Raw genomic sequence first — 113,903 nt, 5'->3', positions numbered from 1 at the left:
TGACTTCCTCGGCCACCCGCTCCAGGTCGGCCTCGGCGAGGCCGGTGTCCGCGAGCGTCCGGGGCACACCCGCGCGCTGCTGCACGGCCGCGGCCAGCACCGCCGCGCTCCCCGTCTCCCCGAGCCCTTCGCCGAGAGCGCGGGCCAGGATCGCCTGTTTGGCCTCGGTGTGGTCGTGGTTGTACTCCAGGACGTACGGCAGCATCACGGAGTTCGCGACCCCGTGCGGCACGCCGTACGCGGCGCCGAGCACGTGGCAGACGGCGTGGTGCAGGCCGACCCGCGCGTTGCTGATCACCAGGCCGCCGATGGCCGCGGCGGTCAGCGCGTCCTCCAGCAGGTCGACGGGCAGCGGTCCGGTCGCGCCGCCGATGCGCGGCAGCGTCTCGGCGAACCGCCGGGCGCCTTCGGCCGCCAGCGCGTCCGTGAACGGCGACGCGGACTTGGAGTACAGGGCCTCGGCGCAGTGGGCGAGCCCGTTCATGCCGGTGGTCAGGAGCAGCTCGGCCGGCACGTCGGTGAACAGCTCGGGGTCGTACACCACCACGCGCGAGGCGACCTTCTGGTCCCAGAACACCCGTTTGATGCCACGCGCGTCCGTCGCGCCGCCGCCGGGCGTGACCTCGGCGCCCGACAACGTCGTCGGGATCGTGAGCACGGGGATCTTCGGCTGGTTGAGCTGCACGTGCTTCAACACGTCGGGCGGGGTGAACGTGCTGCACCTGGCCTCGAGCGGAAACCCTTCGGCCAGCAGGATGGAAAGCGCTTTCGCGGTGTCGCTCACGCTGCCGCCGCCGACGGCCACCAGCGCGTCGGGCGGGTCGTCGCGCAGCTGCCGCGCCATCGCCTCGGTGTCGGTGATCGGCGCGTGCGGCGCGATCTTGCCGAACTCGTGCCGGACGTCGAAGCCGCGCAACGCTTCGCGCGTCGCCTGCCCGGCGGCCGACGCGAGTGAACGCGGGCTGCCCACGAGGCACACCGAACGGGCGGACAGAGCGGTGAGCTCGTCCGGCACCGTCGCGATCGTGCCGGCCCCCACGGTGAGCACCTGCCTTGCCTGGTCGTAACGGAACACGCGGTTCAGCTCCTTTCCCCGGGCCGGTCGGTCCGGAAACGCGCCAGTGCGGCTTCGTCGATCTCGAACCCGAAGCCGGGTTCGGTTGGCACCCGCAGCACGCCGTCCCGGATTTCGGGCGGGTTGACCACGAGGTCGCCGTCGAGGTTGAGCAGATACGCCAGCTCGGCCGGGTGCTGCGCGGTCACGGGGCTGGCGGCGGCGAACGCGGCGCTGGTGTACGTGCCGATCGCCGAGTCGCCCTGGCTGCCCACGATCGCCTGCGCGCCGACGGCCGCGCAGAACTCACGGATCCGCGTCGACGCGCGAATCCCCGTACGGGCCAGCTTGATGCTGATCATCGTGCAGCGCCGGGCCAGGATCTCGGTGGCGACCTCCCGCGGCGTCGTGCAGCTCTCGTCGCCGAGCACGGGCACGGTCGACTTGGCGACCACGTCGGCGCGCCCGAGCACGTCCTCGGCCGGGCACGGCTCCTCGATCCACGCGAGCCGGTGGTCCTTGGTGGACTCCAGGAAGGTCATCGCGTCGGCCGCCGAGTAGCCGTGGTTGGCGTCCACGTAGATCAACGCGTCGGGGTGCTCTTGCCGCAGCTGCGCGACCAGCCGCACGTCGCGGTCGAGGTCCAGGCCGACCTTGACCTTGTAGCTGGTGATGCCGTGCTCCGCACGCAGGGCCGCGGTCTCGGCCACGACCTCGTCGATCGTGCCCGCGCCGAGGATCGCCGTGCAGCGGACCTCCGGTGCGTAGCCGCCGAGCAGGTCGTGGCAGGACACACCGAGTGTTTTGCCGAGTGCGTCGAACATCGCCAGCTCGACAGCGCCGCGGGCGGTCGGGTTGCCGGCGAGGTGGCGCAGCCGGTGGCCGAGCTCTTCGGTGCCGAGCAGGTCGAGCGACTGCGCGGCGGGGGCGATCATCGTGTCGATCACGTGCGCGATCGACACGGTGGTCTCGCCGTAGATCATCGGCCGGGGGATCGCCTCGGCCAGGCCCACCACGCCGTCGGCCGTGCGGACGCGCACGAGCAGGTGCTCGGCGTGGGTCAGCCGGCCTGTCGCGAACTTCACCTCGTGTTTCAGCGGGATCCGGAACGGGATGACGTCGATCGAGGAGATCTTGCTGGTTGTCACCTGTCGCACACCTCCGGGGGAGTTATCACAGGAACGCGTTCTCGATGACCGAGCGGGTGAGCACCGCGGCGGCCGGGCCTCGTTCGACCTCACGGCCGAGGTTGAGCACCAGCACGTCGTCGCACAGCTCCCGCACGACCGTGAGGCTTTGCTCGGCGATGACCACGGCCATGTCCGTGATGCGCGCGAGCCGGGTCAGCGACTCGACGAGCCCGCTGACCGCGATGGGGGACAGGCCAAGGGAGGGTTCGTCGAGCAGCAGCACCTTCGGCTGGGACACCACCGCCCGCGCGACGGCCAGTGATTGCTGCTGGCCACCGGAAAGCCGGCCGGCCGCGCGGCGGCGCAGGTCGCGCAGCACGGGGAAGAGCTCGTACGCGAACTCGGTCCGCTCCGCGCGCTTCGCCCGGCCGCGCACACGCAGGCACCCCGCGTGCAGATGTTCTTCGACGGTCAGCTCGCCGAAGAGCTCCCGCGACTCGGGCACGAACGCCAGCCCACGGCGGGCCCGGTCCCACGCCGGCACGCCGGTGAGGTCCTCGTCGCCGAGCCGGATGGTTCCGGCGTGCGGGGTGACCACGCCGGACAGGGCCTTGAGCAGCGTGCTCTTGCCCGCGCCGTTGGCACCGACGATGCCGAGGTACCCACCCGCCGCGACCTCGAAGCCGAGGTCGTGCACGACCGGGATCCGCCCGTATCCGGCGTGGATTCCCTGCGCGGAGAACGTCATCGCAGTGCTCCTTCGGCTCCGGGGCCGATGTACGCGGCCAGCACGTCCGGTCGCCGCAGCACCTCTTCGGGGCCGCCGTCGGCAAGGATCTCGCCCTCGGCGAGCACCACCGTGCGGTCGGCGACGCGCCGGACGAAGCCCATGTCGTGCTCGACGAAGATCACCGTGGCGCCCGCGGACCGGACGTAGTCGAGCACGCGGTCGGCGACCATTTCCTTGTCCTCCACGGGCATTCCGGCGCTGATCTCGTCGAGCAGCAGGAGCTCCGGCCGGCTCATCAACGCGCGGCCGAGGTCCACGAGCCGCCGTTCGGGCGCCGAGAGCAGGTCGACGTTCACCGCGGCCTGGTGCTCGATCTTCAGCTGCGCGAGCACTTCGTGGGCCCGGTCGACAAGTCGCTTCTCGTCGGCGAGGAAACCGCGACCGCGCAGCACGGCGCCCAGGAATCGGCCGCGACCGGAGAACGCACCGGTGGCCAGCTGGTCCAGCACCGGCAGTCCGGCCACGAGCCGCGAGTCCTGGAACGTGCGCCCGATGCCGAGCCCCGCGCGGCGCCACGCACCCACGCGAGTCAGGTCGGCCGAGCCGCGCGTGGTCCGCAGGGTGATCGCGCCGCCGGTCACCGGGACCAGGCCGCTGATCGCGTTGAACAGCGTGGTCTTGCCCGCGCCGTTGGGGCCGACGAGGCCGGTGACCGAGCCGCGCGCCACGGAGAAGCTCACGCCACCCACCGCGACCAGGCCGCCGAAGCGGACGAGCACGGAGTCGAGGTCGAGGATCGGGTCAGCCACGGCTACCGCCCGACGAACGCAGGTTCACCAGTGACCGGAGCCCACCGGGCCGCAGCACAAGGATCACGAACAACAGCGCCGCGTTGAGGTAGCTGCCGAAGCTGCCGCTGCTGGGCAGGAACTGCTGCACCACCACCATGATCAGCACACCCGCGGCGGTGCCCCACACACTGCCGACGCCACCGATCACGATCATCGTGAGCAGCAGCAACGTCAGTTCGAGCGTGAAGTTCGTCGGCGTGATGAACGTGAGGACCGCGCCCAGCAGCACGCCGCCGAGCCCGCCGAGCAGGCTGCTGAACGCGAACGCCAGCATCCGCGTGAGCGGCACGTTCACGCCCATCGTCGCGGCCGCCTTCTCATCGGTGCGCACGAGGGCGAACGCGCGGCCGATCTTCGAGCGCGTCATGCGCTGCACCACGATCAGCGCGACGGCCGCGAACACCACGGCGACGAGGTAGGCCCGATCGCCGCCGAGGTCGACGAGGATCCCGTTGTCGCCTTGCGTTGGCGGCCACAGCTGGATCGCGAGCAGGGCGGCCTGCGAAAACGCGAGCGTGAGCAGAGCCAGGTACAGATCGCGGGTGCGGATGATGGCGACGCCGATGATCGTGCCCGCCACGGTGGCCGCGACCGCACCGACGATCAGCCCGCCGACCGGACCGAAGCGAGGCTCCGAAACCGCGTAACCGTAGGCCCCGAGTGCCATGAAAGCGTTCTGGCAGAAGGCGAACTGGCCGGCCTGCCCGAGCACGACCGTGTAGCCGAGCGCGGACACCAGGTACGCGGCGAAGAGGCCGACCACGGTCTGGATGTAGGCGCCGCCGACGTCGGCCCACACCGCGACGACCACCGCGACGAGCACGACCCCGGCCGTGGTCCACAGTGAACCGACGTAGCGCTTCTCGCCGGCCGGCGACGTGACCGTGCTGGGTGTCGGCACCCGCAGCCGGCCGAGCCACTTCTCCACCGGCAGCGCGGAATCGCGGACGGCGGCCCGCACGCGGCGGGGGACGTTGACAGTGGTCATGCGCGTGCTCCGAACAGTCCGGTGGGCCGCGTCAGCAGGATCACGAGCATCACGCCGAGCGAGACGAAGGCGCTGTAGCTCGCCCCGATCGACCCCGACACGACCGCCTGCACGACCCCGATCAGCACGCCGCCGACGGCGGCACCCGGCAGGCTGCCGAACCCACCGAGGACCACGGCGGCGAAGCTGTCGAACGTGTACTGCTGCCCGAGGTCCGGGGACAGCAGGTAGGTCGGGAAGATCAGCGCGCCGCTCAGCGCCGCGAGGCCGCCGCCGACGCACCACGCCAGCGTGGAGACCCGCGCCGGGTTCACGCCGACGACCGTGGCGCCGAGGCGGTTGCTCGCGACCAGCCGCATCCGCAGCCCGGCCGACGTGCCGCGCAGCACCAGCGTGAGCCCGGCGACGAGCACGAGGCTCACCACCATGAGCACCACGTCGCTCGCCGACCAGCCGAGCCCCGGCACGATCGGCGAGCGGCCCGCGTACGGTGTCATCGTCTTGGCCTCGGCCCCGAACGACGACAGGAACAACCCGCCGGCGACCTCGGTGACCGCGATCAGCACGATGATCTGGGCGAGCAGGCTCGCGCCACGCAGCGGGCGCAACGCGATCTGGTCCACGACCACACCCGACGCGACGCCCGCGGCGACGGCGCCGAACATGACCACCCACGCGGGGAACCCGTGCGAGCCGAGTTCCCACGCGACGTAGCCGCCGAGCACCATCTGGCTGCCGTTGGCGAAGTTGACCACACCGGTGGCGCGGTAGACGAGCGTGAAACCGAGTGAGACGAGGGCTAGGGCGAATCCGTTGACGATTCCGGTGCCGAAAGTGGCGGTGGTGACCATCGATCAGTCCTCACTGGGGCAAGGTCAGTTCGCGGTGAGCTGGTTCTGGGTCGTGTCGCTGCCGAAGAACGAGACCTTGCCGCCGGAGATCCCGTAGAAGTTGGTGCAGGAGTTGCCCTTGTGCGAGGTCGTGGAGAACGCGATGGGGCACGGCAGCTCGGGCGTGGAGAACGGCTTCATCGTCTCCAGGCCGGTGACCAGCCCTTCGGGCGTGGTGTCCTTGGCGTTGCGCAGCCCGGCGATGAACGCCTTGGCCGCCGCGTAGGCCTGCACGGTCCACACGATCGGCTCGGTGGTGGGGTGCTCGGCCTTCCACGCCTTCATGAAGTCGGCCGTGCACGGGTTCCCGACGGGGCACGCCAGCGGGGTCAGCGCGTAGTACCGCACCTTCGGATCCGACTTCGCGAGCTGGTCCAGCGAGGTGTTGGAGCCGGCGAACGTGACCAGCGGCAGGTAGGTGGCCTGGTGGATCTCGGCGTTGATCACCGCGGCCATCGGCGGCGCGGTGATGCCGAGCAGCACGGCGTCGACGCCGGCGTCCTTCAGGCCCTGCACCTGGCTGGTGGCGTCGGTGGCGTTGGCGGCGATCTTCTCGGTGGCGTCCACGGTGAGGCCGTACTTCGCGAGCGCGGCCTTGGCGCCGGACAACGCGGCGTCGCCGTACGCGTCGGATTCCACCATCATGCCGACCTTCTTGGCGCCCATGGAGTGCACGAGCTTCGCGATGCCGACGGCGACGTCGTCGGAGGAGAACGCCGGCGCGAACGTGTACTTGTTGAGCGGTTTCGTCAGCTGCGGGTTGATGCTGCCCGGGGTGTAGAACGGGGTTTTCGTGCTGCTCGCGACCTGCATGGTCGACAACGCGGTGGGCGTGAAGGCGGGTCCGTAGAGCACGGAGACCTTGTCCTGCGTGATGTACTTGCGCGCCACCGTGACCGCGGTCGCGGGGTCGCTCGCGTCGTCGGCGTAGAGCAGTTCGACGGAGTGGCCGTTGACGCCGTTCTTGGTCAGGTCGGCGAAGGCGAGCTTGGCGGAGTCCTGGTAGACCGCGTCGAACGCGGCGTCGGCCCCGGTGAGGCCGAACTGCACGCCGATCTTGATGCTGTCGCTGCTCGACCCGCTCGAGCCGCAGGCGGTGAGCACCGCGGCGGCGGTGGCGACGGCGGCCACCAGCGCGAGTTTTCGCGGCCGCCTGGGAAAAGTCATCATCATTCCTCCGCGTCATTGGTTCGGATGATTCGAGACGACGACGCCGACGGCGGGGACCAGATCCGCAGGAGGCGCACTGTGAGTGCAGATTTTTACTGTCAACTCAGTCCAGTGTCAAGGCTCACGCTGTTGATCTTTCTGCTGGTCAGCGGCATACCTCCTGCTCATGTGGGATGCAACGGTCGTTGCGAAATCGACATCCGGTGCGATTTTGATCTTGGTTTTGGCGGTCAAGGTTTTACTGGTTGAACTGAGGGTAAAACTTGTAGAGTGGCGTTTCACCGTCCGATCGAGTTCCGCCAACCCCGACCCCCGCCGGCGCAGGAGCGACACATGGCCTCACCCCCCGAGCAGTCCGACGAGCCGCGCAGCACTTCGGAGGGCGTGCACATCGGCGCGAAGCTGCGCGAATGGCGCCACGAGAGCCGGACGACGCTCACGGAGGTGTCCGAGGCGGTCGGGCTTTCCGTCGGCTACATCAGCCAGGTCGAGCGCGGGCGTGCGAACCCGTCGCTGGAAGCGTTGAAGCGGCTGGCCGACGTGCTCGGCCACACCGTCGGCGAGCTGTTCAGCAACGACGCGCCGCCCGCGAACCCGTTGCGGTACTCGGTTTCCAAGAGCGGGCAGCGCAAACGCATCCAGTACCCGGGCTCGGGGATCATGAACGAGCTGCTCAGCCCCGACCTGCAGCACCAGATGGAAGTGGTGTGGGTCGAGGCGCCCGTGGGCGCGACCAGCGGCGGGCACCCGCATTCGCACGTCGGCGAGGAGTGCGGCATCGTGCTGGCCGGGGTGATGATCTTCTGGATCGGCGACGACGAGGTGAAACTCGAAGCGGGCGACGCGATCTACCTCGACTCGACGGTGCCACACCGGTGGCACGTCGGGGAAGGCGAACCGCTCAAGGCGGTCTGGCTGATCACGCCGCCCACGTTCTGAGTTTAGTCTACTGTGGACTCACCGCTGGATTGACTTGACCTCCGTGAACTCCTCGACGCCGAGACGGCCGAACTCGCGGCCGTTGCCGGACTGCTTGTAGCCGCCGAAGGGGGCCAGGATGGTGAACTCGCCCTCGTTGAGATCGACCTGGCCGGTGCGCAGGCGGCGGGCGACGGCGAGCGCGCGGGCCGGTTCGCCGAAGACGGCGCCGGTGAGGCCGTAGACGCTGTTGTTGGCGATCGCGACCGCTTCGTCTTCGTCGGTGTAGGTCAGGACGCTGAGCACGGGGCCGAAGATTTCTTCCTGCGCCAGGGCGGAATCCGGGTGGACGTCGGCGAGGACGGTCGGGCGGAAGTAGGCGCCGTGTTCGAGCCCGGGGACGCGGCCGGGGCCGCCGAGGACGAGGGTCGCGCCTTGGCCGAGGCCGCGTTCGACGTGGTGGTTGACGCGGGTCCAGTGGGCTTCCGACGCGAGCGGGCCGAGGCGGGTGGTCTCCTCGCGGGGGTCGCCGAGGCGGTAGTCCTCGGCCGCTTTCGTGAGCAGGTCGAGGATTTCGTCGCGGCGGGTCGCGGGGACGATCATGCGGGACCAGGCGCCGCAGACCTGGCCGGAGTTGGTCCACGCGGTGGTGAGGGTGCGGTCGACGGCGAGCCGGAGGTCGGCGTCGTCGAGGACCACACTGGCGGACTTGCCGCCGAGTTCGAGGGCCACGCGTTTGACGGTTTCGGCCGCCAGCACGGAAATCCGCTTCCCGACCGCGGTGGAGCCGGTGAAGCTGACCATGTCGATGCCGGGGTGTTTCGCGATGGCTTCGCCGACGACCGGGCCGGTGCCGTAGACGAGGTTGACGACGCCGTCGGGGATCCCGGCCGCTTTCAGGGCCGCGGCGAGGATCGGCATCGACGTCGGGGCGAGCTCGGCGGGCTTGGCGACGACAGTGTTGCCGGCCAGCAGCGCTGGGGCGAGTTTCGTCATGACCTGCTGGAGCGGGAAGTTCCAGGGGGTGATCACGCCGACGACGCCGACGGGTTCGCGCACGACGAGGGAGTTGCCCACGGTTTCGGTCCAGGCGAAGCCGGCCGCCAGGTCCGCGGTCGAGTCGGCGACGAGCGGCGGCAGGCCCGCCTGGGCGGCGCGGGCGAGGCTGATCGGGGCGCCGATCTCGGCGGAGATGGCCTGGGCGAGGTCTTCGTTGCGTTCGCGGAGCTCGTGGGCGAGCGCCTTGAGCCTTTCGACGCGTTCTCGCGGGGAGGTGGCGGCCCAGGCGGGGAGGGCTTTCGTCGCCGCGGCCACCGCGCGGTCCACGTCCTCCGGGGTGCCGACCGGCATGCGGGCGACGACGGTGCCGTTCGCGGGGTTGACGACGTCGAGAGTGGTTTCGGCGGGGACGTCCTCGCCGTCGATCCAGTGCTTCATGGTTTCGACGGTGCCCGTGGTCGCGGGGCGTAGCCATGTTCGGAATGTCCGTGGCTGAGCGTGGCGTCCGGGCGGAGGATGGGGGCATGGACCGGCCCGAACTGGCGAAATTCCTGCGCGCGCGGCGAGAGGCGCTGCAGCCCGAGGACGTCGGCCTGCGCCGCGGCCCGCGCCGCCGCACCAGCGGCCTGCGGCGGGAGGAAGTGGCCGCGTTGAGCGGCGTCTCCAGCGACTACTACAGCCGCATCGAACAGCAGCGCGGCCCAGTGCCGTCGGAGCAGATCCTGGCCGCGATCGCGCACGGCCTGCACCTCACGCTGGCGGAACGTGACCACCTGTTCCGCCTCGCGGGCCACGGCACGCCCCAGCGCGCCGTCCGCGGCGACCACATCAACGCCGGCCTGATGCGTGTGTTCGACCGTCTGCAGGACACGCCGGCGCAGATCGAGAACGTGCTGGGGGAGACCCTGCGCCAGACGCCGCTCGCGGTGGCGTTGCTGGGTGACGAGACTTCATACACCGGGCTTTCGCGCGCTCGGGTGTTCCGCTGGTTCACGTCGGCTTCGGTCCGTGAGCGGTTGCCGGTCGAGGATCATCCCCACCACAGCCGCACCCTGGTCGCGCGCTTGGCCGAGGTGTTCGCCAAGACGGGCCGCTCCTCCCCGGCGGGTGTTTTGGTCGCCGAGTTGACTGCGCGCAGCCCGGAGTTCGCGGCTTTGTGGGCCGAGCACCCCGTGCTCGGCCCGTACTGCGAGCCGAAGCGGCTGCTGCACCCGGAGGTCGGCGCCATCGAGGTCCACGGCCAGACCCTGCTGGATCCCGACCAGTACCAGGCTTTGCTGATCTTCACGGCCGTGCCGGGCACGGAAAGCCACGAGAAGCTGCAACTGCTGTCGGTGATCGGGGCGCAGCAGCTTTGACGGGTCGCCGGCCGCTGGGGGTTGGCCCGCGCAATTCCCAAGCTCGACGGGGGACGGCGACCGGAGCCTGAGCTCGCTCGCCGGCGGTGGGAGCGCACTGCGCACCCGGGCGCGGTCGCGGGCTGGGGTCGTTCGCCGCCGCTGGGTGGGCGAAGCGCCGTGCCGGTGGCGGCTCGAACGTGAACGCGCCCCGGCCGCTTACGGGCGGGGCGCGTTCACGGTGCCGGAGGTGTCGGCCGGGTCAGTCCGTGCCCGACTCCATGGCGGCGCTGTCCAGGAGCTCGACGTCGTCGATCTTGCCGCGGGAGGCGATGGCCTCGGCGCCGCCCTCGGGCATGGCGCCGATGAGGCCCGTGGAGGCGGCCTGGGCAGCGCCGATCAGCGCCGGGTGGGAGCCGCTGCCGACCATGCCGAGGTTGGCGTACTGCTCGAGCTTCGCGCGGGAGTCGGCGATGTCGAGGTTGCGCATGGTCAGCTGGCCGATGCGGTCGACCGGGCCGAACGCGCTGTCCTCGGTGCGTTCCATCGACAGCTTGTCCGGGTGGTAGCTGAACGACGGCCCGGACGTGTCGAGGATCGAGTAGTCCTCGCCGCGCCGCAGGCGCAAGGTGACCTCGCCCGTGATGGCCGTGCCGACCCAGCGCTGCAGCGACTCGCGCAGCATCATGGCCTGCGGGTCGAGCCAGCGGCCCTCGTACATGAGCCGGCCGAGGCGGCGGCCTTCGTTGTGGTAGCTGGCGACCGTGTCCTCGTTGTGGACCGCGTTGACGAGCCGCTCGTACGCCGCGTGCAGCAGCGCCATACCCGGCGCCTCGTAGATGCCGCGGCTCTTGGCCTCGATGATGCGGTTCTCGATCTGGTCGGACATCCCGAGCCCGTGGCGGCCGCCGATCGCGTTGGCCTCCAGCACGAGGTCGACGGACGTCGCGAACTGCTTGCCGTTGATCGACACCGGCCGGCCCAGCTCGAAGCCGATGGTGACGTCTTCCGGCTCGATCTCGACGCTCGCGTCCCAGAACCGCACGCCCATGATCGGCTCGACGATCTCGATGCCGGTGTCGAGGTGCTCCAGCGACTTGGCCTCGTGGGTGGCGCCCCAGATGTTGGCGTCGGTGGAGTAGGCCTTCTCGGTGCTGTCGCGGTAGGGCAGCCCGTGGGCCACCAGCCACTCGGACATCTCCTTGCGGCCGCCGAGCTCCGTCACGAAGTCGGCATCGAGCCACGGCTTGTAGATGCGCAGGGCGGGGTTGGCGAGGAGGCCGTAGCGGTAGAACCGCTCGATGTCGTTGCCCTTGTAGGTGGAGCCGTCGCCCCAGATCTGGACGTCGTCTTCGAGCATCGCCCGCACCAGCAGCGTGCCGGTGACCGCCCGGCCGAGCGGCGTGGTGTTGAAGTAGCTGCGGCCGCCGGAGCGGATGTGGAACGCACCGCACGTCAGCGCCGCGAGCCCCTCCTCGACCAGCGCCTCCTTGCAGTCGACCAGCCGCCCGAGCTCCGCGCCGTACGTCGTCGCCCGCCCCGGCACCGACTCGATGTCGGGCTCGTCGTACTGCCCGATGTCGGCCGTGTAGGTGCACGGCACGGCGCCTTTGTCACGCATCCACGCCACCGCAACGGACGTGTCGAGGCCACCGGAAAACGCGATGCCGACCCGCTCGCCGACGGGAAGGGAAGTGAGCACCTTGGACATGGGTATGATTATGCATCAGGATGTATGACTGTGCATAGCCGGGGCGTCAAGTCGTGACGCAGATCGCTCCGGCCGCCCCCGCGGACCTGGCCCGACACGGAAGACGGGTGCCAGCCCCACGAAGAGGATGACACCCGTGGTTCGGGCGAATTCGCGGACATCCCACCGGCGGTTCGCGGAGGTCCGGGGGAAGGCGGGAGCGCGGCCCGGTCGGCAAGTCGACTCCCGCGCTCCTGATGTGCCCGGCCGCATTGCCGGACGGCGTCGAGGTCGGCGTCTCCCCTGCGCCACGGCCCTTCGAGCCGGGCTGGTCGGCAAATCGACTCCCGCGGCGCAACCGCGGCCCATCCGCGACCGAGGGCACCGACCGCCGAAAAGCGAAGACGGGTGCCACCCCACGAAGAGGATGACACCCGTCCTTCAGGACCGGCCCTCAGACCTCAGCCACGCGGATCGAACGGAATCCCGGCCGGCAGTGAAGCCGCCAGGAGGTCGTTGTACCGCGCGTCGTTGATCTTGATCGTCGCCGCGCCGAAGTCGGCGGACATCAGCTTGTCGCGCAGAGCGGTGGAGGGGTAGCCGTCGTAGCCGACGAGCGGGGGGTAGCGCCAGTTGTGGTAGTGGTTCTCCGGCGGTTCGTCGTTGTCGTTGGCCAGGCGGAAGAAGTGCGTGCCCAGGCCGTCCTTGTGGTAGACGACCTTCGGGTGCGTGCCGTCGAAGCGGACCTGCGAGCGCGGGTACGTGACCTGGCTGCTGTGCTGCGTGGTGGTCACGAACTCGACCTGGTTGCTCGCCTGGTTGATCCAGGAGATCACGTGCTCCCAGTCGTGGCGGTGGCCGCCGAGGCCGCTGCCGTCGACGGCCTGGTCCTTCTCGAAGTAGCTGGCGTAGACCACCGCGCACCAGCCGTTGTTGCACTTCGAGCGGGAGTAGGTCTGGGAGTTGTCGAGGTCGGACTGGTCGTGGCAGCTGCCGTTGACCGCGCCGGTGGTGTTGAGGCCGGGGGCGAGGGTGCCGTCCGGGCCGATGGCGGGGGTGGCGTAGCAGCCGTCGCCGTCGTAGTCGTACGCGGGCGAGAACGACTGGTCGTAGCCGCCGGCGTTCTGGGGGAGGTTGTGCGGGGGATCGGCGTACGCCGCGGCCGCCGGGATCACCAGCGCCAGCACGGTGGCGCCGAGCACCGCACCTAGCCGTTTGAAGGTTCGCATAAAGGTCGACCTTCCGAAGGGGGACAGGGCGTTGATCATGCTGGCGCACCAGGCCCCCGCGGAGAAGGAGTTGGACCCGAAAAGCCCGCGACGAAGGTGGGTCGCGGGCCTTTCGCGCCGGTGAACACTTACTCCGCGCGCAGCGATTCCACCCTCGTGACCTGGCGCAGCAGCGGAATCGTGCACGCCGTCACGACGAACACCGCCGCGACGGCCGCGCCCGCCATGCTCGCGATCAGGCCGCCGTCGAGCTTCAACGGGATGTCCGCCGCGCGCAGGATCGGCAACGTCAGCCCGGTCCCCGTGAGCGCCGCCAGCGCCACCCCGATCACCACGGGCAGTGCGGTCTGCGCGAACGAGCTGCGGGCCAGCACGCCCAGGGGAACACCCGAAGCGGCCAACGCGGCCAACGCCCGGCGCCGCTCGGTGATCTGCTCGACGGCCAGCATCAGCAGGCTCAGCGCCGCCACCGCGAGCACGAACAGCGACGCCGTGAGCAGCACCGCCCGGATCGTGCCCAGCACACCGGTCGGCGCGCTCGGGCGCTCGTCCGTGTCCACCTCGACGTGCCAGGTCAGGCTCGCGACGGCAGCCGCCACGCGGTCGGCCACGGCCGCGGGAGTCCCCGGGCCCTTGGCGTACACCGTGGTCAGCTCGGCCGGCAGCGGAAGACCGGAGACCGCTCCCTCGGTCACCAGCAGCGTGCCCTCCAGGCGCCGCCCGGCCGAGCTCACCGGCAGGCGCACCACATCGGCCGGGGCCGTCCACATCGGACCGCCGGTGTCCGAAGCGGACGCCGTGAGCCGCACGGGCCCCGTCGGCACCGGTGTGTCACCGACCGCGAAGACGTTTCCGTCCACACAGGACGGCAGCTGCGCCCGCAACGCCAGCGCGGCACACGATCCGACTTCCAGCTCGGTCCACTGGTCACCGGAGACCGCCGACGTGCGCCGGATCGTGCCCACCTGGGTCAGCCCGCCCACGCCCGACACCCGCCGCTGAACCTCGGCGGCCGCCGCCTGGTCCGCGAGCACGCTCACGTGCGCCGCGCCCGCCCACGACGGGTCCGTCTTGGCCTCGACCTCGTCCGCCGCGAGCAGGGAGTTGAGCACGACCTGCAGCAGGATGCTGCCGGCCACCACCACGACCAGCCCCGACACGACCCGGCTCGGTGTGCCGCTGTCGAGCTGCAGCCGGCGCACGGCGAGCTGCCACGCGGGCGACCCGCCGCGCAGCCGGCTCGCGATCCCCTCGACGATCCACGGCAGCAGCACGGTCACGCCCACCAGCAGGAACGCGGAACCGCCGGTGAGCGCGATCAGCACGTTGTCGCTGCTTTTTCCCGGCTCGGTCGCGTACGCCGTGCCGACGAGCAGCACACCCACGCCGGTGATCAGCCAGCGCCACCACATCCGCCGCCGCACCGGTTTCCCCTGGCGCACCACGCCGAGCGGCTCCACGATCGTCCGCCGCAGCCCGAACAGCGCCGCCCCGACGGCCAGCGCGGGCACGAGCACCACCACCAGCACCGCGAGCGGCCACGACGGCACGAAGTCCTCGCCGAACACGCGGTAGCCGAACAGGTCCAGCGACCCGAGCGACGGGCGCACCGCCAGAAACAGCGCGACGCCGAGCACCAGGCCGATCGTCGCGCCCAGCAGTGACTCCCCGGCCGCGACCCAGCGGATCTGCCGCGCGTCGACGCCGAGCAGCCGCAGCGCCGCCAGCCGCTGATCGCGTTGCGCCGCACCCATGCGCGACGCCGTGGTCACGAAGATCAGCAACGGCAGCAGCAGCGCGATCACCACCGGCAGCACCGCGACGAGCACCGACGTCGCCACCGCGATGCGCGGCGGCTCCCCGCCGCCGAAGCCGTAGACGGTCTCCACGTCCGGGTTCGCCTTCGCGTCGGTGACCGTGGTGCCGTACCAGGCGGTGATCTCGCCGGCGTCGACGAGCCCGGGCTTGCTGATCGTGCCCGCCGGCACCGCGGGCAGGCGGGCCCGCAGCCCGGCGCCGTCCGGTTCGGCGAGCAGGCGCGCGAGCTCGGGCGACACGACGAGCTCACCCGGTTTAGGCACCGCCCTCAGCCCGGGCGGCACCGGCGCGTGCGGCCCCGCGGCCGCGACCGAGTGCAGGTCCACGAACAGATTGCCCCGGATCGCCGACCACTTGACCACGTACAGCGGGTCGACGCCGGGCCGCGGCTGCGTGATCTCGGCGGTCGCGGCCGCACGGTCCTCCCGCGCGTCGACGACCGAGCTCACCGACGCCGCCGGCAGCAGCACGGCCACCACGAGCCCGATGCCCACCGCCGTCATCGTGAGGCGCAGCAGCGCCTGTCCCGACATCCGGCCGCCCCCGACGGCCAGCCGGAGGCCGAGAAGGAGGTTCGCGATCACTGCGCGAACTCCCGGTCCGCCACGCGCCCGTCGCGCACCACGATCTCGTGGTCCGAGTACGCGGCGACACGCGCTTCGTGCGTCACGAGGACGACGGCCGCGTCGGTCTGGCGCGCGGCCTCGGTGAACATGCGCATGACCTTCTCGCCGTTGAGCGAGTCGAGCGCGCCCGTCGGCTCGTCGGCGAAGACCACCTTCGGCTTGGTCACGAGCGCGCGGGCCACGGCGATGCGCTGCCCCTGCCCGCCCGAGACGTCGCCCGGGCGCTCGTCCGCGACGTCGGACACCTGCAGCCGTTCGAGCCACTCGCGCGCGACGCCCTCGGCCTTGCGTCGGCCGACCTTCGCCAGGCGCAGCGGCAGTGCGACGTTTTCCAGGCACGTCAGTTCGGGCACGAGCTGCCCGAACTGGAACACGAAGCCGAACTCCGTGCGCCGCAACGCACTGCGCTCGCGGTCGCTCATGGCGACGAGGTCGCGGCCGCCGTAGGTGATGGTGCCGGCGTCGGGGCGGACGATGCCCGCGAGGCAGTGCAGCAGCGTCGACTTACCGGAGCCCGACGGGCCCATGATCACGAGCACCTCCCCGGCCGCGACGGACACGCCGGCGCCGCGCAGTGCCTGTGTCGGGCCGAACGCCTTCTCCACGCCGTCGGCGACGAGCAGCGGTTCCCTCATGACCGCACCTCCCGGGCCAGCTCGTCGAGGCGCGCGGCCGTGAGCTCGAGCCAGCGCAGGTCGGCTTCGAGGTGGAACAGCGCGTGGTCGCAGATCAGCTGCGTCGCGAGGTCGCCCTGGCGCTTGCGGCGGGTGAGCTCGCGCATCACGTCGAGGTGCTTGGCGCGCTGTGAGTCCAGCACGGTTGTGGCGCTGCGTCCGGACAGCAGCGCGAGCACGACCTTGGTGTAGAGCGTGTTCTGCAGGTACGGCTCCGGGTTCTCCGGCGTCGCGAGCCAGTGTTCGACGTCGGTGATGCCGGCGTCGGTGATCGTGTAGCGCTTGCGCTCCGGCCCGTCGCCGGCCTCGACGCCGGCGACCTCGACGAGGCCGTTCTTCAGCAGGCGCGAGAGCGTGGCGTAGACCTGCCCGTAGGCGAGCGGCCGGTCTTGGCCGAACTGTTCGTCGTACGCGCGTTTCAGGTCGTACCCGTGCCGCGGTCCTGGCTCGAGCAAGGCGAGCAGGGTGGTCCCCACCGACATGTCTGGTCCCCTTCGGACGATCACTATACATCGCGACTATACATCGCGTGTATACGCAGGTGATCGAGGTGTGTCCGATTTGCTCAGTGGCGGTGCGTGAACGGCGTGGTGACGCCCAGGTGGACGACCCTTACGGTGGTGGGGACCACCGTGAGTGGCCATGTGAGCTGTGTGTATGCTTCCGCATCGCTTGACTGGGTGGATTCTCACCTGATTGGTGGCCGTCGTGATCGGGGTGTGTTTTCTCACGCGGCTCCGACTTTCTGGTTCGGGCTTGGATGGGAGAACAGATGCAGGTCAGGTCAGGTCTGGTGCGAGGCGGGATCGCGGCTGCCGCCGCGGCCGTCGCGCTGATGGCGGCAGCTCAGGGCGCCACCGCGGACACCGGTGCGAAGGCCGAGGACGGCGCGGCGCGTGGGCGCCTCGTCCCCGGCGCGTTCACCAACGGCTTCGGTGTCAACCTGAACGAAAACGGCAAGGACCACTACTACGACACGGTCCTGTTCGGCCTCAAGCTCTCCGACGGCAGCATGCTGAAGCTGTACTGCGTCGAGATCGAGACGAACATCGACGAGCAGCAGGACATGCTCGAGACGCCGTGGGACAAGTACCCGAACCCGGACTCGCCGTTCAACAAGAACAACGCGAAGATCAACTGGGTCCTGCACCACGGTTTCCCGACCGAGGACCTCAAGGGCATCGAAGCCGAGCTGAAGGGCGTCACGCTGCACGACGGCCTGTCGCAGGCCGAGGCGATCGCCGCGACGCAGGCCGCCGTCTGGCACTTCAGCGACGGCAAGGAGCTGGACCGCGACAAGCCCGTCCAGTACGGCAACGCGGACAACAGCGCCGACGTGCTCGCCCTGTACGACTACCTCACGGGCAGCGACAACGTCGGTATCGGCCAGCAGCCGAAGCCGACGCTGAGCATCACCCCGGCCTCGGCCAAGGGCGAAGCGGGTACCAAGATCGGCCCGTTCACCATCGCCACCACCGGTGACATCACCGACCTCACCACGCAGCTGCCCGACGGCGTCAAGCTCGCCGACGCCGACGGCAAGGCCGTGACGGAGGGCGAGGTCAAGGACGGCACCAAGCTGTACCTCGACGTCCCCAAGGACGCCAAGGCCGGCACGGCCGAGCTGGCGCTCAAGGCCGTCGGCCACCTCGACACCGGTCGTCTCTTCGTGGGCGAGAACTACGCCAAGCACCCGGCGCAGTCGCTGATCGTCGCGGAGTCGCAGAAGACCACGGTCGACACCTCGGCCACCGCCACCTGGGCCGAAGCCGGCGTCACCCCGCCGACCACCCCGGCGGCGCCGGCCACCCCGGCCGCCCCGGCGGCGGGCGGCTCGCAGCCCCTGGCGAACACCGGCGTGGACGCCTCGCTGCCCATCGGCATCGGCGCGGCCCTCGTCCTGGCCGGCGGCGCGATGCTGGTGCTGGTGCGCCGTCGTCGTAGCAACGCCTGATCTACCGCTGAACTCAACGAAGCGGGGCCGGTCCACTGTGGATCGGCCCCGCTTCCGTTTGTCGCGGGTCAGCCGACGACGACGCCGGTGATCACGCCTTCCGCCGCGGTCAGGCGCACCCGGTAACTCAGCCACGCGAGATGCTGGTCGTCAGTGGTCGGCGAGTCGATGAGGTAGCCGTGGCGGGTCAGTTCGAGCACGGCCTTGCGGATCGGCATCCCGACCACGTCTTCGGGGCGGAACTTCGGATCTGGCGGTGGTCCGCCGTCGCGGATGCCTTTGTGGCCCATGGGGCCACGGTACTCAGAGGTGATCCGCGGCCACGATGGCTTTTGTGAAGTCCGCAGGCGCTTCCTGGGGGACGTTGTGGCCGATGCCGGGCAGGACGCGGTGGGCGTAGGAGCCCGTGAACTGCTTGCGGTAGGCCGAGCCGTCGGCGGGGCCACGTGGTCCGGGTTCGTGAACGACTGGGCGGTGCGCTGGTAGGTCGCGTCGTCGAAGTGCCACTTCGGGGAGACGGTCTGCCAGATCAGCTTGTTGAACTCGTCGGTGTTGCGGGTGTAGCCGAGCACGCCGCGTTCGGTCGAGAAGTAGTACTGGTACCACCAGCCGAGCTCGGCGGCGGGCGGCAGCGGGTCGCGCTGGGTCTTCAGGTTGGTGATGAGGTAGCCGCTCACGAGCACCAGCGCCGTGCACCGCTGCGGCCACAGCGCGGCCACCGCGCCGGCGGTGCGGGAGCCCAGTCGAAGCCGCCGATCACGGCCCGGCCGATCTTCAGCGCGTCCATCAGCGCGACGACGTCGGCGGCGACGGCGGACTGCTGGGCGTTGCGGAACGTCGCTCCTGCGCGGAACGTCGTGGTCCCGTAGCCGCGCAGGTACGGCACGATCACGCGGTAGCCCTGCGCCGCCAGCGCGGGCGCGACGTCGACGTAGCTGTGGATGTCGTACGGCCACCCGTGCAGCGGGAGCACCACCGGTCCGTTCGCGGGGCCGGCTTCCGCGTAACCGATGTTCAGCACGCCGGCCCGCACCTGCTTCAGCGGGCCCAACGACGTGTGGCCGCCCATCGCGGCAGCCGGAGCAGCGGCCCCGACGACCGAGGCCGTCGCCACCCCGGCGGCGAGCACCTGCGCGGCGGTGATCGCCGCCTCGGCGGCATCGACGTCGGCGGGCGCGTACGGGGCCGGTCCCAGCTGCCGCCGAGACCCATGCAGCCGTACCACACCGCGGGCGCGGGGGCGATGATCGTGTCCACCCGCGCGAGTGTAATCAGCGGAGGAAGCGCAACGCGGCCCGAAGTTCCTTCGAGAACAGCTCCGGCCGCGCTCACACGGCGAGGTGGCCGCCGGTGCCGACCTGAGTGGACAGACCCGCCGGCGTGGGACCACCGTCGGCAAGGCCTCTCGCGATCTCCGGCGGCACGGTCGCGGGCACGTTCAGGTGAATGCCGGTGAGGTCCCGCGGCGGCACGTCGATGCGGAACCGGCGGATCGCGCTGGGCCTGGCCGGATGCTCGTGACGATCGTGTGACCACCCACGGAAAACGTCGGCAAAGCAACAGAAACCGCCATCTTTCCGTGGCGGGATTCGAGCGCTGGCCTCGGTGATCAAGAGCGGCCAGCCTCGGAACGGCCGTCCTGGCCGCATTCTTTCCCGCTATTACGAAGTTCTTGCCCGGCGCCGAGTCTCCCCGGCGCCGGGCAGGAGGACCTCAGATCAGCCTGAGCTGCGACAGATCCGCCGCGTACTTCCGGATCAGCTCCGCCGTCACGTGGGGGATGTCCTTGTCCGCGCCGATGCCGGCGTCCTGGACGGCCGAGCGGAAGTGGTCGGTCGGGATGCCGGCTCCGTCGACGGGGTCGGCGGGCGCGGAGAAGGCGTGCAGCAGCGGCAGCAAAGAGTGCTGCTTCTGCTTCTCCGGCAACCCGCGGATGGCCGTCTCGAAGCGGGCGAACCATTCGGCGTAGTCGTCGATGCGCTTGATCGGATACCCGGCCGCGACGAGCCAGTCGACGTAGGTGTCGAGGGAGACGCCGTCCTCGTGGGGGTTGAGGACGTTGTAGGTGCGGTAGCCCTCGGTCGCCTGGGTGCCCAGGGTGGTGATGGCCTCGGCGGTGAAGTCGGCGGGCAGGCCGTCGTAGTGGGCGGGCGCGGGCGAGCGGTAGAAGGAGCCCGGTGCGATGCCCGTGACGATGAGGCTGAGCAGCAGCCGCGTGAACATGTCCGGGACGTTGAGCTGGCCGGAGTACCGGCTGTGCGCCAGGATCATGTCGGAGCGGAACGTGGCGACGGGCAGGCCGAAGGCGTCGTTGGCCTCGCGCAGCAGCACCTCGCCGGCCCACTTGCTGGTGGCGTAGCCGTTGGCGTAACCGTCGTCGAGCACGCGGACGGGGCTCGTCACGCGGATGTCGGACACCTCGTCGGCCGAGGAAGCCTGGTCGGAGACCACGGCCACTGTGGACAGATAGGTGATCGGCTTCATCCGTGCGGTCAACGCCATCCGGATCAGCTCCGCGGTGCCCACCACGTTGGGGCCGAACAGCTGGTCGTACGGCAGCACGTGGTTCACCAGCGCGGCCGGGTGCACGATGAGGTCCACGGTGTCGGCCAGCCGCCGCCACGTCGCCTCGTCGAGGCCGAGGTCCGGCTCGCCGATGTCGCCCGCCAGCACCTCCAGGTGCTCGGCGGCCAGGTCGCGGAAGTGGCGCAGCAGCTTGGCGTCGCCGCTGTCGAACGCGTCCTCCAGCCGCTTGCGCGCGGCGTCGGCGGAGCTGCCGCGGACGATGCAGATGAGCCGGCCACCTGATTCGGCCAGCCGTTCCAGCCACTCCAGGCACAGGAAGCGGCCGAGGTAGCCGTTGGCGCCGGTCAGCAGCACCGTGCCGACGGTGCCCGTGGGGCGCGCCAGCGACGACGCGCCGTCGAGGGTGGTGGCGTCGAGGAACTTGTCGAGCGTGAGCGCGTCGGCGCGGGCCTCGGTGCTGTCCGTGCCGTGGACCGTGGCGAAAGAGGGCCGCTTGGCACCCGACTCGCGCGCGTCCTCGATGTACGACGCGAGCTTGCGCAGGTCGGTCGCCGGGCTGATGACGACGCCGACCGACACCTCGACGTCGAAGATCTCCCGCAGCAGGTTGGAGAACGTGAGCGCCGACAGCGAGTCGCCGCCCAGCTCCACGAAGTGCGCTTCGGGGCTCAGCTCGCCTGAAGACGCGCCGAGCAGGGCCTGCGCCGCCCGCACGACCGTGTCGAACACCGGCTGCGAACGCCCGACCTGCCGCAGTTCGCGCAGCTCGCTCGACTCCCGCTCGGCGATCTCGCGGTAGAGCTGTTCGAGCCGCTCGCCGTAGTGCTCCTTCAGCGCCGGCCGTGACAGCTTGCGGATTCCCGTGAGCAGCCCGTTCTCGGGGCTGAACGGCTCGTTCTCCACGAGGAAGTCACGCGGGATCTCGTACGAGTTGAGATCGGACTCCTTCGCGATGCTCTGCAGCGATTCGCTCAGCTGCACCTTGAGCTTTTCCGAGTCACCGAACGCTTCGAGCGCCTCCGGCGTCGGCACGATCACCGCGAGCAGGTACGCGCGTTCACTGCTGCCGTACAGGTAGATCTGCCGGATCGCCGGCGCGGCCGCGAACTCGGCCTCCAGTCGCGACACGGCCACGAACTCGCCCTGCGACAGCTTCAGCACGTTCTTGCGCCGGTCGAGGTAGAACAGCGTGTCCGGTGCGGTCTCGGCCATGATGTCGCCGGTGCGGTAGTAGCCGTCCTCGTCGAACACCTCGGCCGTGGCGTCGGGGCGCTTGTAGTACCCCGGCACCAGGCTGGTCGCCTTGACCAGCAGCTCTCCACGCGGGTGTGGGGAGTCCGTGGCGAAGTAGCCGAGCTCCGGGACGTCGTCGAGTTTGTAGTCGAGCACCGGCGGGCGGGTCGGCTTGTGGTCGAACAGCACGATGCCGGCCTCGGTCGATCCGTACCCGTCGTGCAGGTGGAGGCCGAGCACCGACTCGATGAAGGCCCGCATCTCGGCCGACAGGGGCGCGGAACCGGACGCGGCCCAGACCGTCCGCCCGCCGAGGAAGCTCGTGCGCAGGTCGTGCTTGACCTCGGCTTCCAGCTCGGCCGAGTAACCGGCGCCGAGGGCACGGCGGTCGAGCTCGCTCTGGTAGCGGTGGAAGATCATGTCGCAGATGCGCGGCACCATCACGATCTGGGTGGGGCGCGTTAGCGAGATGTCCTCGAACAAGGTGGACAGGTCGCTCTTCGCGGCGAAGTGGATGGTTCCGCCTTCGGCCAGGGTGGCGACGAGCAGGGCGCGGCCCATCACGTGGCTCAGCGGCATGAAGTTGAGATCCACCAACGGGAACTGGGGCCGTTCGGGGAAGAGCCCGTGCCACAGGTTGGCGATGAGCCGGTCGGTGTACATCGCGCCCTTGGGCGTGCCGGTGCTGCCCGAGGTGTAGATGAGCAGCGACAGGCGGTCCGGGTCCGCGTCGGCCACCGGCGCGGACGCCGCGGTGGCGCCGCGTTCCAGCACCGCACCCAGCGGCTCGACGACGATCGGGCGGTCGGCCGAGGCGAGCCGCGCCTGGGCGGCCTCGAACTTCTCGCGCTCGGCGTCGACCTCGGGGCGGTAGTCGAACACGACCAGGCGCCGCACGCTCGTGCTGTCGAGCACGAGGTCCACGGCGGTCTCAAGGTTGTCCACATTGGACGCCAGCAGCTTCGGCCCGGTCTCGGTGACGATCGGCTTGAGCGTGCCGGCCGTCGCGCCGGCCTGCAGCGGCACCGACACCACGCCGGCGCGGACGCCCGCGAGGTCGATGATCGCGTAGTCGGTGCTCGTGAAGCCGAGCGTGGCCACGAAATCACCCGCGACCACGGGGGCTTCGGTGTGGTGGGTCCACTCGCCCGCGATGGCGCACGCGCGCAGCCACGCTTCATGGTAGGTCACCGTGTCGAACCGCGGCAGCAGCCGGAGCGTGGTGCGGCCCGTCGCCGGGTCGGTCACCGCCTCCGTGGCGCGTTCGGCGAACGCGGCGCGCTCGGCGTACCCCGTCATCACCGTTTCGATCAGCTCGACCAGGGACAGCCCCGGTCGTCGGATCGCCTCGGCGATCCCGGCGTCGGGGACGGCGTCCCACAACCGCGGCTCAGCGGCCAGCAGCTCCTCGACGCGGTGCTCGGTACTGGTGATCTCGGTCGGCGGGGTCGCCAATGCTCAGCCCTCCCTGGGTCGGCGTTCGTCCAGCGGGAGGCGCCGTCGGCTCCTTTTGGGCTAGTTGTTTGCGTCCCCTAAGTTTACTGATCGTGGTCGGCCCGACACTTGACTGTGTTTGTGATCATGAACGCGTTGTCGCTGATTGATCACGCCTGGTAGGAAAACGGTCAGTGGGCAATAGGAGTCACACGTACCCCGAGATCTCCTGACACGGACGAACTTCGCAAACCGGATCAGAAGGGGTTTTCGTTGCACAGGAAGAAGTAGGCGTAGCGCTCGTCCAGGTCGTTCTTCGGGACGAGGTGGACCGCGAGTGGCCGCAGGCCGCAGCGGGTGGCGGTCTGCCAGAACGCGTCGATGCCGTATGTGGTCATCTCGGCCAGTCCGGTGCGATAGGCGCGGCGCCGGGGTCCGGTGCGCCACGAGCCGGGGTCGTACTTGATCTGGATCATCGCCAGGCCGTCGGGTGCCAGCAGCTGCCGGGCGATGTGCAGCAGGCGTTCCCCGTACTCCGGGGTGGGGATGAGCTCGAAGACGTAGCAGGAGAAGAAGACGTCGACCAGCCCGCCGACGGCGTCGAGCGCTCCTTCCGGATTCGCGACGTCGATCGCGATCGGCCGGAACGGGGTGTCGCAAGCGGCTTTCACCTGGCGTTCGCATTCCTGCAACGTTTCCGTCGCGATGTCGACGCCGACGAATTCTTCCGCACGCGGAGCGAAGTGGATCGCGTTCGCGCCGCCCCCGCAGCCCCATTCCAGAACGCGGTGCCACGGGCCGGTGAAGCCCGCCATCCGGGCGCCCGCGTCGAACAGGTCGAGGTGCTCGCGGCCGAGGCGCGACCACAGGTCGCTGCCTTGGAACACGGACGCGTCGCGCCAATGTGCGTTGGCCTGCCAGCGATCCCCGCTGGGCCGGTGCCAGTAGGTCTGCGAGTCGGCGGAGATCCGGGACTCCGGCTGACGGGCGCCGACGGTCGCGAGCACACGCTGTGCGAGCTCTTCGGCACTCGCGGCCACCCTTTTCGCGTTGGCCACGGAAACGTGGTTCAGCAGGTTCCGGAAGTTGGCCGGTTTCTGTCTCTCGGGCATGGCGGGCAACCTTTTTCGCCGTTGTTTCGGTTCACTCGCTCAGTCCGAAACCGTGGAGTCGGCGTTACCGAAGTGCCCGAAATAAAAGCGAACTACCAGAATGCCCGGAAACGAGTTATCAGGACGAAAAGGACTCAGTTCACGCAGGGGACGCCGTCGCCGGTGATCGGCGGCGGGGTCTGTGCGGGCGCGGGGCTCACGTACGCCGCCGGGTGCACCTGCGGCGCGCCGCCGGTGCTCGACGAGCCACTGGAGTCCTCGTAGTCCTTGCCCAGGAACACGCGGAAGTGGTCCTCGTCCAGCGAGGAGTCGGGGCTCACGGCGATCCCGCCGAGCGTCTTCGCGATCTGCGTCGCCTCGGTCTTCTGGCTGTGGCCGTAGAAGACGATCGACATCTTGCGCGTGGTCGCGTTGGCCACCGTGCCCTTGGTGTACCCGGCGGCCGCGAGCTTGTCGGCCACGCTCGCGGCCAGGCCGCTGGTGTCCGACGCGTTGCGCACGTCCACGGTGTACTGGCTCAGGCTCGAGTCACCCGGCGCGGCGGGCGCGTTCGACGAAGAAGCCGCCGGCGTGCCCAGCTGCTGGCGCACGAACTGCTGCACCTGGCCGGGATCCACCTCCACCGCGTCGCCGTCCGACGGCGTCTTGAGCGAGATGCTCACGACCGGCACGGTGACGAACTTCAGCGCGCCCGCGCTCATCCCGTGCAGCTGCTGCGCGAACCCGACGATGTCCCACCCGGAGTCGACCACCACGGCCTTCTTCACGGCCGTGATCAGGTTGTCCAGCTTGCCCGGGTCGGCGAGCGTGCCGGCCGACAGGATCGTCTTGGCCATGCTCGCCATGAACACCTGCTGGCGCTTGATGCGGTCGAGGTCGCCGTTGGGCAGCCCGTGGCGCTGGCGCACGAACTGCAGCGCCTTCGCCCCGCCGACGCTCTGCGGGCCCGCCGCGAAGTTCGCGCCCGAGTACGAGTCGTGCACGGCCTTGTTCAGGCACACCGGCACGCCGCCGACGGCCTCGCTCAGGTAGTAGAAGCCGGCGAGGTTCACGGCCGCGTAGTGCGTGATGGTGAGCCCGGTGAACTGCTGGACGGTATCGATCGCCGTCTTGGCGCCGGCCTGCGCGGAGTCCGTCTCCAGCTGTGCGCCGGACACACCCTGCGCGACCAGCTTGTTCTTCTCCGCGACGAGGCCGTAGGTGTACGCAGAGTTGATCTTGTGCTTGCCGTAGTCGCCGGCGATCTTCACGTACGAGTCACGCGGGATGGAGATCGCCGTCGCCTGGCCGCCACCCGCGGGGATGTGGATGACGATCATGGTGTCGGTCGTGTCACCGCCGTCGTCGGCGCCGCCCGCGTGCAGCTGCGAGAGCACGTCGGCGGGCAGCGGGTTGCCCTGCGCGTCGGTGCGCGTGTCCAGGCCGACCATGAGGATGTTCTGCTCGCCCAGCGGCGGCTGGTCGGTGCCGGTGATCACATCGGCCCTGGTCAGGCCGTCGGTGAGCGAGTGCAGGGTCGACCACGCGTAACCGGTGCCGCCCAGCACGAGCAGGGACACGACGACGAGCACGACTTGGGCCGCGCGCAGCGGACCGGAGGCCTTGGTGCGACGCATCAGGGCTCCTCTTCTGCAGGTTCTCCGGCATACCGGGGCCCGACGCCGTCCGGTGCTCGAAATGCCAACGGTAGCGGCCCCGTTTCCGGCCTCGGCCGGGGGGCGATTTCGGTCTCGCAACGGGAGTGGACAAGACCGGACAAAGGTCTGTACCGGTGATTATTCGCGGAGGCGCCCTCGGTCGGCGCAGAGTGTTCACGCGGACACGCGAAACGCCGCCGCGGGGACTCTGCGTCCCTCGCGGCGGCGATGGTCCGGCAAGTGCCGCTCAGCGGAGCAGCTGGGCCTTGACGTCCGTCTTCAGCACTTTGCCCACCTTCGACCGCGGAAGGTCGGGCCAGATCCGGACGACCTTCGGGGTTTTGACGCTGCCCAGGAGCTCCTTGACGACGGTGCGCAGCTCGTCCTCGGACACCGACCGTCCTCTGTGGAGCTGGACGACCGCGGTGACCTGTTCGCCCCATTTCTCGTGGGGCAGGCCGACCACGGCGCAGTCCTGCACGTCCGGGTGCGTCATCAGGGCCTGCTCGACTTCGGCCGAGTACACGTTGAAACCGCCCGTGATGATCATGTCCTTGGCACGGTCCACGATGTGGAGGTAACCCTCGTCGTCGAGGTAGCCGATGTCGCCGGTGTGGTGCCAGCCGTAGCGGCTGACGTCCTCGGTCGCGGCGGGGTTCTTGTAGTAGCCCGGCATCACGAGCGGCCCGCGCACCACGATCTCGCCGCGCGCGCCGGGCGGCAGCAGGGATCCGTTGTCGGACATGATGGCCACCCGCGTGAGCGGCGTGGGCCGGCCCGCGGAGGTGAAGCGTTCGCGGGCGAGGGAACCGTCGGCGTGGAAGTGCTCGGCCGGCGCCAGGGTCGAGATCATCATGGGTGCTTCGCTCTGGCCGAAGAGCTGGCCCAGCACCGGGCCGATCCGCGTGATCGCCTCTTCGAGCCGCGCCGCCGACATCGGGGCGGCGCCGTACCAGAGGCACTCCATCGAGCCGAAGTCCGTTGTGGACAGATCGGGATGGTCCAGCAGCAGGTAGATCAACGTCGGCGGCAGGAACGTGTGCGTGATGCGATGCCGTTGCACCAAGGCCAGGAACTCGCCCAGGTCGGGCTTCGGCATCACGACGATCTCGCCGCCGAGCGTCAGCACCGGGAAGCACAGCACGCCGGCCGCGTGCGTCAGCGGCGCCAACGCGAGGTACCGCGGCCGCGGAGAGAACGGGTAGCTCATGAGCGTGAGCGCCGACATCGTCTCGATGTTGTGCCCGGTCAGCACCACGCCCTTCGGCCGGCCCGTGGTGCCGCCCGTGCCGACGAGCAGCGCCACGTCGTCGGGCGGCGGCACGTCGAACGGCGCCGCGTCGAGCCCGTCGAGCCACTCCGGCAACGACACCGCGCCGGGCATCGAACCGTCCAGGCACACCACGGTCGTCACCGCCGGCAGGTCGGGCAGGATGCGGGAGACGAGCGGTGCGAACGACGACTGCACCAGCAAGCACGTGCAGTCGAACAGGTCGAGCAGCTCCCTGTTCTCGGCCGCCTCGTTGCGTGGGTTGACCGGGCACCAGATCGCCCCTGCGCGGCTGATGCCGAAGACGCAACCGAACGACACCGGGTCGTTCCCCGAGAGGATCGCGACCTTGTCGCCCGGCCGCACACCCGAGCGCGCCAGCGCCCGGGCGACCCGCCAGGACAGCTCCTGGACCTCGCCGTAGCTCAGGGAAACGCCGTCCCTCGTCAAGCACGGCGCCGAAGCGCCCAGCGAGGCGCCCTTGTCGAGGTAGTCGATCAACCGCACCGCTCGTCTCCCCGGCTCACGCGTGCACGGTCAGCACGGGGTTGGACACGAGCCCGAACGACCGCAGCACGCCGAGCAGCTCCCGGTGCCCGAACGCCTGGCACGCCGAGGCGAACCCGGCGCGTCGCGGCGGCTGCTGCAGCAGCGAGTACGCGGCGTACGCCTGCAACAGGCCCGTCTGCTTGTAGTTGCAGGTCCCGTGGATCACGCAGTGGGCGCGGCCCAGTGGGCCCGACGCGTGCACGGAGTCCAGCGACGTGTTCAGCCGCTGGTTCTCCCGCGGCGGCATCTCGTCGCGCACGGCGGCGGCCTGCTCGTGCAGCACCTTGAGCTTCTCGGCCTCCGGCAGGTCCTTCACCTGCTCCAGCACGGCGGCCACGATCATCGGCACGCCCTGCATCAGCGCGCGGTCGAACACGCCGCCGATGGCCTTCACGTTGGCCACACGCGGGTCGCGCTTGAACCACACCGGGTGCGAAGTCCCGCCCCACGGCAGCGCTAGGCCGGTTTCGTGGTGACCCGGCACGACGACGTCGTGCAGACCGCCGTCGGCCGGCCACTCCCGGTACTCGTTCTGCTCCAGGTAGTACGCCGACGAGAGTGCCGCGTTGACGAGGATGGTGCGGGTCGACGCGACGGTCGGGTAGCCCTTCCAGAACACCAGGATGTCGAGGGTGTCCAGGCCCGGCGTCTCCAGGCAGATGTTCGCGGCGATCTCGCCGGTCGTGTACATCTGGGCGACGCCCGGCGACAGCAGCAGGCCCTGGGCCGCCATGTCGGCGCCGTAGCGCTCCTCGGCCGAGATCAGCCAGTCCTGCTCCCCGGTCGTGTCGAGGTAGTGCGCCCCCGACGCGAGGCAGGCCTGCACGACCTCGTGGCCGTATTCGCTGAACGGGCCGACGGTGTTGCACACCACCGACGCGCCGGCGAACAGTTCGGTGAGCGGGCCGACCTCGTGGGCCACCTCCACCACCTCGTGGTCCACGGTGTCGAGGCCGGGGATGTGGTCGAGCGACTCCTGAAGCCGGGCCTTGTCGCGCCCCGCGGCGACGAAGGGCACGTTGTACTCACGCAGGTATTCGCAGATCAGGCGTCCGGTGTAGCCGGAAGCGCCGTAGACGACGACGGGCTTGCTCACGACGGTTGTCCTTTCGCAGAGGTCGCTGAAGTGAGAGGGGATCCGGTCACATGCCCATGCCGCCGTCGACGGGCAGCCCCGCGCCGGTGATGAAGCGGGCGGCGTCGGAGGCGAGGAACACCACGGCGTCGGCCATGTCGGCCACCTCGCCGAGCCGGCCCGCCGGCGTCTGCCCGACCACGGCACCGATCGCGTCCTCGACGCTCGGGAACAACCCGACCTCGACGACGTCGTTGGCCAGCTGGTTGCCCATCTGCGTGGGCACGAGGCCCGGGTACACGCAGTTCACGCGCACGCCGTAACCGAGCTTCCCGGCCTCCATCGCGGCCACGCGGGTGAGCCGGTCGACGGCCGACTTCGTGGCCGAGTAGCCCGCGATCCCGGGGAACGCGATGGTCGCGGCCACCGAGGAGATGTTCACGATCGAGCCGCCGTTGCCTGCCGCGCCGCCGGGGCGCATCGCGCGGAACGCGTGTTTCACGCCGAGCGCGGTGCCCAGCACGTTGACCTCGAGCATCTTGCGCACGTGGGCGGGGTCGAGGTCGGCGACGAGGCCGGTGATCTCCACGCCGGCGTTGTTCACCAGCACGTCGAGGCCGCCGTACTCGCCGACGACCGCGGCGACGGCCTGCTCCCACTCCGCGTCGTCGGTCACGTCGAGCCGGACGAACCCGGCCGTCGCGCCGGTCTGCTTGATGGAGTCGGCCGTCGCGCGGCCCAGCTCCTCCTGCACGTCGGCGACGACCACGGTGGCGCCGGCCTTCGCGAGCGCCTCGGCCATCCCGGCCCCCAGGCCCTGTGCCCCACCCGTCACCAGCGCGGTTCGCCCGCTGAGGTCGTAGGAAACCATCGACATCTCCTCCTTGAGACATGCGGCGTAGGTCACACCGTAGCCAAATTTGGACAGTCGTCAAGATTTTCTTGGACAGTCGTCAAGGAACTTCCGCGCCGGGTGCCGGGCCGCGCTAGACTCCCGGCGTGACGCAGGCAAAGGAGCGCATCTCGCGCCGGGGCGTGGACAAGTTCGCCCAGCGGCGCGAGCAGCTGGCGGAATCTGCGCTGCAGGCGCTCGCCGAGCTGGGCTACGCCCGCACGAGCCTGCGCGAGATCGCCCAGAAGTCGGATTTCTCCCACGGCGTGCTGCACTACTACTTCGCCGGCAAGGTCGAACTGCTCACCTACTCGGTGCGCAAGTTCGAAGAGGTCTGCGTGACGCGCTACGACGACGTGGTGGCCGAGGCGCACACGGCCGAGGAGCTCGACCGCGGCTTCGGCGCGGCCATGGCGGCCACGCTGCGCACCGACGCCGTGATGCACCGCCTCTGGTACGACCTGCGCAACCAGAGCCTGTTCGAGGAGTCCTTCCGCGCCGACGTGCTCGAGATCGACGACCGCAGGCAGGCCATGATCTGGCGCGTCGTCGAGCGCTACGCCGAGCTGGCCGGCACCGTGCCCCAGGTGTCCGAGGCGGTCGCGTACGCCACGTTCGACGGCCTTTTCCAGCAGTTCCTGCTCCGGCACCTGGCGGGGCGCGAGACCGCGGCCGACGAGCTGGGTGAGGCCGTGCCGCGCGTGCTCAAGCAACTGTTCTGCACGGCCTGACGGCACGGGTTTCCCGGCCGTGTGAGTGCGGCGGGCGATTCCAGCGAGCCGGGTTAGGATTCGCGACGTCGGTCGGGCAGGCAGGAGGGCGAGTGGTCGAGAAAGCGCGCTGCGCCGGAGGTGAGCGGTGACGGCGTCTTCAGCCGAGCTGCCGCCGGAGCCGCAGGAGGTGGTCGGCCCGCTCACGCGCGCGGCGATCTTCCTGGTGGTCCGCGTGAACCCCGGCGGGGAGTCCGTGGCGAAGGACCTGCTGGCCGATCTGGCCGGGTTGCAGCGTTCCGTCGGGTTCCGGTCGCTGGACGGCGGGCTCACGTGCGTGGCCGGCATCAGCTCGTCGGCGTGGGACCGGATCTACGGCTCGCCGAAGCCGGCCGAGCTGCACGACCTGCCCGTGTTCGCCGGTGACAAGCACACGAGCGTGACGACCAAGGCCGACCTGCTGTTCCACCTGCGGGCCGAGCGCATGGACCTGTGCTTCGAGCTCGAGTCGCTGATCATGGCGCGGCTCGAGGGCGTGGTCACGGTCGTCGACGAGGTGCAGGGCTTCCGCTACTTCGACGCGCGTGACGTGCTCGGGTTCGTCGATGGCACCGAGAACCCGACCGGCCGCGGCGCCGTCGAGGCCGTGCTGGTCGACGACGACGAGGCGTTCAACGGCGGCAGCTACGTGATCGTGCAGAAGTACCTGCACGACATGACGGCGTGGAACAAGCTCACCACCGAGCAGCAGGAGCTGGTGATCGGCCGGCGCAAACTGTCCGATGTGGAGCTGTCGGACGACGAGAAGCCCGCCGACTCCCACATCGCGCTCAACGTGATCGAAGACGAAGACGGCAACGAGCTCGAGATCCTGCGCGACAACATGCCCTTCGGGCGCCCCGCGTACGGCGAATTCGGCACGTACTTCATCGGCTACGCCAAGACGCCCTCGATCATCGAGACGATGCTGGAGAACATGTTCGTCGGCTCGCCGCCCGGCAACACCGACCGCATCCTCGACTTCTCGACGCCGCTCACGGGTGCGCTGTTCTACGTGCCCACGGCGGAGTTCCTGGAAGACCCGGCCGTCGCGAGCGACGCGTCGGACGAGTCCGAGTCCGAGCCCCCGTCACCCAAGCCTCCGGCAGCCAAGCCCGGCTCGCTGGGCATCGGCAGCCTGCGAAGGAGTCCCCGGTCATGAACAACCTGCATCGCGAACTCGCCCCGATCTCCGACGTCGCCTGGTCGGACCTCGAGGACGAGGCCCGGCGCACGTTCGCCGAGTTCGCGTCGGCGCGCAAGGTGGTCGACGTGGTCGTGGCCGACGACGCGACGCTCTCGGCGGTGGGCACCGGGCACATCGAGGGCGTCGAGAGCCCGCTGGCCGGGGTCACCACGCGGCTTCGCACGGCGCAGCGGATCGTGGACCTGAAGGTGCCCTTCACCGTCACGCGCGAGGCCGTCGACTCCGTGGAGTGGGGCGCGAAGGACCCGGACTGGCAGCCGGTGAAGGACGCCGCGCAGGCCATCGCGTACGCCGAGGACCGCATCGTGTTCGACGGCTTCGCGGGCGCCGGCATCGCGGGCATCCGTCCGGCGTCGTCACTGAGCCCGGTCGCGCTGCCCGGCGAGGCGAGCGCGTACCCCAAGGCGATCGGCGACGCGCTGGCGAAGCTGCGGTCGGCCGGCGTCGCGGGGCCGTACTCGGTCCTGCTGAGCAACGCCGCGTACACCGCCGCGATCGAGGCGGCCAGCCACGGTTACCCGGTGCTGGAGCACCTGAAGCAGATCGTGGACGGGGACCTGATCCTGACGCCGGCCATCGAGGGCGCGTGCGTGCTCACGACCCGCGGCGGCGACTACGAGCTGCACTTCGGGCAGGACCTGTCGATCGGCTACACGAGCCACGACGCCGACAGCGTGCAGCTGTACTTCCGCGAGACGTTGACGTTCCTGGTCAACACGGCCGAGGCCGCGGTCGGCCTGACTGCTTGACGGTGAACGGGGAAGCCGCCTTGCCCGGGCGGCTTCCCTGCCGCATCAGAGCTTTTCGGCCGCTTCGTACAGGTTCTTCGCGTCCGCGCCGAGCGGGGCGCCTTCGAGGCTGAGGGTCTTGGACTCGCCGGTGGTGTCGTCGTAGTCGAGCTCGCCGCGGCTGGTGACCGAGAAGATCTCGCCGGTGCCGGTCCAGCGGTTGAAGCCGGCGAACCACGGGCCGCCGCTCGACCCGCCGGCCATGTCGCACGTGGACATCCAGTGGTCGAACGCGGTCGGGTCCTGGTGCGTGGGCAGGTCGCACCACATCAATGCTTCCCCGAAGTACGCCTTCGAACCGGGGTAGCCGACGATCGCGGCCTGCGTGGTTCCCTTGTGGTCGAACGAAATCCGCTGCGTGTCCGCCACCTGGGCGACGTGGTGCCCCTGCTGCTGATCGAGCACGACCATGGCGACGTCGGGTTCGCTGCCCGTGGTGTAGGAGTGGCGGAAGGCGAGCGCACGCGTCGCGAACACCCCGTGCGGGCGGCGGCCCTGGTCGTAACCGGGCACGAACACGGAGTTCTTGATCGGGATCACCTGGTCCTCGCGGTTCAGCCCGCCGTACGCGCAGTGCCCGGCCGTCGCGAGGACGTCGCCACTCGTGCTCGGCACGGCGGTGGCGGTGCACCAGCTGTCCTGAGGCGCTTCGCCGGGCGAGACCTCGGTGAAGAAGAGCCGTCCGACGCCCTGCGGCCCCGGTCCGGCCCAGCGCTTCGCCACCTGCTCCACGCGGTCGATCGTGTCGGCCCCGGCGGCCTTCATCTTCTCGGGTGTCCAATACGCGAGCGCCGCCGCGCGGTCGGCGGCGCTGAAGGCGGTCACGTCGTTCTCGCCCGCGGCCGAGGCGGCGGTGGTCGCCGTGGCGGCGATAGCGGCGGTGGCCACCCCGGCCGCGAGGGTCACCAGGGTGCGGCGGATCGTCAAGATCGTCATGACCAGGAGACGGCCGGCGGCGTGGGCGGTTCCGACCCGGTCCGGCGAATTGCCCGGTCGTGCTACGCGGGGGTGCCGCCGAGGGCGTCGAGGACCTTCTCGCACGTCGCGGCGAAGCGGGCGGCTTCGGCGGGTGAGACGGCTTCGAAGAAGAGCTTGCGAACCTGCGCCACGTGGGCGGGGGCGGCGTCGACGATGGCCTCTTGGCCCGCGGCGGTGAGGCAGAACTCGGGGGAGCGTGCGTTGTCCGTGGGTTCGCGGCAGACGAGACCGCGGCGTTCCATGCGCTTGAGGTGGTGGGAGAGCCGGCTCTTCTCCCAATCGGTGGACTCGATGAGCTCATACGCGCGCATCCGCTCGTCCGGGGCCTCGGAGAGGGTGACCAGGATCGTGTAGTCGGCGCCGGAGAGGCCGAACTCGTCCTGCAGGTGGCGGGTGAGTGCGTGGTCGAGGCGCCGGCTCATCGCGAGGAAGGCGCGCCAGGCACGCTGCTCGCCGTCGCCGAGCCAGCGTGGTTCCGTCATGAAGGGCGATGGTACCGGGGCCGGTTTCGCACCAGCACCGGCAATGCGGCCAGCAACGCGAGGCCGCGCACGGCGCCCGCGACCGGGTACGGGACCCGCAGCCCGAAGGCCGCCGCGAGGAGACCTCCGGTCAGCGTGCCGAGGGGGATGAGGCCCCAGCCGAGGAGTTTGTAGACGCTGGTGACGCGCCCGAGCAGCGGCGCCGGGACGAGGTCCTGGCGGAGGCTGACGGTGACGACGTTCCACAGCGTGGTGACGAAACCGTTGAGGGCGAGGAAAACGCCGAGGACCGCGGCGTTCGGGCTGAGGCCGATGGCGGCGAAGACCGCGGCGTTCGCGGCGAGGCTGGTGACGAGTGCGCTGAGCGGCCCGATCCGCGCCACGATCCGGGCGTTGACCAGACCCCCGGCGACGCTGCCGACGGCCGCGGCCGCGAGCAGCACGCCGTAGCCGCCGGGGCTGACGTGGAGGACCTCGGTGGCGAGGAGGACGAGGGTCGCGGTGGCGAGCTGGCCGCAGAAGGTGTTGACGCCCAGCAGGATCGCCAGCGCGCGCAGCAGCCGGTGGTGCGCGAGCCAGCGGAGCCCTTCGGCGATCCGGGCTTTCTGCTTGGCTTGGTGCGTGCGGCGAGGCAGCTTCGCGACGAGTGCGGCGGAGGCGGCGAAGGAAACCGCGTCGAGCCCGAACGGGAGCGCCGCGGTGAGCGCGAACAACGCGCTGCCCAGCGGCGGACCGGCGAACTGGACACCCACCGTCTTGGCGACCTGAAGGGAACCGTTGGCGTGGGGCAGCAACGGTTTCGGGACGACGTCGGGCAGGAACGCCTGTGCCGCGGTGCCGAACACGACGTCGCCAGCGCCGAGGGCGACGGCGGTGAGAACCAGCAGCACGATCGTCGCCTGGTGGCCGGCGACGAGCACCGCCACGGCACCGGCGACCGCCGCCTGCGCGAGCTGGGCGCGCGTCATGAGCCGGACGCGGTCGTGCCGGTCGGCCCAGGCACCCGCGGGCAAGGTGAGCAGCAGCCACGGCACGTACTCGGCCGCGGCCACGAGTGAAACCAGCCGTGGATCGCGCGTGACGGCGACGGCCAGCAGCGGCATGGCCGTGACGAAGGCGCCGTTGCCGACGTTGTCGATCCCGTTGGCCCACCACAGCTTCCGGTACCCCGGCGGCAGTTTCGTCACGTCGGGGATCCTGGCGGTGCCGCGTCGGCCGCGACATGATGTAGCCGAGTGCTACATACTCGGTGAGGTGGCGGACATCGTCGAGGTGGGCGTCGCCGAGCTGGCGGCGACGCGGTTCGCCGTGTCGCCGTTGTCGGAGACGGTGGCGGCGTTGCTGCAGGTCATGGGGCGCACCCGGGGGCCGCTGCACCAGCCGTGGCTGCGGTGGGTGGCCGACGAGCTCGCGCGTGAGCCGCTGGACGTGCCGCTGGCCTGGGCATTGCTGACCGCCAAGGGGCTGGGCTGGCCCAACTTCCTCGTGCCTGCTCCGCCGCACGCGACCAGCACGATCGACGACGATCTCGCCCTGCTCGGGCGCACCGCGGCGCGGCAGGTGCGGGCCAGCATTTCGCGAGTTTTCGGGGACGATCCGCCGCCGCTTGTCGCGGAGTTCGCGGCGCGTCCGGCGGCGGGGTTGCGGGTGCTGGCGGACGAGTTGCGCGTGGCCTACGAGCGGCTGGTGGCGCCGCATTGGCCGCGGATCCGGGCCGTGCTGGACGCTGACGTCGTCCACCGGGCGCGGCAGCTGACGGCCGGTGGCGCGGAACGGCTGTTCGCCGATCTGCACCCCGAGCTGAGCTGGTCGGCCGGCCGGCTGCGACTGTCCGGGACGGGCCGGGACGTGGTCGTCAACCGGGGGCCGGGTGGCCTGGTGCTGATGCCGGTCGTGCTCGGTTCGCCCGACGTGCTGATCAAGCGCAACACCGCCACGCAGACCACCGTGCGGTATCCGGCGCGCGGAGTCGGTGCATTGTGGACGGTCGGTGCCGCTCCGGCGGGGGACGCCCTGGTCCGGCTGCTCGGCCGGGCGCGGGCGGAGCTGCTGGAAGCCCTGCGCTCGCCGGCGACGACCACGGATCTGGCGTTGTCGCTCGGTGTCTCGCCGAGCGCGGTGTCGCAGCACCTGCGGGTGTTGCGCGAGAACGGCCTGGTCGCGGGGCGACGGTCCGGGCGTTCGGTGCTGTACCTGACGACTCCGCTCGGCGAGGCGCTGCTCGGCCGGCGCGCTGTTACGTGATCCTGCGCAGCTGTTACGCGGCGCGGACATTCGCCTGACGGTCCGGGGACACGCTCGTTGCACCGTGGTCCGGGTGATCGTCGTGGGGTCGTCCGGGAGTGGAAATGCCTGAAATCCGTGCCAGGTTCGTGCTGTTGCTGCTGCCCGCGGTGCTCGTCGCGGGGTGCTCGACGGCGGCGGCGGAGTGGCCGGCGGGCGTCGCCTCGGGTTCTTCCGACCCCGACACCGATCCGGCGCAGGGCGGGATCCCGTCGGGGCAGGACCTCACGCCGTTCGACACGAGCTACCCGGCCGTGTCGAAGCTGGACCCGGACCTGTTGAAGGCGGTGCAGCAGGCGGCGACGGACGCGCGGAGGCGGGGGATCGAGTTCAAGGTGACTTCGGGCTGGCGGAGCAAGGCGTATCAGCAGCGGCTGCTCGAAGAGGGGATCCAGAAGTACGGGAGCCTCGAAAACGCGCGTCAATACGTGAACACGCCGGAGAAATCGACGCACGTTTCCGGCAAGGCGGTGGACATCGGCCCGACCGACGCCGACGACTGGCTCATCCGCCACGGCGCCGACTACGGCCTCTGCCAGGCGTATTCCAATGAGCTCTGGCATTTCGAGCTGCTCACGACGCCGGGTGGCACGTGCCCGGCGCCGCTGCCGAACGCGGCGGGCTAGCTTTGCGCGGTCCGGTTTTCCGCGCCGCGGCGGCGAAACGTGTCGATCAGGAAACACGCGATGGGGTCGCCGCCGCGTTCCGGGGTGCCGAAGCCGGGTCCCGGCGGGGTGACCACACGGCCGTTCTGGGTGGTGAAGGCCGTGCCGGTGGCCGACGCCGTGGCCGGCACCGCCTCGAACGCGAGCGAGCCGCCGATCACGGCCAGCGCCGCGACCCCCTTGCCGATGGTCCTCATCCGCTCCTCCTCGGGTTCGTGACACCGAGCTTGGCATGCGAATTCGTCACCGGTCAAACGGGTTACGTGTGAGGTAATACTTCGGTCAGGTTCCCGGCGCGCAGTCATCCTCCCGCGACGTTCACTACCTGGTGGACGCCTGCGGTCACTCAAGGTTGCTTCCGTGGGGGCAATCCCACTTCAGGCGGTAATCCGTACGTGGTGTGGGCATATTTCGAGTGAGCGGGCTCGACCGGTGAATGAATCACCGGCGGCCGCGCTCCGCGGCGGATCGTCCGCTCGCCTACAGGGAGGAGCCATCCCATGACCAGCACTCTTCGCCGGGCCGCCACCGTCACCGCTCTGGCCGGCGCGGCCGCCGCTTCCGTCGCGTTCCTCGGCGCGGGTACGGCCTCGGCCATGCCCACCGACTTCCGCTGCACCGCGGCGCAGGTCGACACCACCATCGTCGCCGGCGACCCGGGCACCGGGCAGCGCTACGCGAACGTCGTGTTCACCGCGAAGCCCGGCGAGTCCTGCAACTTCCAGGGCGCCCTGCCGGTCTCGTTCACCGGCGCCGACGGCGTCACCGTCACCCCCGAGGCCGGCTCCTCGGACGCGCCCCTGGTCACCATCGCCGATGGTCAGCAGGCCACGATGCTCCTGCACTGGAGCGGCATCGAGGCGCCCGAGCAGCAGGTCCAGCCCTCCGCCGTCACCATCACGGCCCCCGGCACCACGACCCCGCGCGGCGACACCAGCGACCCGCGGATCACGCTGCCGTGGGACCAGTCGCCCCTCGACGCTTCCGCCGAGGCCCACGACGTCACGGTGGGTCCGGTCGTCGCCGCCTGACGCCGGGGCTCGTCGCACGGCCCGCGGAGTGCTGACGTGCCATCATCGGGCCACGCGGCGTCGATTCCTGGAGATGGCATGACCACCACCGGCCGGCGGGAGGCCGAGCTCAACAGCGGGATCCTCCCCGGCAACGTGCACGTGGACGACTGGGTGATGTTCCTGCTCGCGGTCGTCTCCGTCGGGGGCCTGGGCTACCTGCTGCTCGGGCCCCCGCCACCGGCGCAGCTCGACGCGTGGTTCTTCGGCGTCGACTGCGTGGTCTGCGGCATCTTCCTGCTCCACTTCCTCTGGCGGTGGCGCAAGGTGGCCTGGCGCATGGCCTTCCTCACGCGCAACTGGTACGAGGTCTTCGCGATGATCCCGGTCGCGTACCCGCCGTTCGTCGCGCAGCACCACGTGATCGCGGGGCTGCTGCTGCTCATCCGCATCGGCCGCGCGGCCGACCGGGCCGTCGGGGAGCAGTTCTTCTACCGCCTGGTCGAGAAACTTTCCGACCCGATCGTCCGCGCCATCAAGAAACCCGTGACGATCGCCGTGCTGGATGAGGTCGTCAAGGTCCTCGAGACGGGCAACTACCCGGAGAACCTCGCGAAGTCCCTCAGCGAGAACAAGGTGGAACTCCGGGCCATCATCACGGAAAAACTCGCGGCCGACCCGCAGCTCGGCCGCCTGCGCCGCCTGCCCTTCCACGACGAGATCGTCCGCGCCGCCGTCGACGCGTCCTTCCGGGTCCTGCTGGAGGTCCTCCTGGACCCCCGCATCGACGACTTCTTCTCCGCGGTGGTGAGGGAAAACCGCGAACAGATCCGCCGCGCCGTTTCCCTCGGCCTGAACGAGGTGGACGACTCCCCGGACGAAGGCCTGCTCCGCACCCGGCCGCAGCGGACTGCGGCACGGGAGTACGACCTCAGTCATCCCCGTCCGGAACCGACCAAGCCGCCTGAGAAGCGGCGGTGACCGGGGGCGGCTGCTGAGGCGTGGCCGTGTTCAGCGTGCACCCGGTCAGCACGCCGCCCAGCGTCGCACCGGCGGCGAAAGCGAGGGTGACGGCGCGGACGGCGTAGCCCGCCGAGCAGTGGATCTCCATGTCGGCCCCATTCATGTCATTGTGACGATTATGGGATCCACGGTAGGCCTGACCACCTTTAACGTCAAGGTGACGAGAATTGCGTCAGGAGCTGCGCAGCATCGCGGGGTGCAGGATGGTGGCCGGGCCGCGCCGGAACACGGCCGCGGGGCGGCCGGCTTGGCGTGACACCCGTTCACCGGTCGGCACCAGAAAGCCCGGCACACTCATGATCTTGCGGTGGAAGTTGCGGGGGTCGAGGGTCTCGCCCCAGACGATCTCGTAGACCTCGCGCAGGTCCGTCACGGTGAACTCGGGACCGCAGAACGCGGCCGCGAGCGTGGTGTACTCGAGCTTGCTCCGCGCGCGTTCCACGGCATCGGTGATGATCTTCTTGTGGTCGAACGCGACCGTCGCCCGCGGCCGCAGCACCTTGTCCACGGGCATCAGCACCGCCTCGCTCGCGTCTCCGCCCGCCGCGGGCTCCGGCAGGTTCGGCGAGAAGCCGAGGTAGCACACGGTGATGACCCGGCGACGCGGATCGCGCCCCGGCGTCCCGTAGGTGCGCAGCTGCTCCAGGTGCAGATCCTTCGCGTGCAGCCCGGTCTCTTCCTGCAACTCACGTGCTGCGGCGACGTCGAGGTCTTCCTCGGTCGAGGCGAGGAATCCGCCCGGGAGCGCGAGCATCCCCTCGTAGGGCGGGATTCCGCGCTTCACCAGCATGATCTGCAGTGCTCCGTCGTGAACCGTGAGCACTGCGAGGTCCACGGCGACGGCGACTTCGGGCAGGGTCCAGCCCTCGTCGTCAGGCATCGTCGGCGCGTTCCGCGGCGTCCGGGCGAGTGTCCATAGTGCACAGTGTAGCTGTCGGGAAAATATTCGTCTTATTGACGAGAATGCACCCCGCGGTCTACCGTGCAACTTGCACTCATCACCTCCCGCCGCCGACCCCGCCCGACCGGGCCGCCGGCCACCCCGTGCTGCCCGGGAGGAATCGCCATGACGGAACGAATCGGAGCGACCCCATGATCGTCATCCTCACCGCGCTGGACATCGAGTACGGCGCGGTCCGTGCCCGGATGACCGGTGTGGAGCAGCGCAGCCACCGGGCCGGCACGCTGTTCGACGTCGGCACGCTCGACGACTGGCCGGGGTGCACCGTGGCCCTCGCGGTCACGGGCATGGGCAACATCACGGCGGCGGCGCTCGCCGAACGGGCCGTCGCGGAGTTCTCGCCGGCGGCGATCCTCTTCGTCGGTGTCGCGGGCAGCCTCCGCGAATGGCTCCAGCTCGGCGACGTGATCGTGGCGGACAAGGTCTACGCCTACCAGGGCGGCCGCAGCGTCGACGAAGGGCTCCTGAGCCGGCCGCGGGCCTGGGAACTGTCCCACCGCGCCGACCAGATCGCGCGCTCGCTCAAGCGCGACGGCACGTGGAGCCGTTCGCTGCCTGCGGAGGGCCAGGGCAACACTCCACGTGTCCACTTGGGACCGATCGCGGCCGGTGACGTGGTGCTCGACTCCACGCTTTCGGACGTCGCGGAGCTGTTGCGCAAGAGCTACAACGACGCCGTGGCCGTGGAGATGGAGAGCGCGGGCCTGGCGCTGGCCGGTCACCTCAACGAGAACATCCCGGCCGTCACGATCCGCGGCATCAGCGACCACGCCGGCGGCGAAAAGGACGGCACCGATCGCGAAGGCTGGCAGGGGCCGGCTTCCCGCAACGCCGCCGCGTTCGCCGTCGCGCTGGCCGCCGCCCTCGACGACGGACGCAACGGTGAAGGCCGGCCGAAGGAGGATCCGGCGGTGCCGCCGAGCGCGGGGCCGACGATGATCGCGCGTGACAATGCCCGCGTCGGCCAGCAGATCGAGGTCAACCACGGCACCACGAACTTCGGCGGAGGGCAGTGGTGAACTTCGCTCCCGGCCAATCAGGTCCGGTCGCGCAGGGCAACGCGCACGTGGACCAGCAGATCGGCGTCAACTTCGGGGAAACCACGTTCCACAACAACGGAACGTACTACGTCAACCAGGAAGACCCGCCCGAAAGGAAGTTCACGGTCGCGCTCAACCACCTGCGGGGCGGAACCGCGCGTGCCGCCGAATCGATCTTCGCCGACCTCCTGCGAAACGGACACGCCAGCACGCGGATCGCCTACTACTACGCGCTTTCCGTCTTCAGCGAGCGCTCGCTGAACGAGATGGGCGACGAAATGTACTCGCGGTACCGGGATGCGAACCGCACGGCGGCGCGGTTCCCGGACGACGAGTGGCGGGCCGCGCTCGCCGTGGTGGCCGATCTGCTCTCGTGCGTGTGGCGGCAGGAAAGCGGGGAGCCGCTCGACCAGGCCGCGTTGACGAAAGCCATCGACAACTTCAACGCCTTGCCCGTCGGCCGCCAGATCGAGATCACCCGGCACCTCGACATGATGCTCGGCGGCGCGATCCAGGACCACCTCGACGTCGTCGAAGCCCAGCGCGTGGCGCAGGCACGGCTGGGCGGTGGCCGAGCCAACCGCGCGTGGAAGTTCTTCGAGCCGACTCCGGCCAGACCGAGGCTCCTCGGCGTTGCGCCGGTGAACGTTCCCACGGCTACTTGGGCGCGGATCTGGCTGGGGGTCGCGGCGTTCGTGATCGCGGTGATCGTGGCGCTGTCTTCGATCGGTTCGGGGAACACGGCGCTGGGGTTGGTCGCGCTGGTCGTTTTCGGTGCCGGCTTCGCCGGTGCCCTGCGATTCGGGCTCGAGCAGGAGGTCCGGGCGAGGAAGCTCGCGTGGCTGGACGCCGAGCACGGGTACACGTTGCAGCGACAGGCGATGGTGTCGCCGGGGCACTGGGTCTCGACCGACTTCGTCCGGCAGATCCACGAGCAGGTGGACGCGCGGTTCTCCGAAGCTCGGCCGCACGTCGAAGGTCAGTGGCAGGCGGCGACCGAAGGGGTTCGCGAGTACCTCAAGTGGCGCTTCGTCACCCTCTACGGAAACGCCCAGGTCAAGGCACCCATGGTGAACTGGCTGATCCGGTGGCACGCGAAGCGCGTCGCGGACGGCTGGCTGACCGGCACGAGGTTCGGCTATCGCGCGGGCTTGCTGCCGTCCTCGCGAACGGTTGCGCTGTTCCGCGTCGGTGTCGCGGCTGCGGTCGCCGGATTCGCGGGCATGGCCGCTTCCCAGGCCGGGTACGTCGGCGGCGCGGTCTTCGCCGCGGTCGGCGCGTTCCTCGCGTGGCGTCCGGTCGTGCAGGTCTACGCCGCGCGGCAGCTGCACGCGGAGCAGGAAGCGGCCGGCCGGCGGTTGTTCGCCGAGGAACAGCAGGGCTACGACGCTTGGCTGGCGGTGCTCGCGGATCGGCCGACGGACGCGGAGATGGCCGTGTGGCTGGACCTCGACAAGTCCCACCTCAAGACCTCGGCGCTGCGCCGGGCTTCGCTCGCGAACCGTGACGTGGTCGCGCACGTGGTTCTCACCGAAGGCGATCCCTCCGCGCTCCGCGCCCGGGAAGCCGGTGGGCCGATGCGGTACTCGAAGTACGTGGTCCTCGTGTTCCTCCTGACGCGCAGCGGGGTGCGGGAGGTCGAAGTGGATCTCGACTTCCTGAACGCGAACACCCACGACGAGCGGCGGACCTCGTTCCGGTACGACGCCCTGGCGTCCGCGCGGGTATCCGAGGTCGGCGTGCGCTACGCGGACAACAAGCGCTACATCGTCCGGTCCGACGACACCGCCGCACACCTGGACAAGCACACCCTGCGCAAACGGGCGTTCCGGCTGCGCCTGCTCGACGGGGACGACATCTCGGTGGTCGTCGAGACCTATCGCCGGCAGGTCGACGTGACCGAGCAGGAGGACGAGGCCCGGCTCAACTCCGTCGCGCTCGAGGCGTCCGGCATCGTCGGTGCGCTGCACGTGCTCGAAGCCGTCGCCGCCGAAGGCCGGGACTGGATCGCGCGGGAGCAGGAACGCCGTCGGCGCCGGTCGGAGGACTGGCGGCGTGCCTCCGGACCGAGGTTGCTCGCCGACGGGTTGCGTGACCCCTTCGGTGAAGACGGCCCGGAGGCGGGACCGGAGGTCCCCGAGCCACGGTGACCCGGGGGAGGGAAACCCGGGGGCGGTCTTCGGGCCGCCCCCGGGCCTCGGCCGGCGGTGCCGTCAACCGCTGAACGAGTGCTGCACGCCCGGGCCCGGCCGACGGACGGGCGGGAGTACGCTTAAGTCCCTCGTTGTCGTTGCTGCACAAGGGTTGTGTTGGCGCGGACACGAGGTGTTCCGAGCGTTTCCGAGGCAAGCTGGGGTGCGTCGGGAGCCGAGTCGCGGGTTGGAGACGTGAACGTGGTGGATAGCGGGCAGCAGGTGCAGCCGTGCCGACGGCAGGAGTGCTCGGAGGACTCGCTGTGGCGCGGGCTGTGCGCCGCGCACTGGAGCCGGTGGCAGCGTGGCCTGGACGCCCTCGAACTGCCCGACGACGACGTGCCGCCCCCGCCCGCGCAGGTGTGGTGGCCGCCGGAGCGCCAGGCGTTGCCGTTGAGCAGCCGGGTGCTGCCGGGGTCCTGACCTCGGCGGAGGATCAGCTCTCGTCGGCGGGGACCTCCACCTCGGCCCACAAACTGGGCAGGTTCACCACGATCCCCTCCTGGCTGCTGCGCGCGATGATCACCACGGCGTCCTCGCCCGTGGGGTTCTCCTCGCGGTGCGGCACGTACGGCGGGACGAACACGTAGTCGCCCGGCGAAGTCTCCAGGCGGATCTCCGAAGGGCCGTCCGCGAAGACGAACACAGGGTGGCCCGACTTCACGTAGATGGCGGTCTCGGCCTCGCCGTGGTGGTGGTCGCCGGAGTTGGTGTGGGGCGTGACGTGCGTTTCGCCCATCCAGACCTTCTGCGAGCCCACCGTTTTGCCCGAGATGGCTTCGAGCCGGCGCATCCCGGTCGTCTGGTTGGTGTCCCCGGTCAACGAGCCGCCGCGGATGTGGCGCAACGGCTGGTGCCACTGGTCGGTCATCGGGCCTCCATTGCTGATTCCACCACCGTAAGACGAGCCGGCCCCACCCGCAGCACACCGTCGTCGAGCGGGACGCAGCGGACGCCGCCGCGACCGCGCAGGCCGCGGAAGGCGCCCAGGCCGACGGAGACGTCCATCCAGGCACACGGGTTCGCCGGGCGGCGGGCCTGGAACCGCACGGGGCCGTCGCCGCTGTCCAGGGAGAACACGGCTCCCGGACGGGTGCGGGTGGCGGCGAGGTCGTCGACGCGGAAGCCGCGCAGCACGATGTTGCGGCGCGTCAGCAGCGGGTCCACCGGGCCGAACGCGTCGAGCGCCGCGACGTCGAACACCGTCACGGCGGCGTCGCGGTGGGCGGCGTGGTTGAAGTAGCGGTCGCCGACCAGGCCCAAGCCCGCGCGCACTTCCACGCACGAGCGCGACACTGGCCCGGGGTCCGGCCGCGGGCCGTCGGACGGGCGCCCCTCGAACGCGTGCACCGGTGAGGTCAGCAAGGAAACGATCTCCACCTGCGTGCCGTCCACGGCCCCGACCCTACCCGCGCCAGGATCACACGCCCTCCGGGTGCATCCGGGAAAAGGACAACCGGGATCAAACGGTGGTAGCGTCTTCCGCCACCAAAACACGGGGGAGACTGCCGTGAACTGGTACGACCGCGTTTTCGTCGACACCGGCCGCGCCGCCGCGATGTGGGCGGTGGTCGGGTTCCTCGTCACGTTCGGGGTCGTGCGCGGCATCACGCGCCGGATCCGCGCGAAACACCGCAAGCCGAACGCGAAACGCGGCCTGATCGGCGACATCCACATCGGCGGTGTCCACGTGCACCACCAGGTGTGGGGCATCCTGCTCGTGCTGGTCGTCGGCGCGCTCGAGTTCCGGTTCTCGCCCGACGCGCCGTGGGGCGAGATCCTGGCCGCGCTGTTCGGGGTGGGCGCCGCGCTCGTGCTCGACGAGTTCGCGCTCTGGTTCTACCTCGACGACGTCTACTGGGCCGAAAACGGCCGCAAGTCCATCGACGCCGTGCTCATCGGCGGTTCGCTGGGCATCCTGCTGCTGCTCGAAGCGTCGCCGATCGGCGAGACGCGTGGAGAGTCGGCGATGTGGTCCTACCTGGTGGGCATCGCCGTGCACCTGGTCACGGCACTGGCCTGCCTGCTCAAGGGCAAGCTCGCCACGGGCGTGCTGGGTGTCGTCGTGCCGCTGATCGCCCTGGTCGGCGCGCTGCGGCTGGCGAAACCCGACTCCGCGTGGGCCCGGCGCCGCTACTCCGGGCGCAAGCTCGACCGGTCGCGCCGGCGGTTCGGGGCTCGCTACACCGCGCGCCACAACCGCCTGCGGGACCTCTTCGGCGGAACGCCGACCCCGGACCTGAACGAGAAACCCGTCAGCGGGAACGCGGGATCCGGCCGTCCGCACTGAGCAACCGCTGCAGCCGCGCGCGAGCCATGCGGTGCAGCATCTCGCCGAGCTCCTCCGTCGCGATGCGGCCTTCGAGGTCCCGCCGCGTCGCGCGCACCACGTCCGCCACCGTCGTGGCGGGCACCCGTCCCGAAAACTCACCGGTCAACCAGACGCCGACCTCTTCCACCGCGTCGTGGCACTGAACGGTCATCGTTTTGCCTCGCTTCTGCTCGTGAGCCGGCCCGACGTGGATCCGACGACCGACCTCGCGAGCCATGACGGCAAAACGCGAAAAGTTCTTCAGAACAAGAAAAACCGGTGGGGAGCAAGGAAACTGCTCCCCACCGGCTCGGTGATACGGGGTGAAAATCACTGACTCAGAGCGACCACGACTGGTTCGAAGCTCCCGTGCAGGTCCAGATCTGCAGCTGCGTGCCGTCGGCCGAGCTGGGCCCGGTCGCGTCGAGGCACTTGCCGGAGCCGGTGTTCACGAGCTGGTTGCCCGAATGCGTCCACTGCTGCGCGGCCGTGCCGTTGCAGTCGTAGAGCTGCACCTTCGAGCCGTTGGCCGTGCCCGCCGAGGCGACGTCCATGCACTTGCCCAGCGCCTGCAGCGTGCCGCCGGTGGAGGTCCACTGCTGCGCGTTGGTGCCGTTGCAGGTGTAGAGCTCGACCTTGGTGCCGTTGGCGGAGTTGGCGCCGGCGACGTCCACGCACTTGCCGCCGTAACCCGTGATCTGCTTGCCGCCGGTCGGCGGCGGGGTGGTGCTGCCGCCTCCGGTGATGGCGTTGAAGATCCGCGAGTACGCGTAGCCGGTTGCCCGGTCGTAGTCCTGCAGCTCCCAGAACGACAGCTCCTGCACACCGTTCTGCGCGGCGAACGTCTCCAGCTGCTGCGCGTCCGACTGGCTGAACTGCGCGCCGTCGTCGTTGCGCCCGGCGATCGGCGTGAGGCCCATCTTGGCGTAGGCCGCCGACGTCGAGATGCCGTAGAGGCTCGCGAGCTGGCCCGCGGCCGTGCGGGCCGAGGCGAGCGCGTCGCCGAGCACCGGCTGGCCGTCGTAGAAGTCCATCACCATCAGGTTCACCACGCTGACGTTGAGGCCCTTGTTCTTGGCGTCGCGCAGGATGTCCATCTGCGTCGAGCCGAGGCCGCTCGGGTCGACGGCGAGGGTGTAGTCGACCTGCACGCTCGGGTTCTGCTGCTGCAGCGCCGCGAGCGCGGAGTTGCGGCGCGCGTTGGCCGCGGTGTCCTTGATGGTGTCTTCTTCGATGTCGAAGTCCAGGCGAGGTGTGCCGTACGTGTTGACCACGTTGGCGTAGGCCGCCGTGAGGCTCGAGGTGTTCGTGCAGGTCTGCGCGATCTCACCGCCGGCGGCGCCGCCGAACGACGGGATCACGTTGCCGCCCGCGGCCTGCAGCGAGCTGATCTGCGACTTGAACGAGCCGACACCCGTGCCGTTCGCCTCCCACAGCTGGTTGCAGCCGGACGAGGGCGTGAGGAACGCCAAGGTGTAGAACTTCGTGCCGGTCGCGTTCATGTCGGCGGCCATCTGACCGATGTCACCGTCGCTGACCTGCAGGTACGGGGCGGAGTAGTGGGCGGGGAAAGCCGCGCCCGCGGCCGGGGCGGCCTCGCTCACGGCGGGGCTGACGGTGGCCAGGGCGACACCGGCCAGCACGGGCAGAGCCGCGGCAGCCAGCGTTCTGAGTTTCGAAATGCGCATTCCGTGAACTCCAGGGGGACGGGGAGAGAGAATTGCGCGCACGATTACCCGCGTCCGGCCGAATTTGCAAAAACGGCAGGACCGAGTACGGGCGGGCAATTCCGGAGAAACGGTGGGGGACCGAATTGCCAGCCACTTCGTGCGTGTTGTGAAGAAAGTTATACCGGTCGTCCCAGTCCTTGGCAACGGGTTGCGGAGCGATCACAGCAGGTCATGGCGGCGTCCTGTCCGACAGGTTCAGACCAGACCGGGCCAGTGGTGCGCCCGGTGTTCGGGTGTGTGAACACCGGTCGTCCTGTTTGTCGCATTGGTCTCTTTGGTTGTTCCGGTGAATGAAGCTTTGCGCTTTCCGGGTGAAACGCATTCCGGCTGGGGAAAGCCGGGTCGATTCACACCGCCCCGCGCGCGATCACTTCCGAGTACCACTGTGCGCTGCGCTTGGGTGTCCGCCGCTGCGTCGCGTAATCCACGTGCACCAGCCCGAAGCGCTTCGCGTACCCCTCGGCCCACTCGAAGTTGTCCAGCAGCGACCAGTAGAAGTAGCCGCGCAGGTCCACGCCCTGGGCCAGCGCGTCGTGCGCCGCGCGCAGGTGCGCGTCGAGGAACGCGACGCGGTCGGTGTCGGCGATCTCGCCGTCGTGCAGCTCGTCAGGGTAGGAGGCGCCGTTCTCCGTCACGTAGAGCGGCACCGGCCGGTAGTCGCGGTGCACCTGCAGCAGAGACGCGGTGAGCCCGGCCGGCTGCACCTCCCAGCCCGAGTCCGTGAGCGGCGCCGCCGGATCGGGGACGAAGTGCACGTCGGCCGCGCCGAGCCATTCCGAACCGGCGGGTGAGCTGCCGGGCCGAGGAGAACCGGCGACGCGGTAGCCGCGGTAGTAGTTCACGCCGAGCCAGTCGACCGGCGTGGCGATCACGGCCTCGTCGCCGTCGCGCACCACGTCCGCGAACCCGAACGGCGCGAGGTCCGCCACCACGTCGGCCGGGTAACCGCCGCGGAGCACGGGGTCGAGGAACAGCCGGTTCTGCTGCCCGTCGACGCGCCGTGCGGCGTCGGCGTCCTCAGGCGAGGCCGAGTCCGCCGTGACCGGGTACAGGTTGAGCGTGATCCCGGCCGGCACGCGCGGGGCGTCGCGGCGCAGCACGTCCATCGCGAGCCCGTGGCCGAGCAGCAGGTGGTGGGTCGCGGCGGCCGCGGCGGTGGCCGAGACCCGGCCCGGCGCGTGGATCCCCTTCGCGTACCCGAGCATCGCCGCGCACCACGGTTCGTTGAGCGTCGACCAGCTCGCCACGCGATCGCCGAGCACGCTGACGATGGTCTCCGCGTACTCGGCGAAGCGGTAGGCCGTGTCGCGCGAGGTCCAGCCGCCGAGGTCCTCCAGCCGCTGCGGCAGGTCCCAGTGGTACAGCGTGGCCCACGGCTGGATCCCCGCCGCCAGCAGGGAGTCGACCAGCCGGTCGTAGAACGCGATGCCCCGCACGTTCGGCACGCCGTCGGGCCGGATCCGCGGCCACGCCAGGGAGAACCGGTACGCGCCGAGGCCCAGCGAGCGCATCAGCTCCACGTCCTCGCCGGCGCGCCGGTAGTGGTCGGCCGCCGGCTCGCCCGTGTCGCCGCCGCGGATCGCGCCCGGCCGGGTGGCGAAGGTGTCCCACACGGACGGTTCGCGACCGTCCACAGTGGTCGAACCCTCGACCTGGAACGCCGCCGTGGCGGCGCCCCAGACGAACCCGGGCGGGAACGCGAGCCCGGTTCCGGTGGCCTGTGAATCTACGGACATGGTCACCCTTTCACGGCACCTTGCATGATCCCGGCCACGATCTGGCGGCCGAGCAGGAGGAAGACGATGAGGATCGGGATCGTCGCGAGCGTGGTGCCGGCGAGCACGAGCGAGTAGTCCACGTAGTAGCCGCTCTGCAGCTTCTCCAACGCCACCTGCACGGTCGGATTGCCGACGTCGAGCACGACCAGCGGCCACAGGAAATCGTTCCAGGACATCATGAACGTGAACATCGCGAGGATCGCCGCCGCCGGGCGCACGGCCGGCAGGCACACGTTCCAGAAGATCCGGATCATGCTGCAGCCGTCCACGCGCGCGGCCTCGATGAGCTCGTACGGCACGGCGTCCACTGTGTACTGCCGCATCCAGAAGACACCGAACGCGGTCACCAGGTTCGGCACGATCACCGCCTGCAGCCCGCCGGCCCAGCCGAGCTTCGACATCGCGATGAACAGCGGGATGATGCCCAGCTGCGTGGGCACCGCGAGCGTCACCACGATGAACACGAACAGCGCGTTGCGGCCGCGGAAGCGCAGCTTGGCGAAGGCGAACCCGGCGAGCGAGGAGAACAGCACCGTGGTGAGCGTGACCGTGCCCGACACGATCACGCTGTTGGCCAGCGCCTTCCAGAACGGCACGGTGTCGAACACCCGTGCCGCGTTGGCGAAGAAGTTCCCGCCCGGCAGCAGCGGCGGCACGCGTTCGGTGAGCATGCCGTTGTCGCGGCTGGCCACGAGGAACGACCAGTAGAACGGGAACAGCGAGCCGAGCACGAACACGGCCAGCACCCAGTAGGTGGCCTTGCGCGGTTTGCCCAGCCGGCTCACCCGGGTGGTCAACGTCGTCATGCGCCCCTCCGCTTCGGGGTCCGGGCGATCCGGCCGGTGAGCAGGTAGTTCAGGCCCGCGATGACCACGATGATCAGGAACAGCACCCACGCGATCGCCGACGCGTAACCGAGGTCGAAGTTCTCGAACGCCGTCTGGTACAGGTACAGCGTCACCGTCTGGAACTGGTGGGTGGAGCCGCCGTTGTTCGAGCCGGGCATGGCGTCGAACAGCTTGGGCTCGGTGAAGATCTGCAGCCCGCCGATCGTCGAGGTGATGGTGACGAAGATCAGCGTCGGCTTCAGCAGTGGCAGCGTGACGTGCCGGAACCGCCGCACGGTGCCCGCCCCGTCGATCAGCGCCGCCTCGTGCAGCTCCTTCGGGATGGCCTGCATCGCCGCCAGCACGATCAGCGCGTTGTAGCCGGTCCAGCGCCAGTTGACCATGATGGCGATGGCCACGTGGCTCGCGAGCCGGTTGGCCTGCCAGTCCACAGGGGACAGTCCGATGGTCTGCAGGAGACCGTTCACGAGGCCGTACTTGGGCCCGAACAGGTTCGCGAAGATGATCCCGAGCGCCACCAGGCTCGCCGCGTACGGCAGGAGGATCCCGACCCGCCAGCCGGTCGCGCCGCGCAGCCGCGTCGAGAGCAACGCGGCCAGGAGCACGGCGATGATCAGCTGCGGCACGCTGGAGAGCAGGAAGATGCTGACGGTGTTCTCCAGCGAGTGCCAGAACTGCGCGTCGGCGAAGAGCTCCTTGAAGTTGTCGAGGCCGATGAAGTCGGGGTTGTCGTCGCCGGCGTCCCAGTGGAACAGCGACACGTACGCGGTGTAGAGCAGCGGGAACAGCCCCACGATGCCGAAGACGATGAAGAATGGCGCCACGTAAAGGTAAGGCGACGCCTTCACGTCCCACCTGGACAGCCGGTCGCGCAGCCCCGGCCGGGGTGCGGGTCGCCGCACCCCGGCCTGCGTGCCCTCGCGCGTGACGGTGGTCGTCACCGCGCGAGCTTCTTCGCGCCGTCCACGAGCTGCTGCCAGCCGTCGGCCGGCGACTTGCCCTGCTCCACGGCCTGCAGCGCGGGAGCCGTCACGTTCTCCTGGATCTGGCCGTCGTTCGGGCCCTTGTACTGCGGCTTCGCGACCTTCTTGGCCTGTGCCACGAACAGCTCGCCGATCTTCGCGCCGCCGAAGTACGCGTCGGTCTGGTTCAGCAGCTCGGGGCTCTCCAGCGCCTTGACCTGGCTCGGGAAGGTGCCCTTCGCCTGGAACGCCTTGAGCTGCTGCTCCGGCGCCGTCAGCCACGCGGCCAGCGCCGCGGCCTCACGCGGGTGCTTGCTCTGCGTCGGCACGGTCAGGTACGAGCCGCCCCAGTTGCCGCCCCCGCCGGGGAACGCGTCGGTGACCGCCCACTTGCCCGCGTTCTCCGGGCCGGCCTGCTCCTTGACCACGCCGAGCATCCACGCGGGACAGACCTTCGTGGCGAACGCGCTCTGGCGGAAGCCGGAGTTCCACTCGTTGCTGAACGCGGTGAGCTTCGCCGACTCGCCCTTCCCGACGGCGTCGGTCACCTTCGCCCACGCGTCCTTGATGCCCTGGTTGGACTCGACGGTGAGCTTGTCGTCCTTGTCGAGGTAGCCGACGGGCAGCTGGTTGACCATGGCGTTGAAGTTCTGCGCGGCCGAGTCGAACCACGCCTTGCCGGTCTTCTGCGCGTACTGCGCGCCCGCGGCGAAGTAGCTGTCCCAGGTGGCGAACATCGCCTTCACGGACGCGTCGTCGGTCGGCAGGCCGGCCTGCTGGAACAGGTCCTTGCGGTAGCACATGGCGTCGGGCCCGATGTCCGTGCCGTAGCCGATGAGCTTGCCGTTCTTGTCCTTGCCGGCTTCGTACTTCCACGACAGCCAGCGGTCCGGGCTCGCGTCGGCCGGGCCGATCTGGGTGAGATCGTAGAACTTCGACGACTTGCTGAGGATGTCGGAGAGGTGGCCCTCCTCCACGGCCTGCACGTCGGCGAGGCCGGAGCCCGCCGCGAGCTTGGTCATCATGTCCTGCGCGTACGGGCCGCCCTGGCCCGTCTTGCGGTGAGTGATCTTGATGTTCGGGTGCAGCCGCTCGTACTCCGGGATCAGCGCCTCGTAGCCGAACTCCGTGAACGTGGCCAGCGTGAGCTCCACGTGCTCGTTCGGCCCGGCCGCCGCCGGGATGTCACCGCCGCTGCTGCTGCTGCCGCCACCACCGCACGCCGCCACGGCGAGCGCCGTCATCGTGATGCCCAGCGTGAGTGCCAGGCCTTTCCGGAACGTTGTCACCGTTGTCAACACCGTCAGCCCCTTGAAGGTCGGGTTCTGGGAGCGCTCCCAGACGGTTGACGAGTCTGGGTCGACTGGAGTTCCATGTCAAGGGTGGTTATCGGAGTGTGCCCTTCCGGGAGCGCTCCCTGATTCGTGCGGCTAAGCTGTCCGGCGATCACAAGTGGAGGGGTGGTGCAGTGGCGGCTCGGTCCGAGGACGAGCGCCCGACGCTGGAAGACGTCGCGGCGTTCGCCGGTGTGTCGCGCTCCACCGCTTCGCGGGCGCTGAACGACGACACCTACGTCAGCGCGCGGTCGCGGGAAAAGGTGCTCGCGGCGGCGCGCGATCTCGGCTACTCGCCGAACCAGGCCGCGCGGTCGCTGGTCACGCGGCGGACGGGTGCGATCGCCGTGGTGCTGTCGGAGCCCGAGGCGCGGCTGCTCGACGACCCGTACCGCACGGCCGTGATGCGCGCCGGCTACCGCGAGCTGGCCGACGTCGGCTGCCAGATGGTGCTGATCTTCAGCGACACCCGCGAAGACCTCACGCGCACGGTGCGCTTCCTCGAAGGCGGGCACGTCGACGGGGTGCTCGTCTTCGCGCCGCACCGCGCCGACCCGCTGCCCCGGGCGTTGCGGCTGCTGCGCGTGCCCGTCGTCTTCGGTGGCCAGGCGGCCGACCTGCGCCGCGGCGTGCACGTGGTCGACTTCGACAACGAGGGCGGCGCGCGGCTCGCCGTGCAGCACCTCGTGTCGGCGGGCCGGAGCCGCATCGCGACCATCGCCGGCCCCCAGGATCAGGGCGCGTCCATCGACCGCCTCGCGGGCTGGCGCAAAACCCTCGTCGACGCGGGCCTCGACCCGGCGGATCTCGTCGAGGAAGCCGACTTCACGCTCGCCGGCGGCGCCCGCGCGATGGCTTCGCTGCTCGACCGCGTCCCCGATCTCGACGCCGTGTTCGTGGCCAGCGACATGATGGCCGTCGGGGCCCTGCGGACGCTTTCGTCGGCCGGACGGTCCATCCCGGACGACGTGGCCGTGGTCAGCTTCGACGACAACGCCACGCTGGCGCCCGAGATGACCCCGCCGCTGACGTCGGTGCACCAGGACCCGCGCGAGCAGGTGCGTGCGATGGTGGAGACGTTGATGAACGTGCTCGACGGTCGGGAACCCCCGCCGCGCCGGCAGATCCTGCCGGTGTCGCTGACGGTGCGCGAGTCGAGCTGAAGTCCGTCAGGGGAAGAGTCTCACCGGCGGGTCCAGCCCGGGGCGAGCGTCCACGGTTCCACCGACGCAGAGGCGTTGAGTGACAAGCACTTCCGGCTGTCCGTCGTCGGCGCGCCCGAGCCGACCTGGCTGCGCCGCCGCCAGAGTCCGTCCACGTCTGCCGCTGCCTGACCTTGCTGCGCACCCGCTCGGGACACGGACAGCGAGTAGTTCACGTGCCCGGGCGCGAGGTGGCCGGGAGTGTCCGAAAGGGACGCGGCGGGCGGCGGACCGGCCGGCGAGGTCTCGTGGCCGAAGCGGCCCGAGGGTGCCAAGGGGTGCCGGGCACGGTGCCGACCCGCGCGCAGGGCGGCGGCGACGGCGTCTTCGAGGTCGGAGCCCCCGGGTCGGTCCGGCTGGTCGGCGTCCACGAGGGCCGTCCTTCATCCGGCGCCGGAGGGTGGCCAGGGCGCGGTGGGCAGTCGACTCGACGGTGCCGGGCGGCAACCCGAGCGTGCGCGCGATCTCGGCCTCGCCCGGATCGCGGTAGTACCGAAGCACGCGCGTTGCCGCGGCGGCAGCCGGTCGATCGGGCCGAGCGGCTCGCGGTGGGTTTCGGCGGTGAGTACGTCGCTGTCGGCGGGCGGCGCGGCGTGCGGACGCAGCTTCGCCAGGTAGCGCAGCACCGTGCCGCGCCGCCGCAGCGCCGAGCGCGACCGGTTCACCACGGCGCGCCGGAGGTAGGCGACGAGGTGCTCCTCGCCATCAACCTCCGGGCGCGGCCGCAGCAGGCTTCGTAGCAGTCCTGCACTGTGTTGTCTGCCTGGGCGGAGCCGAGGCAGACAACAGAGCACCGGTCGACGTCCACCTGGCGGCGCGCCTTGTCCGACGCCGCCGTGGCGCCCGCATTCTTCGCCGCGGTGAGGTCCTGACCGGCGCGGTCGAGGTCCGCCTGCGCGTCCAGCAGGTTCCGGCTGAGCTTCGCGGCCTGACGCGAGTACTCGCGGTACTGCGCGAGGGGAGTCGGTTCGGGGACGGCCGAAGCCGGAGTCTCCGCGACCCCGGCGACGACCACCGCCACCGCCCAGCGGCGGCCGGCCCGGCTCTTTCTGGTGCTCATGCCGGGTATTACGCGTTCGGTGCTTCGAGGCTCCACCGGCGTCCGGTGACCTGGGTCACGTCGGGACGGTGGCGGCAAGAGAACGATCGGGACCCCTCCCGGCGGTCCCGGCCTAACTTCTGCGCCATGGGTGCGAACGAGAGCCGCGGGCGGGTCGCGGCCGGGCGGTTGCGGGCGATCGCGACGCCGCAGCTGTACCGGCGCAACCCGTTCCGGATCACGGGGCTCAACGCGACGGCGTCGCGGCGGGCCGTGCGCGAGCAGCGGCTGCGAGTGCTCGGTGCGCTCGAAGTCGGCGGCGCGCGGCCGCCCGGGGTGCCGGCCGACGCGACGCCGGAGGAGATCCGCGGCGCGTTCGACGCGCTCGGCAACACCGAGCACCGGTTCGTCGACGAGCTGTTCTGGACCTGGGGCACTCCCGAGGACTGCGGGTGCCCGCCGCAGCTGCACCACAAGCACGACCTCGCCGTCGCGGCCCACGCCGCCGCGCTCGAGGCCGAGACCGAGCACGCCGAGGACCACCCGGCGCCGCTGTGGGACGAGGCCGCGCGCAGCTGGGCGATCACGCTCAGCAGTGAGGCTTTCTGGAGCCACCTCGCCCACCGCGTGGCGAGCCTCGGCGACCGGCGGCTCGACGAGTCCACTGTGGAGGGTATCCGCGGCGCCCTGCCCGGCGCGCTCGTCGCCCCGCTCGTGGCGCTCACGGCCGAGTCGAGCGAGCCCCACCGGCTCGTGCGGTACCTGCCGCTGTTCGGCGGCGACAAGCACACCGTGGCCGACGCCCGCAGCGAAGCCGCCGAACCCACCTACCTGCGCCTGGAAAACCTGCTCAAGGAGCTGCGCAAGCTCCTTGAGGAGGGCAAGGCGCGCACAGCGGCCGAGTGTGCGCTCGCGGACCTCCCCGTGCCCCTCGACCGGCTCGAAGGCCTGGTGCCGCGCAAGGACTTCCGGCGCACGGCGAGCGTCACCGAAATGGCGGCGGTCTCACTCAACAACATCGGCGTCGCACTCACCGATTCCGCCGGCGTGCCCCACGGGCTGGTGAAGGACGTCTTCGCCCTCGCGACGCGGTACACCACGGACCCGGACACGCTCGCCACCGTCGAGCGCAATCAGCAGAGCGCCCTGGGCGCCGGCCGGGTCAACGCCCCCGTCGACGTCGGGCACCTGTGGAACACGGTGACCGGCCACATCAAGCGCGGCCGCTACCGCGACGCGACCCTCGTGCTGAACAAGATCATCGAGATCTCACCGCGCTCCGAGGACCGCGAAGAGGCGCGCCGGATGATCGTCCAAATGCGACAGCTGCAGGACGGCGGGCCACCACGGCGCTACGTCTCCGCGCCACAGGTGGTCCTGGCGCTGCTCCACGTGGCCTTCGGCGTCACGCTGCTCGCGACGCTGCTGACCTCGCCGTTGCTGCCGGTGTTCCTCATCGGCGTGCCCGGCCTGGTCGGGGCGCTCGGGCTGGCCACCGACGCGTCCGTCGGCCGCGGGCGGGTGCCGGGCCTGCTGGTGACCGACGCCGTGGCCGGCCTCGTGCTGTGGCTGGTGGATTCGACCGGCACGCCGATCCCCGCCTGGATCACGGTGGTGACCGCGGTGCTGCTGCTCGTGGTGGGGACCGTACGCGTGCGCACGGAGAGGACAAGGGCGTGACCAAGACCGAAGACCGGCGCCAGCGCCGGCACCACAGGGAGTTCCGCATCGGGGAACCGTTGTGGGGAGCGGAGGAACGGGCGCGGCTGCGGGAGCTCGCCGGCCAGGTCTCGGCCCTGCTCGCGGCCACGAAAGGCCCGGCCGGGGAACCCGAGGGGCCGCCGCTGTCCGAATCGGACCTCGCTGTCGCGGCGACGGCGTTGTGGCGGGCCCGCAAACGGCTCACCGGCGTCAAGGAGCGCTCCGCGGTCCAGGCGAGCCGGCTCCTGTCGATGAGCCACGATGCGCTCGACGCGGCCGGAGTGCTGATCCAGGACCACGACGGAATGCCGTTCGATCCCGGGCTGGAGCTGGAACCAGTGGACTTCCAGGACGAACCGGGGCTGACGTCGGAGCGGGTGGTGGAGACGATCCGGCCCTCGGTCTACCTGGCCGGGCGGCGAATTCAGATGGGGCAGGTCGTCGTGGGGCGCCCGGTCGCCCTCGGCACTACGGCGGAGGACGCTGATGCGGGACACCATTGATTTCGGCATCGACCTCGGCACGACGAACAGCGCGCTCGCCGTGCTGGACGGCGGCCAGGTCTCGGTGGTCAAGAACAACGAACAGGCCGATTACACACCCTCGGCGGTCTGGATTCGCAAACAGGGCCTGATGCAGGTGGGTGCGGTCGCGAAGCGCAACATCGACAGCGACCCGGACAACATCCACGTCGAGTTCAAACAGGCCATGGGCTTCGCCGACGCCCAGCGGCACTTCCCCCGCTCCGGGGCGTCGATGACTCCGGTGGAACTGTCCGCCGAGGTGCTCAAGTCGTTGCGCGGCGACGCGGCGAGCAGGTTCGGCGAACCGCCCGCGGCCGCGGTGATCACGGTTCCCGCCGCGTTCCGGCTCAACCAGACCGAAGCGACGAGTGAAGCGGCGAAGCTCGCCGGCTTCACCGCGCCGTGCCCGCTGGTGCAGGAGCCGACTGCGGCTGCCTTCGCGTACGGCTTCCAGAACGAGAGCCGAAGTGGCTACTGGATGGTGTTCGACTTCGGCGGCGGCACCTTCGACTCGGCTGTGGTCAGCACGGTCGACGGTGAGCTGTCCGTGCTGCACCACGCGGGCGACTTGGGGCTCGGGGGCAAGAACATCGACCTGGCGATCGTCGGCAAACTGCTCGCGCCCGCGGCGGCTCGTGAGCTGCGGCTGGCCGACTTCACCGCCGACAACCCTCGGTGGCGACGCAACTTCCACGCGCTGAAGGACGCCGCGGAGACGGCGAAGATCGCGTTGTCGCGGGCCGAACGGACCGAAGTGGTGGTGGACCTCGACCGCGGCGACGGCGAGAAGGAGCTGTTCGAGTACACCCTGCAACGCGGGGAGACCGAACACCTCGCCATGCCGTTCTACCGGCGTGCGGTGGAGCTTTGCCGCACGGCGCTGGGCCAGGCGAACCTCCACCCGTCGGACATCGACCGGCTGCTGCTCGTCGGCGGCCCGACGCTGGCGCCCGGCCTGCGCGAGCTGCTCGCCGATCCGGCCGACGGCCTCGGCATCGAGCTCGACCACAGCCAGGACCCGAGCACGGTCGTGGCGCGCGGTGCCGCGATCTACGCCGGCACGGTGGCGCTGCCGCGCGCCAAGGTCGTGCCGAAGCGCGGCGAATTCTCCGTGGTCCTCTCCGCCCCGACCACGACGAGCCTGCCGTCCGTGCCGGTTTCCGGCCGGTTCGAGACCCCGGGTGGCGCCGACTGGAGCCGCTTCCGCGTCTCGTTGAGCGATCCGACGCGGAAGCCGGCGTACCGGACGGCGCAGATCGCCTTGGCCGCGGACGGCACCTTCAGCGTCGACGTGCTGCTCGCCGAGCTGGCCACGAACCGGTTCGAGGTGGAGCTGATCGACCCGACGGGGGTGCGGGTGCCGGTGAACCCGCCGGGGTTCACGATCACCCACTGGACGAACGAGATGCAGGGCCAGACCGTGGTCAACAGCGTCGGCCTGACCGAGGCCGACGGCACGTTCACCCCGATGCTGATGAAGAACCAGCCGCTGAAGGCCGAAACCACGCAGACCTTCTTCACGACCGCGAGCGTGCACCGCGCCGATACCGGCTCGGTGATTCGCATCCCCATCGCGGAGGGCGAGTTCCGCCGCGGCGAGCGCAACAAGCAGGTCGGCCTCATCGAGATCAAGGCCCAGGACGTGCGCCGCGACCTGCCGCGCGGCAGCGAAATCGTGATGACGTTCGAGATGGACGAGTCTCGGCTGGTCTCGGTGACGGCCTTCGTGCCCTACCTCGACGAGTACTTCGAGGCCGTCGTGGAGCTGGGCAGAACGACGGTCCCCGAGGCGCCGGCGTTGCGCCGCCAGCTCAACGAGCTCGAGGCCCGCCACGAGCAGTTGCGCTCCGAGGCCGAGACGGCGCACTCGGACCGGGCTCGCGGCCTGCTGATGCGGCTCGACGAGCGGGGCACGGTCGCGGCGGTCCGGGAAGAGGTCACCTCCAGCGCGACCGACGAGGGCGCGGCGGTCGCGGCGGAACAGCGGATGCGCGAGGTTCAGGCCGAACTCGACGACATCGAGGAGGAACTGCGCATCCCCGACGTGATGGCCCGGCTGCGGGACCAGATCGAGCACTGCCGGGAGCTCGTCCAGCGCGTCGGCTCCGAAGAGGACCGCACCGAGCTGGCGACCATCGAGCGCCTCTACGAGACCGCGCGCGACAGCCGCGACGCCGCGGCCGCCGAGCGCGTCTCCGACCGCGCCACGGACCTCCAGGTGGTGCTGCTGCGGCGCGACGGCTCGCTCGACGAGGAGATCTTCCGCGCCCTGCGCGCGGCGCAGGACCGGATGACCGAGCCGGCGCGCGCCCGCGAGCTCATCCGCGAAGGCGAGCACGCCGTCAACACGAGCAACTGGCCGGCACTGACGGACGTCAACCGCCGGCTGCGAGCGCTGCTGCCGCCCGACCCCCGAGGTGAGCCCGGCCCCGGCATCCTGCGTCAGGAGCGTTCGTGATGACCGTGTTCAGCGGGCTTTCCCAGGAACTGACCCTCGCGGAGGCGGCCGACCTGGCCCGTCTCGGTGAATACGCGGCCGCCGCGGAGCTGTTGCAGCGCGAAGCCACCGACGACGTGACGCGCCTGGACCTGCTGGCCCGCGTCCACGCCCAGGCCGGTGATCTGGCGCAGGCCGACGCCGCGTGGGCCCGGGTGCTGGAGCTGGCGCCGGAGTTCGAGTCCGCGCTGGGGGGACGGCGGCTGATCGCGAAGATCCGTTCGGGGCGGCTGCGCAAGCGCCCGATCGGCCGGCGGCTCGCGGCCGCCGGTGCGGCGGTGGTGGTCGTGGCCGGGGTGGCCGTGATCGTGGCGACGCTGTCGTGGTCTTCCCCGGACCCCGCGCCGACGGCCGCACCGCCCGCGACGACCAGCCCCGCCGTGCAGGCCGAGCTGGACCGGTTGCACGCGTCGCAGTCGCAGGCGGCGGAGCAGGAGCAGAGCCGGCAGCAGAAGCTCACCGCCCTGGCGGCGCACCTCGGCGGCGACGGCGTGCAGGTCACGACCGGCTCGGCCGTCACCGTCACCTTCGACGAAGGCCTTTTCGGCCCCAACGCGATCAGCCCCAGCGCCGACGGCCGGCGTGCGTTGCAGAGGTGGGGCGCCGTCCTCAAGGGACAGGACGTGCGGGTCACCGTGATCGGCCACGGCGTCGCCGTGCCGGGCGGGCCGGCCGCCGGCGGCTCGTCGACCGCACTGGCCCGTGCGGCTTCCGCGGCCCGCGTGCTGGCGACGGCGAGCGGCCTGCCGCTCACGACGTTCGCGATCACCAGCGCCGACCAGGCCACGCCCGTGCACGAGGGCACGGACGCGGCCGCGAACCGGACGGTGACGCTGGAGGTGACCCCGCGTTAGGACTCAGGCGCCGATCGCGTCGAGCTCGGCCACGACGTCGGCCGGCAGCTCGAGCGAGGCGGCCGCGACGTTCTCCCGCAGGTGCGCCATCGACGAGGTGCCCGGGATCACGGCGATGGCGGGCGAGCGCTGCAGCAGCCACGCCAGCGCGACCTGCATCGGCTTCGCGCCGAGCCGCGCGGCGCACGCGTCGAGCGCCGAGGACTGCAGCGGGCTGAACCCGCCCAGCGGGAAGTACGGGACGAACGCGATGCCGAGTTCGGCGCACTTGTCCACGAGGTCGTCGTTCTCGCGGTGCGCGAGGTTGTAGGCGTTCTGCACGCACACGACCTGTGCGACCTCGCGTGCCGCGTCGAGCTGTTCGGCCGTCACGTGGCTCACGCCGAGGTGGCGGATCAAGCCCTGTTCCCGCAGCTCGGCCAGCACGGAAAACGGTTCCACGATCGGCACGTCCACGGGGTAGCCGCCCGTTTCGTCGCCCAGGCGCAGGTTCACCACGTCGAGCGCCTCGACGGCCAGGTTGCGCAGGTTGTCGTGAACGGCGGAGATCAGCTCGTCGCGCTTGAGCGCGGGCGGCCAGCCGCGGTCGGCGCTGCGGCGCGCGCCCACCTTGGTCACCAGTACCAGCTCGTCCGGGTAAGGCGCGAGATTGGTCCGGATCAGCTCGTTCACGGTGTGCGGGCCGTAGTAGTCCGACGTGTCGATGTGCGTGATGCCCAGTGCCGGCGCCTCGCGCAGCACCGCCGACGCCTCGGCGAGGTCCTGCGGCGGCCCCCAGACCCCGGGGCCGGCCAGGCGCATCGCGCCGAAGCCCATCCGGGTCACGGTCAGCTCGCCGCCGAGCCGCAGGGTGCCGGCCGCCGTGGCGTCCGTCGTCATGTGGTGCTCCTCCCGAGACGGTGATCCGGCCGTCAGCCTAGTCCGGAGTGGACGGCGATCAGGTGCACGCGTGCTTCGACTTCAGCACCCGCTTCACCGACGCGGCCACGCGGTCCGCGGTCAGCTCGCCGCTCGACACCGCCTTCACGAGCCGGTCGAGCACCGCCCCGACGTCGCCGTTGCCGGAGGAGAACAACGCCTCGTCGGCGCCCGCCTGCAACGCCTTCAGCACGGCCTCGGGCAGCGGGTACTGGTCGGTGATGGCCTTCATCCCGCCGAGGTCGTCGGTGATGATCGGGCCGGTGAAGTGGTAGTCGCCGCGCAGCAGCTGATATGCGGCGGGGGAGATGGACGCGGGCACGCCGTTCGTGAGCCCCGGCACGTCGAGGTGGCCCACCATCACTTCGACGGCGCCGTAGTCGGCGATGTTCTCGTACGGCTTGAGGTCCACCTTGCGCAGCTGGTCGAGCGGCGGCGTGGTGACCGTGCCCTTGTGCGAGTCGCCGGACCCGTGGCCGTGGCCGGGGAAGTGCTTGAGCACCGGCGTCACGCCGCCCTGGCGCAGGCCCTCGGCGAACGCCATCGCGTACTGGCGCACCTTGGCGGGATCCGAGCTGTACGAACGGTCTCCGATCACCGCGTCGTCCGGTTCGTCGCTCACATCGGCGTCGGGCGCATAGTCGACGGTGATCCCGCGCGCGTGCAGCTGCTTGCCCCGCTGCACGCCCAGCGCCCGGACCTCGGCGGGCGTCTTCGTGGCGGCGAGCTCGCGGGCGCTCGGCATCGAGCCGTCGAGGTCGTCGATGCGCTGCACGCGCCCGCCCTCTTCGTCGACGGAAACGGACACGGGGATCTTCGCCGCCTTCTGCACGGCGTCGAGCGCATGGTTCTGCAACAGCGTGGTTTTATTGCCTCCCACGAAGAACCCGCCGATCTGCTGCTGCTGGACAAGTTTTGTCACCGCCGCGGGATTCGCGGCGTCGACACCCGGGACCACCAGCTGGGCGACCTGCGCGCGCACGTCGAGTGAAGAGATCAGCGCGTCGCATGAAGACGGTGAAGCCGGCCGTGAAGACGGTGGCTTCGACGGCTCCGAGGACGCCGTCGGAGCGGCGCTCGTACTCGGCTGAGCACCCGGTTCGGCCAGCGCGGTACCGGAAACCGTGTGGGCGGAAGCACATCCGGCGAGGGTGCCGGCGACCAGCACGGCGCCGCCGATCGCCGCAGGTAGCCGCTTCCGTGCGGGCATCTTCATGAATTCCTTACATGTTTGGTCCCGGTGTCGACGCGACGCTAGCGGAACCCCTGGTGGGAGCCCAACTTCACGTCGTGAAGAATGACTTCATCGCGGCTAGAGAATTCGTGAAGCCACTGTCTCCAGACTGGCAGACACGGGATGAGTGTTTCTTCAGGGAGGTAGCAGCGATGGATCAGGTCAGGGTGGCGGCGTGGGCTTCGGATCCCATCGCGCTCGCGGGGCTCATCGACCACCTGCACGCCCGGCCCGAGGTGCAGGTGCTGCCCGGCCCGCGGCGCGGGGAAGCGGCGGTGCTCGTCTTCGCCGCCGGCCGCGTGACGCCGGAGCTGAAGGCCGCTCTGCGCGCGGCCGCCTCGGAGACGCCGGCCGCGATCGTCCTCGTCGCCGGGTACGTCGACGCCGACGAGCTGCCGGAGCTGGCCGCGTGCCACGTCGTGGCCGTGCTGCCGCGCGAGGCCATCGCGGGCGACCGGCTCGTGCGCAGCATCACCGCCGCCGCGTCGGGCAAGGAGACCTCGCTGCGCGACCTGCTGGGCCAGGCCGAGAGCCTGCAGCACACCGCGGGTGGTGCCGCGCTGTCGCCGCGCGAGGTCGACGTGCTGCGGCTGATGGCCGAGGGCTGGGACACCGCGGAGATCGCCGGGAAGCTCTGCTACTCGGAACGGACCGTGAAGAACGTCATCTACGGGATGACCAATAGGCTGAAGCTGCGCAACCGACCGCATGCCGTCGCCTACGCCCTGCGCGCAGGTGTTATCTGAGGGAAGCTCACCCCGTGCGAAAGCTGACCCGGCGCCCGGCCGTCGCCGTCCTGACGACCGCGCTCCTCCTGCTGGTGACCGCGTGCAGCGGCGGCTCCGCCGCCGAAGGCGGGAAGATCAAGCTGACCGTGGCCACCTTCGGTGAGTTCGGTTACGCCCCGCTCTTCGCCCAGTACGAGAAGGATCATCCGAACATCGAGATCCAGAGCCGGGTCACCGACTTCGACACGCACTTCAAGACGCTCGCCACGCAGCTCGCGGCGGGCCACGGCGCGGCCGACATCGTCGCCATCGAGGAGCAGCAGATCCCCAAGTACCTCGGGGTGAAGGACAAGTTCGTGAACCTCGCGGACTACGGTGCCGACCAGCTGCAGAACCAGTGGGCGTCGTGGAAGTGGGCCCAGGGCACGAAGGACGGCGACGTGCTCGGCCTCGGCACGGACATGGGCAGCCTCGCCATGTGCTACCGCCGCGACCTCTTCCAGCAGGCCGGCCTGCCGGCCGACCGCAAGGCCGTCGCCGCGCTCATGCCGACCTGGGACGCGTACGCCCAGCTGTCGCAGCGCTTCACCGACAAGCTGCCGAAGGTGAAGTTCGCCGACTCGGCTGGAACCGTTTTCACGGCGATGCTGAACCAGTCGCCGGAGAACTACTTCTCCTCGCGCGACGATTCCTACATCGCGGACAAGAATCCCGCCGTGCGCAACGCCTTCATGCTCGCCGGCACCCTCGCGCAGAAGGGCCAGACGGCCGGCGCGACCACGTACACGCAGGCCTGGAACGTCGCGATCAAGCAGGGCACCTTCGCCACGATCGCGTGCCCGGCCTGGATGCTCACGCAGATCAAGGAAGCCGGCGGCGACGGCAATACCGGTAAGTGGGACGTGACGACCGTCCCCGGCGCCAGCGGCAACCAGGGCGGCTCGTTCCTCTCGATCCCGAAGCAGAGCGAGCACCCGAAGGAGGCCTACGACCTCGCGAAGTGGCTCACGGCGCCCGAACAGGAGAAGAAGCTCTTCCTCTCCGACGGCATCCTGCCGAGCGAGCCCAGCGTCTACAAGGACCCGCAGGTCGTGAACCACACCGACCCGTACTTCTCCGGCGCGCCGATCGGCCAGATCTACGCCGCGTCCGCCGACACCCTTCGTCCCAACTACCGCGGCCTGCACGACGCCGACGTCCGGCCGGAGTTCGGCCGGGCGCTCGGGCGGATCGAGGACGGGTCCGAAAAGGTCGACGCGGCCTGGGCGGACGCCGTGAAGCTCGGCCGCGAGGCCATCAAGTAAGGCCCCGCATGCGCGGCCCGCTGTCGGCGCGTTGGGACCGCAAGGTCACACCGTTCCTCTTCATCGCCCCGTTCTTCGCGGTGTTCGTGGTGTTCGGGGCGTTCCCGCTCGTCTACACGGCCTGGGTGTCCCTGCACGATTGGGATCTGCTCGCCGGTGACCAGGGCGGGTTCGGGCTCGCGAACTACGCCGAGCTGTTCACCGACAGCCGGTTCTACAACGCGCTGTTCAACACCACGAGCATCTTCCTGCTCGCCGCGGTCCCCGAGTTCTTCCTGGCGCTCGGGATCGCGGCGCTGCTGAACCGGCCGTTGCGCGGGGCGACGTGGTGGCGCACCGGCGTGCTGCTGCCCAACGTCGTGTCGGTCGTGGCCGTGGGGCTGGTGTTCGCGCAGCTCTACAGCCGCGACTACGGCGTGGTCAACGAGGTGCTCGGCTGGTTCGGGATCGACCCCATCTCGTTCCAGGCGCGCAAGTGGTCCTCGCACCTGGCCATCGCGACGATGGTGATGTGGCGCTGGACCGGCTACAACTCGCTGATCTACCTGGCGGCGATGCAGGCCGTGCCGCAGGACCTGTACGAGGCCGCGGCGCTCGACGGCGCTTCGCGCTGGCGATCGTTCTGGTCGGTGACGGTGCCGGGCATCCGGCCGACCATCGCGTTCACGGCGGTGGCGGGCACGGTCAACGGGCTGCAGCTGTTCGCCGAGCCGCAGCTGTTCGACGCGACGGGATCCAGCGGAACGGGCGGCAACGACCGGCAGTTCCAGACGCTCACGATGTACCTGTACGAAAAGGGTTTCGGCAAGTTCGACGCGGGTTACGCGTCGGCCCTGTCGTGGGTGATGTTCGTGTTCTGCGTGCTGTTCGCGTTCTTCAACTACCGGCTGGTGCGCCGGTTCGTGAGCGCGCCGTGATGCCGCGGCGGCGCGCGGGCGCGTGGGTGTACGTGGTGCTGGTCGGGGTGGTCGGTGCGTCGCTGTTCCCGCTGTACTGGTCGTTCGTGGTCTCCACCCGGGACAACTCGGCGATCGGGGAGACCTCACCGCTGCTGTTACCGGGCGGGCACCTGTTCGAGAACATCCGGCGCGTGTTCGACACGGTCGACTTCTGGCTGGCCATCGGCAACTCGCTGATCGTTTCCGTGACGGTGATGGTGTCCAATGTGGTCCTCGCGAGCCTGGCCGGGTTCGCGTTCGCCCGGCTGAGGTTTCCCGGCCGCAACAGTCTTTTCCTGTTCGTGGTCGGCTCGGCGATGGTGCCGGCGCAGCTCGGCGTGATCCCGCTGTACCTCGTGGTCGGCGACTTCGGCTGGTACGGGAAGGTGGAGGCGGTGATCGTGCCGGCGCTGGTGAGCGCGTTCAGCGTGTTCTGGATGCGCCAGGCGTGCGAGGGCGCGGTGGCGAGCGAGCTCGTGGACGCGGCCACTGTGGACGGAGCGTCGGTGGCGCGCACGTTCTGGCACGTGGCCGTGCCCGCGATCCGGCCACAGGCCGCGGTGCTGGCGATGCTCACGTTCATGGCCGCGTGGAACGACTACTTCTGGCCGCTGGTGGTGCTCGACCCCAACGAGACGCCGACCGTGCAGGTGGTGCTCTCGCAGCTGGCGAGCGGCTACTACACCGACTACGCGCTGATGCTCACCGGCGCGACCCTCGGCGTGCTGCCGGTGATCGCGCTGTTCCTGGTTCTGGGGCGCTACATCGTGCGGGGGATCCTGAAAGGTGCTGTCCATGGCTGAGCTCGAGTTCCCGTCCGGCTTCTGGTGGGGCGCGGCGACCGCGTCGTACCAGATCGAAGGCGGGGTGGCCGAGGGCGGCCGGGGACCGTCCATCTGGGACACCTACAGTGCGACACCGGGCAAGGTCCTCAACGGCGACACCGGCGCGGTCGCGTGCGACCACTACCACCGGTACGGCACGGATGCCGCCTTGCTGTCCGAGCTGGGCCTGCCCGTGTACCGGTTCTCGGTCGCGTGGCCGCGCGTGATGCCCGACGGCCGCACGCGCAACGCCGAGGGTCTCGTGTTCTACGACCGGCTCGTCGACGAGCTGCTGAGCCGCGACATCCTGCCGGTGCTCACGCTGTACCACTGGGACCTCCCTCAGGCCATCGAGGACGCGGGCGGCTGGCCTTCGCGCGACACGGCCTACCGGTTCGCCGACTACGCCGCCGTGGTCCACGACTACCTCGGCGACCGCGTGCCCCAGTGGACGACCATCAACGAGCCGTTCTGCGCCGCGTTCCTCGGCTACGGCAGCGGCGTCCACGCGCCGGGCATCCAGGACTACGACACCGCGCTGGTCGCCGCGCACCACCTGCTGCTGGGCCACGGCCTGGCGATGCGGGCGTTGACGGAACAGGCCCGGCCCGGCCAGGACTTCTCGCTCGCACTGAACTTCGCGCCCGCACTGGCCGACGGCGACACCGACGCCCACCGCGAGGCTGTGCGCAAGTTCGACGGCATCCACAACCGTTTCTTCCTCGACCCGGTGCTCGGCCGCGGCTACCCGGCCGACGTGATGGCCGACGTCGAACACCACGGCGGTCGGTTCGCGGCGTCCATTCAGGACGGTGACACGGACCTGATCGCGGCCGCCGTCGACTGGCTGGGCGTGAACTACTACGCCCCCGCCCGCGTCGCGCCGCTGGCCGATCCGCTCGCCCCGAGCAACTGCCCGCTGCCCGGCTTGCGAGGCATGGACGTCCTGCCCGCCCGCGGCCCGCTGACGTCGTTCGGCTGGGAGCAGACGCCGTCGTCGCTCACGGATCTGCTGGTGTGGTTGAACTCCCACACGGGCGGCCTGCCCTTGGTCGTCGCCGAGAACGGCGCGTCCTTCGAGGACACCGTCGTCGACGGCCGTGTCCACGACCCCGCCCGCGTCGCCTACCTCGACACCCACATCCGCGCCGTCCACGACGCCCTGGCCCGGGGCGCCGACGTCCGCGGCTACCTGGCGTGGTCGCTGCTGGACAACTTCGAATGGGGCATGGGCTACACCCAGCGCTTCGGCGTCATCCACGTCGACTTCGACACGCAGGTCCGCACGATCAAGGACTCGGGCCGTTTCCTGGGCGAGGTCGCGAAACTCAACGGCTTGCCTGACCCTGTCTGACCTGCCCCCATGTGGCGTTGGGTGCGTTCAGCGCACCGAACGCGGCGATGGGGAACGTGAAGCTCAGCCGATTCGCCTCGCGACCGCATTCGCCACACCGCTGCGCGACGGAGACTCCAACTTGCCCAGCAACCGGGCCACATGTGCCTGCACCGTCCGCCGCGGCAGGGCCAGCTCGGTGGCGATGTCGGGGTTCGACCGCCCCTTCGCCACCAGCGTGGCGATCCGAACCTCCAGCGGCGACAGCGAATCCCACCCATGCCCCGGCCGGGCGGCCGCCACGAACCGGCCGCCGCGGCGGACGCCGAGTTCGCGTAGGCGCTTCTCCGCGCGCTGCAAGTCCCACCGGGCCGACAGCGAGGTGTACAGCTCGGCGGCCTCGTCCAGCACCGCGTGGGCCGCGGTCAGGTCTTCGGTGCGCGCGAGCAGCACCGCCGCGTCCTCCAGGGCGGCGGCGAGCTCCGGGCGGCGGCCGACCGACCGGAAGTGCTCCACGGTCCGCAGCACGGGTGCCGGGTCGCCGTCGATGAGGCCGCGGCACCAGTCCATCGCCGCGTGGGCCCGGGCCGGCTCGCGTTCCTTGGCCGCCTCTTCCTCGCACACCGCCAGCCCGCGCAACGCGAGCGCCTGGTCGCCGGCTTCCAGCGCCAGCCCGACGAACATCGGCAGCCACTGGTGCCGCAGCATCATCTGGGCGTAGGTCGGGTTCAGGATCGGCTCGAGGACGGCCAGCGCTTCCTTGATCTCCCCGCGCTGCCACGCGACCACCGAGTTGGCCACCAGCAGGAAGTCGAAACTCTCGCGCTCGGCACCGGTCGCCGGCGCGTACTCCTCGGCTGCGTCCAGGTGCGCCGCGGCCTGCCCGCGCTCACCGCGGCGGGCGGCGATCAGCGATGCCACCCCGTGCAGCAGCAACGCCGCCGCGCCGGGTTCGCGCAGGCCGTAGAAGGTGATCGCCGGCCCGTCTTCCGTCACCGTGTCGAGCTCGACCAGCGCCTCGTCCCAGCGCCCTTCCCAGTACCGGTGCACCGCGACCGACACCTGCAGGCCGATCGGCATCGAGTGCCGCTGCGCGATCTCGCCCGCCGCCTGCAGCGTGCGGTCGGCCTCGCCGAGCCGGTCGAGGTTCTGCAGCGTGAACACGCGGTTGTCCAGCAGGTCCAGGTGCAGGTCGGCCAGCTCGTGCTCGTCGCCGACGGCCTCGATGGCCTCGTCGATGTGCGCCAGCGCGCTTTGGTGGTGGCGGCGCACGGAATCCACGAGCCACAACGTCTGCAGCGCGTGCGCCGACAGGTACGGGTCGCCGTCGGCTTCCGCGCGGGCCTGGTGCGCGCTGGTCTCCGCGACGTCGAGGTCGTCCAGCCCGCCGCGGCGGAAGTTCGCCAGCAGGTGCCGGCGCCGCACGTGCCAGATCTCGGGCAGCGCGGGATCGTCCTCGGCCTCTTCGAGCGTCTGCACCGCGAGCGCGACGGCCCCACGCCGGAACCGCAGCGTGGCCAGCAGGTGCCGCATCTCGGCGACGTTCTCCGGGTCCTGTGCCAGCTCGAGTGCCTGCACGGCAAGGGTTTCCGGGTTTCGCTCCAGCCGGAAGAGGACCTTCGTCAGCGCGGTGATCAGCGCCTCGCGCCGCGGGTCGGAGGCGGAGCACCCGGTGAGCGCCCGCTCCAGCAGCTCCACGGCGATCAGCGGCGCCCGGTTGGTCACGGCCGTCTGGTTCTCCGTGAGCCAGTCCAGCACCCAAGGATCCACAGTGGACGGTGCGGCCACCAGCTGCTCCGCCACGCGCTTCACCGGCGCGCCGATCCGCGCCAGCGCCTCCGCGGCCTGCCGGTGCAACGCCGCGCGTGTGCCCGACAGCAACCGGTTGTACAACGCCTGGCGCAGCAACGGATGCCGGAACGCGAGCTGCGTGCCCGTGTCGATGAGGACGTTGGCCGCCACCGCTTCTTCCAGCGGCCCCAGCAGGTCCGACGGCCGGATGCCCAGCACCGCCGCGATGTCGCCGACCGCGAACTCCATGCCCAGCAACGCGCCCCAGCGCAGCACGTCCTGCGTCTCCGCTGGCAGGAAGTCGAGCCGCCGGTCGACGGCCGCCACGAGCGAGCGCGGCGTCTCGAACTCGGCGGGGTCGTCGACGTCGGCGTAGCCGCGGTCCACCTCCACCGCGCCGGCGCGCACGAGGACATCGACCATTTCCTTGACGTACAACGGGTTTCCCGCGGCACGAGCGGCGAGCTCTCGCAGACCGGGGCCGGGGTCCGCGCCCAGCAGGCCTTCGATCAGCCGCACGACGTCGTCGGACACCAGCGGCTCGAGGTCCAGCACCACGCCGTCGCGCGACTCGACCCCGCGGCGCAGCTGGGCGAGCTCGGCGCGGTCGGGCGCCGGGCGGGTCGCGGCCACGAGCAGCAACGGCAGCTGCCGCGTCGCCGCGCACAGCCGGTGCCACACGAGCACGCTCGACTCGTCGGCCCACTGCAGGTCGTCGATCAGGAGCACGAGCGGGGCGTCGGCACACAGCTCGTCCACCAGGGACAACAGCCGGTCGACCGCCCCGAGCACCGGGTCGCTCGAACCCCACGCGCGCTGGGCCGTCCCCTCGCCCACCAGCTCCTTCGCCACGCGCGCGCGGCGCGGATCCGGTGAGGCGGCGTCGATCGCGAGGCACTCCAGCATCACCTGCAGCGGGAACCGGGTGCTCAGCTCGTCCGCCGCGACCCACGCGAGCTGCACGCCGCTGCCGGTGGCGTGGCTGAACACGCGGGTGAGCAGCTCCGACTTCCCGATGCCCGGCTCGCCCTCGATCCACACGGCCCGGCCCCGCCCGTCGCGGACCTCGGCCAGCAGCTCGGTCAGCTGCGCCTGCTCCGCCTCGCGGCCGAACAACGGGCTGTCGTCGCCATCGTCGAGCGTCCGGCTGACACGTAGTGGCAGCACGGAAATCGGCTCGGGCGCGGCCGGGGGCTCCGGCGCCTTCGCCTTGGGCAGGTCCAGCGCGGGATCCTGCTTCAGCACGCGCTGGTGCAGCTCCCGCAGCCGCGGGCCGGGCTCCACGCCCAGCTCCACGCGCAGGGTGGCGCGGGCGTCGCGGAACACGTCGAGCGCGTCGGAGTGCCGGCCGCTGCGGTAGAGCGCGAGCATCAGCGACTCGCGCACCGCCTCCCGCAGCGGGTGCTCGCCGACGAGCACGGTCAGCTCCGCGATCAGGTCCTGGTGACCGCCGAGCTCGAGTACGGCGGCGGCGCGGCGCTCCAGCGTGTCGAGCCGCAGTTCGGCCAGGTGCTCGCGGTGGCGCTCGGCGAACTCGCCGGGCACGCCGGACAGCGCTTCGCCGTGCCAGAGGGCGAGCGCGGCGTCGTACTCCGCGGCGGCCTTGTCGTGATCACCGGTGGCGGCGTGCTGCTGGGCCTGCTCGCGGTGGCGTTCGAACACGGCGGCGTCGAGGCCTCCGGGCTCCAACGTGAGCGAATAGCCTCCGGCGTCGGACACGAGCACGCCCGAGGCCGCCCACTTCGTGCGCTCGGGGTCGAGCGCGCGCCGCAGCCCCGAGACGTAGGTGTGCACGCTTCCCTCGACGCTGGCGGGCGGCGAGTCGCCCCACACCCCCGCGATGAGCTCCGCGCGCGGCACGGAGCGGCCGGCGTTGACCGCGAGCATCGCGAAGATGGCACGCTGGCGCGCTGGCCCGAGCTTGATCTCGGCCGGACCCCGCCAGGCCCGCAACGGGCCGAGCACGTCCACCCGCAACCCGCTGTGCGCATCCCCTGGCATGCCGTTCCATTCGACGTACCGGTCTGACTCGAGGAGCTTACCGGCAGCGTGTGAGCACCCGGCATCGTACGAGTGGCCAGGATCCAGTGAACCCGGTGGACTGTGCCGATCAGCGGGAAAACTTGATTATTCCCCCGCCGCGCGGGTCCGCACGGGGTTCGCGCGGCGGATGCCGTGCGGGTGCATCCGGGTTTCGGCCCGGCGCACGTCCCACGCCGCGCCGAGCGTGGTGTAGCTGGTGAGGGCCGCGCGGAACGCCGAGCGGGCCTCGTCGAGCCGGCGGTGTTCCGCCAGCAGGATCGCGGCGTCCTCGGTGGCGCGCGCGTGTTTCAGCACGCGGCCGGCGGCCTCGTAGTGCGCGGCCGCGCCGAGGATCGCGTCGGGATCGCCCGTGACCAGGCCGCGGCAGTGCGCCGCGGCGGCCATGTGCGCGGGTGGGATGTCGGAGCCGTCGGTGTCACCGATCAGCCGCAGCGCCTGGAACGCGTAGTGCGTCTCGCCCAGCTGCATCGCCAGCCGCACCAGGTCCGGCAGCCACTGCTGGCGCGCCGAAGGCGGATAACCCTCGTCCAGCAACGGGGTCAGCGCGGCGAGCGCCGCCTCCGGGTTGCCCTCCAGTTCGGACAGCTGCGCCTCGGCGGCCAGCAGGTAGTCGCCGCCGTTGGGCTCGAGGCCCTGCGGCCAGTGCTGGTGCGCCGCGGCGTCGAGGTGTGCGCTCGCTTCTTCCGGTTCGTCGCGATGGCTGGCGATCAGCGCGCCGACGCCGTGCACGAGCAGCGCGGAACCGGGGCTGCGCAACACGTACGACGCCGTCTCCGCACCGCCCTTGATCACCGTGTCGAGCTCGGCCAGCGCCTCGGACCAGCGGCCGCGCCAGTAGTAATGGACGGCGCCCGCGAGGTGCATCTCCCCGGGCACGGCGCGGGTCGCGGCCAGCCGGCGAGCGGTGCTCAGCGGCTCGGCGGCGTCGTCGAGGCCGTCGAGCACACCCAGCTCCGACAAGTCCGGTTCGGACGTTTCGTCCACGGCCAGGCGTTCGAGCGTCGCGCGCAGTGTCTCGTGCCGGCCGCGCCACATCTCGGGGACGCCTTTGTCGGCGAGCGTGCGCCGGACCTCTTCGGACGCTTCGGCGAACTCACCGCGGCGGTAGTAGATGTAGGCGAGGATCCAGCGCATCTCCGCGGCCTGCCTGCTGTCCTCGGTCCGCGCGACGACCGAGCGCGCCTCGGCTTCGGGCTCGCGGCCGAGCCAGAACAGCAGCCGCGCGAGCGTGGCCGTGAGCGGTTCGCGGGCGTCGGCGGGCAGCGAGGCCTGCGTGACCACGTGCTTGAGCAGGTCGACGGCCATGCGCGGCGCCTCGGTGGCGACGGTGCCGATGTGCTCGGTGAGCCAGCCCGTGACCCACGGGTCGACCTGCACCGGCGCGGCGGCCAGCTGCTCGGCCACGCGCTCGGGCGACGCGCCGGCGCCCTGGAACGCCTCGGCGAGCTGGCGGTGCAGCGCGACACGCATCGCGGCCGGCGTCTTTTCGTAGAGCACGCGGCGCAGCAGCGGGTGGCGGAAGGCCAGCAGCTCGTCGGACTCGGTGAGGACGCCGGCCGCGAGCGCCTCTTCGACGGCTCCGACCAGCGCGGTCGCCTGCCGCTCGGTGGCGGTCGCGATGTCCGACAGCGAGAACTCCTTGCCCAGCAAGGCCGCCCAGCGCAGGACGTCGCGCGTGCCGCTGGAGAGGAAGCTCAGATACAGCGTGACGCGCGAGCCCAGCGGCGCCGGGATCGTGCGGCAGCTGTTGCCGTCGACGATCGCCTGCGCGCCGTCGAGCAGGATCATCGCGTTGGAGAGCAGTGTCTCCACGATTTCCTTGGCGTAGCGCGGGTTTCCCGACGCGAACGAGATCAGCGTGCGCAGCGTCTGGCCCGGCGGGGCGCCGGCGAGATCACCCGCGAGGTCGCGGATCGCGCTTTCCGGCAGCGGCCCGAGCGTGAGCAGCTCGGTGCCGTCGGCCGCCAGCTCCGCGCGCAGGCCGTCCAGCTCGGCGGGACGGGGGACCGGGCGGCACGCGCCGATCAAGAGCAGGGGCAGCCGCCGCGTCTCGCGGCTCAGGTAGCGCCACACGCGCAGCGTCGTGTCGTCGGCCCACTGCAGGTCGTCGACCACGAGCGCGAGCGGCTCGTCCGCGCACAGCTCGCGCACGAGCCCGAGGATGCCCTCCAGCGGGTCGGCGCCGGGGTTCTCGGCGAGCGCGACGGCGAGCTCCGCGCGGCGCAGGTCCGACGCGCGCGGGTGCACACCCAGCGCGTCGAGCAGCGGCCGCAGGGCGAAGCGCTGATCGAGCGCGTCGGCGGAGGCGAACAACGGTTTGCCGCCCGCGTCCTGGGCCATCGACAGGGTTTCCGCGAGCAGCGCCGTCTTGCCGATGCCGGGTTCGCCCTCGACCCACACCGAACGGCCGAGCCCGCCGGCGAGCCCGGCGACGGCTTCGCGCAGCAGCAAGGTCTCGCTCGCGCGGTCGAAGAAGACCCCCGCGCGCGGCGGCAGCACCGGCAGCGGGAAGCGCGGCACGCGGGCGGGCGCCGGCGCCTGGCGTGGCGCGAGGGCCGGGGTCTCCACCACGGGGCCACCGCCCAGCAGGCGCTCGTACAGCTCGCGCAGCGCCGGGCCCGGCTCGGTGCCGAAGCCCTCGATCAGCTTGTCCTGCAAGTCCGTGTACACGGCCAGCGCTTCCGTACGCCGGTCGCCGAGTGCGAGCGCTCGCATGAGCAGCCCGTGCAGGGGTTCGCGGAAGGGGTGTTCACGCGCCGACTCGAGCAGTTCGTCGACGAGCCCGAGGTGCCCGCCGTTGTCGAGCACCACCTCCGCGCGGCGCTCGACCGTCGCGAGGCGCAGCTCCTCCAGCCGCGCGCGCTGCGACGCCGCGAACGGACCGGGCAGGTTCTGCAGCGGCTCGCCGCGCCACAGCGCGAGCGCTTCGTCGAGCTTCGCCAGCGCCGGGCCGCGCTCGCCGGCCGAGAGATGGCGCTGGGCCTGCTCGCGCAGGGCTTCGAAGTGGTGCACGTCGACGGTTTCGGGCTCCACGCACAGCGAGTAACCCGACCCGATGGACGCGAGCAGCTGCGGCCCGGTGCCCTTCGCGCGCCCGGGCTCGAGCGCGCGGCGCAGGCCGGAGATGTAGGTGTAGATGCTGCCCTGGGCGCTGGCCGGCGGTGCGTCGCCCCACACGGCGTCGATCAGCTCTTCACGGGAAACGGTGCGGTTGGGCGACATCGCCAGCACCGCGAGAACCGTGCGGCGGTGGGCCGAGCCCAGATCCAGTTCGGCGCTGTCGAGTTCCGTGTCGCCGCGCCAGGCGCGGACCGGGCCGAGCAGCCGGATCTTCGGCGCGGTGATACCGCCTGCCGCGCCGTCCGCTGCCGACATCGGTCTCCCTTCACGCGTTGACGGATCGTCACACGCCGGATGCCACTCGTGATCTTACGCCCGAACGGGTGGTGGAGCGGGCCGGGGCCGGGTCTCGCCGGCCGCCCTGACCGTCAGTCTCGGCGCGCGGTGTTGCGGCCACTCGGCGTGACGGCGAACACCGGGGAAACTCCGCTGCCGAGACCTCGGTGGAACGGCAGGCAAGGATATCCGAAAATCGGGCATACCACCTGGTCCCCGGTTTCGCCACCCCCGTCGGTGGGTCACGCTCGGTGGTAAGCCCGCGCGGCACGGGCGCGGGTTCTGGGGACGTGTGGTGAGGAGAGCATCGTGAAATCGATTCCTCCGACGGTGGTGCCGGACGGTATGCGAGGTGCGGCGGGTGAGTTCGCTCGCGCCATAGACTCGGCCAACGCCCATTTGAGGCGGGTCAACAGCGAGATGGCGGCGTTGCAGGCGTCGTGGCGGGGCGACGCTTCGGTGCGCTTCGGCCAGGCGATGAACGACTGGGAGCAGCAGTACGACCTCATCCTGGGCCGGCTCGCCGACCTGCTCGCGGTCACCGGCGGCGCGGCCGACGCGCGCCCGGCCGCCGACGAGCGGGCGCTGCCGTGGACGGGTGGCCTGAGCGGGATATGAGTCCAGGGCGGTTCGACTTCACCGACGCCGACGAGATCCTCGACCGGATGGGCAGGACGACCGGCGGGATCCGGGCTGTGCTGGCACAGCTGGAGTCCACTGTGGAACGGGACATGGCGGGCTGGACGCCGGAGGCGCGGGCGCGCTACTGGGCGGCGAAGCAGGCCTGGACCGAGGCCGTCGGCCGGATGCCCGACTGCGTCGAGCGGGCGCGCGAGGCGTTCCGGGAGATCGCCCGGAACTCCGGCGCGGCGGGGCCGGACGCGTGCGGGGTGTGCGCGGAAGCGTGAAGCCGGTGTGTGAAGCCCGGGCCGGCGGGCGGCTCGACCCTGCCCTCAAGAACCTCGTGAAGAGGCGCATAGAGGTCGTTGACCTGCGGTTATAGGGAGATTCTTCACGTTCGCGGCGGGCGTGAAGAATCTTGGTAAGAAAACGTGAAGTCGTCCGCGCGAGACTTGTCACCGTCAACCTGGAGTGGTGGTAGGAGATCTCGTGAAGCTCGTCAAAGTCGCTGTTCTCGCCTCGGACCCGATCACCAAGGCCGGCGCCGCGAGTCTGCTGGGCACCCGCGCCGAGCTGCAGGTCCTCCCCGAGGACTCGGCCGCGCAGGCCGACGTGGTCCTCGTGATGGAAGAGCACGTGACCGATCGCGTGCTGTCGCGGGTCAAGGAGCTGGGCCGCGAGTCCGAGCAGCTGGCCGGACCGCACCTCGTCATCGTCGCGGACCACTTCCGGGAGAGCGACCTGATGACCGCCATCGAGTGCGGCGTCGTCGCGATCCTGCCGCGCCGCGAGACCGGTGGCGCCGAGCTGGTCTCCGCCGTGCTCACTGCCGGCGACGGCACCGCCAGCCTGCCGCCGCGCCTGCAGGGCGCGCTGCTCGGCCAGGTCCAGCGCATGCGCCGCGACGTGCTCGAGCCCAACGGCCTCACCCTGTCCGGCCTCGCCGCTCGCGAGTGCGACGTGCTGCGGCTCGTCGCCGAGGGCTACGGCACCGAGGAGATCGCCACGAAGCTCTGCTACTCGGAGCGGACCGTGAAGAACGTCCTCTACGGCCTGATGACCCGCTGCGGCCTCAACAACCGCGCCCACGCCGTGGCCTACGCCCTGCGTGCCGGCGCCATCTGAGCCACCCCCGCCGGGCGGCGATCGGCGCGGTGCCGCCGCCCTAGCTTCGGGCCTTCTCCCTTTCTGCGGGGGAAGGCCCTTTTCGCGTCTGTCCGTTGTGGTCCAGACGTCCGGAATGCGCGGGCAGCGGCCGCGCTGGTCGTGGCCGGAGTGGCCGTTGCCCGATTTCGTGCTGCGCGGGTGCGCGCTCGTCAACGCGGGCGTGCGCGAGGTGGTGCCTGACCTCGGCCGGAAGAATGTGCACACCTCGGCGTAGGCGCAGAAGCTACCCGGCCCGCGGCCATGGCCGTCGCCGACCGCACGCGGAGCCTTGTCGCTGTCCACTGAGGACGGTTAGGGTGCGAATCATGGTGCAGACTGCGGTGGAGATCGCGCGCGCGGTGCGCGCCGGTGAGCTGGATCCCGTTCAGGTGACCGAGGAAGCCCTCGCCCGCATCGCGGCGGCCGACGGCGTGGTCGGCGCGTTCCGGCGGGTGCGTGCCGCGGAGGCCCTCGCGGAGGCGGCCGAGGTCGCCGCCCGCCCGGACCTGCGTGACCTGCCGTTGGCGGGCGTTCCGGTGGCGGTGAAGGACGTCACGGAGGTCACGGGCGAATACGCGGGCTGGGGCTCCGTCGCCGGCCCGCAGGAACCGTTTTCCTCCGACGGGGTGATCGCCGCCCGCCTGCGCGCGGCGGGCGCCGTGATCGTCGGCCTCACCCGCGTGCCGGAGCTGTGCCTGTACCCGATGAGCGACGACCCCGCCGGCGTCTCCCGCAACCCGTGGGAACCCGCGTACACGGCGGGCGGCTCCTCGGGCGGCAGCGCGGCCGCCGTCGCCGCCGGCCTCGTCCCCATCGCGCACGGCACCGACGGTCTCGGCTCCGTGCGCCTGCCCGCCGCCATGTGCGGCCTCGTCGGCCTCAAGCCCGGCCGCGGCGTCGTCGAAGAGCCGGTCGAGGGCTGGTACGGCATGTCCACGCACGGCCCGCTCGCCACCACCACCGCCGACGCGGCCCTGCTGATGTCCGTGCTCGGCGAGCGACCTTCACTGGCCGAGGTGCCGGTGCCCGGCCCGCAGCGCATCGCGTTCTCCACCCAGGTCCCCGTCACGCGCGCCCCGCTCCCGCGCCCGCTGGGCCAGGCCGTCACGCAAGCCTCGACGGTGCTGGCCGGTTGTGGTCATTCGCTGACCGAAGCCACCCCCGCCTACGGTTTCGACACCATGCTCGCCCTCGTCGCCCGCTGGTTCGCCGGCCCCGCCGCCCAGGCCGACGCGGAGTTCACCTTCCGCCACCTCCAGCCCCGCACCCGCACCCACGTCCGCCTGGGCCACCTCACGCGCGCCTTCGTCCGCGACCGCTCCCGCACCACATGGATCTCCCGCGCCGAGGAGTTCTTCGCGTCCCACGACGTCCTCATCACCCCGACGCTCGCGACGCTGCCCCCGAAAGCCCAGCGCTGGCACCGCCGCTCCTGGCTCGCGAACGCTCTGCCGGCCGTCCGCGTCGCCGACTTCACCGGCTTCTGGAACCTCGCGGGCTTCCCCGCCCTCTCCGTCCCCGTCGGCCACCACCCGACCCTCGACCTCACCACCTCGGTGCAGCTCGTCGCCCCACCCGGCGGCGAATCGCTGCTGCTGGGCCTGGCCGCGCAGCTGGAGGCCGCCAACCCCTGGCCCCGCAGCCGCTGACCCCACCGACGACGAAGGCCGCTTCCCCTGTCCGGGAAAGCGGCCTTCTGTCGTGCAGGGCGGATCAGGAGTTGGACTTGCCGGCCGCCTGTGAGACGGGCTGAGGCGTGCCCTTGGTGTTGCTGTTGCCGTTCGCCGGAGCGGGCTTGGGCTTCACAGTCGGGGCCGGGGTGGTCGGGGAGTCGACCGAGACGACCTCGGGCTTCGGCTTTGTGACCGGCGCCGGCTTCGGCGCGGGTGCCGGTGTGGCAGCGGGCTTGGCGGACGCAGCCGGCGCACCCGAAGGCTTGGCGGACGCAGCGGCAGGCTTGGCAGCAGCAGGCGTGGAAGCCGCAGGTTTGGCCGTCGCGGCAGCCGGCTCATCCCCACCCACCAGCTTCGACGCCGACGGGATCACCGACTCCGCCGGAAGCGCCGCCAGCAGGCTCTCGCTGCTCTTCAGCACCTCGTCCGCCATCGCCAGGTTCTTGCGCGCCTGCTCGCGGATCTCGGCGAGGCGCTCGACCTTGCGGGTCGCGGCGGTGGTGCGCTGGGCGGCCTGCGTGGTCGCTTCGTCGAGGCGCCGCTTGGCTTCCGCGGTGGCCTCGTCGACGCGGCGCTTGGCCTCGGCCGTCGCCTCGGCGATGCGGCGCTCGGCCTGGTTCTTGCTCGCCGTGCGCTGGTCGGCGATCAGCTTCTCGTGCGCGGTGCGCTCGGCGGTGATCTTCGAGTCGAAGTCGCGCTCGATCTTGCGGCGCTTGCGCTCGGCTTCGTTGTCGAGGAGTTCCCGGCGCTGCGCCGCCTCGACGGTGAGCCGCTGCACCTCGGCGCGCGTCTCCTTCAACGCCGCTTCGTGCTCGGAGTGCAGCGCCTCGGCCTGCTTGTCGAGCTCCGCGACCAAGCGTGTGTAGCGCTCGCGCAGCTTCGTCGAAGCCTCGGTGGACGACGCCCAGTGCTTCTCCGCCGCCACCTGCGCGCGCTTGGTGACCTCGTCCGCGCGCGCCTGCGCGAGCTGCACCGTGCGCTGCATGCGCTCGTCCAGGTCCTCGAGCCGCTCGGGCGGCTTCATCAGCTCCTCGACGCGGCCCTGCAGCTTGGTCACCTCACCGCGTGCGGCCTCGAGCTCGCGCGACAGCGTGGCGACCTGCGTCGCCGCCGCGTCGCGATCACTGAGCAGCCGGCGCAGCTGCGCCTCGATGTGATCGAGGTACTGGCGCACCTCGTTGCGGTCGAAGCCGTGCCAGGCTTGGGTGTACTCGCGCCGCAGGGGCAGGAGGCCGTTGTCTCGCTCGGGAACCATGGGCCCGACCGTACCCGCGCACATTGTGTCGTCGGCGTCAGGACTGGTGATTCACCGCCACGTGTCGGGCCCTACCTGGTGATCGTCCCCTGAACGGCCTCACCCTCGAAACGCACCGTGACTACCAGTGGAACCCGCGCGACAGCCGGGCCAGCGCCATCGCCGCCCGCGACAGGTGTTTCTCGCCACGGCCGATCTTGAGCCGGCCCGAGCCGCCGGCCGCCGTCGAGTCGGGGAAGATGCGGAAACCCTGGTACGCGATCGCGTCGGTGAGGCCCGGCGCCAGCGTGTACGTGAGCCCGATGGCCTGCCCCGCCGGCGTGCCGATGTGCTTGGGCCGCTGGATCAGCGCCTTCATGACCATGTCGGCCGCCTGCTCCGGCGACTTCGTGGGGAACGCGTCGTAGATCTTCGTCGGCCGGATCATCGGCGTGCGCACCAGCGGCATGTGGATCGTGGTGAAGGTGATCCCGTCACCGTGCGTCTCCGTCGCCGCGATCCGCGAGAAGTAGTCGAGCGCGGCCTTCGACGCGGCGTACGCGGAGAAGCGCGGCGCGATGCCCTGCACGCCGATCGATGACACGTTCACGATGTGCCCGAACTTCCGCTCCGACATGTGCGGCAGCACCGCGAGGATCAGCCGCACCGCGCCGAAGTAGTTGATCGCCATCGCGCGCTCGTAGTCGTGCATGCGGTCGTACGACAGCTTGATCGACCGGCGGATCGAGCGGCCCGCGTTGTTCACCAGCATGTCGATCCGGCCGTGCTCGGCCAGCATCGCGTCCACGGCCTTGTGCACCGACTCCTCGTCGGTCAGGTCCGCCGGGTACACCGACGCCGTGCCGCCGGCCGCGATGATCTCGTCGCGGACCTCTTCCAGCTCGTGCTGCCGCCGCGCCACCAGCAGCGGCACGCCGCCCGCCGCCGCGACCTTCAGCGCCGTCGCCCGCCCGATGCCCGAAGACGCGCCGGTGATGATCACGCGCCGACCGTCCAGCTCACCGCGCGGGCCGTGCTTGCGGGCGCGGAACGGGTCGAGGTGCTCGCGCCAGTAGCGCCACAGCGTGGCCGCGTAGTCCTCCAGCCGCGGCACCTCCACGCCCGTGCCCGCCAGCGCCTTGCGGGTCTCGGCCGACGCGAACACCGACGGGAACGCCATCGTCTCCAGCAGCACCGGCGGGATGCCGAGACGCTCCATCACCGCGTCGCGCGCGATCGTGAAGCCCGGGATGTGCTCGCTGAGCTTCACCAGCCCGACGAGTCCCTTCGACACACCCTCGCCCAGCTGCACCGTGATCGTCGGCGCGCCCGCGGACCGCGCGAACGCGTTGTAGACCGACACCACCGGCTGCGGCTCGGGGTTCACGAGGTGGAAGGCGCGCCCGTCGAGGCCCGGCGTGGTCACCAGCTCCAGCAGCGCCTTGGCCACGTAGTCGACCGGCACCACGTTGGTGTCGCCGAGGTCCGGCCCGACGATCGGCACGTCGGGCAGCCCGGCGAGCTTGCTGATGGCGGGGAAGAGGTAGTACGGGCCGTCGATCTTGTCCATCTCGCCGGTCTCGGAGTCACCGACGACCACGGCCGGCCGGTACACGCGCCACGGCACCTCGTGCTGCTCGCGCACCAGCTTCTCGGCCTCGAACTTCGTGCGGTGGTACGGCGTGATCAGGCGCTGGCCGACGTCGAACATGTCCTCGGTGAACAGGCCCTCGTGATCACCGGCCACGGCGACCGACGACACGTGGTGCAGCGCGCCGGCCCGCAGGTCCGCGGCGAGGTCGACGACGTGCTGGGTACCGTCCACATTGGCCTTGATGCTGGTCTCGTCGTCGGCGGTGATGTCGTAGAGGGCGGCCAGGTGCACCACGTGGTCGACGCCGCGCAGGCCGTCGCGGTCCTCCTGGGACACACCCAGCATCGGCTCGCCGAGATCGCCGGTCACCAGTGTCACGCGGTCCGCGTGCGGCCACCCGTCCACCAGCTTCGCCAGCTTTTCCCTGGACGACGCGCGCACCACGAGGGCGACGCGTTCCGCGTCCGGCCGCATGAGCAGCAGCCGGGTGAACTGGCGCCCGATCAAGCCGGTCGCACCCGTCACCAAGAACGTCGCCATCTCCATCACCCTCCGCCGTACACCGCTGGACCCTTGCCGCATTCTGCTGCATGGAAGCCGCGCTGACCACAGCGCGCCCGAGTGATGTTACTCGCTAGTAACTTGTGGCGAAACCCGGGGTCCGCAGGTCGGAGGCACCTTTTTTCGGCGACCGTGTCCCGATGAGTGGCACGAAGTGGCCGTTCGCGACACCGGCCGCGTGGTGCGAACGGTCCCCTCGCACCACGCGAACTGCACGCAGTTGCCTGCCACGCGGGAGAAAAAGGCAGAAAAAACGGTGCCCCGGCAAATCCCGCCGGGGCACCGATGTGGAAAGGACCGTTGAAAAGCACGGTTGAAAAGCTCGGTGAAAAGGATCAGACCGGATCCGCGACGACGACCCGGTTCTCCTCGTACCCGTCGGCCCCGCCGACCCACCTGCCGCCACAGGTCACGAGCACCACGCGGTGCGGCCCCGCCTGTCCGAAGAGGTCGTCGGCGCGAGCCGGCAGATCGGCCTTGTGCACGGTGACCAGCTGCGAGATCCGGTACTTCGAGGTCTTCCCCGCATTGTCCACAATGGTCACCTCGCCGCCGATGCGTTCGTTCCACAGCTCGGCGAACGGCCCCGTCGCGCCCTTCCAGTTCACGTGCCCCGCGAAGACGCTGGCGCCGCTCACCGCGTCGAGCGCGGCGCCCCACCAGGCCGCCTGCCCGATGTCCGAGGGCACCGGCAGCGTGTTGCCCGGCCCGAGGCCCTGGCGCACCATCGCGGCCGTCCCGCCGCCGGGCAGCCGGAGCGTGCCCGGCTTCTGCGGGGCGAGCGGGGGCTGCTTGTGCTCCACCGGCGCGGCGGGCGGCGGCGCGGCCGGCGCGGTGGACGACGGTGGTGATGGAGGTGCCGAGGAAGGCGCCTCCGCAGGCGCGGCCGGCCGCAGACCCGCGAGGGCGGCGGCGGCCGGCTGAGCACTGCCGGCCACCACCGCCATCGGGGGTGCGCTGATCACGACGGTGGCGAGCTCCACCACGAGAACGCTCGCCGCGCCGAGGACGAAACCGGTGATCAACCGGCTCTTGCGTGCCATACCCGTTCCGCTCTCACTACCTCCGGGACGCGCGCCGCGCGGCGAACCCGACCAGACCCGAACCGACGAGCGCGAGCACCGCGAGGCCGATCAGCCCCGGCGTGGAGAAGCTCGTCTCGACTGCGCCCTTCGCCATCGCCACCGGCTGGTCGCCCGCGGGGATCGCGTGGGGAACCTCGTTCGGCGTGTTGGCGATGGTGAGCGCCAGTGTGTCGCCCGGCTTCAGCGAGCCGCACACCGAGGGCGGGTTCTTCGGGTCGAACGCGTTCTCGTAACCCGGTGGCGCGTTCACCTCGACCACGCAGACGTCCTGCGGCGCCAGCAGGTTGTCCACGGTCACCGCGCCGGTGTCGCCGGCGGTCGTGACGACCACGGGCTGCCCGTCGGGGCCGTTGAGCGGCTTGCCGTCCTGCCCGGTGGCGGCGGTCTTCTTGTCGTTGCCGGTGATCCGCAGCGTCGCGCCGCCGATGCCCTTGCCGGTCTTCGCGTCGGTCTTGGTCACCTGGACCTTGCCCGGCTTCGCGACGGCCACGACACCTTCCGCGGTCAGCGTCTTCTCGCCGCCGGTGGACACCACGTTCTGGATGCCGGTGTTCACCGGGTTCTGCACGTACGGCCGGTCGGCCGGGGCCGAGAGCGACGTCGCGAGCTTCGGCTGGTCGCCGGTCGGCGTGAGCTTCACCGAGATCGTGCCGTCGGCGCCCGTCTTGAGCGTCGTCTCCGTCTGTGCGCCCTGGACGGTCGCGCTGCCACTGGCTGTATCGGTGGCCTGGGCGTCGTCCTGCGAGTCGGAGCCGGTGCCGGTGGTCAGCGTCGCGTCGGTGGCGTCGAGCTTCACCGCGACGTCCGGGACGCCGGTGCCCTTGGCGTTCTTCACGATGACCGTCCAGGTCGCCGCGGTCCCGAGGTGCTGGTCCTCCTTCGGTGGCGTGACCGAAGCGGTCCACGGGCCGCGGTTGGCCTCGGCGTCAGCGGTCAGCTTGGCGACGTCGTCGTACGCCGTGGGGGCCTTGTCCTTGAGCCCCTGCAGGTGCATGGCGATGTCGTAGCCGATCTTGTCCGCGGGCAGCGCCTCGTTGAGGTCGTCGTGCCCGGGCCGCGGCGCGGAGGTCCACGAGTGCAACAGGTGCGCGAGCGCGGCGGCGACGTTCGCGTCCTTGGTGTCGCCGTAGCGCAGCAGCAGGTACGAGATGTTGGCCGCCTTGTCGGCGGGGATCTCGTCGCCCCACTTGGTGAGCAGCTTGTCGCCGGGCTTGTACTTCTCGTTCGAGTCCGGCGCCTTCAGCTGGAAGCTGACGCAGAACACCTGCTTGCCGGCGACGAGGTAGGACCCGAGCCAGTTGCCGCTGTGGTCCTTGTTGTCGAACCGTTGTGCCGGGACCTCGACCCCGATGCCCTGCTGGGTCGCGGCGTCGGCGGCGGTCGGGCCGAGTGCGGTGAGGGAGAGTGCGCCGAGCACGGCCGTGGCGACCAGACCGGCGGCCGCGCGCAGGCGAGCGCGCGGGCGTGAAGACCACCCCATGGTGTGTTGACTCCTTCAACATGCTCTGCAGTGACGCCTTTGCGTCGATGCAGGTCACACGATCGAACAACTCCCCGACACGCCTTCGGTCACATTCCGAACACGCGAAGTGAAGGTTCGCGGGTGATCACCCGGATTGTCTAGGGGCCATCGGGTGACCTGCGGTGAACGGTCGTGATCTCAGTCGCATACGGTGTAGCCCGGCGCGGGTCCGGTCGCCTGATCGGGCAAAAGGGTAAAGTCTCCTTTACTCGACGGTCTCGACGGGAACCAGCAGGCCCGAGCGGTCGTTGAACCCCATGCAAGGTGCCAGCAGATCCAGGAGGATCAGGTGCGTTCCAGTAGCAACCCGGCGTTCCGCAACCTGTCCCGCGGTTCGGCCGCTTCAGGGCAGTACGGGCCGAACGTGGGCTTCGACCAGCGGCCCTACGGCACTCCGCAGGGCCAGGGTGGTGTGCCCGGCTACGGTCCCGGGCAGATGGCCGCCGGTTCCGCCGACCGTCCGATGACGGTCGACGACGTCGTCGTCAAGACCGGTCTTTCGCTGGGCACCGCCCTGGTGTTCGGTGTCCTCACGGCCCTCTGGGCCCAGACCCAGCTGGTGACCGACGCACTCGGCCGCGTCACCGGCATGAGCGGTCCGCTGCTCGGCGCGCTGTTCGGCGGCCTGATCGTCGGACTGGTCCTCTCGCTGGTGATCATCTTCGGCCAGAAGGCGAGCGGTCCGCTCACGCTGGCCTACTCGGCCGCCGAGGGCATTTTCCTCGGTGCGCTCAGCGGGCTGTTCGAGCTCGTCTACCCGGGGATCGCGCTGCAGGCGCTGATCGGCACGGCGGGTGTGTTCATCGCGATGCTGGTGGTCTACAAGACCGGCGCCGTGAAGGTCACGCCGAAGCTGACCAAGTGGATCGTCGGGGCCGTGGGCGGCGTCGTGATCCTGATGCTGGTCAACCTGGTCACCGCGCTGTTCTTCGGCTTCAACCCGCTGCGCGACGGCAGCCCGATCGCGATCATCTTCAGCCTGGTGGTCATCGGCATCGCCGCGTTCAGCTTCCTGCTCGACTTCGACCAGGCCGACCGCATGATCCGGTCGGGGATGCCGGCCAAGTGGGCGTGGTTCGCGGCCTTCGGTCTCATGACCACGCTGGTGTGGCTGTACCTCGAGATCCTGCGGCTGTTGTCCTACCTACGCGACTAGTGCTCGCGTAGGAATCCCGAGAAGGCGCTCCGTGTACTACGGGGCGCCTTTTCTGTGTACGCGTTCTGTACGCGGGGAAATCGCTCTTCGCGCGACGGAGCGCGCACGCAGAGTGCTTGTGTGAAGCCAATTCCCGGCCGCAACAGTGCGGGTGGAGGACTTTCCGCGGGCGGGTGGAGAATGCGAAAAGTCGTCTACGTCGTGCTTCGGGCGAAATCGATGGCTTTTTGTCGGTGGCGTCCTCTAGCCTCGACGAAGTCGCGCAAGGGGGACCCACCCTGGGGCTTGCGCGTCCTTTTGCTCTCTGACGATGGGGATGGTCCACCGCATGTCCGCTCAACCGAGCCCGGCCGCGCCGGGCGCCGCCGGGCTCGACGACAAACTCGACCGCGGCGTGCTCAAGATCGCCTCCGTGGTGGTGCTCGGCGCCATCATGGCGATCCTCGACACCACGGTCGTCAACGTCGCGCTGCAGAAGCTCACGATCCAGTTCTCCACGTCGTTCGACACGATCCAGTGGGTCGCCACGGGCTATATGCTCGCGCTGGCCACGGTCATCCCGGTCACGGGCTGGGCGTCGGACCGCTTCGGCACCAAGCGGCTGTACCTGCTGGCCATCGGCACGTTCCTGATCGGCTCGATGCTGGCGGGGCTCGCGTGGAACGTCGAGTCGCTGATCATCTTCCGCGTCGTGCAGGGGCTCGGTGGCGGCATGCTGATGCCCGCCGGCATGACGATCCTGACGCGCACGGCGGGCCCGCAGCGCATCGGGCGCGTGATGTCCGTGCTCGGTGTGCCGATGCTGCTGGGCCCGATCTGCGGCCCGATCCTCGGCGGCTGGCTCGTCGACGCCGTGAGCTGGCGCTGGATCTTCTACATCAACGTGCCGATCGGCGTCATCGCGTTCGTGCTCGCGCTGCGGCTGCTGCCGAAGGACAAGGCGTCGAAGTCGGGCCGCTTCGACTTCGCGGGCCTGCTGATGGTGTCGCCGGGCCTCGCGGCCCTGATCTTCGGCGTCTCGCGCATCCCGTCCACGGGCACGGTCACCGCGATCGAGGTGTGGCTGCCGGCGGTCGCGGGCATCGTGCTGCTGGTGAGCTTCGTGCTGCGCGCGCTGCGGGTGGCGGACCCGTTGATGGACCTGGGCCTGTTCAAGAACCGGACGTTCTCGGTCTCGATGATCACGCTTTCGGTGTTCTGCATGGGTTTCTTCGGCGCGATGCTGCTGCTGCCCACGTACTTCACGCTGGTGCGCGGCGAATCCGCGCTGCACGCGGGCCTGCTGCTCGCGCCGCAGGGCTTCGGCGCGATGATCATGATGCCGATCGCGGGCCGCTTGTTCGACAAGTTCGCCGCCCGGCGCATCGTGCTGCCGGGCCTGGCGCTGATCGTGGTGGGCATGGTGCCGTTCACGCAGGTCACGTCGACCACGCCGTACGCGCTCCTGCTGTCGGCCGCGTTCGTCATGGGCCTCGGCATGGGCTGCACGATGATGCCGATCACCTCGGCCGCCCTGCAGACGCTGCGCTCCGAGGACATGGCCAAGGCCTCGACCACCACGAGCATCCTGCAGCAGACGTCGGGTGCCATCGGCTCCGCGATCATGTCCATCGTGCTCGCCGCCCTGCTCGGCTCGCGCTTCGGCGTCCCGACGAACCAGGGCCAGCTGGCCGCCACCGCGGCCACCCTGAACCCCGCCACGCAGACCGCCGCGTCCGCCCTCGCGGCCGGCGCCTTCGCGACGCCGTTCCTGATCGCCACGGTGATCCTCGCCGTGTGCCTGGTGCCCGCCGCCTTCCTGCCGAACAAGCGCTTCATTCCGTCGCCCCCGCCCACCGGCTCGGACGACGCGGCCGCCCCGGTTCCGGTGGCGCCGCTGCACTGACTGGTTTGCTTCACGACGAAGGGCCGCTCGCGAAACTGGTGCGAGCGGCCCTTCGTCGTGTGCAGGCGAGCGTCGCCGCGCGGGCGCCCCGCTTGCTGACGGCGCCCGGGACTCGCTCCAGGCCGCGTGCGTCGTCCGCCTCGTTGAAGCAGGGCCGCGCCGGAAAACACCGTACGAAACAACAAAGTGCGTGGGTGTGCTGTGGGCGGACTCAGCCGGGCTTGCGGGCGAGGTCGTAGGCGAAGCTCACGGTCTCGGTGAAGACTCCGCCGTCGTCGTGGGGGTGGAGGGTGGCTGCGAGGTCGGCATCGAATGCGGCGGCCCGGTCGCCGATGACTGCGGGCGGGAGGAACGAGGTGGAGCGGATGTGGCCGGTGAGTTCGGCCAGGGTCCAGTGGTGCTTGGCCGTGAAGGCGTGGCGGCCGCAGACCTCGAACCCTGCCGCGGACAGAACCTCGGGATCGGGCCGGCGCCGGCGCGCGCGGTCCGTGCGTTCGGGAATCCTGTGCTCGGCCCCGAGTTCTCGTTGCCATCGTTGCAGGGTGGCTGCGAGTGATCGCTGCCAGTCTTCCCCGCCCGCCCAGGGCGAGGACGACCAGCACAACGCGAGATATCCGCCGGGAACGAGCCATCGGAGTATCCGGCGGGCGACCAGGTCGCGCTCCAGCCGGTGGAAGGCGTTGCCGACGACGGCCAGCTCGAAGTGGTCCGGCTGTGCCTCGAGCGTCTCGGCGCTGGAGGCGAGGGGCCGAAGATCCTCCACACCGCCGTCAGCCGCCTTGACGCGAACGGTTTCGATCATGTCCCGTTCCTGGTCCACGGCCCATACTTCCGCGAAGTGCCGGCTGAGCGGGAAGGCGAGCTGGCCGGTCCCGCAGGCCAGATCCAGCAGCCTTCCGCGCTCGGAGAGGTGGGTGCCGGCGACCAGATGGGTGAGCAGGGACGCCGGATACGGCAGCCGGTAGCGGTCGTAGTACTCGGCGGTGCCCTGGTAGAGGTCTGTTGCGAACTGCCCTTCGTCGCTCACCGGACCTGGCCCCTTCTGTCGGCTTCAGCCCAAGTTAGTGCTCGCCGCAACGGGTGCACTCGACTGCGCCGCGTCCGTCGTCGGGGAACGGGCCCGCCCGAGTTGGCCCCGGCTGCTGCGCACGTGACCGGCGGCGGATTTCGTCGAGGGCGGCGAACACGATGCTCAGTGAGCCTCGAAACAACAAAAGGGCCGCCCGCGATCGTGTCGCGAGCGGCCCTTCGTCCGTCTCTGCCTCAGAAAATCCTTGCTACGTCAGGAAAGGCGCTCCAGCACCATCGCCATTCCCTGCCCGCCACCGACACACATCGTCTCCAGGCCGAACTGCTTGTCGTGGTGCTGCAGCGAATTGATCAGCGTCGAGGTGATCCGCGCCCCCGTCATGCCGAACGGGTGGCCGACCGCGATGGCGCCGCCGTTGACGTTGAGGCGGTCGAGGTCGATGCCGAGGTCGCGGTATGACGGGATGACCTGGGCAGCGAACGCCTCGTTGATCTCGACGAGGTCGATGTCCGAAATGGACATCCCCGCGCGGGCCAGCGCCTGCTTCGAGGCCTCGACCGGGCCGTAGCCCATGATCTCCGGCGACAGGCCCGTGACGCCCGTCGACACGATGCGGGCCAGCGGCGTGAGGCCGAGCTCGCGCGCCTTGGTGTCGGACATGACGATCACGGCGGCGGCGCCGTCGTTGAGCGGGCAGCAGTTGCCGGCGGTGACGCGGCCGTCGGGACGGAAGACGGGCTTCAGGCCGGAGACGCCCTCGATGGTCACGCCGGCGCGGGGACCGTCGTCCTTGGACACGACGGTGCCGTCGGGGAGGGTGACCGGCGTGATGTCCTTGGCCCAGAAGCCGTCGGCGATCGCCTTCTCCGCGAGGTTCTGCGAGCGCACGCCGAACTCGTCCATCTCCTCGCGCGTGATGCCCTTGAGCCGCGCCAGGTTCTCGGCGGTCTGGCCCATGGCGATGTAGACGTCGGGGATGTTCCCCTCCGTGCGCGGGTCGGTCCAGCTGTCGGTGCCCGACTCCGCCGTGGCCTTCGTGCGCGTTTCGGCGTCGGTGAAGAGCGGGTTGTGGGTGTCGGGCCAGGAGTCCGAGCTGCCCTTCGCGAAGCGCGACACGGCCTCGACGCCCGCGGAGATGAACACGTCACCCTCGCCGGCCTTGATCGCGTGCATCGCCATGCGGGTGGTCTGGAGGCTGGAGGAGCAGTACCGGGTGATCGTGCAGCCGGGCAGGTGGTCGTAACCGAGCTCGACGGCCACCGCGCGGCCCATGTTGAACCCCGACTCGCCGCCGGGCAGGCCGCAGCCGAGCATCAAGTCGTCGATGTCGGCGGGGTCCAGCTGCGGCACCTTGTCGAGCGCCGCGCGGATCATCTGCACGGCGAGGTCGTCGGGGCGCATGCTGACCAGCGAGCCCTTGGCGGCACGGCCGATCGGGGAGCGGGCGGTGGAGACGATGACGGCTTCGGGCATGGCGTGACACTTCCTCGGGTCGGTGGCAACGGGCAAGCGCTAAGCGGTTGCTCACCATAGTGCCGTGTGTCCCGCCTCCCGCAAAGCCGAAGGCGACGTGGACCACTATCGGGCGCCCCGCCTGAGTGGACAGCGCCGCAGGTCCAGCGTTTAGGCTGGGCCTCGCCGCCGAGATCCGGCGCGGAAGGGCAGGAGCGCAGTCGTGGAGTACGCCGAGCACATCGTCGACCTCGTGGGGAACACCCCGCTGGTCAAGCTGAACTCCCTCACCAAGGGGCTCAAGCCGCTGGTGCTCGCCAAGGTCGAGTACGTGAACCCGGGCGGCAGCGTGAAGGACCGCATCGCGCTGCGGATGATCGAGGCCGCCGAGGCGTCGGGCGCCCTCAAGCCGGGCGGCACGATCGTGGAGCCGACGTCGGGCAACACCGGCGTGGGCCTGGCCATGGTCGCGCAGCGCAAGGGTTACAAGTGCGTGTTCGTCTGCCCGGACAAGGTGAGCGAGGACAAGCGCAACGTCCTGCGCGCGTACGGCGCCCGCGTCGTCGTGTGCCCGACGGCCGTGGCGCCCGAGCACCCCGACTCCTACTACAACGTCTCCGACCGCCTCGTCCGCGAGATCGACGGCGCGTGGAAGCCCAACCAGTACGCCAACCCCGCGAACCCGGAGAGCCACTACCTCTCCACCGGCCCCGAGATCTGGCGCCAGACCGAGGGCAAGGTGACGCACTTCGTCGCCGGCGTCGGCACCGGCGGCACGATCTCCGGCACCGGCCGCTTCCTCAAGGAGGCCAGCGACGGCCGCGTGCAGGTCGTCGGCGCCGACCCCGAAGGCTCCGTCTACTCCGGCGGCAGCGGGCGGCCGTACCTGGTCGAGGGCGTGGGCGAGGACTTCTGGCCCGAGACCTACGACCGGGGCATCGCCGACCGGATCATCCCGATCTCCGACGCGCACTCGTTCGACATCACCCGCCGCCTCGCGGTGGAGGAGGGCCTGCTGGTCGGCGGTTCGTGCGGCATGGCCGTCGCCGCCGCGCTGAAGCTCGCCGAGGGCCTGACCGAGGACGACGTCGTGGTGGTCCTCCTGCCCGACGGTGGCCGCGGCTACCTCACCAAGGTTTTCAACGACGACTGGATGTCGTCCTACGGCTTCCTCCCGCCCGACTCCTCGGGCGCGACGGTGGGCGACGTGCTCACCAAGAAGAGTGGCTCCCTGCCCAGCCTGGTGCACACGCACCCGAACGAGACCGTGGCCGAGGCCGTCGCGATCCTGTCGGAGTTCGGCGTGAGCCAGATGCCCGTGGTCAGCGCGGAGCCGCCGGTCATGGCCGCGGAGGTCGTGGGCGCGGTCAACGAGCGCGACCTGCTCGACGCGCTGTTCACCGGCAAGGCCCAGCTCGCCGACAAGCTCGAGACACACATGTCGCCGCCGCTGCCGACGATCGGCGCCGGCGAACAGGTCAGCTCCGCGATGAAGGCGCTCGAGGGCGCGGACGGCGCGTTGGTCCTGATCGACGGCAAGCCCGCTGGCGTCGTCACCAGGCACGATCTGCTCGGCTTCCTCGCCGGCCGCTAACTGACGACACTGCGCTCGCTTTTACCGATCCGACCACGGTCACGGCGGGGATGCTTGCCGGATGCGGGCCCGTCCGGTGAGGTTCCCGCCTACTTCCGGCCGGATTGGTAAACGGCCTACGTGGGCCGGGGCGTTCCGAGCGCCCTGCCCCGCTATCCGATAGCGTGGGCGCGATAGAACTTTTTCGCGTCCTCGTCAAGGGGGTTCAAGACCCACATGAGTGCTCCGCAGCCACCGAACCAGCCCGGGGACGGCGGCGAGCAGCCGCCGCAGGGCCCACCGAGTGGTCCCACACCTCAGCAGGACAGTCCTTTCGGCGCGTCGGAGCCGACCCAGGTGGTCCAGCCGGGCCAGCCGTACCCGTCGGCCCCGCCTTCGGGCGAAGGCGGACTGTTCGGCGAAGCCCCCGAGCCCACGCAGGTCGTGCGGCCCGGTGACGCGAACGCCGGCGGCGAAAGCCACTTCGGCGCCGAGTCGACGCAGCTCGTCCCGCCCGGCTCGCAGCCGCCGGCCATCCCCTACGCCCCGCCGCCGAGCGCGGCCGACAACCCCGCTGCCATGGGCGGCGGGTTCGGCCAGCCGGGCTTCGGGGGACAGCCCGGTGCTCCGGGTGCTCCGGGTGCTCCTGGTGGCTTCGGCCAGCCGGGGCAGCCGGGCCAGCCCCAGGGCTTCGGTGCCCCGGGCGGGTTCGACCAGGGGCAGGGTGCCTTCGGTGGCCCGCCGCAGGGCGGTTTCGGTCAGCCGGGTCAGCCCGGGCAGCCGGGTCAGCCGGGCGGTTTCGGAGCGCCGCCGGCCTTCGGCGCCGCGCCCGTCGCGTCCGGTGGCGGCAACAGCATGTACGGCTTCATCGCCGGTGGCGTCGTGGCGCTGCTGGGTGTGCTGTCGCTGATCTGGTCGTTCCTCTACATGGGCGACGCGAGCGACTACTCGTCCAGCCTGGACCAGGCCCGCCAGACGGCCGGTGACGCGAAGGTCGACGAGCTGCTCGGCCAGTCCGGCCTCGCCTCGCCGGGTGCCATCTGGTTCTACGTGATCATGGTCCTGGTCGGCGCGGTGGTCTCCATCGCGGGCGGCGCCGGGCTCATCCTGGCCGGCCGCCTCGGCGGCGGGATCAAGAAGATCGTGCCGATCGTGGTCGCCGTGGGCGGCGTGCTGCTGGGCGTCTTCGGCGTCCTGCTCATCGCCGGCTCCACGCCGAACCAGGAGCTCCTCGACCAGGCCGGCAGCAACGGCGCCGACAGCATCGGCATGCCGACGCTCATCTTCGGCATCCTGATCTTCATCGTCGGGCTCCTCGGCCTGATCCCGCCCACCGCCCAGTTCGTCGGCCTCGGCGGCGGCACCCCGGGCGCCGGCGGCTTCGGCGGCCCCGCGGGTGGCGCCGGCGGCTTCGGCCAGCCGGGCCCCTTCGGCCAGCCGCAGCAGGGCTTCGGCCAGCCGGGCTTCGGCGGCCAGCCGGGTCAGCTTGGTCAGCCCGGTCAGCCGGGTCAGCCGGGTCAGCCCGGTTTCGGCCAGCCGGGCGAACAGCCCCCGTTCGGCCAGCCCGGCTTCGGCCAGCAGCCCGGCACGCCCAACCCGACCAGCGGCGGCTTCCCCCAGCCCGGCGGCTTCGGCCAGCCCCCGCAGCCCGGCTACGGCCAGCCCGGCGACCAGCCCGGCAGCGGCGGCTTCCCCCAGCCGGGCCAGCCCCAGCCCGGCCAGCCCGGCTACGGCCAGCAGCCCCCGGGCTACGGCCCGCCCCCCGGCTACGGCCAGCCCGGCCAGCAGCCGCCCCCCGGCTACGGCCCCCCGCCCGGGCAACAGCCCCCGGGCTACGGTCAGCCGCCGCAGCAACAGCAGTGGTGACCAGCTGAGTTTCCCGTGAAGGGCCCCTTCGGTGCAGGGCATCGGAGGGGCCTTTTGCTGTCCGGCGGCTCCCGCGTCCGCGCCGTTGCCGGGGCAGCAGCCGCCGGCTACGGCCAGTCGCAGCAGTGGTGACCAGCTGAGTTTCCCGTGAAGGGCCCCTTCGGTGCAGGGCATCGGAGGGGCCCTTTGCTGCCCGGCGGCTCCGTGGTGCTGCACTGGGTCGCTCCGTTTTCGCATCGTTGCCCGGTCAGCAGCCCCGGACTATGTTCAGCCGCCGCAGCAACAGACCAGCTGAGTTTCGGGTGAAGGGTCCCTTCGGTGCATGGCATCGAAGGGGTCTTCGCTGTCCGGGGGGTCTGCTGCAGCGGGGTTGCCCCGCCGCCCGGGCAGCGACTGCGGCTCGCACTACTGCCGGGCCCTGCAGACCTTCAGCGCCGACACCTGTGGTTCGCCGTCCCGGCCTGCGTTGTGCCGGCTAAGTCAGCCGCGGCCCTTCCGGAGCGTGCTGTCGATGGCCGAAGTCGGGGGCGGAGAAGCTCCGGTCATGGCGAGTCACGGCGCGTTGTTCGGTTTCGCGATGAGGCGCCGAGCCTGCTGTCGACAACGACGTCAAGACTCAGATCCTCAAACCTGCCGAATACCGCTCGGTATCGCGATCCGCTCCCGCGCCCATTTCCCCACTGTCGGCACTTCTCCCGTTGCGCTCCGGAAGCACAGAGCCCCAGTGCAGCGCCCAGTCGACCACGCAGCCGATCTTTGCGAAAAATTGAGAAATGCTGTTTTTCGGTAACACCCCACCCTCCTGATCTTGGACCATTACCCGGCTGGGCGAAACGGGCACTGGTTCTTCATCGCTTCGCCATTTCTCGTCCATGATCGCGATTTCCGGGCTAGGGTGAGCCGTTCGTTTTCGCCTTCGGCCCGAGGGGGAGCAGAGTTGAGCGGCCCGCACGGATCTCCAGCGCAGCAGCGGTCAGGTCCCGCGCACGGGGAACCGCCGGTGCGGCGCGGGCGGCCGTCCGGGGCGACGGCGTTGGTCGCCGCGCTGCTGGGGCTCGTGGCGGCCGCGGCGGCGGGGTACTTGCCGGTGACCTTGTTCATCGACATCCCTTCGGGGTTCAGCCTCGGGGACCTTCCCGTGTGGACACTCGTGGACCTCGGCGGCTACCTGGGCGCCGGCCTCTTCCTGCTCGTCGGCGCGCTCGCCACGATCTTCCGCGCCACCGCCGGCGCCGTGCTGCTGATCCTCGGCGCGGTGATCGCCATCGGCGCGATCCTGCTGGAGCCGACGCTCGGCAACGGCGGCTACGCGGCCTACTTCGAGGTCGTGTTCGCGCTGAACGGCTTCACCGCCGTCGACCGGGCCGTGTTGGTGGTGCTGGCGCCGCTCATCCTGGTGCTGGCGGCGCTGCGCCCGACGTTCTCCTACCTCAGGTACCGGGCGTACGTCCCCGGACCGTGGTGATTTCGCCCCCAAAACGTCTCCGGCCTGGCACGATACGGGTACGTCTCCCCGCAGCCGGTGGGGGCCGGATTCCCGAGGACTTCCGTGAGCTATCCCCAGAACCCCGGCCAGGGGCAGAATCCGCAGCAGCCGTACGGCCAGCAGCCGTCCGGTCCGCAGCCCTTCCCCGGCCAGCAGCCCTACGGTCAGCCGTACCCGGGCCAGCAGCCGGCGCCGTACTCCGGTCCGCAGTCGATGCCGGGGCAGCCGTACTCGGGACCGCAGCCCGTGCCCGGCCAGTACCCCCAGCAGTACGGCCAGCCGAGCCAGCCCTTCCCCGCGTACCCGGGCGGCCCGGGCGTGATCCAGCAGAAGCCGGGCGGCGGCACCGCGATCACCGCGGCCGTGCTGGCGATCCTGGGCGGCATCGTCGCGCTGCTCGGGGTGATCGGGGCGATCGTCGGGCTGTCGACGTTGCGCGGGACCGAGGTGCTCTTCATCGTCTCGCTGGTCGTCGATCTCGCGCTCGCCGGTCTGCTGCTCTACGGCGCCATCGCGCTGATCATGCACAAGCCCGCGGGCCGGATGTGCGTGATCATCGGCTGCGGCGTCTCGATCGCGTTCTCGGTGGTCTCGCTGATCCTGACCGCGGCCGGCGCCAGCGCGCTCGGTTCGTCGGCCGAGTTCCTGGGCGTGGGCATCGCCGGCGCGCTCGTCGGGCTCATCCCGCCGGTGGCCACGCTGGTCCTCGCGATCGTCAAGCCCACCCAGCTGTGGGTCGGACTCGGCACGCCGGCGCAGCCGCAGTACCCGGGCACTTACCCTACGCAACAAGGCTGGTGACGGAGCGGTCCCGCCGGGGCACTGGGCGACCGCGCCGGCGGGACCTGCGACGACAGGTCCGGACAGGCGTGAATTCCATCCCAGCTGGCGGGATTGTCGGTGCCGGGCCGTACCCTGGAACCATGGTCGACGACTACTCCGTGCTGGGTTTCGAAACACGCGCCATCCACGCCGGGCAGCAGCCCGATCCGCGGACGGGCGCCGTCATCGTGCCCATTTACCAGACGTCGACCTACGCGCAGGACGGCGTCGGCGGCACCCGTGAGGGTGACTACGAGTACTCGCGCACGGCGAACCCCACGCGCACCGCGCTGGAGCAGGCCCTGGCCTCGTTGGAAGGCGCTCGGCACGCGCTGGCGTTCGCGTCCGGCATGGCGGCATCCGACGCGGTGCTGCGCACGACCCTGCGCCCGGGTGACCACCTGGTGCTGGGCAACGACGCGTACGGCGGCACGTTCCGCCTGATCGACAAGGTGCTGAGCCTCTGGGGCATCGAGCACACCGTCGCGAACCTGGCCGACGTCGACGAGGTCCGCGCCGCGCTGCGGCCCGAGACCAAGCTGATCTGGTGCGAGACGCCCACCAACCCGCTGCTCGGCATCGCCGACATCGCGGCTCTGGCCGGCGTGGCCCACGACGCGGGAGCGCGCCTGGTCGTCGACAACACCTTCGCCACGCCGTACCTGCAGACGCCGCTGGCCCTCGGCGCCGACATCGTGGTTCATTCCACGACCAAGTACCTCGGCGGCCACTCCGACGTCGTCGGCGGAGCCGTGCTCACCAACGAGGACGAGGTCCGCGAGCAGCTCTTCTACCTCCGCAACGCCGCCGGCGCCGTCCCCGGCCCCTTCGACGCGTGGCTCACGCTGCGCGGCCTGAAGACGCTGGCCCTGCGCATGGAGCGGCACAGCGACAACGCCGAGCTGATTGTGCAGACGCTCGCCAAGCACCCGAAGGTCTCGAAGGTCTACTACCCGGGCCTGCCCGAGCACCCCGGCCACGAGGTCGCGGCCAAGCAGATGCGCCGCTTCGGCGGCATGGTGTCGTTCCGCCACGCCGACGGCGAGCAGGCCGCGCTGGAGGTCGCGTCGCGCACCAAGCTCTTCATCCTGGCCGAGTCCCTGGGCGGCATCGAGTCCCTCATCGAGCACCCGGGCCGCATGACCCACGCGTCCACGGCGGGTTCCACGCTCCAGGTCCCGGATGACCTGCTGCGGCTCTCCGTCGGCATCGAGGACGGCACCGACCTGGTCGCCGACCTCACGGCCGCGCTGGGCTGAGCTCGCTCGTCAGGAACCCCCGTGCCACTCGGTGCGGGGGTTCCTGCTGTGCGCAGAGACCCGCGCGGACACAAGAACCCCGCGCCGATCTTCGGCCGCGGGGTTCGCGAGAGCGCAGGTCTGGACCGGTCAGGGCCGGTAGCTGCTCGGCTGGGGACCCGCCGTGTGCAGGGAGTGGTGGACGGCCTCCTGCTGCTCGGCAGGCGCGGCCGGGAGCTCGGAGCCGTCGATGCAGCCGCCGACGAGCTCGACGTGGTTGTCGTGGCGGATGTACTGCGGGTGGGCGCCGCAGCCGGCGGCGTCGACGGTGAAGTAGGCGGCACCGGTGAGGGCGACGGCGGAGGCGACGCCCAGCACGAGGGGCAGGACTCCGGCCGAACGGGTCGCGCGCGACCCGCGAGCGGTCGTCGCGTTATTCGCGCGGGCCATGGTCGCACTCCCTGATCACGTGTGGTTGCCGTTATCAGAGTACCGGTCCCGCGGCGGTGGCACCTCGGCCATCCGTCGGTGGCATCATCGCGACCTATGGAACTGGTCAGCATCGAGCGGATCGAGGAGGCGCGCAAGCTCCTCGAGGGCATCACCAGGGTGACCCCCATGGAACACGCCCGTGACCTGCGGCGCTTACACGGCGGCCCGGTCTACCTCAAGTGTGAAAACCTGCAGCGCACCGGCTCGTTCAAGATCCGCGGCGCCTACACCCGCATCCACGGCCTCACCCAGGAGGAACGCGCCCGCGGCGTCGTCGCGGCCAGCGCCGGCAACCACGCGCAGGGCGTGGCGCTGGCGTCGTCGTTGTTGGGGATCTCGTCGACGGTCTTCATGCCGCTGCGCGCGCCCCTGCCCAAACTCGCGGCCACCCGCGGCTACGGCGCCGACGTGCACCTCCACGGCGCCGTCCTCGAAGAGACGCTGGCGGAGGCCATCGCGTTCTCCGAGCGCACCGGGGCGGTATTCATCCACCCGTTCGACCACGTGGACGTGATCGCCGGGCAGGGCACCGTCGGCCTCGAGATCCTCGAGCAGGTGCCCGGCGTGAAAACCGTGCTCGTGGCCACGGGCGGTGGCGGCCTGGTCGGCGGTGTCGCCGCGGCGGTGAAGGGCCTGCGGCCCGACATCCGCGTGGTCGGCGTGCAGGCCGAGGACGCTGCTGCATACCCGCCTTCGCTGGCCGCGGGCTCGCCCGTGCGCCTGAGCGAGCTGCACACGATGGCCGACGGGATCGCGGTCGGCGAGCCGGGCCCGGTGAGCTACGCGCACGTGTCTTCGCTGGTCGACGACGTCGTCACGGTCACCGAGGAGTCGCTGTCCCGCGCGGTGCTGCTGTGCCTCGAGCGGCGCAAGCTCGTGGTCGAGCCCGCCGGCGCCGCGACCGTCGCCGCGCTGATGCAGCACCCGGGCGCTTTCGAGCCGCCGGTGGTGGCGATCCTGTCGGGCGGCAACGTCGACCCCGTGCTGCTCCAGCAGATCATCCAGCACGGCATGACGGCCGGTGGCCGCTACCTCAAGCTCCACCTGCGCGTGCCCGACCGGCCCGGCTCGCTCGTCTCCGTGCTGACGTGCGTGAAGGAGCTCGGCGCCAACGTCCTCGACGTCGAGCACTCCCGCATCTCCGGCAGCCTCGCGCTCGGCGAGGTCGACGTGGCGCTCGCCCTGGAAACCCGCGGCCCCGAACACTGCAAGGAGGTCGAGGCCGCTCTCGCCGACGCCGGGTTCACCATCGTCCCGTGACCGTCCTCAGCGGACCGGTTGTGCCCCGGTGACCGCCGCCAGCGCCAGCTCCCGCGCCGGCTCGCCGACCTCGGGCACCTCGAACCGCCGCCCGCGGATGTGGCTCAGCAACTCGGGGTCCGGCGCCACGGCGTGCTCCCGCAGGTAGTACGCCACGGCCCCGGGCCACACCCAGCTGCCATCGGTCCGGAACGTCAACGGCACCACATCCACGCGGCCCGGATCGAACGCGTCGACGTCGAAACTCCGCGACGCCAGCACCGCGGGCGCGGACTCGAGGTAGGTCAGCACCCGCTCGCGCTCCGCCTCGGGCAGCGCCTCCCGCTCCACCACGGGCCGGCCGGCCTCGTCGAGCCCGTCGTAGACCCGCGGGGTCCGCATCTCGGCCACTGTCGTCGCCGGTGGATCCGCGACGCCGGGCTCAGCCGGCGTGACGGGGCCGGCCGTTTCCTCGGACCGCGCAGCACCTGCCGGCGTCGGTTCAGCGGCGTCCGCCGGCGTCGCGACGGCTGCTTCGTCGGCCGCCGGTTCTGGCGCCGCCGAGTTCTGCTGCTGGGCCGTGGGGGTGGCACCGTTCGCCGGAAGTGCGGCGGCGGTGTTCGCCTGCGGCGAGGCGGGGGCTGCGCTTCCGTCCGTCGGAGCCGGAGCGTCGCCATCCTGTCGCGGCGCGGCAGGTGCACCGGCCTGCGACGACGGCACAGCGGACGGCGGCACAGCGGACGGTGGCGCGGCGGACGGCGGCACAGCGGGCGGTGGCGCGGCGCTGTGCGGTGCTGCGGTGCCCTGTTGCGCAGCTGCGGTGCGCTCGTCTGCCGGTGGTGGCGCGGTGGCGTTTGCCGAACCGCCCGCCGGTGCCGCCGTGGCGTAGTCCTGCGGTGCGGGCGGGCCGGCTTGGGGCGTCGGCGCAAGGGGCGGAGGTGCCGCGGCGGGGCCCGGTTGCGGAGCCGGAGCGCGGTCGGGCGGTGGCGGTGGCGTGTCAGGCGTCCACGGCGCCGGGAGCGGCGGTAGCCCCGCGCGGGCCCGCAGCCAGGGCGGGATGAAGGCGTCCGAGCGCGGGAAGAACCGCAGCTCGTCCTGGAAGCCGAGCTGCGGGGGCAGCCGGCGCCAGACCGGCTCGACGTCCGGGCGGAAATCGAGGCGGGGTGGCTGCTGAGGGGTGAACAGGAGCGTCGCGCTGAGCCAGGTGCCGCGGCCGCGGCGGTACATGCCGCCGCGAAGGACGCCGAGGAGGCGGACGGCCTCGGGGTGCGGGCGCGCCGGGTAGTCGCGCCCGTCCGGGGCCGTGGTGACGACATCGGCCTCGACGTGCCGCCCCACGGCCCGGTACTCGACCCGCAGCTGCCGCCACCCCGGCGGCACGGCCGAGGCGCACGCCTGGCCGATCCGCTGGACGAGGTCCTGCTGCTGGGCCGGGCTCAGGGGTACCGGCGGTTGGCTCACGGCGTGTCTCCCCGCGGTGGTGTCAGTTGCCGGCGGCGGCGAGCCGCTCGCGGAACCAGTCGGGCATGAACTCCTCGGTGCGGGGGAACCGCTCCTGCTCGATCGCGAACTGCTCCGCGGCCGGGTACGGGTCGAAGTCCGGCTCGTTGCGCCAGTTGTACTGGATCGTGAACCGGCTCGGCGGCTCGATGCCGAAGCGCGCGGAGAACCACGTCCCCTCGCCCTCGGCGTACATCCCGCCGCGCAGGCGCTGGAACATCTTCCACACGTCGACCGGCGGGTCCCACGGGCGGAACGTGCCACTGGGATCCTTCACGCCGACGGCGACATCGACGTTGCGGCCGACCATGCGGTAGTCGATCATCACCTGCTGCCAGCCCGGCGGCAGGGCTTCGACCACGGCCGTGGTGATCTCACCCAGCAGCTCGTTCTGCTGGATCGGGTCCAGCTCCGGCCACTTGAACGGCATCGGTCGTGTCCTCCTGATCGTTCGGACTTTTCGGGCGGGCCCATCATGGCACGGGCGCCGCGGTCACTTCTGGGCCCGCAGGCGCTCCTGCTCGCCGCCCTCGTCGAGCAGCTTCCGCAGCCACGCCGGCACGTGCTCGTCGTCGCGGGGGTACGCCTCCAGATCACGCGTGAACGCGCTGGGATGCAAGGGCGGCCACCAGTTCGGGTCGCCGTCGAGGTCGTAGGTGAACTCCGGCGGGGAATCCGGGCGCAGCGCGACCTTCGCGGAGAACCACGTGCCGCGGCCGGGTTCGTACATCTCGTCGCGCAGCGCGCGGAACGCGGCCTTCACGGGCGCGGGCAGCTCCATCGAGCCGGGGGAGCCGTCGCGCATCCGCACCTGCAGCGCGAAGTCGTTGGCCACCACGGTCGCCGACACCGTGAGCACGATCTCCGCCCACCCGGGCGGCGCCGCGTTGCCCAGTGCCGTCGCGATTTCAGCGGGGACGGGATCGGTCACTGTACTGCCTGTTCTTTCCGAAGTTGATGTCCGCGGGGTTGTTCGGGAACTCGCGCTCCTTGGTCACGCGCGAGATCTCGACGGGTTGCCCGTTCTCCAGGACGACGTGCCCGTTGGCGTCGGTCTTGTAGACCACTTCCTGCCAGCGCATGGTGACGCTCTCCGGCACGCCGTTGCTGTCGCCGTGCATGGCGACCTGGTAGTTCTGGATGTCCTGGCCCTCGGTGTTCGCGAACTTCCCGAGCTCCGTCTCCTGGTTGCGCCACGAAGCCTCGTGGATCCAGCCGTCGCGGTAGTTGCCGCTGTTGGACGCCGCCATCTGCGGGTGCATGTTGACGTACTCGCCCGGCCCGCCCATCTCGTTGGCCGCGAGGTGGCCGCCCGCCCAGCGCACCTTTTCGTACTTGTCGCCGTACTCGGGGTGGTTCGCGAACGCCTCCTTGCCCTCGCCGCCGGAGCGGTTCTGCGAGTTGGTGTCGCGGAAGGTGTCGTTGCGGCCGTCGAAGCTCGGGTCGCCCGTCATCGCGTCGGGCTTGCCGTTCTCACCGATGTGGAACGTCCACGATTTCGCCGGGTCGTGGAAGTTCGGCACGCGGTACTGCGCGCCCGGGATCAGCGGGTAGCGCAGGTCGGGGTTGTGGTTGGGCGACGACGTGCCCGGAGTGGCCTCGACGTGCGTGATGTGGCCGTCGGCGTCGGTGTAGAACCGCGTGCTGGCACCGTTTTCGTAGGACACGTGGTACTTGGCGTGGCCCGCCAGCGGACGTTCGCCGTGCAGCGTCTGCGGCACGCCGTCCGGGTCCGGGTCGGCGTTGCTGGTCCGCGCGGGTACGCCGTCGAGGTCGCGCGGCGAGTCGATGTCCGGGTGGCCTTCGCGATGGCGCGGGCCGGCGAACTCGGAGTCGCCGGGCCGGTCCCAGTCCACGAACCGCCGGTCGAACTCCGGTGAGTCCGGGTTGTACGTGCGAGTCGCCGGAGGAAGGTCGAACTCCTCCTCCGGGACGCCCCCGTTGGCGTCGTCGCCCCGCGCGTGAGCGCTGTCGGCGTCGACGTCGTGCGGGTCGTGGTGGTGCGACTCGGGCGCGAAACCGTCCTGACCGGCGTGGTGCGACGTGCCGTCCGGGTGGTGCACGGACCACTCGCCGTCCGGCGGGATCCGCGGCCGCATCCGGCCGTCCGGGCCGACCTCGTAGTCGGACGAGAAGACCCGGCCGTTCGCGTCGGTCCAGGCCGGTTTGGTCGGCGCCATGACGTCGGTGTCGAGCTCGCGCGAGAGCCGGTTGGCGAAGTCGTTGGAGCCGGCGTCGCAGCCGATCAGGCGGATGGGACGGCCGTCGTAGTCCGGGTTGTGGCGCAGGACGTCGGCGAACTCCTCCGGTGTGTAGTGCCGGTCGCCGATGCGCGCGTGCCCGTCGGACGTCACGTGCACGTCGACGGTGTAGCGCCCGTCCGGATCCGGCTGCACGCGGTGGGGGAGGTCGCCCAGGTCCGTGTCGCCGCGGTGGTACGAGGTGCCCGACGGCGTGCTTTCGGAGTGGTGGTGGTTGACCTCGTCCGGTGTCAGTGGTTCGTCGTCGTGGTGGTGCGGCTCGCCGTCGTGGTCGGGCGCGCCGTTGTGGTCGGGCGTGTCGTGGTGATCGGACGGATCGTGGTGGTCGGCGTTGTCGTGGTGATCGGCGTTGTCGTGGTGGTCGGGTGAGCCGTCGGTGTCGTGGTGAGGTGCCCCGTCGTCCGGCTCGTTGTGATGGGGAGCGTGGTCGTCCGGCTCGCGGTGGCGCGGGGTCCGGTCGCCGGGCTTTCCCTCGGGAGTCCGATGTGGACTGTTGGCCTCCGGGCGGGTCGCGGTCGGCGAGCCGCCACGCGCGACGGGCTCCGGCGCGTCGGCCGGCCGCCGCGGCCCGCCCGCCGCCGGGTCACCGGGACGGCGCGAGCCGTCCGGGCCCTGAGGCGAGCGCGGGTTCGGGTCACCCGGGCGGCGCGGTGAACCCGAGTCGGGTCGCCGCGACGAGGGCTCGGGACCCTCGCCGGGCCGCCGTGCGGAGGGCCCGCGATCGGGGCCGGTGCGCGGGCCTGAGGGTTCCGGGGTGCGCGCGCCCGGGCTGCCCGGCGTGCCGGTCCAGCCACCGCCGCTGCCGGGGCGGGCCGCCGGTGTGCCACCGGGGACACCGCCCGACGGCGAACCTGCCGGAGCGCCACCACCCTGCGGCGGCAGACCGCCGGCGACGGGCTGGTTCGGCGTGGCGGAACCCGACGGACCCGCGCCATCGCCGGTGCGCGGCGCGGGGGCGCTGGGCGCGGGTTCGTCGACCTTCGGCGGCGCGTAGCCCGACGCCGAGGTCGAGTTGTCGCCGGAACTCTGATGTGACGACGGCGAGCTGCTCCCGGAAGAGCCACCGCCGGAGTGGGCCGGGGCGCCGCCGCCGGACCCGCCGCTGCTGTGGGACGCCGAGCCGCCGGACGGTGAGCCGCCCGCCTGCGACGAGCTCGGCGCGTCGCCAGTGTGGGCACTCGGCGCGTCGCCCGTGTGCGAGGGCGTGGAGCTGCCGCCGCCGGACGGCGAAGAGCTGCCCGCGTGGCTCGGCGGAGAACCGGTGTGGCTCGGCGACCCGCCGCCGGACGGACCGCTGGTGGTGTGCGGCGTGGAGCTGCTGTGGGAGGCGGAATCGCCGCTGAACGTCGACGCCGAGTTGTCGCCACCGGCCCCGCCCGTGTCGCTGTCGTGGGTGCCGTTTCCCGTGCTGCGGCGCGACGAGTCGCCGGAAGAACCGTCCCTTGTGGAGGGACCACCGCCGTCCGGGCTGGTCGATGCGGAGTCCCCGTCACCCGAGTGCGAGCCGGTGGAGTCCGGATCACCGGAATGCGAGCTGCCGGAGTCCGCGTCACCGGAGCGCGAACTGCCAGAGTCCGGATCACCGGAGTGCGAACTGTCGGCGTCCGAGTCACCGGAGTGCGAACCGTCTGAGCCGTCTGAGCCGTCAGGACTGTCCGAACCTTCGCCGCCGGGCGAGTCCCCGTCACCGTCGGAGCCACTGTGGTGCGAACCACCGCCTGAGCCGCCGCCACCCGTGTGGTGGGCGAACCCGCCGGCCTTGATGTTCTTGGTGCTGATCACGTCGAGGCCGGTGACCTTGCCGGCCAGCTTGCCGAGGATCTTGATGATCTTCGTGAAGACGTCGGCGAGCTTGCCCAGCAGCGGCGACACCCGGCGCATCGTGTCGCACAGCTTGGTCAGCAGGCCGCTGATCTTTTCGCCCCACTTGGAGATCGCCGTGACGGCCTGCGCGACCACCAGCGGCGTGCCGAAGCCGAGGGAGAAGACCTCCTCCAGCACCCACGAGATCAGCTTGCCCACCAGGTCGGCGATCAGCTGCCGCACGGTCTCCCGCACGAACGACACGACCTGGCCCATGATCATCGTGACGGTGCCGATCGCGCTCGCGACCGTGGCAGCCCCGCCGAGTGCCTCCGCGCACTCCGCCGCGCCCTTGCGGTACGCGTCGGCCGCGTCGCCCGTCCACTCCGCGGTGCCGGTCTTGACCGCGTTGGTGTAGTCGGCCTGCCTGTCCTGCAAGGCTTTCGCGACGTTGCCCCAGGTGTCCGCGTAGGACTGGATCACGGGCGGGTTGCCGGCCACCGAGTCGAGCATGTCCTTCAGCGGCTGTACGTGCTCCATGAGGAACGACGCCACCGACGACATCAGATAGCCGAACGGGTCGATCGCCGCGCCCGCGATCTCGCCCGTGAGGCTCAGCACACCGAGGCCGCCCGAGACCCAGTCGCCGTCCTTGATGCCGTTGAACGCGTCCATCGCCGACTCGGCGACGCCGATGCCCGTGGCGTAGCCGTAGTCGCCGTTGCCCGCCGTGAGCGGCCCGGGGCCGTCGCCGTCCTGCTTCGCCTGGACGACGAGCGGGTTGCCGTCGGCCATCAGTCGGGCACCTTCGTCGAGGCGATGGCGTCGGTCGTGCCGGTTTCGTAGGTCTCGTACGCCTGCGCGGCGTTGCGGAGCTTCTGCGCCTGCGCGTCCATTGCCGTCACGGTGTTCTGCAACGCGTTGATGCCGAACTCCTCCACCGGGTCGAGCATGGCCCGGAACGGCTGGCAGAGGATGCCGTACGCGTCGGTGGGCATGCTGACCTGGTTCGCGGCGTCGACGGCCTGCCGCAGCCCGTCGCCGATCCCGTCGAGCTGGCGCGCGTGCGCCTCGAGGTCGCTGCCGACCTCATATCCCTTAGGTGCCATGGTGTTCATCCCCCAGGATGGCTGTGCGAAACCGGACTCAGGAGAGGATCGAGCCGCCGAAGTCGTCGTCATCGTCGGACGTCTCGGCCCGGCGATGACGCGGTGGTGGCGGTGGCGGCGCCTGGTGCCGCGGCGGTGCGGCCGGTGGCGGCGGAGGCGGGTCGTTGTCCTCGGGCCCGAACCGGTGCACGGGTGCGGGTGGCGCCGACGGCTCTTCCGGCGGCGGCGCGGGGAACGTGCTCTTCGCGTCTTCCACGAGCTTGTCGCCGGTGGCGTCCTGGCCCAGCGTCTCGGAAGCAACCTGTTGCAGCAACTCGGGAATCCGCGCCTGCGCCTTCTGCACGAGCTGCATCACCTGCGCCGACACCTCGGCCATCCGCTTGCCGCCCGCGGACTCGGAGATCACGAGGTTCTTCAACAGCCCCTTGGCATCCACGGTCACCTCGACCGAGCCGTCCTTCGCCCGCTCGGTCACGGTCTGGCCCTGCATGCGGTCGGCCATCGCCTGGTAGCGCGCAGCAGTCTCCTGTAGCTGCCGCGTCCAGCCGTCCACCATCCGCTGGCTGGCGTCGACGTCGTCCGACATCGGGCCCCCATTCCTCTCGAGCCGACTTCCCCAGAGTGACGGATCCGGCCCGCCCCAGGTTCCCGTGCCGTCCGAATTGATCCGATCGGCCCAGTTTGCCACCCGGGTCAACCGATCTGGCCGGCACCTGAAATCGACTGTACGTGCTCGCACCGACACAAAACGTGGCAAGCGGCCCGCCCGCGACTTTTCGTCGCGAACGGGCCGCTCGTACCACTCAATCCTTGACAACCACGCCGATCGGGGGTTTCCTGTGGCGCCGCAAGGCGTCGGAGATCGATCAGATGCGGCCGCGAGAGCGTCAGAGATTGCCTCGGCGCTCCTGCTCCCGCTCGATCGCCTCGAACAGCGCCTTGAAGTTCCCCTTCCCGAACCCCAGCGAACCGTGCCGTTCGATGAGCTCGTAGAACACCGTGGGCCGGTCGCCGATCGGCTTCGTGAAGATCTGCAGCAGGTAGCCGTCCTCGTCGCGGTCGACCAGAACCTTGTGCTCCTGCAACGTTTCGATCGACACCCGCACCTCGCCGATGCGCGCGCGCAGCTCCGGGTCCTCGTAGTAGGAGTCCGGTGTGTCGAGGAACTCGACGCCCGCGGCCCGCATCGCCGTGATCGTGGCGATGATGTCGTTGGTGGCCAAGGCGATGTGCTGGCAGCCGGCGCCCTCGTAGAACTCGAGGTACTCGTCGATCTGCGACTTCTTCTTCGCCACGGCGGGTTCGTTCAGCGGGAACTTCACGCGGTGGTTGCCGTTGGACACGACCTTGCTCATCAGCGCCGAGTAGTCGGTGGCGATGTCGTCGCCGATGAACTCCGCCATGTTCACGAAGCCCATCACGCGGTGGTACCAGTCGACCCAGTAGTCCATCTTGCCGAGCTCGACGTTGCCGACGCAGTGGTCCACCGCCTGGAACAGCCGCTTCGGCGCACCTTCGGGCCGCGTCACCGTGCTCTCGCGCGCCTCGAACCCGGGCAGGTACACACCGGCGTAGCGCGACCGGTCGATCAGCGAGTGGCGGGTTTCGCCGTACGTCGCGATCGCGGCCATCCGCACGGTGCCGTGTTCGTCGGAGACGTCGTGCGGCTCCTCGAGGATCGTGGCGCCCTGCGCGCGGGCGTGCTCCACGCACTTGTCCACGTCGGTCGTCTCCAGCGCGAGGTCGCTCACGCCGTCGCCGTGGCGGCGGTGGTGGTCGAGCAGCGGCGAGTCCGGCCGCACGCCGCCGGTGATCACGAACCGCGCCGAGCCCGACTTGAGCACGAACGCCTTGCGGTCGAACCGACCCGTCTCCGGTCCGGAGTACGCGACGAGCTGCATGCCGAACGCGACCTGGTAGAACCACGCGGTCTGCGTCGCGTTGCCGGCGACGAAAACCACCGCGTCGAGAGCCTTGACCGGGAACGGGTCGTTGGTGGCGTCGTGCTCGACGAGCCCCACGAGCTGACGGAGCTGGTCGAAGCTGACGTCGTCGAGTGCGCCCTGCGGATCCATGGTGTGGGTCATGCCCTGAAGCATGGGTCCGTCACGGCAAGATGAGCAACGGTCGCCGATTTCACTGGACAATGTGCGCAGCGGAAAGCCGTATGCTGCGGTCAACGTGGACAACCTGCGCAGGGAGGAAACCGTGCTCGACTCGCTCGACGCCCGGCTGTTGCTGCTGCTCACCGACTCGCCCCGGCTGGGCGTGCTGGAGTGCGCGCGCCGCCTCGGCGTCGCGCGCGGAACCGTGCAGGCGCGCCTGGACCGGCTCACCGAACGCGGCATCCTCGGCGGCTTCCCGCCCGAGCTCGACCTCGCCGCGATGGGCTACGGGCTCACCGCGTTCGCCGTGCTGGAGATCGCGCAGGGCCGGCGAGGCGGCGTAGCCGAGGCGCTTGCCGCCATCGAAGAGGTGTGCGAGGTGCACGCGACCACCGGGCAGGGCGACCTGTTCGTCCGCCTGGTCGCGCGCGACAACGACGACCTGCAACGCGTGATCGACGAGGTGGTCGGCGTGGACGGGGTGCTGCGCACGTCGACCTCGATCGCGCTGTCCACGCCGGTGCCGCCGCGCGTGCGGCCCCTGCTGGAGCGCACCGCGCGCGGTTAGAACGCGTCGAGCGCGTGGGCCAGGTACCGCTTCGCCGAACGCTGCACGACCTCGTGCCCATCGCTGCGCACGATCCGGTCCCACCACGCACCGTAGATCGCGTCGAACGCGTACGGCTCCAGCAGTTCCGCCGCGCGGCGCACCACGCTGGGGCGTTCGGGAATCAGATTCGGGTAGCTGTACATGAAACCGACGTGGGTGCGGTCGGGGATGACCTGCACGATGTCGCCCGACAGCAGCGCCCCGCGGCCTTCCTCACCCGCCGGCCAGTGCAGCACGGTGCCGCCGGTGAAGTGCACGCCGAGGTTGATCAGCCGCAGGTCGTCGGCGACGTCGAGCGTGGTGCCCGACCAGAGCCGGATCGACGGGTCGGGGCGCCCGATCCACTCCTGGTCGGCTTCGTGCAGGTAGACCGGCGCGTCGAAGGCGTGGGCCCACTCGACCATGGTCGTGTAGTAGTGCGGATGGCTGATCGCGATACCCGTGATGCCGCCGAGGTCGGTGACCTGCCGCACGAGCTCGTCATCGAGGTAGGCGGCGCAGTCCCAGAGGAAGTTGCCGGATTCGGCCCGCACGAGCAGCGCCCGCTGCCCGATCGCGAAACCGGGTTCGGAACCGATGCCGATCACGCCCGGTCCCTGCTCTTCGACGCGCGGGCGGTACTCGCCGCTCGACCGCAGCGTCGCGAGGTCGGTCCACGCCTGGCCGGTGAGAGGGACGTACTGGCGTTCGTCCTCGCAGACCGGACAGTCGTCACGGGGTCCGGGGTACTGCATTCCGCAGGCGCGGCACATCGGTTCGGTGCTCATCGTGGCCTCCCAGTGGTGTTCAGGGGCCACGCTAGTCGCGTACCCGGCTCTCGTGAGCCGGGTACGCGAAGACCGATCAGGCCTCGCTGTAGGGCACGGCCTTGACCAGCGTGACCTGCTGCGTACGGCCGTTGGGCAGCTCGTACTCGCGCGACTCGCCTTCCTTGGCGCCGAGCAGGGCCTTGCCCAGCGGCGACTCCGGGGAGTACACGTCGAGCGCGCCCTCGGCGCCCTCTTCGCGGGTGGCGAGGAGGAACTTCTCCTCGTCGTCGTCGCCCGCGTACTTCACGGTGAGGACCTTGCCGGGACCGGCGGTGCCGTCGTCCTCGGGAGCCTCGCCGACCTTCGCCGAACGCAGCAGCTCCTGCAGGTGGCGGATCCGCGCCTCGGCCTGGCCCTGCTCTTCGCGCGCCGCGTGATAGCCGCCGTTTTCCTTGAGGTCTCCCTCTTCGCGGCTGTCGTTGATGCGCGCAGCGATGACCGGACGATTCTCGATCATTTCGTCGAGCTCGTGCTTGAGCCTGTCGTAGGCATCCTGGGTCAGCCAGGTCACCTTGTCGCTCACGGTCACCATCTCCTCGTCGGGCCTGCCAGGCTTGGGTGTACAAGCCGGCCTCCGCACGGGCTCACTGCGCCCGCACGGCTGGGATAAAGGAAAAACACGGCCCGCCTCGGGCCGTGCTGGTGTGTCAGCTTATCACGGCAGGGTGCAGCCACGCCGGTCCATTCCACGCCGCGCGGACACCCACCGCGCATTTCACCCCGTTGGCCGCTATGGGGTTGACATGTAACGTGGTATAGAGTACGAGCAGCCGTACACGTCGGCCGTCACCGGTTCCCCGATGCTCTTCACCACCGTGCTCACCCGGCTGTGGCCGGCCCCGGCGGGAACCAGCACCTCTTTCCGGCCGCTCTCGGAGCCGGACCTGTCCTGCACCCGCACGACGCAGACCCCGGGCTTGTCCGGGTCGTCACGCGTGACGTTGATGGTGATCTCCATCGCGTTGCCCGGGCGGGGTTCGAACGCCACGCGCTCGGCGTCGATCGACGTCTGGCCGAGGTTGACGTAGGCGATCCACGCCACAGCGAAGCCCGCGACCACCGCGATCGCGGTGAAAACCCAGCGCTTCCAGCGTTTCGACCCGGTCTTGCCCGCCGACCCGTACCGGTCCGCGGGCGGCGCCGGACGGGCGTCTCCCTCGGCGGTTGCGGTCTCTCCGGTCTGCAAGTCCGGGCCTCCGGTCGTTCTTGTCGTACCCGTGGGGACAATGGGGGGAGCCCGCCTGGGGGCACCACCTGTCGTCGAGTATCCGCGAGCCGTTCCGGTGGCGTGGAGCCGGGGCAGGCTACGACGGAATAACGGGACACGAAAGGGTCGTTCGGAACATGGTGCGAGCTGACGAGCTGATGACGAGCGACCGCGCCTCAAACCTGCGTCTCATGGCGGTGCACGCGCACCCGGACGACGAGTCCAGCAAGGGCGCCGCCACGATGGCGAAGTACGTCGCCGAGGGCCATGAGGTCATGGTCGTGACGTGCACGGGCGGTGAGGCGGGCAGCATCCTCAACCCCGCCATGGACCGCCCCGACGTGCTGGCCAACATGGCCGAGATCCGCCGCGACGAGATGGCGCGCGCGGCGAAGATCCTGGGGGTCCAGCACCGCTGGCTCGGCTTCGTCGACTCGGGGCTGCCCGAGGGCGACCCGCTGCCGCCGGTGCCCGAGGGCTCGTTCGCCGTGGTGCCGCTGGAGGAGTCCACTGAGGCGCTGGTGCGCGTGGTGCGGGAGTTCCAGCCCCACGTGCTGATCACCTACGACGAGAACGGCGGGTACCCGCACCCGGACCACATCCGCACCCACGAGGTGTCGATGGCGGCGTTCGACGCGGCGGGCGACCCGAACCGCTTTCCCGACGCCGGCGACCCGTGGCAGCCGCTCAAGCTGTACTACGTGCACGGCTTCTCCAAGGCCCGGATGATCGCGTTCGACACCGCGCTCAAGGCGGCCGGCCTGCCCTCGCCGTACGAGGAGTGGCTGAAGTCCTGGGACCCCGACCGGGCCGACATCATGGAGCGGGTGACCACCCGGATCGAGTGCGGTGAATACTTCGAGGTGCGCGACGAGGCGCTGAAGGCGCACGCCACGCAGATCGACCCGACCAGCCGCTGGTTCGCGGTCCCGCTCGAGATCCAGCGCGAGACGTGGCCGACCGAGGAGTACGAGCTGAACCGCTCCCTGGTGGACAGCACGCTGCCGGAGGATGATCTGTTCGCCGGCATCAAGGAGAAGGTGAGTCCATGAGTTTCGGTGTGCCGGCCGTCGCGGTCGCCCCGCTGACGGCGTCGGCCCTGTTCCTGGCCCAGCAGCCCGACAGCGGTGACAACGGCGGCCAGGGTGAGGACTTCGGCAAGTCCTCACCCGTCGGCCTGCTGGTGCTGATCCTGTTCCTGATCGCGGTCGCGTTCCTCATCCGGTCGATGAGCAAGCACCTGAAGAAGGTGCCGGCGAGCTTCGACAAGGAGGAGGCTTCCGCTGAGGGTTCCGACGCTTCGGGCGAAACGCCGGAGCCGGACGACGCGGGCGCGCGGGTCGAGGTGAAGGCCGCCGAGCCGGCCGACCCGGCGCGGGCCAAGTCCGACTGACCTCGCCCGCCGGGCGGGTGCGCCTGACCGGGTGAGGCAGGCGCCGTGCCACCCTGGTGACATGGCGAACCGACTGGCGGACGCGACCAGCCCGTACCTCCTGCAGCACGCGGGAAACCCCGTCGACTGGCGCGAGTGGGGGCCTGAAGCGCTGGCCGAGGCGCGGGAGCGCAACGTGCCGATCCTGCTGTCGGTCGGTTACGCGGCGTGCCACTGGTGCCACGTGATGGCCCACGAGTCCTTCGAGGACGAGGGCACCGCGGCGCTCATGAACGCGCACTTCGTGAACATCAAGGTCGACCGCGAGGAGCGGCCGGACATCGACGCGGTCTACATGGCCGCCACCCAGGCCATGACCGGCCAGGGCGGCTGGCCGATGACCTGTTTCCTCACGCCCGAGGGTGAGCCGTTCCACTGCGGCACCTACTACCCGCCGACGCCGCGGCCGGGCATCCCGTCGTTCGGGCAGCTGCTTGTGGCCGTCTCGGAGGCGTGGGCGGAGCGGCCCGAAGACCTGCGCGAGGGCGCGCAGCGGTTGATCGGGCACCTCACCGAGCAGAGCGGGCCGTTGCAGGCTTCGGCGGTGGACGCCGGCGTGCTGGCCGGTGCCGTGGAGAAGCTCGGGGCCGAGGTCGACCCCGTCCACGGCGGGTTCGGCGGCGCGCCGAAGTTCCCGCCGTCGATGGTCCTGGAGTTCCTGCTGCGCCACCACGAGCGCACGGGCTCGGCTGAAGCGCTGTCGCTCGCTTCGTCGACCGCGGAGGCCATGGCCCGCGGCGGCATCCACGACCAGCTTGCCGGCGGCTTCGCGCGGTACTCGGTGGACGCCGAGTGGATCGTGCCGCACTTCGAGAAGATGTTGTACGACAACGCTTTGCTGCTCCGGGTTTACGCCCATTTGGCGCGTCGGGGGTCTTCGTTCGCTCTGGGCGTCGCCGAGGGGATCGTCCGGTTCCTGGAGGCCGATCTGCTGACCGCGGAGGGCGGCTTCGCGGCTTCGCTCGACGCGGACACCGACGGCGTCGAAGGTCTCACGTACGTCTGGACGCCCGCGGAGCTGCGCGAAGTGCTCGGTGAAGACGACGGTGCGTGGGCGGCTTCGGTGTTCTCGGTGACGGAGGACGGGACGTTCGAGAAGGGCTCGTCGACGCTGCAGCTGCCGGGCGATCCGGAGTCTGCCGACCGGTTCGAGCGCGTGCGGCGGGCGCTGCTGACCGCGCGAGCTTCGCGGCCGCAGCCGGCGCGTGACGACAAGGTGGTGGCCGCGTGGAACGGTCTCGCCATCACCGCGCTCGCCGAGGCGGGCGTCGCGCTGGAGCGTCCACAGTGGATCGAGCTGGCGAGTGGGGCGGCGTCGCTGCTGCTGTCCACGCACCTGGTGGACGGTCGCCTGCGGCGCAGCTCGCGCGACGGCGTGGCCGGCGTGCCGGTGGGTGTCCTCGAGGACTACGCGTGCCTGGCCGACGGGCTGCTCGCCCTGCACCAGGCCACGGGGGAGCCGCAGTGGCTGGAGGAGGCTTCGCGGCTGCTGGACCTGGCGTTGGCGCACTTCGCTTCGGATGCCGCGGGCGCGTACCACGACACCGCGGACGACGCGGAAACGTTGGTGCAACGTCCTGCCGACCCCACGGACAACGCGAGCCCTTCGGGGGCTTCGGCGTTGGCGGGTGCCTTGCTGACGGCTTCCGCGCTGGCCGGTCACGAGCGGGCCGGGCGGTATCGGGACGCGGCCGATGCGGCGTTGCAGCGCGCCGGCCTGCTGGTCGACCGGGCGCCGCGCTTCGCCGGGCACTGGCTCTCGGTGGCTGAGGCGGCGCAGTCGGGGCCGGTGCAGGTGGCCGTCGTCGGGGAGGGCCGGTCGGCGTTGGTCGCGGCGGCTGCGCGGCAGATCCACGGTGGCGGTGTGGTGCTGGGTGGCGCTCCGGACGCGCCCGGCGTGCCGCTGCTGGCGGACCGTCCGCTGGTGGACGGAGCTGCGGCGGCGTACGTCTGCCGCGGTTACGTGTGCGATCGCCCGGTGACCTCGGCGGGGGAGCTGCTCGCGCAGCTCTGAGTTCCGCCCCTGGTGAACAGTGTCCTACCTGAGGAGTATTCGGCGTAGCTTGAGTAGCGAGGTAATCATGTAATCGCGGAGGCGAACATGTACACGCACTTCGAGGTGGTGGGACACATGGGACGAGGTTGGAAGGGCCGCGGCGGCTGGCAGCAGGCCGAGGTGCCGTCGGCCGAAGACGCGGCCGCCTGGCTCGGCGGGCGCCTCCCGGACGGCTGGTTCACGGGCGACCCGGAGGTCACGGTCGACCGCGAGGAGATCATCATCGTGGGCGAGCTGCCCGCGCTGACCGGCGAATACGCCGACGACGCGGCCCGCGCGGCCGCCGAGGACGGCCGCATCAGCCGGTTCCGCGAGGACACCCGCGACGAGCGCATCGAGATCGCCCGGCAGGCCGAGCACCGCTACCAGCGCAAGGTGGCTTGGGGCGCCAAGCTGGGCGGCACGCAGGTGCTGTTCACGACGCTGTCCGCGCCCGTGATGACGCGGCTGCGCCAGCCCGAACGCCTGGTCCTCGACACCCTCGTCGCGGCCGGCGTCGCCCGCTCGCGCTCCGAGGCGCTGGCCTGGGCCGTCCGGCTCGTGGGCGAACACGCCGACACCTGGCTCGCCGAGCTCCGCGACGCGATGACCAAGGTCGACGACCTGCGCTCGAAAGGCCCGGACCTGAGCTGACGGCCGGTACCGGCGGGGACTCTCGTGCTTCGGCGCGAGAGTCCCTTTCGTGTGTGGGGGCCTGGTTCGCGGCGTTCCCGACTGTGGCGGCGCGGTGTTTCGCGCGGGCCCGAGTGTCCCCGTCGCGGGTGAGTCGATCGCCGTTCGTGCGGTCTGGCGATGGTGTTTGCGGGCCGAGCAAGGGCGGTCGCTGCCTCTCGACTGTGGTGGTGCGGTGTTTGGCGCAGGGCGCGAGTGTCCCCGTCGCGGG

General features: G+C 70.7%; 99 protein-coding genes and 3 pseudogenes (1 of these 102 only partly in view). 42 read left to right on the top strand and 60 right to left on the bottom strand.

Going from position 1 to position 113,903, the window contains the following annotated elements; genetic code table 11:
• The 7 genes in view from AB0K15_RS17585 to AB0K15_RS17555 are tightly spaced (at most 25 nt apart) and all read right to left on the bottom strand, a layout consistent with a single transcriptional unit that may run on beyond the window.
• Positions 1 to 1,075: the 5' portion of an iron-containing alcohol dehydrogenase gene (locus AB0K15_RS17585; protein WP_364050812.1), read on the bottom strand. Its footprint begins 107 nt before the window's first position; 1,075 of the gene's 1,182 nt are visible here — the first part of the coding sequence; the start codon lies at positions 1,073 to 1,075; its stop codon lies off the left edge, out of view.
• Between the two features lie 5 nt (positions 1,076 to 1,080).
• Positions 1,081 to 2,202: a mandelate racemase/muconate lactonizing enzyme family protein gene (locus tag AB0K15_RS17580; RefSeq protein ID WP_364050809.1), complete on the bottom strand. Its 1,122-nt coding sequence runs from the start codon at positions 2,200 to 2,202 to the stop codon at positions 1,081 to 1,083.
• A gap of 25 nt (positions 2,203 to 2,227) precedes the next feature.
• Positions 2,228 to 2,932, bottom strand: a complete 705-nt coding sequence (locus AB0K15_RS17575) for an ABC transporter ATP-binding protein (protein ID WP_364050806.1) — start codon at positions 2,930 to 2,932, stop codon at positions 2,228 to 2,230.
• Positions 2,929 to 3,723, bottom strand: a complete 795-nt coding sequence (locus AB0K15_RS17570; protein ID WP_364050803.1) for an ATP-binding cassette domain-containing protein — start codon at positions 3,721 to 3,723, stop codon at positions 2,929 to 2,931. Before AB0K15_RS17570 ends, AB0K15_RS17575 begins: the two co-directional genes overlap by 4 nt.
• Positions 3,716 to 4,753: a branched-chain amino acid ABC transporter permease gene (locus AB0K15_RS17565; RefSeq protein ID WP_364050800.1), complete on the bottom strand. Its 1,038-nt coding sequence runs from the start codon at positions 4,751 to 4,753 to the stop codon at positions 3,716 to 3,718. Before AB0K15_RS17565 ends, AB0K15_RS17570 begins: the two co-directional genes overlap by 8 nt.
• A complete protein-coding gene (locus AB0K15_RS17560; protein WP_364050797.1) occupies positions 4,750 to 5,604 on the bottom strand; it encodes a branched-chain amino acid ABC transporter permease in 855 nt (284 codons plus the stop codon). The genes AB0K15_RS17565 and AB0K15_RS17560 overlap by 4 nt, the downstream gene beginning before the upstream one ends.
• Before the next feature lie 24 nt (positions 5,605 to 5,628).
• Complete coding sequence (locus AB0K15_RS17555; RefSeq protein ID WP_364050794.1) at positions 5,629 to 6,810, bottom strand: ABC transporter substrate-binding protein; 1,182 nt, start codon at positions 6,808 to 6,810, stop codon at positions 5,629 to 5,631.
• Positions 6,811 to 7,146: 336 nt separating this feature from the next.
• Between AB0K15_RS17555 and AB0K15_RS17550 the strand changes: the two genes are divergently transcribed.
• Positions 7,147 to 7,752, top strand: a complete 606-nt coding sequence (locus tag AB0K15_RS17550) for an XRE family transcriptional regulator (protein ID WP_364050791.1) — start codon at positions 7,147 to 7,149, stop codon at positions 7,750 to 7,752.
• 18 nt (positions 7,753 to 7,770) lie between these two features.
• Here AB0K15_RS17550 and AB0K15_RS17545 read toward each other — a convergent pair whose 3' ends face one another.
• Entirely contained in the window at positions 7,771 to 9,168 is a 1,398-nt protein-coding gene (locus tag AB0K15_RS17545) for an aldehyde dehydrogenase family protein (RefSeq protein ID WP_364050788.1), read from the bottom strand.
• A gap of 86 nt (positions 9,169 to 9,254) precedes the next feature.
• Here AB0K15_RS17545 and AB0K15_RS17540 point away from each other — a divergent pair, with 86 nt between their 5' ends.
• Positions 9,255 to 10,088 (top strand): helix-turn-helix transcriptional regulator, encoded by an 834-nt coding sequence (locus AB0K15_RS17540; protein ID WP_364050785.1) that lies wholly within the window; start codon positions 9,255 to 9,257, stop codon positions 10,086 to 10,088.
• Positions 10,089 to 10,329: 241 nt separating this feature from the next.
• On the opposite strand, the gene argG is transcribed toward AB0K15_RS17540, so the two are convergent.
• The 5 genes from argG to AB0K15_RS17515 all read right to left on the bottom strand — a co-directional run bounded on the left by argG (position 10,330) and on the right by AB0K15_RS17515 (position 16,586).
• Positions 10,330 to 11,778, bottom strand: coding sequence for an argininosuccinate synthase (argG, locus tag AB0K15_RS17535; RefSeq protein WP_364050782.1), 1,449 nt, complete (start codon positions 11,776 to 11,778; stop codon positions 10,330 to 10,332).
• 440 nt (positions 11,779 to 12,218) lie between these two features.
• Positions 12,219 to 12,986 carry an NPP1 family protein gene (locus AB0K15_RS17530; protein WP_364050779.1) on the bottom strand — a complete coding sequence of 256 codons (768 nt, stop codon included), beginning with the start codon at positions 12,984 to 12,986 and terminating at the stop codon, positions 12,219 to 12,221.
• A 128-nt stretch (positions 12,987 to 13,114) separates the two neighbouring features.
• On the bottom strand, positions 13,115 to 15,388 hold the full coding sequence (locus tag AB0K15_RS17525; protein WP_364050776.1) for an FtsX-like permease family protein: 2,274 nt from the start codon (positions 15,386 to 15,388) through the stop codon (positions 13,115 to 13,117).
• Positions 15,385 to 16,065, bottom strand: coding sequence for an ABC transporter ATP-binding protein (locus AB0K15_RS17520; RefSeq protein WP_364050773.1), 681 nt, complete (start codon positions 16,063 to 16,065; stop codon positions 15,385 to 15,387). Before AB0K15_RS17520 ends, AB0K15_RS17525 begins: the two co-directional genes overlap by 4 nt.
• Entirely contained in the window at positions 16,062 to 16,586 is a 525-nt protein-coding gene (locus AB0K15_RS17515) for a PadR family transcriptional regulator (protein ID WP_364050770.1), read from the bottom strand. Before AB0K15_RS17515 ends, AB0K15_RS17520 begins: the two co-directional genes overlap by 4 nt.
• A 290-nt stretch (positions 16,587 to 16,876) precedes the next feature.
• On the opposite strand from AB0K15_RS17515, the gene AB0K15_RS17510 reads away from it, so the two are divergent.
• The gene (locus AB0K15_RS17510) at positions 16,877 to 18,058 is read left to right on the top strand and encodes a thioester domain-containing protein (RefSeq protein WP_364050767.1); all 1,182 of its coding nucleotides are present in this window, start codon (positions 16,877 to 16,879) and stop codon (positions 18,056 to 18,058) included.
• Positions 18,059 to 18,126: 68 nt separating this feature from the next.
• Here the strand turns inward: AB0K15_RS17510 and AB0K15_RS17505 are convergent, their stop codons facing one another.
• From AB0K15_RS17505 to AB0K15_RS17465, 9 genes and pseudogenes are all read right to left on the bottom strand, one after another.
• Positions 18,127 to 18,348: a hypothetical protein gene (locus AB0K15_RS17505; RefSeq protein ID WP_364050764.1), complete on the bottom strand. Its 222-nt coding sequence runs from the start codon at positions 18,346 to 18,348 to the stop codon at positions 18,127 to 18,129.
• Between the two features lie 13 nt (positions 18,349 to 18,361).
• Positions 18,362 to 19,127: pseudogene (locus AB0K15_RS17500) on the bottom strand (alpha/beta fold hydrolase).
• A 259-nt stretch (positions 19,128 to 19,386) separates the two neighbouring features.
• Positions 19,387 to 19,671, bottom strand: coding sequence for a hypothetical protein (locus AB0K15_RS17495; protein WP_364050761.1), 285 nt, complete (start codon positions 19,669 to 19,671; stop codon positions 19,387 to 19,389).
• Positions 19,672 to 19,771: 100 nt separating this feature from the next.
• Positions 19,772 to 23,272, bottom strand: coding sequence for a carboxylic acid reductase (gene car, locus AB0K15_RS17490; protein ID WP_364050758.1), 3,501 nt, complete (start codon positions 23,270 to 23,272; stop codon positions 19,772 to 19,774).
• Positions 23,273 to 23,508: 236 nt separating this feature from the next.
• Complete coding sequence (locus AB0K15_RS17485) at positions 23,509 to 24,363, bottom strand: class I SAM-dependent methyltransferase (protein ID WP_364050755.1); 855 nt, start codon at positions 24,361 to 24,363, stop codon at positions 23,509 to 23,511.
• Positions 24,364 to 24,497: 134 nt separating this feature from the next.
• Complete coding sequence (locus AB0K15_RS17480; protein ID WP_364050752.1) at positions 24,498 to 25,979, bottom strand: LCP family protein; 1,482 nt, start codon at positions 25,977 to 25,979, stop codon at positions 24,498 to 24,500.
• A gap of 268 nt (positions 25,980 to 26,247) precedes the next feature.
• A complete protein-coding gene (locus AB0K15_RS17475) occupies positions 26,248 to 27,777 on the bottom strand; it encodes a long-chain fatty acid--CoA ligase (RefSeq protein WP_364050749.1) in 1,530 nt (509 codons plus the stop codon).
• A 16-nt stretch (positions 27,778 to 27,793) separates the two neighbouring features.
• Positions 27,794 to 28,915, bottom strand: a complete 1,122-nt coding sequence (locus AB0K15_RS17470) for a DUF5938 domain-containing protein (RefSeq protein WP_364050746.1) — start codon at positions 28,913 to 28,915, stop codon at positions 27,794 to 27,796.
• A gap of 46 nt (positions 28,916 to 28,961) precedes the next feature.
• Entirely contained in the window at positions 28,962 to 29,765 is an 804-nt protein-coding gene (locus AB0K15_RS17465) for an SDR family NAD(P)-dependent oxidoreductase (protein ID WP_364050743.1), read from the bottom strand.
• A gap of 128 nt (positions 29,766 to 29,893) precedes the next feature.
• Between AB0K15_RS17465 and AB0K15_RS17460 the strand changes: the two genes are divergently transcribed.
• The 3 genes from AB0K15_RS17460 to AB0K15_RS17450 all read left to right on the top strand — a co-directional run bounded on the left by AB0K15_RS17460 (position 29,894) and on the right by AB0K15_RS17450 (position 32,491).
• Positions 29,894 to 30,517, top strand: a complete 624-nt coding sequence (locus tag AB0K15_RS17460; RefSeq protein ID WP_364050740.1) for a TetR/AcrR family transcriptional regulator — start codon at positions 29,894 to 29,896, stop codon at positions 30,515 to 30,517.
• A 127-nt stretch (positions 30,518 to 30,644) separates the two neighbouring features.
• Positions 30,645 to 31,697 (top strand): Dyp-type peroxidase, encoded by a 1,053-nt coding sequence (locus AB0K15_RS17455; protein ID WP_364050737.1) that lies wholly within the window; start codon positions 30,645 to 30,647, stop codon positions 31,695 to 31,697.
• Entirely contained in the window at positions 31,694 to 32,491 is a 798-nt protein-coding gene (locus AB0K15_RS17450; protein ID WP_364050734.1) for a family 1 encapsulin nanocompartment shell protein, read from the top strand. Before AB0K15_RS17455 ends, AB0K15_RS17450 begins: the two co-directional genes overlap by 4 nt.
• A 45-nt stretch (positions 32,492 to 32,536) precedes the next feature.
• On the opposite strand, the gene AB0K15_RS17445 is transcribed toward AB0K15_RS17450, so the two are convergent.
• From AB0K15_RS17445 to AB0K15_RS17435, 3 genes are all read right to left on the bottom strand, one after another.
• Positions 32,537 to 33,466 (bottom strand): hypothetical protein, encoded by a 930-nt coding sequence (locus tag AB0K15_RS17445; RefSeq protein WP_364050731.1) that lies wholly within the window; start codon positions 33,464 to 33,466, stop codon positions 32,537 to 32,539.
• A gap of 62 nt (positions 33,467 to 33,528) precedes the next feature.
• Positions 33,529 to 33,990: a MarR family winged helix-turn-helix transcriptional regulator gene (locus AB0K15_RS17440; RefSeq protein WP_364050728.1), complete on the bottom strand. Its 462-nt coding sequence runs from the start codon at positions 33,988 to 33,990 to the stop codon at positions 33,529 to 33,531.
• A complete protein-coding gene (locus AB0K15_RS17435) occupies positions 33,987 to 35,177 on the bottom strand; it encodes an MFS transporter (RefSeq protein WP_364050725.1) in 1,191 nt (396 codons plus the stop codon). Before AB0K15_RS17435 ends, AB0K15_RS17440 begins: the two co-directional genes overlap by 4 nt.
• Before the next feature lie 67 nt (positions 35,178 to 35,244).
• Here AB0K15_RS17435 and AB0K15_RS17430 point away from each other — a divergent pair, with 67 nt between their 5' ends.
• Both AB0K15_RS17430 and AB0K15_RS17425 read left to right on the top strand, forming a co-directional pair.
• Entirely contained in the window at positions 35,245 to 36,234 is a 990-nt protein-coding gene (locus tag AB0K15_RS17430) for an ArsR family transcriptional regulator (RefSeq protein WP_364050722.1), read from the top strand.
• Positions 36,235 to 36,338: 104 nt separating this feature from the next.
• Positions 36,339 to 36,899 carry a M15 family metallopeptidase gene (locus AB0K15_RS17425; RefSeq protein WP_364050719.1) on the top strand — a complete coding sequence of 187 codons (561 nt, stop codon included), beginning with the start codon at positions 36,339 to 36,341 and terminating at the stop codon, positions 36,897 to 36,899.
• On the opposite strand, the gene AB0K15_RS17420 is transcribed toward AB0K15_RS17425, so the two are convergent.
• The gene (locus tag AB0K15_RS17420) at positions 36,896 to 37,135 is read right to left on the bottom strand and encodes a hypothetical protein (protein ID WP_364050716.1); all 240 of its coding nucleotides are present in this window, start codon (positions 37,133 to 37,135) and stop codon (positions 36,896 to 36,898) included. The genes AB0K15_RS17425 and AB0K15_RS17420 overlap by 4 nt on opposite strands.
• 303 nt (positions 37,136 to 37,438) lie before the next feature.
• On the opposite strand from AB0K15_RS17420, the gene AB0K15_RS17415 reads away from it, so the two are divergent.
• Positions 37,439 to 37,969: a DUF4232 domain-containing protein gene (locus AB0K15_RS17415; protein WP_364050713.1), complete on the top strand. Its 531-nt coding sequence runs from the start codon at positions 37,439 to 37,441 to the stop codon at positions 37,967 to 37,969.
• Between the two features lie 78 nt (positions 37,970 to 38,047).
• Positions 38,048 to 38,929 (top strand): ion transporter, encoded by an 882-nt coding sequence (locus AB0K15_RS17410; RefSeq protein WP_364050710.1) that lies wholly within the window; start codon positions 38,048 to 38,050, stop codon positions 38,927 to 38,929.
• Between the two features lie 214 nt (positions 38,930 to 39,143).
• On the opposite strand, the gene AB0K15_RS17405 is transcribed toward AB0K15_RS17410, so the two are convergent.
• Positions 39,144 to 39,851, bottom strand: coding sequence for an NUDIX domain-containing protein (locus tag AB0K15_RS17405; protein WP_364050703.1), 708 nt, complete (start codon positions 39,849 to 39,851; stop codon positions 39,144 to 39,146).
• 212 nt (positions 39,852 to 40,063) lie between these two features.
• Between AB0K15_RS17405 and AB0K15_RS17400 the strand changes: the two genes are divergently transcribed.
• From AB0K15_RS17400 to AB0K15_RS17390, 3 genes are all read left to right on the top strand, one after another.
• The gene (locus AB0K15_RS17400; RefSeq protein ID WP_364050700.1) at positions 40,064 to 40,951 is read left to right on the top strand and encodes a 5'-methylthioadenosine/S-adenosylhomocysteine nucleosidase; all 888 of its coding nucleotides are present in this window, start codon (positions 40,064 to 40,066) and stop codon (positions 40,949 to 40,951) included.
• A complete protein-coding gene (locus AB0K15_RS17395) occupies positions 40,948 to 43,122 on the top strand; it encodes a hypothetical protein (RefSeq protein WP_364050697.1) in 2,175 nt (724 codons plus the stop codon). The genes AB0K15_RS17400 and AB0K15_RS17395 overlap by 4 nt, the downstream gene beginning before the upstream one ends.
• 237 nt (positions 43,123 to 43,359) lie before the next feature.
• A complete protein-coding gene (locus AB0K15_RS17390) occupies positions 43,360 to 43,587 on the top strand; it encodes a hypothetical protein (protein ID WP_285972495.1) in 228 nt (75 codons plus the stop codon).
• Between the two features lie 13 nt (positions 43,588 to 43,600).
• Here AB0K15_RS17390 and AB0K15_RS17385 read toward each other — a convergent pair whose 3' ends face one another.
• Together AB0K15_RS17385 and AB0K15_RS17380 are read right to left on the bottom strand one after the other, a co-directional pair.
• Positions 43,601 to 44,035 (bottom strand): cupin domain-containing protein, encoded by a 435-nt coding sequence (locus AB0K15_RS17385; RefSeq protein WP_364050694.1) that lies wholly within the window; start codon positions 44,033 to 44,035, stop codon positions 43,601 to 43,603.
• Complete coding sequence (locus tag AB0K15_RS17380) at positions 44,032 to 44,559, bottom strand: molybdenum cofactor biosysynthesis protein (protein ID WP_364050691.1); 528 nt, start codon at positions 44,557 to 44,559, stop codon at positions 44,032 to 44,034. Before AB0K15_RS17380 ends, AB0K15_RS17385 begins: the two co-directional genes overlap by 4 nt.
• 115 nt (positions 44,560 to 44,674) lie before the next feature.
• Here AB0K15_RS17380 and AB0K15_RS17375 point away from each other — a divergent pair, with 115 nt between their 5' ends.
• Entirely contained in the window at positions 44,675 to 45,454 is a 780-nt protein-coding gene (locus AB0K15_RS17375) for a hypothetical protein (RefSeq protein WP_364050688.1), read from the top strand.
• On the opposite strand, the gene AB0K15_RS17370 is transcribed toward AB0K15_RS17375, so the two are convergent.
• The 6 genes from AB0K15_RS17370 to AB0K15_RS17345 form a co-directional block, all read right to left on the bottom strand.
• Entirely contained in the window at positions 45,420 to 45,647 is a 228-nt protein-coding gene (locus tag AB0K15_RS17370; protein ID WP_364050685.1) for a hypothetical protein, read from the bottom strand. The two genes, AB0K15_RS17375 and AB0K15_RS17370, sit on opposite strands and share 35 nt — an antisense overlap.
• A gap of 166 nt (positions 45,648 to 45,813) precedes the next feature.
• Positions 45,814 to 47,163 carry a ricin-type beta-trefoil lectin domain protein gene (locus AB0K15_RS17365; protein WP_364050682.1) on the bottom strand — a complete coding sequence of 450 codons (1,350 nt, stop codon included), beginning with the start codon at positions 47,161 to 47,163 and terminating at the stop codon, positions 45,814 to 45,816.
• A 389-nt stretch (positions 47,164 to 47,552) separates the two neighbouring features.
• Complete coding sequence (locus tag AB0K15_RS17360) at positions 47,553 to 48,941, bottom strand: GH1 family beta-glucosidase (protein WP_364050679.1); 1,389 nt, start codon at positions 48,939 to 48,941, stop codon at positions 47,553 to 47,555.
• Positions 48,942 to 48,943: 2 nt separating this feature from the next.
• A complete protein-coding gene (locus AB0K15_RS17355) occupies positions 48,944 to 49,789 on the bottom strand; it encodes a carbohydrate ABC transporter permease (protein WP_220244166.1) in 846 nt (281 codons plus the stop codon).
• Complete coding sequence (locus tag AB0K15_RS17350) at positions 49,786 to 50,772, bottom strand: sugar ABC transporter permease (protein ID WP_364050676.1); 987 nt, start codon at positions 50,770 to 50,772, stop codon at positions 49,786 to 49,788. Before AB0K15_RS17350 ends, AB0K15_RS17355 begins: the two co-directional genes overlap by 4 nt.
• Positions 50,769 to 52,082 carry an ABC transporter substrate-binding protein gene (locus AB0K15_RS17345; protein WP_364050673.1) on the bottom strand — a complete coding sequence of 438 codons (1,314 nt, stop codon included), beginning with the start codon at positions 52,080 to 52,082 and terminating at the stop codon, positions 50,769 to 50,771. Before AB0K15_RS17345 ends, AB0K15_RS17350 begins: the two co-directional genes overlap by 4 nt.
• 179 nt (positions 52,083 to 52,261) lie before the next feature.
• On the opposite strand from AB0K15_RS17345, the gene AB0K15_RS17340 reads away from it, so the two are divergent.
• Positions 52,262 to 53,290 carry a LacI family DNA-binding transcriptional regulator gene (locus AB0K15_RS17340; protein WP_364050670.1) on the top strand — a complete coding sequence of 343 codons (1,029 nt, stop codon included), beginning with the start codon at positions 52,262 to 52,264 and terminating at the stop codon, positions 53,288 to 53,290.
• A gap of 20 nt (positions 53,291 to 53,310) precedes the next feature.
• Here the strand turns inward: AB0K15_RS17340 and AB0K15_RS17335 are convergent, their stop codons facing one another.
• The 3 genes and pseudogenes from AB0K15_RS17335 to AB0K15_RS17325 form a co-directional block, all read right to left on the bottom strand.
• Entirely contained in the window at positions 53,311 to 53,700 is a 390-nt protein-coding gene (locus tag AB0K15_RS17335; RefSeq protein ID WP_364050934.1) for a hypothetical protein, read from the bottom strand.
• 73 nt (positions 53,701 to 53,773) lie between these two features.
• Positions 53,774 to 53,830: pseudogene (locus tag AB0K15_RS17330) on the bottom strand (hypothetical protein); the annotation flags it as partial.
• Between the two features lie 160 nt (positions 53,831 to 53,990).
• Positions 53,991 to 54,389 carry a hypothetical protein gene (locus AB0K15_RS17325; protein ID WP_364050667.1) on the bottom strand — a complete coding sequence of 133 codons (399 nt, stop codon included), beginning with the start codon at positions 54,387 to 54,389 and terminating at the stop codon, positions 53,991 to 53,993.
• Between the two features lie 126 nt (positions 54,390 to 54,515).
• On the opposite strand from AB0K15_RS17325, the gene AB0K15_RS17320 reads away from it, so the two are divergent.
• From AB0K15_RS17320 to AB0K15_RS17305, 4 genes are read left to right on the top strand one after another with little or no spacing between them, the layout of a single operon-like run.
• Positions 54,516 to 56,048, top strand: coding sequence for a hypothetical protein (locus AB0K15_RS17320; protein ID WP_364050664.1), 1,533 nt, complete (start codon positions 54,516 to 54,518; stop codon positions 56,046 to 56,048).
• Entirely contained in the window at positions 56,045 to 56,572 is a 528-nt protein-coding gene (locus AB0K15_RS17315) for a hypothetical protein (RefSeq protein WP_364050661.1), read from the top strand. The genes AB0K15_RS17320 and AB0K15_RS17315 overlap by 4 nt, the downstream gene beginning before the upstream one ends.
• Positions 56,556 to 59,051, top strand: coding sequence for an Hsp70 family protein (locus tag AB0K15_RS17310; protein ID WP_364050658.1), 2,496 nt, complete (start codon positions 56,556 to 56,558; stop codon positions 59,049 to 59,051). Before AB0K15_RS17315 ends, AB0K15_RS17310 begins: the two co-directional genes overlap by 17 nt.
• Entirely contained in the window at positions 59,051 to 59,944 is an 894-nt protein-coding gene (locus AB0K15_RS17305; RefSeq protein WP_364050655.1) for a hypothetical protein, read from the top strand. The genes AB0K15_RS17310 and AB0K15_RS17305 overlap by 1 nt, the downstream gene beginning before the upstream one ends.
• A 3-nt stretch (positions 59,945 to 59,947) precedes the next feature.
• Here the strand turns inward: AB0K15_RS17305 and AB0K15_RS17300 are convergent, their stop codons facing one another.
• The gene (locus AB0K15_RS17300) at positions 59,948 to 60,823 is read right to left on the bottom strand and encodes an oxidoreductase (RefSeq protein ID WP_364050652.1); all 876 of its coding nucleotides are present in this window, start codon (positions 60,821 to 60,823) and stop codon (positions 59,948 to 59,950) included.
• Positions 60,824 to 60,881: 58 nt separating this feature from the next.
• The gene (locus AB0K15_RS17295; protein WP_364050650.1) at positions 60,882 to 62,072 is read right to left on the bottom strand and encodes a glycoside hydrolase family 3 N-terminal domain-containing protein; all 1,191 of its coding nucleotides are present in this window, start codon (positions 62,070 to 62,072) and stop codon (positions 60,882 to 60,884) included.
• Positions 62,073 to 62,248: 176 nt separating this feature from the next.
• Here AB0K15_RS17295 and AB0K15_RS17290 point away from each other — a divergent pair, with 176 nt between their 5' ends.
• The 5 genes from AB0K15_RS17290 to AB0K15_RS17270 are packed head-to-tail and all read left to right on the top strand — an operon-like array spanning position 62,249 to position 67,244.
• Positions 62,249 to 62,842: a LuxR C-terminal-related transcriptional regulator gene (locus AB0K15_RS17290; RefSeq protein WP_364050648.1), complete on the top strand. Its 594-nt coding sequence runs from the start codon at positions 62,249 to 62,251 to the stop codon at positions 62,840 to 62,842.
• A 14-nt stretch (positions 62,843 to 62,856) separates the two neighbouring features.
• Complete coding sequence (locus AB0K15_RS17285) at positions 62,857 to 64,128, top strand: extracellular solute-binding protein (protein ID WP_364050646.1); 1,272 nt, start codon at positions 62,857 to 62,859, stop codon at positions 64,126 to 64,128.
• Positions 64,129 to 64,136: 8 nt separating this feature from the next.
• Positions 64,137 to 65,045, top strand: coding sequence for a sugar ABC transporter permease (locus AB0K15_RS17280; RefSeq protein WP_364050644.1), 909 nt, complete (start codon positions 64,137 to 64,139; stop codon positions 65,043 to 65,045).
• Positions 65,042 to 65,869 (top strand): carbohydrate ABC transporter permease, encoded by an 828-nt coding sequence (locus tag AB0K15_RS17275; RefSeq protein ID WP_364050641.1) that lies wholly within the window; start codon positions 65,042 to 65,044, stop codon positions 65,867 to 65,869. Before AB0K15_RS17280 ends, AB0K15_RS17275 begins: the two co-directional genes overlap by 4 nt.
• On the top strand, positions 65,862 to 67,244 hold the full coding sequence (locus tag AB0K15_RS17270; protein ID WP_364050638.1) for a GH1 family beta-glucosidase: 1,383 nt from the start codon (positions 65,862 to 65,864) through the stop codon (positions 67,242 to 67,244). The genes AB0K15_RS17275 and AB0K15_RS17270 overlap by 8 nt, the downstream gene beginning before the upstream one ends.
• 63 nt (positions 67,245 to 67,307) lie before the next feature.
• Here the strand turns inward: AB0K15_RS17270 and AB0K15_RS17265 are convergent, their stop codons facing one another.
• Entirely contained in the window at positions 67,308 to 71,015 is a 3,708-nt protein-coding gene (locus tag AB0K15_RS17265; protein ID WP_364050635.1) for a BTAD domain-containing putative transcriptional regulator, read from the bottom strand.
• Positions 71,016 to 71,141: 126 nt separating this feature from the next.
• Positions 71,142 to 74,432: a BTAD domain-containing putative transcriptional regulator gene (locus AB0K15_RS17260; protein WP_364050632.1), complete on the bottom strand. Its 3,291-nt coding sequence runs from the start codon at positions 74,430 to 74,432 to the stop codon at positions 71,142 to 71,144.
• A gap of 330 nt (positions 74,433 to 74,762) precedes the next feature.
• Here AB0K15_RS17260 and AB0K15_RS17255 point away from each other — a divergent pair, with 330 nt between their 5' ends.
• The 5 genes from AB0K15_RS17255 to AB0K15_RS17235 all read left to right on the top strand — a co-directional run bounded on the left by AB0K15_RS17255 (position 74,763) and on the right by AB0K15_RS17235 (position 77,869).
• Complete coding sequence (locus AB0K15_RS17255) at positions 74,763 to 75,071, top strand: WXG100 family type VII secretion target (RefSeq protein ID WP_364050629.1); 309 nt, start codon at positions 74,763 to 74,765, stop codon at positions 75,069 to 75,071.
• Positions 75,068 to 75,361: a hypothetical protein gene (locus AB0K15_RS17250; protein WP_364050626.1), complete on the top strand. Its 294-nt coding sequence runs from the start codon at positions 75,068 to 75,070 to the stop codon at positions 75,359 to 75,361. Before AB0K15_RS17255 ends, AB0K15_RS17250 begins: the two co-directional genes overlap by 4 nt.
• 202 nt (positions 75,362 to 75,563) lie before the next feature.
• Positions 75,564 to 76,199, top strand: coding sequence for a response regulator transcription factor (locus AB0K15_RS17245; RefSeq protein ID WP_364050623.1), 636 nt, complete (start codon positions 75,564 to 75,566; stop codon positions 76,197 to 76,199).
• A 115-nt stretch (positions 76,200 to 76,314) separates the two neighbouring features.
• The gene (locus tag AB0K15_RS17240; protein ID WP_364050620.1) at positions 76,315 to 76,455 is read left to right on the top strand and encodes a hypothetical protein; all 141 of its coding nucleotides are present in this window, start codon (positions 76,315 to 76,317) and stop codon (positions 76,453 to 76,455) included.
• A 91-nt stretch (positions 76,456 to 76,546) separates the two neighbouring features.
• Positions 76,547 to 77,869, top strand: coding sequence for an amidase family protein (locus AB0K15_RS17235; protein WP_364050617.1), 1,323 nt, complete (start codon positions 76,547 to 76,549; stop codon positions 77,867 to 77,869).
• Between the two features lie 64 nt (positions 77,870 to 77,933).
• On the opposite strand, the gene AB0K15_RS17230 is transcribed toward AB0K15_RS17235, so the two are convergent.
• From AB0K15_RS17230 to AB0K15_RS17215, 4 genes are all read right to left on the bottom strand, one after another.
• A complete protein-coding gene (locus AB0K15_RS17230) occupies positions 77,934 to 79,148 on the bottom strand; it encodes a cell division protein DivIVA (RefSeq protein WP_364050614.1) in 1,215 nt (404 codons plus the stop codon).
• A 121-nt stretch (positions 79,149 to 79,269) separates the two neighbouring features.
• The gene (locus AB0K15_RS17225) at positions 79,270 to 81,261 is read right to left on the bottom strand and encodes an SDR family oxidoreductase (RefSeq protein WP_364050611.1); all 1,992 of its coding nucleotides are present in this window, start codon (positions 81,259 to 81,261) and stop codon (positions 79,270 to 79,272) included.
• A 356-nt stretch (positions 81,262 to 81,617) separates the two neighbouring features.
• Positions 81,618 to 82,325 carry a class F sortase gene (locus AB0K15_RS17220; RefSeq protein WP_364050608.1) on the bottom strand — a complete coding sequence of 236 codons (708 nt, stop codon included), beginning with the start codon at positions 82,323 to 82,325 and terminating at the stop codon, positions 81,618 to 81,620.
• A 16-nt stretch (positions 82,326 to 82,341) separates the two neighbouring features.
• Positions 82,342 to 83,847, bottom strand: a complete 1,506-nt coding sequence (locus tag AB0K15_RS17215) for a hypothetical protein (protein WP_364050605.1) — start codon at positions 83,845 to 83,847, stop codon at positions 82,342 to 82,344.
• Between the two features lie 331 nt (positions 83,848 to 84,178).
• On the opposite strand from AB0K15_RS17215, the gene AB0K15_RS17210 reads away from it, so the two are divergent.
• Positions 84,179 to 85,045 (top strand): Bax inhibitor-1/YccA family protein, encoded by an 867-nt coding sequence (locus AB0K15_RS17210; RefSeq protein WP_364050602.1) that lies wholly within the window; start codon positions 84,179 to 84,181, stop codon positions 85,043 to 85,045.
• A 328-nt stretch (positions 85,046 to 85,373) separates the two neighbouring features.
• Positions 85,374 to 86,930, top strand: a complete 1,557-nt coding sequence (locus AB0K15_RS17205) for a DHA2 family efflux MFS transporter permease subunit (RefSeq protein WP_364050599.1) — start codon at positions 85,374 to 85,376, stop codon at positions 86,928 to 86,930.
• Positions 86,931 to 87,141: 211 nt separating this feature from the next.
• Here the strand turns inward: AB0K15_RS17205 and AB0K15_RS17200 are convergent, their stop codons facing one another.
• Together AB0K15_RS17200 and AB0K15_RS17195 are read right to left on the bottom strand one after the other, a co-directional pair.
• Positions 87,142 to 87,957, bottom strand: a complete 816-nt coding sequence (locus tag AB0K15_RS17200; protein ID WP_364050596.1) for a class I SAM-dependent methyltransferase — start codon at positions 87,955 to 87,957, stop codon at positions 87,142 to 87,144.
• Between the two features lie 255 nt (positions 87,958 to 88,212).
• A complete protein-coding gene (locus AB0K15_RS17195) occupies positions 88,213 to 89,433 on the bottom strand; it encodes an acetyl-CoA C-acetyltransferase (RefSeq protein ID WP_364050593.1) in 1,221 nt (406 codons plus the stop codon).
• 202 nt (positions 89,434 to 89,635) lie between these two features.
• Here AB0K15_RS17195 and AB0K15_RS17190 point away from each other — a divergent pair, with 202 nt between their 5' ends.
• Positions 89,636 to 91,006, top strand: coding sequence for a cystathionine beta-synthase (locus tag AB0K15_RS17190; RefSeq protein WP_220244137.1), 1,371 nt, complete (start codon positions 89,636 to 89,638; stop codon positions 91,004 to 91,006).
• Positions 91,007 to 91,222: 216 nt separating this feature from the next.
• Positions 91,223 to 92,851, top strand: coding sequence for a hypothetical protein (locus AB0K15_RS17185; protein WP_364050589.1), 1,629 nt, complete (start codon positions 91,223 to 91,225; stop codon positions 92,849 to 92,851).
• 616 nt (positions 92,852 to 93,467) lie between these two features.
• Here AB0K15_RS17185 and AB0K15_RS17180 read toward each other — a convergent pair.
• The gene (locus tag AB0K15_RS17180; protein WP_364050586.1) at positions 93,468 to 93,725 is read right to left on the bottom strand and encodes a hypothetical protein; all 258 of its coding nucleotides are present in this window, start codon (positions 93,723 to 93,725) and stop codon (positions 93,468 to 93,470) included.
• Between the two features lie 126 nt (positions 93,726 to 93,851).
• Here AB0K15_RS17180 and AB0K15_RS17175 point away from each other — a divergent pair, with 126 nt between their 5' ends.
• From AB0K15_RS17175 to AB0K15_RS17165, 3 genes are all read left to right on the top strand, one after another.
• Positions 93,852 to 94,316 carry a hypothetical protein gene (locus tag AB0K15_RS17175; RefSeq protein ID WP_364050583.1) on the top strand — a complete coding sequence of 155 codons (465 nt, stop codon included), beginning with the start codon at positions 93,852 to 93,854 and terminating at the stop codon, positions 94,314 to 94,316.
• 84 nt (positions 94,317 to 94,400) lie between these two features.
• The gene (locus AB0K15_RS17170; RefSeq protein WP_364050580.1) at positions 94,401 to 95,138 is read left to right on the top strand and encodes a hypothetical protein; all 738 of its coding nucleotides are present in this window, start codon (positions 94,401 to 94,403) and stop codon (positions 95,136 to 95,138) included.
• Between the two features lie 122 nt (positions 95,139 to 95,260).
• Complete coding sequence (locus tag AB0K15_RS17165) at positions 95,261 to 96,418, top strand: cystathionine gamma-synthase (RefSeq protein ID WP_364050577.1); 1,158 nt, start codon at positions 95,261 to 95,263, stop codon at positions 96,416 to 96,418.
• Between the two features lie 129 nt (positions 96,419 to 96,547).
• Here the strand turns inward: AB0K15_RS17165 and AB0K15_RS17160 are convergent, their stop codons facing one another.
• The gene (locus AB0K15_RS17160) at positions 96,548 to 96,847 is read right to left on the bottom strand and encodes a hypothetical protein (protein ID WP_364050574.1); all 300 of its coding nucleotides are present in this window, start codon (positions 96,845 to 96,847) and stop codon (positions 96,548 to 96,550) included.
• 96 nt (positions 96,848 to 96,943) lie between these two features.
• Here AB0K15_RS17160 and ilvA point away from each other — a divergent pair, with 96 nt between their 5' ends.
• Positions 96,944 to 98,149 (top strand): threonine ammonia-lyase, encoded by a 1,206-nt coding sequence (gene ilvA, locus AB0K15_RS17155; protein ID WP_364050571.1) that lies wholly within the window; start codon positions 96,944 to 96,946, stop codon positions 98,147 to 98,149.
• A 6-nt stretch (positions 98,150 to 98,155) separates the two neighbouring features.
• Here the strand turns inward: ilvA and AB0K15_RS17150 are convergent.
• From AB0K15_RS17150 to hppD, 7 genes and pseudogenes are all read right to left on the bottom strand, one after another.
• Positions 98,156 to 98,536: pseudogene (locus AB0K15_RS17150) on the bottom strand (ferredoxin); the annotation flags it as partial.
• A 1,075-nt stretch (positions 98,537 to 99,611) separates the two neighbouring features.
• Positions 99,612 to 100,058: a hypothetical protein gene (locus tag AB0K15_RS17145; protein WP_364050568.1), complete on the bottom strand. Its 447-nt coding sequence runs from the start codon at positions 100,056 to 100,058 to the stop codon at positions 99,612 to 99,614.
• A gap of 63 nt (positions 100,059 to 100,121) precedes the next feature.
• Positions 100,122 to 100,559: a hypothetical protein gene (locus tag AB0K15_RS17140; RefSeq protein ID WP_364050565.1), complete on the bottom strand. Its 438-nt coding sequence runs from the start codon at positions 100,557 to 100,559 to the stop codon at positions 100,122 to 100,124.
• Positions 100,537 to 104,487 (bottom strand): hypothetical protein, encoded by a 3,951-nt coding sequence (locus AB0K15_RS17135; protein WP_364050562.1) that lies wholly within the window; start codon positions 104,485 to 104,487, stop codon positions 100,537 to 100,539. Before AB0K15_RS17135 ends, AB0K15_RS17140 begins: the two co-directional genes overlap by 23 nt.
• The gene (locus tag AB0K15_RS17130) at positions 104,487 to 104,801 is read right to left on the bottom strand and encodes a type VII secretion target (RefSeq protein WP_364050559.1); all 315 of its coding nucleotides are present in this window, start codon (positions 104,799 to 104,801) and stop codon (positions 104,487 to 104,489) included. The genes AB0K15_RS17135 and AB0K15_RS17130 overlap by 1 nt, the downstream gene beginning before the upstream one ends.
• 37 nt (positions 104,802 to 104,838) lie before the next feature.
• A complete protein-coding gene (locus tag AB0K15_RS17125; RefSeq protein ID WP_364050556.1) occupies positions 104,839 to 105,387 on the bottom strand; it encodes a YbaB/EbfC family nucleoid-associated protein in 549 nt (182 codons plus the stop codon).
• Between the two features lie 301 nt (positions 105,388 to 105,688).
• Positions 105,689 to 106,888 (bottom strand): 4-hydroxyphenylpyruvate dioxygenase, encoded by a 1,200-nt coding sequence (gene hppD, locus AB0K15_RS17120; RefSeq protein WP_364050553.1) that lies wholly within the window; start codon positions 106,886 to 106,888, stop codon positions 105,689 to 105,691.
• A gap of 121 nt (positions 106,889 to 107,009) precedes the next feature.
• On the opposite strand from hppD, the gene AB0K15_RS17115 reads away from it, so the two are divergent.
• Positions 107,010 to 107,474: an Lrp/AsnC family transcriptional regulator gene (locus AB0K15_RS17115; RefSeq protein WP_326838059.1), complete on the top strand. Its 465-nt coding sequence runs from the start codon at positions 107,010 to 107,012 to the stop codon at positions 107,472 to 107,474.
• Here the strand turns inward: AB0K15_RS17115 and AB0K15_RS17110 are convergent.
• From AB0K15_RS17110 to AB0K15_RS17100, 3 genes are all read right to left on the bottom strand, one after another.
• Positions 107,471 to 108,283: an MBL fold metallo-hydrolase gene (locus AB0K15_RS17110; protein WP_364050550.1), complete on the bottom strand. Its 813-nt coding sequence runs from the start codon at positions 108,281 to 108,283 to the stop codon at positions 107,471 to 107,473. The two genes, AB0K15_RS17115 and AB0K15_RS17110, sit on opposite strands and share 4 nt — an antisense overlap.
• A gap of 76 nt (positions 108,284 to 108,359) precedes the next feature.
• Positions 108,360 to 108,857 carry a transcription elongation factor GreA gene (gene greA / locus AB0K15_RS17105; protein WP_360594206.1) on the bottom strand — a complete coding sequence of 166 codons (498 nt, stop codon included), beginning with the start codon at positions 108,855 to 108,857 and terminating at the stop codon, positions 108,360 to 108,362.
• A 198-nt stretch (positions 108,858 to 109,055) separates the two neighbouring features.
• Positions 109,056 to 109,511 carry a DUF4307 domain-containing protein gene (locus tag AB0K15_RS17100; protein ID WP_364050546.1) on the bottom strand — a complete coding sequence of 152 codons (456 nt, stop codon included), beginning with the start codon at positions 109,509 to 109,511 and terminating at the stop codon, positions 109,056 to 109,058.
• 158 nt (positions 109,512 to 109,669) lie between these two features.
• Between AB0K15_RS17100 and mca the strand changes: the two genes are divergently transcribed.
• The 4 genes from mca (at position 109,670) to AB0K15_RS17080 (ending at position 113,653) form a co-directional block, all read left to right on the top strand.
• Entirely contained in the window at positions 109,670 to 110,584 is a 915-nt protein-coding gene (gene mca / locus AB0K15_RS17095; RefSeq protein ID WP_364050543.1) for a mycothiol conjugate amidase Mca, read from the top strand.
• Entirely contained in the window at positions 110,581 to 110,925 is a 345-nt protein-coding gene (locus AB0K15_RS17090; RefSeq protein ID WP_364050540.1) for a hypothetical protein, read from the top strand. Before mca ends, AB0K15_RS17090 begins: the two co-directional genes overlap by 4 nt.
• Before the next feature lie 61 nt (positions 110,926 to 110,986).
• Entirely contained in the window at positions 110,987 to 112,978 is a 1,992-nt protein-coding gene (locus AB0K15_RS17085) for a thioredoxin domain-containing protein (protein WP_364050537.1), read from the top strand.
• Positions 112,979 to 113,095: 117 nt separating this feature from the next.
• Complete coding sequence (locus tag AB0K15_RS17080) at positions 113,096 to 113,653, top strand: hypothetical protein (RefSeq protein WP_285972553.1); 558 nt, start codon at positions 113,096 to 113,098, stop codon at positions 113,651 to 113,653.
• Positions 113,654 to 113,903: the final 250 nt, after the last annotated feature.

Source organism: Amycolatopsis sp. NPDC049253 (assembly GCF_040678995.1).
In the GTDB taxonomy this organism is placed as follows: domain Bacteria; phylum Actinomycetota; class Actinomycetes; order Mycobacteriales; family Pseudonocardiaceae; genus Amycolatopsis.
Note: the sequence above shows the minus strand (reverse complement) of the source record. Positions and strands in the feature narration are given on the sequence as shown.

Bases quoted from the DNA above. Each gene is read 5' to 3' on its own strand.
- AB0K15_RS17440 (WP_364050728.1), bottom strand. From the start codon at position 33,990: ATGACGGAACCACGCTGGCTCGGCGACGGCGAGCAGCGTGCCTGGCGC.
- AB0K15_RS17540 (WP_364050785.1), top strand. From the start codon at position 9,255: ATGGACCGGCCCGAACTGGCGAAATTCCTGCGCGCGCGGCGAGAGGCG.
- AB0K15_RS17230 (WP_364050614.1), bottom strand. From the start codon at position 79,148: ATGGTTCCCGAGCGAGACAACGGCCTCCTGCCCCTGCGGCGCGAGTAC.
- AB0K15_RS17550 (WP_364050791.1), top strand. From the start codon at position 7,147: ATGGCCTCACCCCCCGAGCAGTCCGACGAGCCGCGCAGCACTTCGGAG.
- AB0K15_RS17160 (WP_364050574.1), bottom strand. From the start codon at position 96,847: ATGGCCCGCGCGAATAACGCGACGACCGCTCGCGGGTCGCGCGCGACC.
- AB0K15_RS17575 (WP_364050806.1), bottom strand. From the start codon at position 2,932: ATGACGTTCTCCGCGCAGGGAATCCACGCCGGATACGGGCGGATCCCG.
- AB0K15_RS17260 (WP_364050632.1), bottom strand. From the start codon at position 74,432: ATGTCGGCAGCGGACGGCGCGGCAGGCGGTATCACCGCGCCGAAGATC.
- AB0K15_RS17385 (WP_364050694.1), bottom strand. From the start codon at position 44,035: ATGACCGACCAGTGGCACCAGCCGTTGCGCCACATCCGCGGCGGCTCG.
- argG (WP_364050782.1), bottom strand. From the start codon at position 11,778: ATGTCCAAGGTGCTCACTTCCCTTCCCGTCGGCGAGCGGGTCGGCATC.
- ilvA (WP_364050571.1), top strand. From the start codon at position 96,944: ATGGAACTGGTCAGCATCGAGCGGATCGAGGAGGCGCGCAAGCTCCTC.
- AB0K15_RS17080 (WP_285972553.1), top strand. From the start codon at position 113,096: ATGGGACGAGGTTGGAAGGGCCGCGGCGGCTGGCAGCAGGCCGAGGTG.
- AB0K15_RS17520 (WP_364050773.1), bottom strand. From the start codon at position 16,065: ATGAGGGAACCGCTGCTCGTCGCCGACGGCGTGGAGAAGGCGTTCGGC.
- AB0K15_RS17545 (WP_364050788.1), bottom strand. From the start codon at position 9,168: ATGAAGCACTGGATCGACGGCGAGGACGTCCCCGCCGAAACCACTCTC.
- AB0K15_RS17295 (WP_364050650.1), bottom strand. From the start codon at position 62,072: ATGCCCGCACGGAAGCGGCTACCTGCGGCGATCGGCGGCGCCGTGCTG.
- AB0K15_RS17225 (WP_364050611.1), bottom strand. From the start codon at position 81,261: ATGGCGACGTTCTTGGTGACGGGTGCGACCGGCTTGATCGGGCGCCAG.
- AB0K15_RS17250 (WP_364050626.1), top strand. From the start codon at position 75,068: ATGAGTCCAGGGCGGTTCGACTTCACCGACGCCGACGAGATCCTCGAC.
- AB0K15_RS17515 (WP_364050770.1), bottom strand. From the start codon at position 16,586: ATGTCGGTGGGGACCACCCTGCTCGCCTTGCTCGAGCCAGGACCGCGG.
- AB0K15_RS17185 (WP_364050589.1), top strand. From the start codon at position 91,223: ATGAGTGCTCCGCAGCCACCGAACCAGCCCGGGGACGGCGGCGAGCAG.
- AB0K15_RS17130 (WP_364050559.1), bottom strand. From the start codon at position 104,801: ATGGCACCTAAGGGATATGAGGTCGGCAGCGACCTCGAGGCGCACGCG.
- AB0K15_RS17180 (WP_364050586.1), bottom strand. From the start codon at position 93,725: ATGGACGAGAAATGGCGAAGCGATGAAGAACCAGTGCCCGTTTCGCCC.
- AB0K15_RS17265 (WP_364050635.1), bottom strand. From the start codon at position 71,015: ATGCCAGGGGATGCGCACAGCGGGTTGCGGGTGGACGTGCTCGGCCCG.
- greA (WP_360594206.1), bottom strand. From the start codon at position 108,857: ATGGTGACCGTGAGCGACAAGGTGACCTGGCTGACCCAGGATGCCTAC.
- AB0K15_RS17165 (WP_364050577.1), top strand. From the start codon at position 95,261: ATGGTCGACGACTACTCCGTGCTGGGTTTCGAAACACGCGCCATCCAC.
- mca (WP_364050543.1), top strand. From the start codon at position 109,670: ATGGTGCGAGCTGACGAGCTGATGACGAGCGACCGCGCCTCAAACCTG.
- AB0K15_RS17530 (WP_364050779.1), bottom strand. From the start codon at position 12,986: ATGCGAACCTTCAAACGGCTAGGTGCGGTGCTCGGCGCCACCGTGCTG.
- AB0K15_RS17400 (WP_364050700.1), top strand. From the start codon at position 40,064: ATGATCGTCATCCTCACCGCGCTGGACATCGAGTACGGCGCGGTCCGT.
- AB0K15_RS17290 (WP_364050648.1), top strand. From the start codon at position 62,249: ATGGATCAGGTCAGGGTGGCGGCGTGGGCTTCGGATCCCATCGCGCTC.
- AB0K15_RS17320 (WP_364050664.1), top strand. From the start codon at position 54,516: ATGGGTGCGAACGAGAGCCGCGGGCGGGTCGCGGCCGGGCGGTTGCGG.
- AB0K15_RS17305 (WP_364050655.1), top strand. From the start codon at position 59,051: ATGACCGTGTTCAGCGGGCTTTCCCAGGAACTGACCCTCGCGGAGGCG.
- AB0K15_RS17270 (WP_364050638.1), top strand. From the start codon at position 65,862: ATGGCTGAGCTCGAGTTCCCGTCCGGCTTCTGGTGGGGCGCGGCGACC.
- AB0K15_RS17145 (WP_364050568.1), bottom strand. From the start codon at position 100,058: ATGCCGTTCAAGTGGCCGGAGCTGGACCCGATCCAGCAGAACGAGCTG.
- AB0K15_RS17235 (WP_364050617.1), top strand. From the start codon at position 76,547: ATGGTGCAGACTGCGGTGGAGATCGCGCGCGCGGTGCGCGCCGGTGAG.
- AB0K15_RS17215 (WP_364050605.1), bottom strand. From the start codon at position 83,847: ATGGGGTGGTCTTCACGCCCGCGCGCTCGCCTGCGCGCGGCCGCCGGT.
- AB0K15_RS17300 (WP_364050652.1), bottom strand. From the start codon at position 60,823: ATGACGACGGACGCCACGGCGGCCGGCACCCTGCGGCTCGGCGGCGAG.
- hppD (WP_364050553.1), bottom strand. From the start codon at position 106,888: ATGACCCACACCATGGATCCGCAGGGCGCACTCGACGACGTCAGCTTC.
- AB0K15_RS17450 (WP_364050734.1), top strand. From the start codon at position 31,694: ATGAACAACCTGCATCGCGAACTCGCCCCGATCTCCGACGTCGCCTGG.
- AB0K15_RS17090 (WP_364050540.1), top strand. From the start codon at position 110,581: ATGAGTTTCGGTGTGCCGGCCGTCGCGGTCGCCCCGCTGACGGCGTCG.
- AB0K15_RS17280 (WP_364050644.1), top strand. From the start codon at position 64,137: ATGCGCGGCCCGCTGTCGGCGCGTTGGGACCGCAAGGTCACACCGTTC.
- AB0K15_RS17325 (WP_364050667.1), bottom strand. From the start codon at position 54,389: ATGAGCACCAGAAAGAGCCGGGCCGGCCGCCGCTGGGCGGTGGCGGTG.
- AB0K15_RS17110 (WP_364050550.1), bottom strand. From the start codon at position 108,283: ATGAGCACCGAACCGATGTGCCGCGCCTGCGGAATGCAGTACCCCGGA.
- AB0K15_RS17355 (WP_220244166.1), bottom strand. From the start codon at position 49,789: ATGACGACGTTGACCACCCGGGTGAGCCGGCTGGGCAAACCGCGCAAG.
- AB0K15_RS17365 (WP_364050682.1), bottom strand. From the start codon at position 47,163: ATGCGCATTTCGAAACTCAGAACGCTGGCTGCCGCGGCTCTGCCCGTG.
- AB0K15_RS17410 (WP_364050710.1), top strand. From the start codon at position 38,048: ATGACCACCACCGGCCGGCGGGAGGCCGAGCTCAACAGCGGGATCCTC.
- AB0K15_RS17240 (WP_364050620.1), top strand. From the start codon at position 76,315: ATGCGCGGGCAGCGGCCGCGCTGGTCGTGGCCGGAGTGGCCGTTGCCC.
- AB0K15_RS17205 (WP_364050599.1), top strand. From the start codon at position 85,374: ATGTCCGCTCAACCGAGCCCGGCCGCGCCGGGCGCCGCCGGGCTCGAC.
- AB0K15_RS17085 (WP_364050537.1), top strand. From the start codon at position 110,987: ATGGCGAACCGACTGGCGGACGCGACCAGCCCGTACCTCCTGCAGCAC.
- AB0K15_RS17565 (WP_364050800.1), bottom strand. From the start codon at position 4,753: ATGACCACTGTCAACGTCCCCCGCCGCGTGCGGGCCGCCGTCCGCGAT.
- AB0K15_RS17420 (WP_364050716.1), bottom strand. From the start codon at position 37,135: ATGAGGACCATCGGCAAGGGGGTCGCGGCGCTGGCCGTGATCGGCGGC.
- AB0K15_RS17415 (WP_364050713.1), top strand. From the start codon at position 37,439: ATGACCAGCACTCTTCGCCGGGCCGCCACCGTCACCGCTCTGGCCGGC.
- AB0K15_RS17125 (WP_364050556.1), bottom strand. From the start codon at position 105,387: ATGTCGGACGACGTCGACGCCAGCCAGCGGATGGTGGACGGCTGGACG.
- AB0K15_RS17360 (WP_364050679.1), bottom strand. From the start codon at position 48,941: ATGTCCGTAGATTCACAGGCCACCGGAACCGGGCTCGCGTTCCCGCCC.
- AB0K15_RS17425 (WP_364050719.1), top strand. From the start codon at position 36,339: ATGCCTGAAATCCGTGCCAGGTTCGTGCTGTTGCTGCTGCCCGCGGTG.
- AB0K15_RS17220 (WP_364050608.1), bottom strand. From the start codon at position 82,325: ATGGCACGCAAGAGCCGGTTGATCACCGGTTTCGTCCTCGGCGCGGCG.
- AB0K15_RS17370 (WP_364050685.1), bottom strand. From the start codon at position 45,647: ATGACCGTTCAGTGCCACGACGCGGTGGAAGAGGTCGGCGTCTGGTTG.
- AB0K15_RS17445 (WP_364050731.1), bottom strand. From the start codon at position 33,466: ATGACGATCTTGACGATCCGCCGCACCCTGGTGACCCTCGCGGCCGGG.
- AB0K15_RS17510 (WP_364050767.1), top strand. From the start codon at position 16,877: ATGCAGGTCAGGTCAGGTCTGGTGCGAGGCGGGATCGCGGCTGCCGCC.
- AB0K15_RS17505 (WP_364050764.1), bottom strand. From the start codon at position 18,348: ATGGGCCACAAAGGCATCCGCGACGGCGGACCACCGCCAGATCCGAAG.
- AB0K15_RS17195 (WP_364050593.1), bottom strand. From the start codon at position 89,433: ATGCCCGAAGCCGTCATCGTCTCCACCGCCCGCTCCCCGATCGGCCGT.
- AB0K15_RS17480 (WP_364050752.1), bottom strand. From the start codon at position 25,979: ATGCGTCGCACCAAGGCCTCCGGTCCGCTGCGCGCGGCCCAAGTCGTG.
- AB0K15_RS17465 (WP_364050743.1), bottom strand. From the start codon at position 29,765: ATGGTTTCCTACGACCTCAGCGGGCGAACCGCGCTGGTGACGGGTGGG.
- AB0K15_RS17555 (WP_364050794.1), bottom strand. From the start codon at position 6,810: ATGACTTTTCCCAGGCGGCCGCGAAAACTCGCGCTGGTGGCCGCCGTC.
- AB0K15_RS17310 (WP_364050658.1), top strand. From the start codon at position 56,556: ATGCGGGACACCATTGATTTCGGCATCGACCTCGGCACGACGAACAGC.
- AB0K15_RS17135 (WP_364050562.1), bottom strand. From the start codon at position 104,487: ATGGCCGACGGCAACCCGCTCGTCGTCCAGGCGAAGCAGGACGGCGAC.
- AB0K15_RS17560 (WP_364050797.1), bottom strand. From the start codon at position 5,604: ATGGTCACCACCGCCACTTTCGGCACCGGAATCGTCAACGGATTCGCC.
- AB0K15_RS17485 (WP_364050755.1), bottom strand. From the start codon at position 24,363: ATGCCCGAGAGACAGAAACCGGCCAACTTCCGGAACCTGCTGAACCAC.
- AB0K15_RS17405 (WP_364050703.1), bottom strand. From the start codon at position 39,851: ATGCCTGACGACGAGGGCTGGACCCTGCCCGAAGTCGCCGTCGCCGTG.